Below are 85,722 nucleotides of genomic sequence, written 5' to 3'. Positions count from 1 at the left end.
GGCTGACCAACACAAGGCACCACCGCCGCCCAAGAACTACGGAGCGGACATTTCAACACTCATCCGCATGATCGAGGCAGGAGAGCTTTGATCCCGTTTCAACCCACTTTTACGAATAGCCGAAATTTCAGGCCCCGGGCCTGCCCTTGCCGGAAGCGGCGGTAGATCACCTCGGCCTCGCGGATCTCCTCCCAATCGGGCGCGGTGCGCACCGACATGTAACCCACCACGCCCCTCGCGCCGCACCGGCGTGGCGTTGGCCCGCACCCAGTAGTGGTCACCATCGGCGCGGCGGTTCTTGACCAGGGCCGACCAGGCATGGCCGGCGCGCAGCGTGTGCCACATGTCGGCAACTGCCTCGCGAGGCATGTCGGGATGGCGCACGAGGTTGTGCGGCTGCCCCAGCAATGGCGACCGCGAAAACCCGCTGGCCTCCAGGAAAGCCTCGTTGGCGTAGGTGACCCGGCTGTCCAGATCGGTGGTCGACAACAGGGTCACGCCGGGCATGAGCGGGTATTCGTGGCCGCTGACCGGCTCGTTGATGCGCATTGCGGAGTCTCCAGAACAGGACTTCCAGACACTCTCGGCCATCCGTGCCGGTCTCTGCAGGATTCCGGCCGGCTCTCGCATGAAAGACACGACCGCCAAGTGATGCACTTCGCACTTTGGAGCCCGGCAAATGCGGCAACCATGGCACCAGCCCCTGATACAGATCAAGGCAGCAACAGCCGGGAAGTAGTTGAATGGCGCCGGGTTCTGGCGGAAGCCGACTGCCTCGTGGAACCCGTAGCCACACATCCGCCATGTCCACCCGTCTGACTGTGCTCCCCTTCATGAACAGCTCGCCCCGCTGCCCGCTCTGCGCGGCCCGCAACATCTGCCTCGTCGGCCGACTTCCCGCCCCCAGCCAGGACCTGCTCACCAGCGCCGTCCGCGAAATCACTTTCGTCAAAGGCGATGTGCTGCTGCGCCAGGGCGTCGTGTCCCCATCGATCCGCACCGTCAAGCTCGGCACCCTGCTGGCGTCCCGCAACGGCCCCGACGGCGTGCAACGGCCCGTGGCGCTGCTCGGTCGTGGCCACGCCCTCGGCCAGCACGGCGTGTTTGGCCACGAAACACAGATGGACATGGTCGCGCTGACGCCGGGGCGCCTGTGCGAGCTGCGCATGGCCGATCTGCGGCGTCTGCAGGTGCTGGACATGGGCTTCCTGCAAGCCCTGCACGCGATCATGGTGCACACCTTCGGCCGCCTGGCCGACTGGGGCCAGGTGATGCGCATGCGGGGCCAGCAGCGCCAGTTGCTGGCGGCCCTGCGGCTGCTGGCCGATGAACAGGGCAACGGCATGGTGCGTCTGCCCAGCCAGCAGACGCTGGCCGAACTGCTCTCCACCTCCCGCGAGTCGGTGGCGCGCAACCTGCGCCAGCTCGAAGAAGACGGCGTGCTGCGCCGCATCGACCGCCGGCATTGCGAGCTCATCGAGCCCCAGCAGGCGGCCCGCGTCGCCTGAGACCGGGCGCCACACAGGGGCGTTGGCGCAAGCCGCAGGCTGCGCCTGATTACACTCGGGCAACCCCACCCGATCCATGACGCCGCAAGACTACGCCCAGCAGAAAGCCGCCGCCTCAGGCAGCAGCTTCTACTACGCCTTCCTGTTCCTGCCACCGCCCCGACGCGCCGCCATCACCGCGTTCTACGCCTTCTGCCGCGAAGTCGACGACGTGGTGGACGAGGTGCAGGACCTCGGCGTGGCCCAGGCCAAGCTGGCCTGGTGGCGGCAGGAAGTCGCCCAGGCGTTTGCCGGGCAGCCGAGCCATCCGGCCTTACAGGCCCTGATGCCGCACGTGCCGGCGTATGGCATCGAGGCCCGACACCTGCAGGCGGTGATCGACGGGTGCCAGATGGATCTGGACCAGAGCCGCTACCTGGACTACGCGGGCCTGCAGCGCTACTGCCATCTGGTGGCCGGCGTGGTGGGCGAGGTGGCCGCGCGCATCTTCGGTCAGACCGCCGTGGCCACCACCGAGTACGCCCACCGCCTGGGCCTGGCCTTCCAGCTCACCAACATCATCCGCGACGTGGGCGAGGACGCCACCCGCGGCCGCATCTACCTACCCGTGCAGGAGTTGCAGCGATTCGACGTGAAGGCCCACGAACTGCTCAAGCGCGGTGAGGCGCCGGGCAGTGACCGGACCGACTTCGAACGGCGTTTCCTGGCGCTGATGACCTTCCAGGTCGAACGGGCCCTTGGCCTCTACGACGAAGCCCTGGCCCTGTTGCCGGACGCCGACCGGCGCGCCCAGAAGCCCGGGCTGATGATGGCCAGCATCTACCGCACCCTGTTGCGCGAAATCGCGGCAGAACCGCTGCTGGTGCTCACCCGGCGGGTGAGCCTGACCCCGCTGCGCAAACTCTGGCTGGCCTGGAAGGTCCAGGCCCTGGGCCGGCTGTGAAAGCCGCGCCGCAGCCGGCCGTTGCCACCACGCCCCGCCCGCGCTTTCCGCGCGCTGCGCGGCCCCTGCAGGTGGCCGTGGTGGGTGCCGGCTGGGCGGGCATGGCCGCAGCGGTGTCGGCGGCCGAACGGGGCCATCACGTCACCGTCTACGAAGCCGGTCGCCTGCCTGGCGGGCGGGCCCGCAGCCTGCCGGTGAGCACGGACGAAGGCGCCGTGCTGCCGCTGGACAACGGCCAGCACATCCTGATCGGGGCCTATACCCGCACCCTGGCCCTGATGGCGCATGTGGGCGTCGCGCCCCAGGAACACCTGCTGGCCCTGCCGCTGGAGCTGCGCTTTCCCGATGGCAACGGCCTTCAAATGCCCGGCTGGGCCCGGGGCTGGCCCGCCCCGCTGGACGCGCTGGCCAGCATTGCCCATGCGCCGGGCTGGAGCGGCGGCGAGCGCCTGGCCTTGCTGGCGCGGGCGCTGCGTTGGCGCATGACCGGCTTTCAATGTGCAGACGACGACACCGTCGCCGATGTCTGCCGAGGTCTGCCTGATCGCGTGATCGACGAATTCATCCAGCCCCTGTGTGTTTCGGCGCTCAACCTGCCTGCCGCCCAAGCCAGCGGCACCGTGTTCCTGCGCGTGCTGAGCGATGCCATGACCGGGCGCGGCCATCCGCCCTGGTCGCCTTCCACGCTGCTGGTGCCGCGCACCGATCTCGGCACGCTCTTTCCGATGTCGGCCGTGCAGTGGCTGGCCCGGCACCACCGAGCCCGATTCGAACTGCACGCCGGCACGCGCGTGGTGGCCCTGCGCCCGAACGAGGGCGCCTGGGTCATCGAGACCCTGCACACCGGCCCCCTGGCCGAACGCCGTTTCGACCGCGTGATCTGGGCCACGGCCTGCGGCCCGGCCGCCCAGGCGCTGCGGGCGGTCGGCGTGGCCCTCGAAGGCCGCAGCGGTTCCCCCGCGCTGCAGGACGGCCTGCTGACCTGGGCCGAGCGGGCCAACGCGCTGGACTTCACCGCCATCACCACCGTCTACGCCCAGACCGATCCGGCATGGCGCCTGCCGCGGCCCATGCTGGCGCTGCGCAGCGAGCCCGAGTCGGCGCAAGACCCGGCCCAGTTCGTTTTCGACCGGGGCCAGTTGCAACCCGATGATCCGCGCCTGCGCGGCGTGCTCGCCTTCGTCGCCAGCGACAGCGAGGGCGACCGCGAACAGCTGGAAGCCCGCGTGCTGGACCAGGCCCGGCGCCAGCTCGGGTTGCAGGCACTGCGGCCCTTGCAGACGGTGGTGGAAAAGCGCGCCACCTTCGCCTGCACGCCGGGGCTGATCAGACCGCCAACCCAGGCCGCTCCGGGTCTGCTGATGGCGGGCGACTACATCGACGGCCCCTATCCCGCCACGCTCGAAGGGGCGGTGCGCAGCGGCCTGACCGCAGCATCGCGGCTCTGAACAGCCTCCTCTGCCGGCCAAGCCGGTCACCGAATCGGCCCCGATCCGCAGGATTCAGGAACTCCCCGGGACGAGGGCGTTCACACGGGATGTGTTCAACCGGAGCCCAGGAGATTCCAACGATGCCCGAGACCATCGCCACACCCCATCGCCACCCCCACCGGAATCCGCGCCGGCTCAGGCGTTCCCTGGCCGCACTGGCCCTGAGCCTGTGTGTGCCCGGCAGTCTGGTGCTGGCCCAGCCGCAGGCCAGCATGGTCAGCGTCAAGGTCGAGACGGCCAACATGCGGCAGGGCCCGGGCACCGGCACCGCCGTGCTCTGGCAACTGCACCACGGCTACCCGCTGCAGGTGGTCGATCGCCGCAACACCTGGATCAAGGTGCGCGACTTCGAAGGCGATGAAGGCTGGGTATCGCGGCGCCTGACCGGGCGCACCGCCCACCACGTGGTGAAGGTGCCCACCGCCAACCTGCGCGGTGGCCCTGGCACGGGCCACCGCATCGTGGGCAAGGCCGAATACGGGGAACTGCTCCGCACCCTGGAGCGCCGCGGCGACTGGGTGCACGTGCGGCGGGCCGACCAGCAAAAGGGCTGGATCGCCCGCCGTCTGCTCTGGGGCTGGTAAGCGCGCCGCCCTCAGGCGGGTGGCGCCCCACTGCCCGCCTCCGCCGGTGCCACCGGGTTGGGCGGCACGATGGCACCGATGATGTCGGACAGCGTCACCACGCCGAGATGGCGCCCCTTGCTGTTGACCACATTCGCCGCCTCGCGCCCTTCGGCGCTGAGCAGGCGCGCGGCCTCCTCGATCACCAGGCTGGCATCCACCTGCGGCCCTTCGACCGGCGCCCCCGTCTGCATCAGCGTGCGGCAACGGATGACGCGCCCGCGGTTGACGTCCTTGACGAAGTTGGCGATGTACTCGTCGGCCGGCTGCAGCACGATCTGCTGGCCCGTGCCCTGCTGCATCACCTCGCCGTCACGCAGGATGGCGATGCGGTCGCCCAGGCGCAGGGCTTCGTCCAGGTCGTGCGTGATGAACACGATGGTCTTGCCGATCTCCTGCTGGATATCCAGCAGCACGCTCTGCATGTCGGCCCGGATCAGCGGGTCGAGCGCAGAGAAGGCCTCGTCCATCAGCAGGATGGGCGCGTCGTTGGTCAGCGCCCGCGCCAGGCCCACGCGCTGCTGCATGCCGCCCGAGAGCTGGTTGGGGTAGCTGTCCTCGTAGCCCTTGAGCCCCACACGCTCGATCCAGCGCAGCGCGTGTTCGCGCCGCTTCTTGCGCGCCACGCCTTGCACCTGCAAGCCGTACTCGGTGTTTTCGAGCACGGTGCAGTGCGGGAACAGCGCGAACTTCTGGAACACCATGGCGGTCTGCTCGCGGCGGAACTGCCGCAGCGCCGACGCGCCCATCTTGGCCACGTCAACTTCGCGGCCGTCGATGTCCACCAGCACCTCGCCGGCCGTGGGGTCGATGAGGCGGTTGATGTGGCGGATCAGCGTGCTCTTGCCCGAGCCCGACAGGCCCATCACCACCTGGATGCCACCGGCGGGCATGTCGATGTTGATGTCGCGCAGGCCCAGCACGTGGCCGTGCTGGTCGCGCAGTTCCTGCTTGCTCATGCCCTGCTGCACCAGCGGCAGGAACTTCTCGGGCGTGGCACCGAAGATCTTGTAGAGGTGCCGGATGCGCACACCGGTGGCGGACGGCGCCGCGGCCGCGGCCACCGCATTCGGGGTTTCAGCCATGTTTCACCTCCAGGTGTTTCTGCAGCCGCTTGCCATAGGCCTGCGACACACGGTCGAAGATGATGGCGATACCCACGATGGCCATGCCGTTGAGGATGCCCATGGTGAAGTACTGGTTCGAGATCGCCCGCAGCACCGGCTGGCCCAGCCCCTGCACACCGATCATGGCCGCGATCACCACCATGGCCAGCGACAGCATGATGGTCTGGTTCACGCCCGCCATGATGGTCGGCAGCGCCAGCGGCAGTTGCACCTGGCGCATCTTCTGCCAGGCCGACGAACCGAACGCATCGGCCGCTTCCAGCAGATCCTTGTCGACCAGCCGGATGCCCAGATTGGTGAAGCGGATCACCGGCGGAATGGCGTAGATCACCACGGCGATCAGCCCCGGCACGCGCCCGATCCCCAGCAGCATGACCACCGGAATCAGGTACACGAAACTGGGCATGGTCTGCATCACGTCCAGCACCGGGTTGACCATGCGCTGCAGCCGGTCGGAACGGCTCATGCCGATGCCCAGCGGCAGGCCGACGGCCAGCGCGACGACGGTGCACACGAAGATCATCGAAATGGTCTTCATGGTGTCGACCCACATACCGAAGTAGCCGATCATGAGCAGCGTCGCCACCGTCCCTACGACGATCTTCACGTTGCGCGAAGCCAGCCAGACGATCAGGGCGATGACCCCGATCACCACCGGCCACGGCGACTGCGTGAGCAGCCGTTCCGAGAACAGCAGGAACTCGCGCAGCGGCAGGAACAGTTGTTCCAGGGCTTCACCGTTCTGACGCGTGAACGTGCGGAAAGCGTCGTCCACGGTGCGCCGCAAGGCACTGAGGGCATCCGCCCCCATGGCGGGAAATTCCCGCAGCCAGTTCATGGGCGCGCCTCCGCTCAAAGGGCAGCCTTGACCTTGGCCGCCACTTCAGGCGAGACCCAGGTGCTCCAGATCGCTTCGTTGTTGCGCAGGAAGTGGCGGGCACCATCGTCCCCGGCGGCCTGGTTGTCGCTCATCCAGGCCAGCAGTTGGTTCACGGTGTCGTTGCCCCAGCTGCGCTTGGCCAGGTAGTCGTAGGCCGGGCCGCCCGCGTTCTTGAAGCGGTCGGTCACCACGGTGATGACTTCGGCACGCGGCCAGTCGGTCTTGGTCGGGTTGTCGCAGGCCTTGGCGTTGCAGTTGTCGAACGCCTCGCGGTCGAGCGGCACACCCGCGTCAAGCTTGACCATCTCGTACTTGCCCAGGATGGATGTGGGCGCCCAGTAGTAGCCCAGCCAGCCTTCCTTGCGCTCGTAGGCCTTGGCGATGGAGCCGTCGAGACCGGCGGCGGAACCGGTGTCCAGCAGCACGAAGTTCTTGTCCTTGGCGCCCCAGGCCTTGAAGGCGTTGTCGGTCGTGATCTGGCAGTTCCAGCCGGACGGACAGTTGTGCACCGCGCCCTTGCCCTTGGACTCGGGGGCCGGGAACAGATCGGGGCGCTTGAGTGCGTCGTCGATGGTCTTGAGGTCGGGGTTCGCGTCGGCCACGTACTTGGGAATCCACCAGCCTTCGACGCCACCGTCGGTCAGCGAATGGGCCGCGTAGTGCAGCTTGCCTTCCTTGACGGCGGCTTCCAGCGGTTCGCGCACCGCATTGATCCAGGCTTCAGGCGCCACGTCGGGCTGGCCTTTTTCCATCATCGAGGTCAGCGTGGGCATGGTGTCGCCCGGCACGATCTCGACCTCGCAGCCGAAGCCTTGCGACAGGATGATCTTGTCGATGCTGGCCAGCACTTCGGCCGACTGCCAGTTCATGCTGGCGACGGTGACCTTGCCGCAAGCCTGGGCCGTTTCGGCCGGTGCGGTAGCGGGGGTTTCATCGGCCTTCTGGCCGCAGGCGGCCAGCACGGCGGCCGAAATCAGGGTCAGGGAAATCAGGGAAAGGGATTGCATGCGTACTCCTCCGGGGTTCGTGTGGGTGAATTCCACCGACGCACAGCGCCACTGGATACGGACAAAACCGATCCAACGACCTGAGGAATGACGAAGAACGCTGCTGCAAACCAAGTGACCAGCCGCTCAACCAACAGGGCGTTGGGTTGGGCTTAGCCTGTCAAATATAGTTTTTTATCTAAATCTCACGCAAATACTGAGACTTTTCATATAACGATATCCGAGTGCCGAACTCGACTATGCCGGCGCCCGTTCAGAGCCCCAGGAGATCGCACAGCGCGAGCAGATCGGACACCGTGGCGTGCGGCGGCACCGGGCCGTGCGACCAGGCGTGCCCGGCCCGGTTGACCCACGCCAGTTGCATGCCCGCGTTGAGGGCCCCCACCCCGTCGAGCGCGGGGTCATCGCCCACGTGCAGCACGGCCGATGCAGGCACCCCCGCCGCGTCCGCTGCGGCCTGAAAGATGCGTGGGTCCGGTTTGCCGACACCGAAGCGGCGCGCCGTGACTTCACCCCGGAAGTACCCCCCGATGCCCACCCGGTGCACGTCGGCATTGCCGTTGGTGAGCGTCACCAGCGGGTAACGGGCGCTCAGCCGTTCCAGGGCCGGCAGCGCATCGGCATACAGATCGACGCGCTGGCGCTCGGCAAAAAACACCTCGAACGCCGGCTCGGCCAGCGCCGGGTCGTCGCCGGCACGCTGCAGCAGCCCCCGGATGGCTTCGCGGCGCATCGCGCTCAGGTCGTGCGCCAGTTCCGGGCGCTGGCGTTCGAGTTCGGCCCGCGCGGCGCGCAGGGCATCGGGCTGGACGCACAGGGCCGCGGTCGCTGGCGCGCGCTCGGCGAGCCAGGCACGCAGCACCTCGTCGGCCCGGGCGATGGCGGGCCAGATCGGCCAGAGCGTGTCGTCCAGATCGAGGGTGATGGCCTGGATGCGATCGGTATCCAGGCCCGAAATGGGCCGTGGCTGGGGGCTGGGAGCGTATGGGGTCATCATGGCTGCGGGAGAATAGCGCATGGCTTTTCGCACCGAACCCGCTCTCCCTGCCGGCCGCGCCGACGGCACGGCCGTCGTGCTGTGCAACCTCGGCACCCCCGACGAACCCACCGCCCCGGCGCTGCGCCGCTATCTGGCGGAATTCCTGGGCGACCACCGGGTGGTGGAAATCCCCAAGCTGCTGTGGTGGCCCATCCTGCACGGCATCATCCTGCGCACCCGGCCGGCCAAATCGGCCGCCAAGTACGCCACCGTCTGGATGCCCGAGGGCTCGCCCCTGAAGGTCTGGACCGACCGGCAGGCCAAGCTGCTGCAGGGCTACCTGGGCGAACGGGGCCACCGGATCACCGTGCGCTACGCCATGCGCTACGGCACGCCCGGCATCGGCGCGGTGCTCGATGAACTCAAGGCCCAGGGCGTGGGCCGGGTGCTGATCCTGCCGGCCTATCCCCAGTACAGCGGCACCACCACGGCGAGCGTGTTCGACGCCGTGGCGCAATGGGGCCTGGAGGTGCGCGCGCTGCCCGAACTGCGCTTCGTCAACCGCTACCCGGACGACCGGGGCTACATCGAGGCCCTGGCGCGCAGCGTCCTGCGGCACTGGCAGCAGAACGAAGCGGCCGATCACCTGGTGATGAGCTTCCATGGCCTGCCCGAGCGCAACCGCACGCTGGGCGATCCCTATGCCGACGAATGCCAGACCACCGCGCGGATGCTGGCCGGACGCCTGGGCCTGCCGCCCGAGCGCTACACCGTGACCTTCCAGTCGCGCTTCGGCAAGGCGGCCTGGCTGCAGCCGTACACCGAGCCCACCCTGGTGGCCCTGGCGCAGAAGGGACTGCGCAGCGTCGACGTGGTGTGCCCCGGCTTCACCAGCGACTGCATCGAGACGCTGGAAGAGATCAACCAGGAAGTGCGCGAGGCCTTCGTGCACGCGGGCGGCGAACGGTTCAGCTACATCCCCTGCCTGAACGACGACACCGACTGGATCCGGGCCCTGACCGACCTGACCGAGCGCCATCTGCAGGGCTGGCCGACGAAGGCCCCGGGCGGCCAGTAAGGCCCCTGGCCGGTCCCGCCACAGGCCCGACCCCGATCAGGTTCTGGTCAGGAACCCCGCCTTAAGCTGACTTCATGCCTTCCCCGCGGCGCCGACCCTGGCGCTGCGGGGGCACGGCTTCGTGGTCGCGCCGCTGGTCGCGGCTCCCGTCAACGGCGCGCTGGCGCCCGTTCTCCGATCCGCATGAAAACGACCCGAGACATTCACGATCTTCTGGGGGGCCTGCTCATGACCGCAGCAGGCCTGTTCTTTGCCCTCCATGGCCGCGACTACGAATTTGGCACCGCCGCCCGCATGGGCCCCGGCTACTTTCCGGTGGTGCTGGGCTGGGTGCTGGCCGTGCTCGGCCTGCTGGTGGCCCTGCCCGCCCTGTGGCGGCGGGGCACCGCGGTGCAGGTGCAGTGGAACAACCTGTTCTGGTGCGTGCTCAGCCTGATCGGTTTCGCGTTCATGCTGCACCTGCTGGGCGTGTTTGTGGCGGCCTTCCTCACCGCGCTGCTGTCGCTGGTGCCCTCGGCCATGCGCCTGCGCACACGCCTGACCGTGTGCACCGTGGTGGCCGTGCTCACCACGCTGATCTTCCCCATCGGCCTGCAGATGGTGCTGCCCATCTGGCCCTGGTCGGCCTGAACCCGAAGGAGTCCCCATGGAATTGCTTGGCAACCTCTGGCTCGGCCTGCAGGTCGCGGCCGAACCGGCCAACCTGCTGTACTGCTTCTTCGGCGTCTTCCTCGGCACGGTGGTCGGTGTGCTGCCCGGCATCGGCGCGCTGGCGGCGATCTCGCTGCTGCTGCCGGTGACCTACCACATCCCCCCGACCGCGGCCATCATCATGCTGGCCGGCGTGTACTACGGCGCGCAGTACGGCGGATCGACCGCCTCCATCCTGCTGAACCTGCCCGGCACCCCCTCTTCGGCGGTGACCTGCCTCGACGGCTATCCCATGGCCAAGAAAGGCAAGGCGGGGGTGGCGCTGTTCGTCACCACGATCGCGTCCCTGGTCGGCGCCATGTCCGGCCTGATCCTGCTGACGCTGTTCTCGCCGGTCATTGCGGAGATCGGCCTCGAGTTCGGCCCGGCCGAGTTCTGCGCCATGATGGTGCTCGGGCTGGTGGCCGCCTCGTCCATGAGTTCGGGTTCCGCCGTGAAGGGCCTGGCGGTGATGGTCTTCGGGCTGCTGCTGGGCATGGTGGGCACCGACGTCAACAGCGGCATCTCGCGCTACGCCTTCGATGTGCCGGAACTGATGGATGGCATCAACCTCGTCGCGCTGGCCATGGGCCTGTTCGGCGTCGCCGAAGTGATCCGCTGCATCAATTCGGCCGATGCCAACCGCCAGCCCGAAAAGGTCTCGCTGCGGTCCATGGCGCCGGACCGGGCCGAGTTCAAGGCCACGGTGAAGCCCATGGTTCGCGGCTCCGCACTGGGCGCGGCGCTGGGTGCCCTGCCCGGCGTGGGCCCCTCCATCGCGGCCTTCATGGCCTACGCCATCGAAAAGAAGGTCGCCAAGGATCCGAGCCGCTTCGGCCAGGGCGCCATCGAAGGCATCTCGGCCCCCGAGTCGGCCAACAACGCCGCCGCGCAGACGGCCTTCGTGCCTTCGTTGTCACTGGGCATTCCGGGCGATGCGGTCATGGCCGTGATGCTGGGCGCGCTGATCATCCACGGCATCCAGCCCGGGCCGATGCTGATCACCGAACAGCCCAACCTGTTCTGGGGCCTGGTGGTGAGCTTCGCCATCGGCAACATCATGCTGGTCATCCTGAACCTGCCGACGATCGGGCTGTGGGTGGCTCTGCTGCGCATCCCGTTCTCGTGGATGTACCCGGCCATCCTGGTGTTCGTGGCGCTGGGCGTGTACAGCGTCAACAACAACACCTTCGACATCTACATGGTCGCCGCCCTGGGGATCATGGGTTACGCCCTGATGGTGCTGAAGTTCGAACCCGCGCCGCTGCTGCTGGGCTACATCCTCGGCCCCATGCTGGAGGAATACCTGCGCCGCGCCCTGCTGATTTCGCGTGGCGATCCCATGATCTTCATCGAGCGCCCGATCAGCGCCACGCTGCTGGGGCTGACCTCGGTCCTGCTGCTGTGGGCCATCTGGAGCACCCTGCGCCAAAGCCTGCGCGCGAAGGAAGCCCTCGACGACGCCCGGCTGTCCCGGTCCTGAGCCTTGCCCACCCCGCCTTCTGCTAGCCTTCCGGGCATGCGAATCCTGCTGGTCGAAGACGATGCCGTGCTGCGCGAGGTCATCGCCCGCAGCCTGACCGACGCGGGGCACCGCGTCGACCCGGTCGGCACCCTGCACGAGGCGGGCCATCTCTGGCGCGTCCAGCCTTTCGACGCGGTGCTGCTCGATCTGAACCTGCCACAGCATGCCCGCCCCGACAGCCCGCTGGGCAACGGTCTGCAGTTGCTGCGCGAGGCCCGCGCGCGCGGCGACCGCACGCCCGTGCTGGTGCTCACCGCGCGCAACCGCACGGAAGAGCGCATCACCGGGCTCGACAGCGGCGCCGACGACTACCTGGGCAAGCCCTTCGATCTGGCCGAGGTCGAAGCCCGCCTGCGCGCCCTGGTGCGCCGCGCCATCGGCAGCGACGACCTGGCGCGCCTCGGCGCGCTGCAACTGGACCGGCGGGCCCGGCGGTTTTCGGTGGCGGACGCGCCGCTCGACCTGCCCGCGCGCGAGTTCGAGGTGCTCTGGGAACTGATGAGCCCACCGGGCCATGCCGTCAGCAAACGGCAGCTCTCCGACAAGCTCTCCGGCTTCGACGAAGCCCTGGGTGACAACGCGCTGGAGGCCTTCATCTCGCGCCTGCGCAAGAAGCTGGCGGGCAGCGGTGCGTCGATCCGCACGCTGCGCGGCATCGGCTACCTGCTGGAGCCGGAAAATTGACCGCCGACCCGCGCCCCGCCCCAGCGCTGCCTCCCTCGCTGCGCGTGCGCATGCTGCGGCACGTGATGCTGCCCCTGGTGCTCACCTGGCTGGTGGGCACGGTGGCCACGCTCGGGGTCGCCAGCCATTTCACCGAGCAGGCTTTCGACCGCGCCCTGGTCGACGACGCCTACTCGATCGCCTCCTACGTCCAGGCCGGCCCCGACGGCGCCGTGGGCCTGCAACTGACCGAAAGCGAACTCCGCGCCGCGCTGTTCGACCAGGCCGAGGCCGTGCACTTCACCGTGCTGCGACCCGACGGTACCCGGCTGGCGGGCACCCCGCTGCCGCCCACCCCCTGGCCCGACAGCGATCAGCGCTTCCGCTACAGCAACATCGTCTACCACGGGCTGCCGGTGCGTGCCGTGACACTGCGCCACGAAGTGCTGGGTGACCCTTTCCATGTGGTGATGGCACACACCACCTATGTGCGCGCGGCCCTGGTCCAGCGCATGCTGCTGTTCGGCGCCCTGCCCCTGCTGCTGATGCTGAGCCTGCTGGCCTTCTGGTTGTGGCGCCGCATCGAGCGCGATCTGGCTCCGCTGGGCCGGCTGCAGGCGGCCCTGGCGGACCGGGATGCCCAAGACCTGACACCGGTGGCCATCACCCCGTCCACCCGCGAAATCGCCGCCGTGGGCCAGGCGGTCAATGCCTTGTTCGACCGGCTGGGCCGCAGCGTGCGCACGCAGCGCGAATTCATTGGCAACGTGGCCCACGAGTTGCGCACGCCGCTGGCACGCATCCGTGCGCTGGCCGACTACGGCCTGGCCCACCCCGAAGCGGCCGAGGCGCGACAGCCGTTGCAGCAGATCGCCGACAGCGCCGAGCGCACCGGGCGCCTGGTCAACCAGTTGCTCGACCTGGCCGCAGCCGACGAGGCCGAAGTCGTGCTGCAGAAAGAGCGCGTCTCGCTCACGCACTTCATCGGCCAGGCGGTGCTGCGCCACCTGGACACGGCCGATGCGCGCGGTGTCGACCTCGGCGCGCGCGGGCTGGAGGGACGCATGGACGACGTCGTGGTCTGGGCCGACCCCGCCATGATCGAAGGCATCCTCGACAACCTGATCGACAACGCCATGCGCTACGGCGGCCGCACGATCACGGTCGAACTGGCGACAGAGGACGGCGCACGCCGTTGCGTGCTGTCGGTGGTGGACGATGGCCCCGGCATCGCCGAACCCCTGCGCCGCAACCTCATGCAGCGCTGGAGCCAGGGCCGCGAGGGCGAACTGCTCGGCCAGGGCAGCGGTCTGGGTCTCTACATCGTGGCCCGCTACGCCGGCCTGCTGGGTTCGTCGCTGCAACTGGACAGCGCCGACCACGACCGGGGCCTGCGCGCCAGCGTGGCGTTGCCGCTGGCGTAAGGCCTGCCCACAGAACCGCCGCACATTTCAAAATAGGTGTGAACAGGCCCCAACCCCCGCCCGGGCGGGCGCGGCTCAGTGCCCCGAAAGGAAGCGCTGCACCAGCTCCATCTGGTCGGGCACGTTCAGCGCCGGCGCGTGGCCGCAGTCGGCGATGGTGACCACCAGCGCACGCGGTCCGCGGTCGCGCATGGCTTCGGCGGTGTCGGCCAGCAGCAGGTCCGAATCCACGCCGCGCAGGCAGAGCACTGGCACCTCGATGCGGTCGTACACCGGCCACAGGGCGTAGTCCTGCGGGTGGTGCGTGAACTGCTGGGCCATGGCCGGGTCGTAATGCGGCGTCACGCGGCCGTCGGGCAGGCGGCGGGTCGAGCTTTCGGTCAGCAGCCGCCACTGCGCGTCGGACAGGTAACCGTAGGGCTTGTAGACCGTGCGGAAGTACTGCTCCAGCTCGCTCACGGTATCGAACGCCGCCGGGCTGCCCGCGTAGGTGCGGATGCGTTCAACGGCGGGCGCAGCCAGTTCGGGGCCGATGTCGTTGAGCACCAGGCGCTGGATGCGCCCGCGCAGCGGGCCGTCGGCACAGACCATGCCGATGGCACCGCCCATCGAGGTGCCCACCCACTGGAAATCCGCCAGGCCGAGCTGGTCGACCAGCGAGCGCGCCAGCCGGGCGTAAAAAGCCAGGCAGTATTCGGCCAGCGGCTCCGGGCTCCACTGCGACAGCCCCCGGCCGATGGTGTCCGGGCAGACGACGCGCCAGCCCTGCGCCGCCAGGTGCGCGGCCAGTGGGTCCATGTCGCGCCCGGTCCGGGCCAGGCCGTGCCAGGCGACCACCGTGCCGCGATCGGGCGTGCCGGGGGCGGGTGACCAGTCCATGAAATGGATCTCGCGCCCTTCGCAGGCGAGGTAACGCGACTGGGGAATCACGGGCGAGGGGTTCATTGCAGGCCTTTCACGCGCGCCAGCACCGCGCGCTCGCGGAGCTTGCCGACGATGCCGGTGGGAAAGTAGTACACGGAGAGCACGAACAGCAGGCCGAGCCAGAGCAGCCAGCGGTCGGGTGTGAGCAACGCGGGCAGCAGCGGCACCCCGGCCACCGCGTCACCGGCCACGCGCAGCAGGTCCTGCAGATAGCTTTGCGCCAGCAGGAACAGCACGCTGCCGATGATGGCGCCGTAGAGCGTGCCCATGCCGCCGATCACGACGATGAGCAGGATGTCGAGCATGATCTCGAACGACAGCGAGGTGTCCGGCCCGTTGTAGCGCAGCCAGAGCGCCAGCAGGCAGCCAGCGAGCGTGGCGAACGCTGCCGAGATGACGTTGGACAGCGTGCGGTAGACCACCGTGCGGTAGCCCAGCGCCTCGGCCCGGAAGTCGTTTTCGCGGATCGCCTGCAAGACGCGGCCGAAGGGCGAGTTGACGATGCGCAGCATCACCAGGAACATGCCCGTGACCACCACGAACAGCAGGTAGTAGGTGATGAGCCGGCCGTTGAGCGCGACGTCACCGAACGGGCCGGCAAAGTCGTCCTCGCTGAGCGAGAAACCGGGCGTCAGCAGCTCGGGCACGCTGAAGCTCAGGCCGTCCTCGCCGCCGGTGAAGTCCGACAGCTGCGACGCCAGCGTGAGAAAGGCCGAGGCCACGGCCAGCGTGATCATGGCGAAGAAGATGGCCTTCACGCGCAGCGAGAACAGCCCGATCACCAGCGACAGCAGCAGCGACACCACCAGGGCGCACAGCACCCCCAGCAGCAGTGCCGACCACGAAGGCTCTTCCACCGCCGACAGCGCGATCGCCACGCCGTAGGCACCGATGCCGAAGAACATGGTGTGCGCGAAGCTCACGATGCCGGTGTAGCCCAGCAGCAGATCGAAGCTCACCACCAGCGCGATGAAGACCAGCACCTTGGCCGCCACGTTGAGCGCCTTGACGCCGGGGAACAGGAAAGGCGCGAAGGCCAGCCCCAGCACCAGCAGGATCAGCACCGCCGCCAGCACGCGGCTGCGCGGCAAGTCATGGGAAAGCAGTCGGGTCAGCATGAAGAAACCCCATTCAAGTTCAGTAGGCCCATCGCACACAGCGCAGGCACGCAACGTCCAGTTGCAGCCGTGGAACCGGCTCCGCCGTGCCACAGGCTGCGCCCCTGGGGGGTGACGCAGAAGGCGGCGCGGGGGGTCATCGGTTCGTCACCGGGTAGACGCCCTGCGGCCGCCACAGCAGGATCGCCACCATCAGCGCGATGTTGGAAAACAGCGCCACCTTGGGCACCAGAAAGCCGGTGTAGTTGGCCATCAGGCCCACCAGCAATGCCCCGATCAGCGCGCCCAGCGTGGAGCCCAGGCCGCCGATGATGATGACGATGAAGATCAGCACGTTGACCTGTGCGCCCATCTGCGGCACCACGTTCTGCTGGTACAGCCCCCACATCACGCCGCCCAGGCCGGCCAGCGCGCTGCCGACCACGAACACGCCCACGAACAGGCGCTGGATGCGGTAGCCCAGCGACTCCACCATTTCGCGGTCCTGCACGCCGGCGCGGATCAGCAGGCCGACCTTGGTGCGGTTGAGCACCCAGACCATGACCGCGAACACCGCCAGGCCCACCAGCACCGCCAGCACGCGGTACTTCTCGACCGCCGCGTCGCCCAGCAGGAACGAGCCGCGCAGTGCTTCGGGCAGCGGCAGCGGGCGCTGCTCGGGGCCCCAGATCACCTTGATCAGCTCCTCGCCGATGATCATGCCGCCCATGGTGATGAGGATCTGCTTCAGATGCTGGCCGTACACCGGGCGCACGATGAAGCGCTCGAACGCCAGCCCCAGCGCACCGGCCACGGCCATCGCCGCCAGCATCGCCGGCACCAGCGCGGCCAGGTTGAGCCAGAAGTTCTGCGCCGACACCCAGTCGGCCATGCCGCCCATGACGGTGACCGCCATGAAGGCGCCCAGCGCGATGAACACGCCGTGGCCGAAATTGAGCACGTCCATCAGACCGAACACCAGCGTCAGGCCCGAGGCGATGATGAAGACGATCAGCCCCATCGCCAGACCGGCGACGGTCAGTGTCAGCCAGGTCGAGGGGCTGCCCACCAAAGGCAGTGCCAGCAACGCCAGCACCGGCACCAGGGCCAGGGGTTTCCAGTCGAGATCGAGTTTGTTCATGAGGTCTCCCGCCGGGCCGCCCCAAGGGAGGCCTGCGCCCCCTCGGGGGGCAGCGAATACACACAGTGATGAGCGTGGGGGTTCATATGCGCGCCTCCCGCCGGGCCGCCCCAAGGGAGGCCTGCGCCCCCCCGGGGGGCAGCGAATACACACAGTGATGAGCGTGGGGGTTCATTGATGCGCTCCCAGTGACAGCCCCAGCAGCTTGGCCTGCAGCGCCTCGTCTTCGGCCAGCTCGGCCATGGCGCCGCTGTGCACGACCTGGCCGTCGTCCATCACGGCCACGCTGTCGCCCAGCTGGCGGGCGAAATTGAAGTTCTGCTCGACCAGCAGGATGGTGGTCTGCGCGGCCTTGAGCTCCCGGAAGGCCGCGATCATGTTCTGGATGATGGCCGGCGCCAGGCCCTTGCTGGGCTCGTCGATCAGCAGCAGTTGGCGCGGCTCCACGATGGCGCGCGAGACCGCCAGCATTTGCTTTTGCCCGCCCGAGAGCTTGCCCGCCGGGTGGTTCCAGAACTTCTTCATGGCCGGGAACAGGCCGAAGATCCATTCGAGCCGCGTGGTGTCGATGTCGTCCACGGTGCGTGCGCCGCGCGCGGCCAGCACCATGTTTTCCTTGACGCTGAGGTCGGCGAAGATGCCCATGTTCTCGGGCACGTAGGCCACGCCGGCGCGCGCGATATCGGGCGTGGGGCGCTGTGTGATGTCCTGCCCGGCCAGCGTCACCGAACCCTGGCTGGCGTGCCACAAGCCCATGATCGTGCGCAGCGTGGTGGTCTTGCCCGCGCCGTTGCGGCCCAGCAGCATGGTGAGCTGGTTGGCCGGCACCACGAGGTCCACGCCATGCAGGATGTGGTATGCGCCGATGTGGGTATGCACCCCTTCGAGTTTCAGCAATGCTTCACTCATACGGCCTCCGTTTCTTCCGGGTTCACGCCCAGGTAGGCCTGCTGCACCACGGGCGAGGCGATCACGGCCTCGGGTTCGCCGTCGGCCACCAGCTCGCCGTTGTGCAGCACGATGATGCGATCGGAGAGTTCGCGCACCACGTCCATCTTGTGCTCGACCAGCAGGATGGTCTTGCTCGGGTCCTGCTTGAGCTGGCGGATCAGGTTCAGGATCACCGGCACCTCGTCCACGCTCATGCCGGCCGTGGGCTCGTCGAACATGAACACCTGCGGCTCCAGCGCCATGAGGATGCCCACCTCCAGCTTGCGCTGGTCGCCGTGCGGTAGGCTGGCCGCGCTGGCGTCGCGCTTGTCGGCCAGCGCCACGGTTTCCAGAATGGCCTCGGCCTTTTGCAGCAGGTCGCGCCGGTCGCTCCAGATGCGGAAAAAGTCCAGCCCGGCGCCGGCCTTGGCCTGCACGGCCAGGCGCACGTTTTCCAGCACCGTGAGCTGCGGGAACAGGTTGGTGAGCTGGAAGGCCCGGCCCAGACCGGCACGCGTGCGCTGCGGCGCGCCCAGGGCCGTGAGGTCTTGCCCGTTGAGCACGACGCGACCGGCAGTGGCCTTGATCTGCCCCGAGATGAGGTTGAAGTAGGTCGTCTTGCCGGCGCCGTTGGGGCCGACGATGGCGGTCAGCGTGCCCGGCCGAAAGGCGCAGGACACAGCGTTCACCGCCACGTGGCCGCCGAAGCGGACCGTGAGACCGGAAGTTTCAAGCATGGAGTCTCCAGGCACTGCCGCCCAACGGCGCAGCGCAAGTGCGCAAGCGGTCGCCGCCAGTGGCGACCTTCCAGGAACGCCGCGGAACCGGCTGGGCCGGACCGCAGGCGTTGTTTCCCCAGCAGGGAGCTGCCGCGTCAGCGGCGCACGGGGTCGCCCCCTTACTTCTTGTTCCGGATCGGGACCTGCATTTCGTCAGGCTTGATTTCCCGCACCAGTTCCGGCACGCCCCAGGCAAAAGCCGGATCCACCTTGATCTTGAAGTGGTACATGCTCTGCATGGCCTGGTGGTCTTCCTTGCGGAAGGTCATCGTGCCCTTGGGCGTGTCGAAGCTCATGCCCTCCATCGTCTTGATGAGGGTGCTGGTCTTGGTGTCGCCACCGGTCTTCTTGAGCGCCGTCACCAGGGCCATGGCGGCGCTGAAGCCCCCGGCCGTGAAGAAGTCGGGCGGCGCCTTGAACTCGCTGTAATGGCGCGAAACCAGGGCTTCGTTGACCGGGTTCTTCGGGATGCCGAAGTAGTAGTACGTGGCACCTTCCATGCCCGGGAAGTTCTTGTAGTTCGCCATCGCCGGCAGGATGTTGCCGCCCGTGGCGATCTCGATGCCGTAGCGCTTGAGGTCCAGATCGGCGATCTTGAACGGGTTGCCCGCGCCAGCCCAGATGATGAAGATGACCTTGCGGCCCGGCTGGTCCTTGAGCTTGTCGATCAGGCGCTGCGCACCGGCGGTGAAGTCGGTGGTGTTGGCCGGCAGATATTCCTCGTGCACCAGCTTGGCGGTCTTGATCGCGTCCTTGAACGCCTTCACACCGTCGCGGCCGAAGGCGTAGTCCTGTGCCAGCGTGGCGATGGACACCCCCGGCTTGTCCAGCGCCACGGCGTTGGAGATCGCGTCCTGGCTGCTGTTGCGGCCGGTGCGGAAGATGAACTTGTTCCACTTGTCGCCAGTGATGGAGTCGGCCACGGCGGGCTCCACCAGCAGGATCTTCTGGTATTCCTGCGCCACCGGCAGCATGGCCAGCGCCACACCCGACGACGTGGGGCCGACCGCGATGTCGGCCTTGTCATCGCCGTAAGCGGTGGCCAGCAGCGACTTGCCCAGATCGGGCTTGCCCTGGTCGTCCTTCTCGATCACCACCAGCTTGCGGCCGTTGACCATCATGGTCCCGCCCGTGGCGTAGTCCAGCCCCATCAGCAGGCCGGTGTGGGTCTGCTTGCCATAGGCTTCGAGCGGACCGGTCTTGCTGTAGACGTGGGCGATGCGGATGTCTTTGGACTGGGCGTAGGCAAAAGCCGAGGCGCAGGCCAAGGCGATGACCGCCAGGCGGCGGGTGGTCTTGAACATGCTTGTCTCCTGGTGAGAGGTTTTATGGGCCGCACAGGGCTGGCACGCTCACCATTGCAGGGAACGTGCCACTTCGGCAAGTCTTTGATTTTTAATGGCCTCCGAATCCATTCACCCAGGAATGTCTGAATTTCAGACAAACCAGGTGCATCTCGATTGTCTGAAATTCAGTCAATCGTCTGAATTTCAGACAACTCCGACCACAGGGCCAGCTTGTCGTAAAAGCTGGCCCGCGACATGCCCAGCAGGCGCGCCGCGGCCGAGCGGTTGCCCCCGGTGCGGCGCAGCGCCTCGGCCATGGCCTGGCGCTCCAGCGCCGCCACCTGCTCGGCCAGGGGCCGCAACGGCGCCGCCAGGTTCTCCGGATCGCCAGGCGTGGCCGTGCCCGGCACCGCCGCCGATGCCGCCGCTGCGGTCGCCACCCCGCTCAGCGCGCGGTCTGCGGGCGGCAGCACGGTGGCCAGCACCGCAGCACCGATGCGGTGATCGTCGCTGCGCAGCGCCACCTGTTCCAGCACGTTGCGCAGTTCGCGGATGTTGCCGCGCCAGGCCTGCGACTGCAGCAGCCACAGCGCTTCGGGGTCCAGCTCCAGCTGCGAGCCGCCGCTGCGCGCGGCGATGTCTTCGCACAGGGTCTCGACCAGCAACGGCAGGTCGGCGCGGCGCTCGCGCAGCGGCGGCACGCGGATCGGCAACACGTTGAGGCGGTAGTACAGGTCTTCGCGGAAGTGCCCTTCGCGCACCAGCGCTTCGAGATCGCGCGAAGTGGCCGCGACCACCCGCACGTCGAAACGCACGAGCTGGTTCGACCCCAGCGGCTCGATCTCACCCTCCTGCAATGCCCGCAACAGCTTGGCCTGCACCGCGGCAGGCATGTCACCCACCTCGTCGAGGAACAGCGTGCCGCCGTCGGCGAGCTTGAACTTGCCGTCGCGCCCCTTGCGGTCGGCACCGGTGTAGGCGCCGGGCGCCACGCCGAAGAATTCGGCTTCGAGCAGGGTGTCCGGCACGGCCGCGATGTTCACCCCCACAAAAGGCCGCCCGGCGCGGGCCGAGGCCGCATGGATGGCGTGCGCCAGCAGCTCCTTGCCGGTGCCGGTCTCGCCCAGCAGCAGCACCGGGCTGGCCGACTGCGCCGCGCGCCGCGCCTGGCGCTTGACCTCCACCGCCGCCGGGCTGCTGCCGACGAAGCTGGCAAAGGTGTACTTGCTGCGGCGCTGGTGCGCGAGTTCGCGGCGCGCATCGTTCAGGTCCTGCTCCAGCCGCGCGAATTTGCTGATGAGGGGCTGCAGTGTGGTCTCGGGATGGTCGAACAGCACGATGCCCAGCACGCCGATCACCCCGCCCTCGCTGTCGCGCAGCGGGATGCGGCTGACCACGAACGTGCCGGCCTTGTTGGTCAGCAGGTCGATGAGGATGGGCTTGCCGGTCTCCAGCACGCGGTGCATCTGCGTGTTGTGCACCACGCGCGAGACCGGGTGGCCGACAAAGTCTTCCTCGCGCGCGTAGCCGAGCGCGGGCAGGAAACGTCGGTACTGATCGTTGATCCACACCACCCGCGCCTCGCGGTCCACCAGCAGCATGCCCTCGCTGGCGTTGGCGAACAGGTCGAACATCGACCTCGCGGCGAGTTCGAGAATGCTTTGCGCGTCGCGCGGCAGGCGGCTGTCGGCGGTCATGGCCGGATGGTACCTGCCTCCCGCGCCGGCAGCGCCTTCAGACGCATGCCCACGGCAATCAGCGAGGCGGCCGACGCCAGCGCCACCACGCCGTTCCAGCCCCAGCGCTCGAACAGCGCGCCGCCCAGCGCCGAGCCCAGTGCCATGCCGCAGAACATGGCCACGAACAGCAGCGCATTGACACGGCTGCGGGCGGCCGGATCGGCCCCGTAGACGATGGTCTGGTGCGAAATCAGCGCGGCCTGAAAGCCCAGGTCGAAGCCGATCACCGACACCACGACCAGCCCGATCTGCGCGCCGCGCGGCAGCCACGACAGGCCCCCCATGAGCGCGAAGGCGCCGAACACTAGCACCGCCCCCGCCAGCGCGACCCGGTGTGGCCCGTGCCGGTCGGCCAGCCGACCGAACACCGGCGCCCCGAGCGCCCCCGCCGCACCGGCGATGCCGAAGGCCCCCGCCGCAGCGCTGCCCAGGTGGAAAGGCGCGCCGTGCAGCCAGATGGCCAGTGTCGACCAGACCGCACTGAAGCCGATCGCCAGCATCCCCTGGGCCAGCGCCGCCTGGCGCACCGCGCGGTGGCGCCGCCAAAGCCCCACCAGCGACCCGAGCAAAGCCCCATAGCCCAGCGAGGTGGTGGGCGGGAAACGCGGCAGGCCACGCTGGAGCGCCACGCCGATCCCGGCCACCGCCAGCGCCGCCAGCACAAACATCGCACGCCAGCCCAGGTGTTCGGCGACGAAGCCGCTCACCACGCGCGACAGCAGAATGCCCAGCAGCAGTCCGGTCATGACCGAACCCACCGCCTTGCCGCGGCTGTTTTCGGGTGCCAGCACGGCCGCGGCCGGCACGATGTCCTGTGCCACCGTGGCCGCCAGGCCGGTGAGGAAGCTGGCCATCAGCAGAAAACCGATCGAAGGTGCCAGCGCATTGCCCAGCAGCGCCACCACCAGGGCGGCGCACTTGACCAGCACCAGGGTGCGGCGGTCCCAGCGGTCGCCCAGCGGTGCCATCAGCAGCAAGCCCAGCGCGTAGCCGAGCTGGGTCAGCATGGGTACCAGACCCAGGGTCTGCGCACCCACGCCCCATTCTTCGCTCAGCACGCCGAGCATGGGCTGGCTGTAGTACAGCGACGCCACGGTGAAGCCCGCGCCCGCCGCCAGCAGGCGGGTCAAAGAGAGCGAGAGGCCGGACGCACCCGGCATCGATAAATTCGCTGAGCGAATGGAAGACATCAAAAACCCCTGAATCACAACCATGCCCGGAGTCTGAGGGGCTTCAGGCCCCGGCGGTAGTGCAGGCGCGTTCACTTCAGATATACGATTAGCGCATGAATAAAAGCCCTGTCCGCCCGCAGACGCCGCCGCCCCTGGCGGGTGCCGGGGACCGGCTGGACCTCATGCAGACCTTCGTGCGCATCGTGGAGGCGGGCAGCCTGTCGCGCGCGGCGGCGCAGATGCAGACCACGCAGCCCACCATCAGCCGCCGGCTCCAGACCCTGGAACGCCTGCTCGGCCTGCGCCTGTTGCAGCGCTCGACACGCGCCATGCACCTGACCGAAGACGGCGAACGCTGCTACGAACACGCCAAGGCCCTGATCGACCAGTGGGAAGCGCTGCAAAGCGATGTGCGGGGCGACCACGACACCCCGCGCGGCCACCTGCGCGTGGCGGTGCCGCACGCGTTCGGGCAGGAGCAACTGGTGCGGCCCATGACCGAGTTCCTGCTGCGCCACCCCGACGTGCAGGTGGAATGGCTGCTGCGCGACGACGTGCGCGACTTCATCGGTGCCGGCATCGACTGCGCGATCCAGGTCGGCGAGGTGCGCGACCCGTCGGTGGTGGCGATTCGCCTCATGGACGTGCCGCGCATCGTGATCGCGTCGCCCCGGCTGTGGCCCGCCGACGCACCACCGCCACAGGTGGAGGACCTGCCTGACCTGCCCTGGCTGGCCCTGCGCACCTACTACCGCAGCGAAGTGGTGCTGGCCCATCCGCAGACGCGGCACACCCGCCGCTTCGCGATCCACCCCCGCCTGAGCACCGACAACCTCTACGTGCTGTGCAACGCCGCCATCTTCGGCCTGGGCGCGGGCATTGCCTCGGCCTGGATGGTGGCCGATGCCCTGGCCGACGGCCGGCTGGTGCACCTGGCGCCGCCATGGCAGGCTCCTTCGCTGCCGGTGTACCTGGTCTATCCGCACGCCCGCTTCTACCCACCCCGGCTGCGCCGCTTCATCGACGCCATGCGGGCCGCGATGCCGGTCGCGGGCGGGGTCACCGCCTGAGCGGTCGCCCCCGGGCCGGCTGGCACCAGCGGGACGACCCGGGGCTCATGCGCGCCGGTGCCAGGCCAGCGCCCGTGGCGTGATGAGCACCAGCGCCACCGCGGCCAGCAGGGTGGCCGACATCGGCCGCTGGAAAAACACCAGCCAACTGCCTTCGCCGATGGCGATGGCGTTGCGCAGGTGCGCCTCGGCCAGCGGCCCGAGGATCAGGCCCACGATCACCGGTGCGATCGGGAAGTCGAAGCGCCGCATGGCAATGCCCGCCAGCGACAGGCCGTACATGAGGAACAGGTCGAACGCGCTCTGGCGCATGCCGTACACGCCCACGGTCGCGAAGATGAGGATGCCGGCGTACAGCGGCGCGCGCGGAATGCGCAGCAGCTTCACCCACAGCCCCACCATCGGCAGGTTCAGCACCAGCAGCATCACGTTGCCGATGTAGAGCGAGGCGATCAGCGCCCACACCAGCGTCGACGAGGTCTGGAACAGTTGCGGCCCGGCCTGGATGCCGTAGTTCTGCAACGCCGACAGCAGGATGGCCGCGGTCACCGACGTGGGAATGCCCAGCGTCAGCAGCGGCACCAGCGTGGCGGTCACGGCCGCGTTGTTGGCCGCCTCGGGGCCGGCCACACCCTCGATGGCGCCCGCCCCGCCGAATTCGGCCTGGTGTTCGGGCGCGGCCAGCTTGCGCTCGGTGGCGTAGCTCAGGAAAGTTGGGATTTCCGACCCGCCCGCCGGGATGGTGCCGAACGGGAAACCGATGGCCGTGCCGCGCAGCCAAGCAGGCCAGGAACGGCGCCATTCGGTGCGCGTCATGTGGGCCCGGGTCATGCGGTTGAGCGTGCTCGGGTTGCGGCCCTCGTAGAGCGCGTTGTAGAGCGCTTCGGTCACAGCGAACAGGCCCACTGCCACCAGCACCACCTCGATGCCGTCCATGAACTCCAGCACGCCACCGGTGTAGCGCACCTGGCCGGTGATCTGGTCGATGCCCACCAGCCCCATGGCCAGGCCGAGGAACAGCGCCGTCAGCCCGCGCAGCGAACTCTGGCCCAGCACCGCGCTCACGGTGGTGAAGGCCAGCAGCATCAGGCAGAAGTACTCGGGCGGGCCGAGCTGGACGGCAAAGTCGGCCAGCAGCGGCGCGAACAGCGTCACCAGCACGGTGGCGATGGTGCCGGCCACGAAAGAGCCGATGGCCGAGGTGGCCAGCGCCGCGCCGGCGCGCCCGCTCTTGGCCATCTTGAAGCCTTCGAGCGCGGTGACCATGGTGCCGGTCTCGCCCGGCGTGTTGAGCAGGATGGAGGTGGTCGACCCGCCGTACATGGCGCCGTAGTAGATGCCGGCGAAAAAGATCATCGACGCGGTCGGCTCGACCTGGCCAGTGATGGGCAACAGCATCGCCACCGTGACCGCCGGGCCGAGGCCGGGCAGCACGCCGATGGCCGTGCCCAGCGCACAGCCAGCCAGCGCCCACAGCAGGTTGATGGGCGTGGCGGCGGTGGCAAAACCGCCCAAGAGTTGGTTGAAGATATCCATGGTGTTCTGGTCTAGATCCAGCCGGACGCGGTCAGGCCCGGCAGATTGACCGCCAGCACCTTGGTGAACATCCAGTACGTGGGGGCGGCGATCACGATGCCGGTCACGGCATCGCGCACCGCCTGCAGCGCGCCGCCGGCCGGTTTGCCTTCGCTCAGGCGCAGGCCCCGCACCGCCAGGGCAAAACACAGGGCGCAGCTGAGCACAAAGCCGATGGAGGTGATCAGCGCCGCGTTGCTCAGCACGCCGGCCGACACCCAGGCAAACGCCGGCCAGTCACCGCGTGCCGCGCCGGACGGGATTTCCAAGTGCCGGAAGCCCCCGGTGCGCGCCTCCCACAGCAGCAGCGCGCCACACACCGCGAGCGCCACCGTCACCACCCAGGGCAGGAAGTCGGGGCCGACACCGGCATAACCGGCATCGGAGGGCAAGCCCGCCGCGCCCCAGGCCAGCACGCCGGCCACGCCCAGTGCGGCCAGGCCCATCAGGGTCTGTCCCGTCCGGCTGCCGCCCGGCACCGCTTCGGCGGCCAGTGAAAGGTCTGCACGCATGGTTGCCTCCGCTCAGACCATGCCCGCGCGCACCATGGTCGCGCGCAGCGAAGCGAAATCGCGGTCCACGAACTCGTCGAAGGCTTTGCCGGTCAGCAGCGCCGGGGTCCAGTTGTTCTTGGCCAGCGCGTCCTGCCAGGCCTTGCTCTTGGTCGCCTTCACGATCATGTCGGTCAGCGCGTCGCGTTGCGCGGGGGTGATGCCGGCCGCGCCATACACGCCGCGCCAGTTGCCGATCTCGATGTCGATGCCCTGCTCCTTGAGCGTGGGCACGTCGATGCCGGCAATGCGCTGCGCCGAAGTGATGCCGACGGCGCGCATCTTGCCGCTTTCGATGTAGGGCTGGAACTCGCTGTAGCCGCTGCCACCGATGGTCACGTTGCCACCCAGAATGGCCGCGACCGCTTCGCCACCGCCCCGGAACGGCACGTAGTTGATCTTCGCGGCCGACACCCCCGCCAGCTGCGCAATCTGCGCGGCCGCGATGTGTTCGGTCGCACCGCGCGAGCCGCCCCCCCACTTGACGCTGCCCGGGTCCTTCTTGAGCTGCTCGACCACCTCCTTCATGCTCTTGAACGGCGAATTCGCCGGCAGCACGAACACGTTGTATTCGGTGGTGAGCCGTGCAATGGGCGTGAGCTGCGTGATCGACACCGGCGGCTTGCCGGTGATGATGCCGCCCAGCATCACCGCCCCCATCACCATCAGCGCGTTCGGGTCGCCCTTGCTGGCGTTGAAGAACTGCGCCAGCCCGATGGCGCCGGCCGCGCCACCCTTGTTCTCGAACGTGACCGACGACGCCACGCCCGCATCGCGCAGCGCGTCGCCCAGGGCCCGGCCCGTGCCGTCCCAGCCACCGCCGGGGTTGGCGGGAATCATCATCTTCAGGTTGGCACTGGCCCAGGCAGCCGGCGGCAAAGCACCAGCGGCGGCCAGAGCGGCCAGGGATTTGAGGAAAGTGTCGCGACGCATGGGGAGTCTCCTTGGTGTGGGCCGAAACGGCACGGCGAACTGACAGGCGCGATGTTCCTGTCGGCCGCTGTCAATCGGCTGTCGATCGCCCTAGGACAAACCCTGATCCCGGAAACCCCGGAAGGCGTCCCCATAATCGCCCCCGGATGAAGCTGCTCCTGATCGAAGACAACCTGGCAATGCGCACCACCCTGCAGCGCACGCTGGAGCGCCGCGGCATGCAGGTGCAAACCTGCAGCGACGGGCAGCAGGCCCTGGCCCAGTGGCAGGCCTGCCAGCCCGATGCGGTGCTGCTGGACCTGAGTCTTCCCGGCCGCGACGGCCTGCAGGTGCTCGGCGACGCGCGCGCCGCCGGCCTGCGCACGCCAGTGATCATCCTCACCGCGCGCGGCACCGTCGGCGACCGCATCATCGGCCTGAACACCGGTGCCGACGACTACCTGCCCAAGCCGTTCGACCTCGACGAACTCGAAGCCCGCGTGCGCGCCCTGGTGCGCCGTGCCACGCCCACGGCCGACGCGGCACAGGCACCGGCCCTGCCACAGGCCGCCTGGTGCGGCATGCAGATCGACCGGGACAGCGGTGCCGTCTACCACGACGGCCAGCCCATGGAACTGGCCCCGCGCGAACTGGCCCTGCTGCGCGCCGTGCTGGCACGCCCGGGTCAGGCCATCGCGAAAGAGCGCCTGTTCGAACTGGTTTTCCCCGGTGAAAGCCAGGCCCTGCCCGAAGCCATCGAGGTGGTGGCCTACCGGCTGCGCAAGAAGATCGCCCACACCGGCGCGCAACTGGTCACGCTGCGGGGCCTGGGCTACCTGCTGCGGGCGTCCCCGTGATCTCCGCCCGGCCCCGCACACCCCGGTCGCTGCGGCGCACGCTGCTGCTGGGCATCCTGCTGCCGGTGTTCGGCTTCCTGGTGCTCAACACCGTGGTGCTCTACCGCCAGGCCCAGGCTGCGGCCAACACCGCCTACGACCGCACGTTGCTGGCCACCGCCAAATCGCTTGGCGAAGACCTGGAGGTCAGCCCATCCGAGCAAGGCCCGCAGTTGCAGGCTTCGGTGGCGTATTCGGCCCTGGAAGCCTTCGAGGCCGACAACCGCAGCCGCCTGTACTACCGCGTCAACGGCTTTGCCGGCGAAATGGTTTCCGGCTTCGCCGACCTGCCACCACCCCGGGCCAACCTGCCCGACCAGAACATCTACGCGGCGCTGGTCCACTTCTACGACACGCGCTACCGCGACACCCCCGTGCGCATGGCCGTGCTGCTGCAGCCCGTGGCCGGTGCGGCGGGCCACGGCATGGCCACCATCCAGGTGGCGGAGACCCTGGAGCTGCGCGAGACACTCGCGCGCCAGATCCTGGTCGACACCCTGGGACGGCAAGCCGTGCTGGTGCTGGTGATCGCCATGGTGGTGGTCTTCGTCGTGCAGCGCGCCACCCGGCCCGTGCGGCAGCTCAGCCACGCGCTGGCCGCGCGCAGCGACAACGACCTCTCGCCCCTGCCGCTGGAAGACGCCCCGCGCGAGCTGCACCCCCTGCTGGCGGCGACCAACCAGCACATGGAGCGGCTGTCCCAGTTGCTGGACCACCAGAAGCGCTTTGTGCGCGACACCTCGCACCAGCTGCGCACGCCGCTGGCCGTGCTCAAAGCCCAGGTGCAATCGGCCCGGCGCGGCGACCTGCCCGCGCCGCAGGCCCTGGAAGAAATCGCCCACACCGTCGACCGCGCCACCGAACTGGCCAACCAGATGCTGGCCCTGGCCAAGGTGGAACAGCTGCGCCAGCAACGCGACGAGGTGCCCGACACCGACTGGGCCGAAACCGTGCGCCAGGTGGCCCTGGATCTGGCCCCGCTGGTGGCCAATCAGGGGCTGGACTTTTCGCTCACGGCGACGGCGCCCGCACCCGTGCGCTCGCACGAATGGGCGCTGCGCGAACTCACCCGCAACCTGCTGCACAACGCCATCAAGCAGTCACCGCCGGGCGCACGGCTGGGCGTGCACCTGGTGAGCGATCCGCACACCGTGGCACTGACCATCAGCGACGATGGCCCGGGCATCGCCGATGCCCAGCGCGAGCGGCTGTTCCAGCCCTTCGCCACCGGCGCCAGCCCACGCCCGGGCGAAGCGGGCTCGGGGTTGGGGCTCGCCATCTGCCAGGGCATCGTGCAGTCGCTGCACGGCAGCATCGAGCTGATCAACCGCACGCAGCGCGGCCAGGTGCAGGGCCTGGACGCCGTCGTGCGCCTGCCCCGCTCCGTGGCAATATCCGTCTGACCCCACTGCCCTTGCGCGCATGAACCCACCCACCACCGCACCCGACTCAGCCCGCCTGCGCCTGGACAAATGGCTCTGGGCCGCCCGCTTCTACAAGACCCGCAGCCTGGCCTGCGACGAAATCGACAAGGGCCGTGTGCGCGTGAACGAACAGATCGCCAAGCCTGCGCGTGAAGTGCGCGCCGGCGACACGGTGGAGGTGCGCATCGGCACCGTGGTACGCACCGTCATCGTCAGGGCGGTGAGCACCACGCGTGGGCCGGCACCGGTTGCGGCCCTGCTGTACGAAGAAACGGAAGCTTCGCGCCTGGCACGCGAAGCGGCGGCCGAACGCCGCCGGCTCGCCCCCGAACCGGCCCTGGCGCAAACGCAGGGGCGCCCCACCAAACGCGACCGGCGCGACATCGACACCCTGCGCGGCCGCACCGACTGGAACGACCGCTGGAGCGCCTCGATCGACGGCGACGCCTGAGCGCCGTTCAGGCGCGCCGCAGCCCCAGCCACATCACCGCGGCGACCACGATCAGCCCGCCAGCGACCTGCACCGCCGCGATGGTCTGCCCCAGCACGGCCCAGGCCAGCACCAGCGCAAAGATGGGCTCCACATTCATGATCGCCGAGTTGCCCACCACACCCAGCCGGGGCAACACGGTGAACATGATCGTGAAGGCCGTGCCGTAGAGCACCGTCAACCCCGCCAGTCCCCACCAGCCCACGGCCGATGCCGGCAGCGCGGGCCCGCCCTGCGCCATCACCCCGACCAGCGCCATGAGCGCCACCAGCGCCATGGTGGCTGCGGTGCGCACCCGCCCATCCACCCCGGCCGTGCCGTGCTGGATGATCACCAGCGCGAGGCCGAAGCTCGCCGCCGCGGTCAGCGCGAACGCCACACCCGCGCCGATGCGCCCCCAGTGGTCGGCAGCGCCCAGCCCAGAAGCCGCACCGGACACATCCAGCGCCAGCGCCAGACCCAGCAGCAGCACGGGCATGGCCATCAGGACGCGACGGTCCGGCCGCTCGCCGTACACCACGCGCGCCCACAAGGCGGTCCACAAGGGGTAGGAATTGAAAGCCAGCAAGGCCAGCGCCACCGGCAGGCGGGCCACGGCGGAATACAGGCAAAGGCTCTGAGCGCCGATCAGCCCGCCCACGATCAGCAGCGCACGGCGCTGCCGCGCATCGGTCCGCCACGGGAGTCGATAGCCGACCACCACGGCCAGCACCACCACGGCGGTCACCGTGCTGCGAAACAGCACCGCCGTCGCCACATTGACGCCATCGTTGAACGCCAGACGGGCCGCCACGTGGTTGGCGCCCATCATCAGGGCGATGAGCAACAAGGTGGCGAACGCGGCGGCAGAAATCGAGCGAGCAGGAGAAGCCATGGGGGGCGATTGTCACCGCGCGCTGGGTGGCCAGGCGGTCGCTCGGGCTACAGTCCGCGGTGCTGACCGGGAATCAGCCCTGCGCAGTCACTGCCCGGCTTCCTGATCCAGCTTCTGCAACCGGTCGGTGCCTTGCTGCAACGCGTCCTGCAACTGCTGCTCGACCACCTTCTGCGTGGCCTTGCCTTGCTCCAGTTCCTGCTGCTTGAGAGCGGCTGCGGTGGCCGCGCTGCCGGCGGCCTCCATGCCGCATCCGGCCAGGGCCCAGGCAGCCGCCATCGCCATGCCCCATCCCACACACCTGTTCATGCCTTGCTCCCGGTGGATATGCGCCAAGAAAAAAGCCCAAGTGGATTCACTTGGGCTTTTTGTATGGCGGAGCGAGAGGGATTCGAACCCTCGATGAGGCTCTACACCCCATACTCCCTTAGCAGGGGAGCACCTTCGGCCACTCGGTCATCGCTCCGGAGCCACATATTATGCCTCAACTGAAGGCACTTTCTGCGAAGTGCCGGCTGTCTGCGGCACGTTTCCCTTTTACTCGGCGATGGTGTCGATGGTCTTGTCCAGATCGAACTCGCGGTGCAGGGCGCGCACGGCCAGCTCCATGTACTTCTCGTCGATCACCACCGAGGTCTTGATTTCGGAGGTGGAGATCATCTGGATGTTGATGCCCTCGTCGCTCAGGCACTTGAACATGCGGCTGGCCACGCCCACATGGCTGCGCATGCCGATACCGACGATGGAGACCTTGCAGATGCGCGTGTCGCCCACCACGTCGGCGGCGCCCAGCGACGGCACCACCTGGGTCTTGAGCAGGTCCAGCGTCTTCTGGTAATCGTTGCGGTTCACCGTGAACGAGAAGTCGGTCTTGCCGTCCTTGCTCAGGTTCTGGATGATCACGTCGACCTCGATGTTGCCCCCGGCGACCGCACCCAGGATCTGGTAGGCAATGCCCGGCTTGTCGGGCACGCCCAGCACGGACACCTTGGCTTCGTCACGGTTGAAGGCAATGCCGGAAACAACGGCTCGTTCCATATCTTCGTCTTCCTCGAAAGTGATCAGGGTGCCAGAGCTGGCTTCTTCGTTCAGGTCGATGTCCCAGGGCGTGAAGCTGGACAGCACGCGCAGAGGCACCTTGTACTTGCCCGCAAACTCCACCGAGCGGATCTGCAGCACCTTGGAGCCCATGCTGGCCATCTCCAGCATTTCCTCGAAGCTGACACGCTCCAGACGACGCGCTTCCGGCACCACGCGCGGATCGGTCGTGTAGACGCCGTCCACATCGGTATAGATCAGGCATTCGGCCGCCTTCATCGCTGCGGCCACGGCCACGGCAGACGTATCGCTGCCGCCGCGGCCCAGCGTGGTGATGTTGCCGTCAGGATCCACGCCCTGGAAGCCGGTGACGATGACCACCTTGCCCGCAGCCAGGTCAGCGCGCACGCGCGCATCTTCGATCGACTCGATGCGGGCCTTGGTGTAAGCGTCGTTGGTCTTGATGGCCACCTGCCAGCCCGCGTAGCTCACCGCCTCAATGCCTTCGGCCTGCAGCGCGATCGCCAGCAGCGCCGACGATGCCTGCTCGCCCGTGGCGGCCAGCATGTCGAGTTCACGCCCATAGGCCTTGCCCGGCTTTTCCGGGGCCACTTCCTTGGCCAGGGCCAGCAGGCGGTTGGTCTCGCCGCTCATGGCGCTGGGCACCACGACCATCTGGTGACCGGCCTTGTGCCACTTGGCCACGCGCCGGGCCACATTGCGGATGCGCTCGGTCGACCCCATGGAGGTGCCGCCGTACTTGTGAACTATCAATGCCATCGGGAAGGAACAGGTTGGGAGAGGATGTCCGACACATCCCCCGAGGCCCGCGCACCGGGCCCGGTGCCGGACGCCCCGGAAATCGCCGGGAAGAACCGCAAAGCCCCGCCAAAACACCGGGCGAACTCCGGCAAACAGCGAGAGGCAAAACCTTGGGATTATACCGACCGGTCGAAACGCAGCCGATCGCCGTCGCGCTGCACCTGACCGTCGGCCACCTTGAGGTGGATGCGGTGGCCGCGCGTGCGGCAGGCATCGATCTGCAACAGCAGCGCGTCCAACTGGACCTCGCTCGGCGCCACCGCCTCGTGCCGCCGCAACCAGTGCCGCAGCAGGTTGGCCTGGCGCGGACGCGAGAGGGCTTGCAGCGCCCCGATGGCGGGCGGCACACCCGTGCCCTGCAGGTCCTCGGCAGCAAGCTCGTCCAACAGCCCCTGGGCCTGCGCGATGTGGCGCATGCTGCGCGCCAAGGTCTCGCGCCAGGCGGGAAAGTCCTGTGCCCAGGCCGGCAGCAGATGCGCCCGGATGCGGTTGCGCGTGAAGCGCGGATCGGCGTTGCTCGGATCATCGGCAAACGCCTGCCTCCGCGCCACCAGCCAAGCGCGCAAGCTGGCCGACGACACGCCCAGCCAGGGGCGGCCAAACACCACCCCATGGCGCTCGAAGCGTTCGGGCATCCCGGCCAATCCCGGCAGACCGGCTCCCCGCGCCAGCGCCAGCATCAGGGTCTCGGCCTGGTCGTCGGCATGCTGGCCCAGCAACACACAGCCGGCACCGCGCTGCCGGGCCATGTCGGCCAGCGCGCGGTAGCGGTATTGACGCGCCGCGTCCTCAGGGCTTTGGCCGGGCTGCGCGCGCGCATCCAGCCGGCAGACGTGCACCGGGATGCCCAAGGCCCGACCTGTGAGAAGGGCCATCGCTTCAAAGTCGTCGGCAGCGGCTTGCAGGCCATGGTGCACGTGCAGTGCCAAGACCTGCCCCGGCCAGAGGGTGTGCGCCGCCAGCAACAGCGCGGTGGAGTCCGCCCCGGCACTGAAAGCCACGGCCACCGGCGCAGCCAGCGGATCGGGCAACCATCGAGCGCCCCACGCTACGAGTGCCGCCGCGCCAGGAGAAGATGCGTCGCCTGGCGCGCTGTTGGCCACAGGTGCCACGGTGGCGACAGCGCCTCAGCGCTTGTCTTTGGTGTCGGCCTTGGTGTCGGTGAAGCGGCCGTAGCTGTCGATGCGCTGGTAGCGCCGATCAAGCAGCTCTTTGACCTTGAGGTCCGCCACCTGGCGCCAGGCGTCGCCCAGCGCGCGCTTGAGGAAGGCAGCCATCTGCTTGTGGTCGCGGTGCGCGCCGCCCACGGGCTCGCTCACGATCTTGTCGACCAGGCCCAGCGCCTTGAGTCGGTGCGCGGTGATGCCCAGGGCTTCGGCAGCGTCGCTGGCGCGGTCGCTGGTCTTCCAGAGAATGGAAGCACACCCTTCCGGGCTGATGACCGAATAGACGGAGTACTGCAGCATCAACACCTGATCGGCCACGGCGATGGCCAGCGCGCCGCCAGAGCCGCCTTCACCGATGATGGTGGAGATGACGGGCACTTCCAGCTGCGCCATCTCGAAGATGTTGCGGCCAATGGCTTCGGACTGGCCACGCTCCTCGGCGTCGATACCCGGGTAGGCGCCCGGCGTGTCCACGAAGGTGAACACCGGCAGCTTGAACTTTTCAGCCAGCTTCATCAGGCGCAGCGCCTTGCGGTAGCCCTCGGGCTTGGTCATGCCGAAGTTGCGCGCGGTGCGCTCCTTGGTGTCGCGCCCCTTCTGGTGGCCGATGACCATGCAGGGCTGCCCGTTGAAACGGGCCAGCCCCCCGACGATGGCGAGGTCGTCGGCGAAATGGCGATCACCGTGCAGTTCCTGGAAATGCGTGAAACAGTCGCGCACGTAGTCCAGCGTGTAGGGGCGGTCCGGGTGCCGGGCAATCTTGGTGATCTGCCAGGGCGTGAGGCTGCTGTAGATGTCCTTGGTCAGCTGCAGGCTCTTGCCCGACAGCTGTTCGATTTCGGCCGAGATGTCGACAGCCGATTCGGTCTGCACGTAGCGCAGCTCTTCGATCTTGCCCTCGAGTTCGGCAATGGGCTGCTCGAAGTCGAGAAAGGTTCTTTTGGCCAAGGTGAAACTCCTTTGGTCTTAGCTTGAACGGCGTCCGGGATGCAAAAAAGAAGCCCGATCGGGCCTCAGTAACTCACCGGCAACGGGTCCAGCGAGCGCCAAATATACCAAGTGGCGACGCTGCAGAACGGCGCCCAGGAGCCGGCGACCTCGCGAATCTCCGAGCGGCTGACCGGCTCGCCCGAAAAGTAGCACCGGCTGATGCCGTTCTGCAGACCGATGTCGTCCAGCGGCAGCACATTCGGCCGCATGAGATGGAAGATCAGGAACATTTCGGCCGTCCATCGGCCGATGCCGCGGATCGCCACCAGCTCGGCCACGATGGCCTCATCGTCCATGCTGGCCCAGTCGGCCACGTGCACCTGGTTGTTGGCAAAGTGCAGCGCCAGGTCGACCAGATACTCCACCTTGCGCGCCGAGAGGCCGGCCGCGCGCATGTCGTCGACCTTGAGCTTGAGTACGTGAGCCGGCGTCAGCTTGCGTGGCAGCTTCTCGAACCGGTCCCACACCGACTGGGCGGCCTTCACCGAAATCTGCTGGCCCACGATGCTGCGCGCCAGGGTGATGAACGCATCACCACGCGACTGGAGGCAGGCGCCCGGGTATTGGGGGATGAGTTTTTTCATCACCCGGTCGCGCTTCATCAGATGGCGGCAGGCCTCCTGCCAGTACAAGGGAGCATCGGCGCCGACCTCGGGCAGCGTGGCGGTGGCCATCAGTGGCGCTCCCAGGTGGTGCCCGCGGGGCCATCTTTGAGCACGATGCCTTGCACCAGCAGCGCCTGGCGGATGCGATCGGCTTCGGCAAAATTCTTCGCAGCCTTGGCGGCGGCGCGCTCCGCAATCTGCCCGGCAATGGCCACTTCATCCAACCCTTCGCCCGCACCGCCGGCCTGGAGGTAGGTGGCCGGGTCCTGTTGCAGCAAGCCCAGCACCCCGCCCAGCGCACGCAACAAACCGGCGAGTTCGGGCGCCTTGCTGCGATTGACTTCCGACGCCAGGTCGAAGAGCATCGCCACCGCTTCGGGCGTGCCGAAATCCTCGTCCATCGCCGCCTTGAAGCGGGCCGCCAAAGGCTGCTGCCAGTCGATGGCGGCGTCAACCGCCGGGCCTGCACCAGCCAGCGCCGTGTACAGCCGCTTGAGCGCCGCCCGGGCGTCATCGAGGTGCGCGTCGCTGTAGTTGAGCGCGCTGCGGTAATGCGCGCGCAGCACGAAGAAGCGCACGGTCTCGGCGTCGTATTTCTCCAGCACTTCGCGGATGGTGAAGAAGTTGCCCAGGCTCTTGGACATCTTCTCGTTGTCGACCCGCACGAAGCCGTTGTGCATCCAGAAACGGGCCAGTGGCTGACCCGTGGCACCTTCGCTCTGGGCAATCTCGTTCTCGTGGTGCGGAAACTGCAAATCGGCTCCACCACCGTGGATGTCGAAACTTTCGCCCAGCATCTGGCAGCTCATGGCCGAGCATTCGATGTGCCAGCCGGGTCGACCGCTGCCGTAGGGACTGTCCCACTGGGCCTCCACCGGCTCGTCGGGTTTGGCGGCCTTCCAGAGCACGAAGTCCAGCGGATCCTGCTTGCCGTCGTCCACGGCCACACGTTCCCCGGCACGCAGGTCGTCCAGCGATTTGCCCGAGAGCTTGCCATACCCCGGAAACTTGCGCACCGCGTAGTTCACGTCGCCATGGGGGCTGCGGTAGGCGAGGCCCCGGTCTTCCAGGCGGCGCACGATGTCGAGCATCTGCGGCACATACGCGGTGGCACGCGGCTCGTGGGTCGGTCGCTCGACACCCAGGGCATCGGCATCCTGGTGCAGCGCCGCGATCATGCGGTCGGTCAGGGCCGTGATCGTCTCGCCGTTCTTGAGCGCGCGCGCGATGATTTTGTCGTCGATATCCGTCACATTGCGGACATAGGTCACGCGATAGCCACTGGCCTTGAGCCAACGCTGCACCACGTCGAACGCCAGCATGGAACGGGCGTGGCCGAGGTGGCACAGGTCATAAACGGTCATGCCGCACACATACATGCGCACATGGCCGGGCTCCAAAGGCCTGAAAACCTCCATCCGGCGGGTCAACGTGTTGTAAATTTGCAGAGACATGAAAACGACCGACAAACCACCATCAGCGCAGGCGATGGCGGTGTTCTGAAACGGGAAGCGGGATGGATCAGCGGTGGTGTCATCGAAGGCAGGACCTTCGACCCGGAAAGCCGGGGAATGCGGAGCTCAGAATGCGGGAACTGCATCCATTGGCACTACACCCCTCAGATACAATGGAACAGTATATCCAGCAGGCCCCGGCGGCATCTACCGCGGCGCGCCCTCCTTCAACCCGAGATTGTCTGCGTTTGCCCACCCCAATTCGTTGACACGAGGCTCCATGACCACTCCAGCGACCCCCCTCCTTTCCGCTTCTGCCCCTCTGGCCGGCGCGGCCTGGCGCACCACCGCGCAGCGAGCAGCCATCGCCGTGGCCACGGCCTTTCTGTGCGCCACCGCCCAGGCCCAGCCGGACGACTATGCCGAGGTCAACCGACTGGTGCGGGCCGGGCAGCTCGGTGACGCCCTGACCAAGGTCGACCAATACCTGGCCGGCAAGCCCAAAGATCCCCAGATGCGCTTCCTGAAAGGCGTCATCCAGACCGAGTCCGGCAAGACGACCGACGCCGTGACCACATTCACCCAGCTGACGCAGGACTTCCCCGAACTGCCCGAGCCCTACAACAACCTCGCGGTGCTGTACGCCGGCCAGAGCCAGTTCGACAAGGCGCGTGCAGCACTGGAAATGGCCATCCGCACCAACCCGAGCTACGCCACGGCGCACGAAAACCTGGGTGATGTGTACGCCAAACTGGCCAGCCAGGCGTACAGCAAGGCGCTGCAACTCGACTCGAACAACACCGCCGTCTCGCCCAAGCTGAACCTCATTCGCACGCTGTTTGCGGCCGATGCCAAGGGCGTCAAACCGGCTGCTGCCGCACCGGCGAGCCAGCAAGCGGCGGCCAAGCCGGCCACGCCCGCAGCAGCTCCGGCGCCCGTAGCGGCCGCACCTGCCGCACCGCCCACACCAGCGCCGGTGCCCGCTGCACCCACCCCCGGCGCACAGGGCGATGTTGAAGCCGCCGTGGAAGCCTGGGCCAAGGCCTGGTCCAACAAGAACATGTCCGGTTACCTGGGCGCCTACGCTCCCAACTTCACGCCCACTGGTGGCCAGTCCCGCAAAGACTGGGAAAGTGAGCGCCGCTCGCGCATCGTTCCCCGCTCCCGCATCGAAGTGGGCATCAACGATCTGGACGTGAACGTCAACGGCGATCGCGCCACGGCACGTTTCCACCAGACCTACCGCTCCGACGCCACCAATGTGTCCAGCCGCAAGACACTGGAAATGGTCAAAAGCGGCAACCGCTGGCTGATCCTGCGCGAATCCACCGGTTCCTGATGGCCGGCCCCCGGTTCTTTCAACGCGGCCACGCCCAGATTGCCCCGGGCTTTGCTGGGCGCGAGTGGCGTCCTGGCTCTCGCCGTCGAACTTGGAACCTCCGCGCATGGGGTGCTGCATTGCTCGGCCTGCTGGCCGCGGGCGGTGTAGCTGCGTACCTCTTTCTGGCCAACCGCGCTGAAGGCGGAGCAACGGCCCCTCCCGCCACGGACACCGGTTCCCTCCTGGACAATGCCCTGGCCAAAGTCCAGGCCGCGGTGTCGGACGGCAGCGCACCCACGCCCGCCGTGCGCGGCGGTTTGCTCAGAACCCCTTTGTCGGCTCCGCTGCAGCAGCAGATCAGCACCACACTGGGTCGCGGGGAAGCCAGGCTCATTCATATCTACCAGTTGATTGGCCAGGGTGATCACCGCACCGCGCTCGCAGAGGCCGAGTCCCTGGTTCGCGACCACCCCAACTTCCAACTGGCCCAGTTGGTGCTTGGTGACCTGCTCAGCGTGCATGCGCGGCCGGTCAGGCAACTGGGCGATGTGCCCGACACCAAAGCACAACTGGCTGCGCAACAGCTCAGCATCCTGCGGGAAGAGTCGCGACGGCGCCTGCTCGCCCTCACCGAACGCCCACCGGAGGGCAGCATCCCGGCACAGTTCCTGGCCTTGTCGCCGCAAAGCCGCCATGCGATTGCGGTTGATGCTTCGCGCTCGCGCTTGTACCTGTTCGAGAACACAAGCCCGCCGGCCAGCAACGGCAAACCAGCCCAGGCCCGCCTCAAGTTGGTGGCAGACTACTACATCTCGGTCGGCACGGGGGGCGTCGAAAAGCAATTCGAAGGCGATCTGAGGACGCCTCTGGGGGTGTACTACATCACCAGCACGCTGAACCCCAAGTCGTTGCCCGATCTGTACGGCGTGGGGGCCTTGCCCCTCAACTACCCCAATGCGCTCGACCTGCAACGGGGCAAGACCGGCAGCGGCATCTGGCTGCACGGCACCCCCAGCGAACAGTACGCCCGCGCGCCGCTGGCATCCGAAGGTTGCGTGGTGGTGTCCAACGCCGATTTCACCCACATTCTGTCGACGGTGCAAATCCGAACCACGCCGGTGGTGATCGCGTCCGAACTGCAATGGGTCCGTCCCGATGCCCTCGACACCGATCGCACCCAGTTCGAATCGGCCCTGGAGGCCTGGCGCCAGACCAAGAGCCGCGGCCAGATCGAGCAACTCAAGACCTTCTATTCCGAACGCTTTCAGAGCCAGGGCCGTGATCTCGCCCAGTGGTGGCCCCGGGTGGAAAAAGAAGTCCAGGCGACAGGCTCCCGAGAGCTGTCCTTGCGCGACATTTCCCTGCTGCGCTGGCGCGACAGCGATGACACCATGGTGGTGACCTTCGGCGAAGTGCCTGCCGGCCAAGGTCGAGGGACAACGCGCCGCCAGTACTGGTCACACGAAAACGGCCAGTGGAAAATCTTCTACGAAGGAAACATCTGATGGTTTTCTCCCCCATCCGCCGGTACCTGATGGTGCTGTCGGCGGGCGTTGTGCTCTTGGCGCACAGTCTGCCGGGACTCGCGCAACCGGCCCACCCCAAAGTCCGCATCAGCACGAACCTTGGCGACATCGTCGTCGAGCTCTATCCGGACAAAGCCCCCAAGACCGTTGAGAACTTCCTGCAGTACGTGCGTGACAAGCACTATGACGGCACGATCTTCCACCGCGTCATCGGTAATTTCATGATCCAGGGCGGCGGTTTTGACGCCCAATTCCGGCAGAAACCCACGCGCGCGCCCATCACCCATGAAGGCCAGGCTGCGCTGGAAAAAGGCGGCCCCCGCAACGTGGTCGGCACCCTGGCGATGGCGCGCACCAACGACCCGCATTCCGCGTCGGCCCAGTTTTTCATCAATGTGAAGGACAATCCCTTCCTCGACCCGACACCGATCCCTCCTGGCGACCCGGTGCCGCGTTTCGAATACGGCGGGCAGGTCTACCAGAACGTGCCCCGCGCACGCCTCCTGGGTGCCGGGCAACTGTTCGGCTATACCGTGTTCGGCAAGGTCATTGCCGGCATGGATGTGGTCAACAAGATCAAGGACGTGCCCACGGGCGCGGGCGGCCCGTTCCCGACCGACGTGCCCAAGACCACCGTCACCATCCTCAAAGCCACCCTGGAGAACTGAACATGGCCAATCCGCAAGTCGAACTGCACATCGCCGGCAAAGGCGTGATCACGCTGGAACTGGACGCTGAAAAGGCGCCCCTGTCCACCGAGAACTTTCTGTCCTATGTGAACAAGGGCCACTACAACAACACGATCTTCCACCGTGTGATCCCCGGCTTCATGATCCAGGGCGGCGGCTTCGAGCCCGGCATGAACCAGAAGGGTACCGACAAGCCCATCAACAACGAAGCCAACAACGGCCTGAAGAACGACCTCTACACCATCGCCATGGCCCGCACCAGCGATCCGCACTCGGCAACGGCGCAGTTCTTCATCAACGTGGCCAACAACGGTTTCCTCAACCACACGGCGCCCAGCGCCCAGGGGTGGGGCTACGCCGTCTTCGGCAAGGTCACTGGCGGCACTGACATCGTCAAGCAAATCGAAGGCCTGAGCACGGGTCGGCGCGGTTTCCACGACGACGTGCCCAAGGAAGACGTGGTGATCGAAAAGGCTGTGGCGCTCTGATCAGCACCACGCCCCCAGCCTTTCCATGAACGACCGCCTGAACCAGTGGCGCGCCCCTGCGCACTGGCAGGCGGTCGATTTCATCGCCGACCTGCATCTGCATGCGGCCGACCCGGCCACCTTCGCCGCCTTCTGCCGCTACCTCGACACCCCCGCCGATCAGCGTGGCGACGCGCTTTTTATCCTGGGCGACCTGTTCGAGGTCTGGGTCGGTGACGATGCCTTGACGGCCCCGCCGGAAGGCGAACGGGCTTTCCTCCAGGACTGCGCCCATCGGCTCAGCGCCTTTGCGGCACACACCCCGGTCTTTTTCATGGCGGGCAACCGCGACTTCCTGCTGGGCACTGCCGGCCTGGAAGCTTGCGGCATGACCGGCCTGGCAGACCCGACCCGGCTCGAATGGGCCGGTCAGCCCTGGCTGCTGAGCCATGGTGATGCGCTGTGCATCGATGACCACGACTACCAGCGTTTCCGTGCCGAGGTGCGCAGCGCCCGCTGGCAGACAGCATTTCTGGTCCGCCCCCTGGCTGATCGCGAAGCCTTCGCGCGCGACCTGCGCGCACGCAGCGAGGCCCGCAAACGCGAACACGGGCTTGATGCCGCCCTCTGGGCCGACGTGGATAGCGCCACCGCGCGGGAATGGCTGGCCGCCGCCGGATCCCGGCACCTGATCCATGGCCACACACACCGCCCCGCTCGCCACGACCTCGGCGGCGGCTGCGAAAGATGGGTGCTCAGCGACTGGGATGCCGGCGCACACACACCCCGTGCCGAAGTGCTGCGACTGCGCGCTGACAGCGTGCAGCGCCTGCCCCTCTTTCCCGACGGCGGTTGAATCCGGCCCCTCCGCCACCATCTGCGCGCCATGCCCCCTTCCCCTCTGCAGCCCCTGTGGCGCGCCCTCCAATCCTGGTTGCCACGCCGCATCCGCCCGGCCCCGCCCATTGCCGATCGGTTCTGGCGCCACACCCTGGGCACACACCCCTTTTTGGCGGCGCTGCCGGCCGACGACCAGACCCGCCTGCGCCTGCTGAGCGGGCAATTCCTGCAAGAAAAAGAGTTCCACGGCGCCCATGGCCTGGTGGTCAATGACGCCATGGCCCTGGCCATCGCGGCCCAGGCCTGTCTGCCGCTGCTGCATGTGGTCCGCCCCGATGGCCAGCCACTGGCGCACCCTTTGCAAGCGCTTGACTGGTACGACGATTTCGTCGGCATCGTGGTCCAGCCGGGCGCAGCCCTGGCGCGCCGCGAAGTGACCGATGGGGCTGGCGTGGTGCACCGTTATCAGGAGGCCCTGGCGGGTGAAGCCATGGACCGCGGCCCGGTGATGCTGGCCTGGACGGCCGTGGCCGAAGCACCGACCGTGGCCGCCCACGGCACGAATGTGGTGATCCACGAGTTCGTGCACAAGATGGACATGCGGGCCATGCCCCGTGGACAGCACCCCGACGGGGCACCGCCACTGTTCAAGGGGTTTCTGGACAGTCCTTCCGACACCGCCGCCCGCCAGCGCTGGCGGACCACGATGCAGAAGGCCTATGCCGAATTCCGGGAGGCCGTTGCCCTGGCCGAGCGTTTCGGCGGCGAGCGCCCCTGGCTCGACGCGTACGCGGCGCAGGACCCGGCGGAGTTCTTCGCCGTGACCAGCGAAGCCTATTTCGTGAACCGTGAGCGCTTCACTGCAGAGTTTCCGCCCCTGCAGGAACTCTACGACGGTTTCTTCCGCTTCAGCGCCGCAGCAACACCTTGAGAGCGGCCTGCAGGCGCTTGGCGGCGGTACCTTCGTGCGCCGATGACAGCACACGGGCAACATCCTGCGGCCAGGTGTCAGCGGGGCCCGGCTCATTGCGCCGGGTCAGCAGTTGCAACTGCAACTGGCGACGGGCTCCGATGTGTTCGGCGGGCGTCGGCACCTCAGCGGCCATTTCCAGACGCAACAACGCTTCAGCCCCCTCACCCGAGGCGGCCGCCTTGCCGATGGCCTGCGCCCAAGCCGAGCGCGTCGACGCCTGGACCCGGGAGCCCAGGGCCTGCGCGGGAGGCAGCGCCTCGGCATCGCGGTGCTCCCAGGCGCCAAGCACCTGAGTCAGCACCTCGCCGTGCGCCTGCGCCGCCAGCTTGCGCAGCGCCAGTTCGGCCTGTTCCTGCGCCTGACGCTGGGCCCGGAAGGCCGTATCGCCCAGTCGCGGCCCCCGCGCCTCGCGAGGCGCGCGCGCCCAGCCGGCGTCGTCGCGCGGGGCCCGCCCACCATCGCGCGCGCCCCGGTGATCGCGGCCAGGCCGGCGCTCGTCGCGCGCCGCCGGTTCGGCCTTCTTCATGCCGGGACGGTCATCACCGCGCATGGCCACGAGTTTGCGGGCCGGCTGCGACGGGGCGACCGCAGCCGGCGTGTCCTCCGAAGCTTCGGACGCACCGGCAGACACGGCGGCGTCGGCACCTGCCGGGGCGGCAGCCGCCGCCTCGGCCTGGCCCTTCAAGGCCTGTTCCAGCGCCTGTTGCGCTTCCCGGATGCGCTGGGCATCACCCGCGTTTGCCGCAGCTTCCAGCGCCTTGGCCGCCTCCAGAACCCGCTGATCGTGGGCGCTGACCGCCGCCGCCACCTTCTCGCGTTCGCTGCTTTTGCGGGCAAAGGCTTCGTCGATGGGTTTGCGGAACGCGTCCCACAGCTTCTGCTCCTGCTTGCGGTCCAGTGGCACCGCCTGCGCCTCGGCCTGCCAGCGCTGTTGCAAGACCTTGACCGCATCGATGCGCAACATCGGCGCGGCACCCAGCGCAACCGCCTCGTCGATGAGGGCCCGGCGTCGCTCCAGACTCGCCGCCTGCGCCGCCTCCAGGCGCGCGTGGGCCTCGTGCATGACGGTCTTCCACTGCGGCTGGATATCGGCAAACGCCTTCTCGCTCAGATGGCCAGCTTCGCGCCAGCGCTCGGCGAAGGCATGCAACTCGCGCACCTGGCGCTTCCAGTCTTCATCCTGCGCATGGGCCTGGGTCCAGGCACGCACCTCGTCCATCAAGGCCTGCCGCTGGGCTTTGCTGGCGTCCGCCTGCTGGCGCACCTGCAACAGCCACGCCTCCACCACCTTGTGCGCCTCGGTGCAAGCGGTATCGAAACGTTTCCACAGAGCATGGTTGGCGGCCCCGCCCTGATCGGTGGTCTTCCATTGCTCCCGCAGGCCACGCAGCGTTTCCTGCATCTTGCGGCCGCCCAGACGCTGACCCTCAGGCGCCTTGAGCAGCCCCTCCGCCTTGGCCACCAGCTCTTCGCGCAACTGGTCGGCGCGCCAGCGCTGCCAGCCTTCGAGTTCGCCAGCCTGCGCCAGCAATGCCTGCGCCCGGGCCTCAAGGGCCGGGCTGATCAGGCGCCCATGGCTCTTGAGCAGGCCCCGCGCCTCGGCGGCGACTTTGGGAGTGGCCTTGCCGTGGCCTTCTGCCAGTTCGCGCTCCAACTGGGTCAGGGCCTTGGTCACCTCGGCTTCAGCCTGGGCCTGGCGCTCCGTCGCCACCTGGGCATCCTGCGCAACCCGCTCATCGGCAACGACCACGGACTCGCCGCGTGCCACACGCAGTTCATCCGCCCACACCGGCACGGCGGGCAAGGGGGCTTGCGGATCGGCGTCGGCCGCCACGGCTTGCGCCAGCGCAGCCTCGAAAGCATCCCACACCAACTGCAGCTGGCTGCGCGAGGCTTCCAGCATGGGAGGGAACTTGGTCTCGACGCTGGCCCAGTGCGCATCCGTTGGCAATGCCTGTACCTGCTGCTGCCACGCCGAGACATCGGCACGCAAAGCCTCCACCACCTGCTGCGCTTCGCGCCAAGGTTTGGTGGAGAGTACCTCGATGCGCTGGGCCAAGAGCACAGCGGCCTCGCGTTCGACCTGCACGCGGTGCTGCAAGTCTTCCACCGCCTTGATGCGCTCGGCCAAAGCCTGTTTCAGCCCCACCAACGGTTCGCGCGACAGCGGCGCCCCTGCCCGCGCAGCATCACGCTGCCAGGCCATGGCGTCGGCCAGGTTCATGCGCGGATGGTCGAGCAGCGACTGTGCTTTTTGCGCCCATTCGGCGGCGATGTGCTCCTGCGCCTTCTGCCGCTTGAGCTCGTCCAGTTTTTCCTTCAGTGGCTTGGCCGCCCCCCGGTCGCGGTGCGACATCTCTTTGAACACCTCGTTCATCACCTCCAGATCGGGGTCCGTGGCCAGCCACTCGCGCAGCCGGGCGGCACGCTCTCCCGAGGTCGGCGCAGAAAAGGCACCACCGGTGACGGCATCCAGCGGATGGGACGGAGAGGCTTTGGGGGCAGCGGGCGAGTTCACGGCAGGTAAATGATCAGAGGGTGCGCCGTTTCTGGAGCGCAAGGAAAACAGAGACATGATGGGCAGACCAACGGGCTCGATAGACGTCGAGCAAAGCAAGCAACCCGCTATTGTCGCTGCGGATTGCCTGCCTTGCTGAAACGAACGCCCGTGGAGACCCCAAAACAAGAAACCCCGGTGGGCTGAACCCACCGGGGTTGACGGCGGGCAAACTGCACTTGCCGTCGGTTTTGGCGGAGAGGGTTGGATGCCTCGCCAGCCTGGAAGCAAGAGATTGCTCCCGTGGGGTTCCGGTTTCAGACTTCGTGCCTGAGGGACCGGACAAGCCTCGCTCTTGCAAGGCGTCCTCAGATTACGCCCATTCCGCGGCGGTTTCAACCACCTCAACAACCGCCTGTCGCGTCGGACTCACGCCAGCGCATCGACCGCCTCTGGCAGATCGCCCGTACTGGGCTCACCGTCCCGCGGGCGACGCCCAGCCCTGGAATACCCGACGAAAGGTCTCCATCTATGCCCCTTCGCCCGACGCCGCATGGATGCTGGCGAGCGCGCCACAGGAATGAGATCACCCCCAAAAAAACATAACTTTCAGAAATATTAAACGATATCTAAATCATTGACTTGACATTTGAATCTCCCTATCATCCGGCCCGCTTTGACCCATCCCCGGGTTATCCCGCACCGCTGCCGAATACGGCTAAGTCGATGGACCGGCTCCATGAGGCCCGTCCAGATCGATGGCGACCCAATCAGCCCTGCCGAGCCAGACCGGCCGACAGGACCCGAAAGGAGCACGACATGACAGCGATGAGCCGGAGCCAGAGCCCGCAAGCCCCGCTTGCTTCCCTGGCCCAATCCATCCAAACCGCCGCCCAGGACGTCTGCCAAGGCTTTCTGGACGTGACCCGCAACAGCATGGCCCTGCTGGGCACTGTCCTGGCCACAGGCCTGATCCTGATGGCCGCCCATGGCGATCTGCGTGATCGCGCCGAAGACCGGCTGCTCGGCTGGCTGCTGGCTCGACAAGAGTCGGCAGCGGCCCAGGAACAGGCCCAACAGGCTTTTGTGCCGCCGGCAGAACCCGAGGCGGCCCAGCGCGTAACAGCCGCCCTGCCCCACGAGTTGCCGCAACCCCAAGCCAAGGTGGCTTACTGGCTCAGCCGCAAATACCGGGTCGCACCCGAGCCGCTGAGCGTGCTGGTGGCCGAGGCCTTTGAGATTGGCCGCAAGGCGCAGTTGGATCCGACACTGATCCTGGCCGTCATGGCCATCGAATCGCGCTTCAATCCCTTTGCCCAAAGCCCGGTGGGTGCCCAGGGCCTGATGCAGGTGCTCACACGCGTGCACACCGACAAATACGCCGGCTTCGGCGGCCAGTTGGCAGCGTTCGACCCCGTCAGCAATCTGCGCGTCGGCGTGCAGGTACTGCAAGACTGCATCCGCCGCGCGGGCTCGATCGAAGGCGGCCTCAAACTGTACGTGGGCGCGATCACGACCGACGGCAGCGACTACATCAACAAGGTAATGGCAGAGCATCTGCGCATCCAGAGCGTGGCGCTGGGCAAACCCATGCCCACCACTTTCCCGGTCTACCGGTCCCTGCCGGTTTCGGCCCCGGAAACCGCCACGCCCGCCGAACCCGTGCCGGCCGTGCCCTCGGACACCGCAGCATCGTCGCCGGCACTGCCCCCGAACGAAGCACCCGCCGTTCAATCCTGAGCTCACTCACCCGATCTCTGTGAACGGGATCGGCACGAGGTGAGCGCCTCGGCTAAACTAGCAGCGTGCGCAACTGGCGATAGGCGCCGGGTTTGTTCCGTGATTTCGGAATCCCGGTCGCTGACGTGGCCCCCCAGCTTCTGCAGCCTGGGACAACCACTGGGAAGCGCACCGCCCGTCTCGCGGGCGATCAGCCGTTCGCCTGGGCAGTCCCTGCCGCTCACCCTGAGCGCGTGGGGTCCACGTCACCCGAGACTGCCAAACCATGTACGACCGCAACATCCTCATCGAGCAAACCGATCCCGAGCTGTTCGCCGCCATCCAGGCCGAAAACGCCCGCCAGGAACACCACATCGAACTGATTGCCAGCGAAAACTACGCCTCGCCGGCCGTGATGGCCGCCCAAGGCACCCAGCTGACGAACAAATACGCCGAAGGCTATCCGGGCAAGCGCTACTACGGCGGCTGTGAATTCGTCGACATCGCCGAACAACTGGCCATCGACCGCATCAAGCAACTCTTCGGCGCCGACGCCGCCAACGTCCAGCCGCACTGCGGCGCCTCCGCCAACGAAGCCGTGTTTCTGGCCTTCCTCAAGCCCGGCGACACCATCATGGGCATGAGCCTGGCCGAAGGCGGTCACCTCACGCACGGCATGCCGCTGAACATGTCGGGCAAGTGGTTCAACGTCGTGTCCTACGGCCTGAACGACAAGGAAGAGATCGACTACGACGCCATGGAAGCCAAGGCGCGCGAGCACAAGCCCAAGCTGATCGTGGCGGGCGCCTCTGCCTACAGCCTGCGCATCGACTTCGAACGCTTTGCCAAGGTCGCCAAAGAAATTGGCGCCATCTTCATGGTCGACATGGCCCACTATGCCGGTCTGATCGCTGCCGGCGTGTACCCGAACCCGGTGCCGTTCGCCGACGTGGTGACCTCCACCACGCACAAGAGCCTGCGTGGCCCGCGCGGCGGCTTCATCCTGATGAAGGCCGAGCACGAGAAGGCCATCAACAGCGCCATCTTCCCCGGCCTGCAGGGCGGCCCGCTGATGCACGTGATCGCCGCCAAGGCCGTGGCCTTCAAGGAAGCGCTGAGCCCTAAATTCAAGGCCTATCAGCAGCAAGTCGCCAAGAACGCCCAGATCGTGGCCGAGACGCTGACCTCGCGTGGCCTGCGCATCGTCAGTGGCCGCACCGAGAGCCACGTCATGCTGGTCGACCTGCGCGCCAAGGGCATCACCGGCAAGGAAGCCGAGGCCGTGCTGGGCAGCGCCCACATGACCATCAACAAGAACGCGATCCCCAACGACCCCGAAAAGCCGTTCGTGACCAGCGGTGTGCGCATCGGCACCCCGGCCATGACCACCCGCGGCTTCAAGGACGAAGAAGCCCGCCTGACTGCCAACCTGGTGGCCGACGTGCTGGACAACCCGCGTGACCCGGCCAACATCGAAGCCGTACGCGCCAAGGTCAATGCGCTGACTGCCCGCTTCCCGGTTTACAAATGACGCCCGGCCGTCGTCTTGCCCCTGGAACGCTCGTTTCGGCGGGCGCGACGACACACCGCCACGCCCCGATCACCGGGCAAACCGCAGGCTGATCATGAAATGCCCTTTCTGTGGTCATCTGGAAACCCAGGTCGTCGAGACCCGGGTTTCCGAAGATGCGGACTTCATCCGGCGCCGCCGACAGTGCGGGCACTGCGAAAAACGGTTCACCACCTACGAGCGGCCGGAAGTGAGCTTTCCAGCCGTGGTGAAAAAGGATGGGCGGCGCGTCGACTACGTGCCCGCCAAACTCCGCGCGTCGTTCACCCTGGCGCTGCGCAAACGCCCGGTGAGCACCGAGCAGGTCGATGCAGCCATCGAACGGATCGAAGAAAAGCTACTGAACCTCGGCGCACGAGAGGTGCCCGCCACCCGGCTGGGCGAAATGGTCATGCGCGAACTCAAGAAGCTCGACAAAGTGGCCTATATCCGCTTTGCCAGCGTCTACCGCAGCTTCGAAGACATCGACGACTTCCGGGCACTGGTGGATGAAGTGCGGCGCTGACGATTCGCCACCGTCTGCGATATTCCACACAATTGACCATTGATGTGAATTTCTTGGCGCAATTGGCGCCAAGAATAGCCCGATAAATCTTGCGCTTGGCCTAAATTCAGGCTCATAAGATTTCAGGGGGAACGTCATGTCATCTCGCCAACACAGTCTGTGTTGCTGCGGGCGTGGGTTCACGCTCGTGGAAATGGCCGTCACGCTGAGCATATTGGCCATCCTGCTCGGCATCGGGATACCGGCTTTCAGCAAAAGCCTGGCCGCGTGGCAGCGAGATCGCGCCACCAAGGCGCTCATCGCGCACATGCAGCTGGCCCGCACCGAAGCCATCAAACGCTCGCGCAGAGTCGTGATCTGCAACAGCAGCGACGCGTCAACCTGCTCCGCACCAGCCAATAAGGACTGGAAAAACGGCTGGATCGTCTTTGAAGACGACAACGCCAACGGCTTGCGCGACGCCGCCGAACCCCTCATGGCCGCTTCGGGGGCGTTTCCAGGCATTCAGTCCATGCAGGCCAACAACGCCATCAAGCGACTCGTCTACCAGCCCAACGGCCTGATGACATCGGGCATGAGCACGATGTCCGTGACGCCCCGCGCGGGACCGACTCAGAAGATCGTCATCAACCGGATCGGGCGAGTGCGGCTCGATCAGTGAGAAAAAAGTCAAACATCAACCGTTCATCTCACCGGAAAGCGCCGCATGTCTGCCAGACGCAAACCTTTGACTACGGCCCACCTACATTGCAAGGTGGAGCCTACAAGTGAAATACCCTTCCTGCCCTTTCGCCCTCCGAAGCCGCCACCAACGGGGTTTTACCCTGGTGGAGCTGCTCGTGACCATCGTCATCATCGCGATCCTCGCGACGCTGGGTGTCCCCAGCTTCACGCAGTTTTTGCGCAACTGGCAGCGCGACAGCGCGACCAAGGCGTTCATGACCCATGTTCAGCTGGCGCGCACCGAAGCGATCAAGACCTCGCGCAAGGTTGTGATGTGCGTCAGCACCAATGGCACCTCCTGTGCCAACAGCACCGACTGGAAGGGGGGGTGGTTGGTCTTCGTGGACACCAACGGCGACGAAAGCCTGAGCGACGGCGAAACGCTGGTGGCCGTCCGGTCTGCATCGACCGGTGTCAGCAGCATGACCGGCACCAACAACACGAGCAAACTGGTGTTTCTGCCCAATGGATTGATGAGTTCTGGCACAACCACCGTGACCGTGACGCCAAATGGCAGCACGTCACTGACGCTCAACAAGATCGCCCTGAATACCGTGGGTCGGGCCTCGCTCTCCACCGAATCGCAGGAATAGTATGAGCGCACACACCCGTATCCGCCCGACCTGCCCGCGCAGACAACGCGGCGCCAGCATGCTGGAAATCCTCGTGGCCCTGCTGGTCATCTCCCTGGGATTGCTTGGCGTTGCCGGGTTGTCTGCAGCCACCTTCAGCTACAACAAAGCAGCGCAGATTCGCCTGACTGGGTTGGCTTTGGTCAACGACTACGCCGATCGTGCCCGCGTCAACGTTTACGGCTATGACTTGGGCAATTACAGCATCGCGCTGGCCGACACTGTTGCCACCACGGACGACCCAGATCCCAACCAGACCAATGCCCAGACGGCTGCGCAGGCGGTGGCTGCCCGCGACAAGGCCGACTTCATGACCGCTGTGGCCAGTCGCCTGCCGCAAGGCAAGGCTGTGGTGGTGAGCACTCCCAGTGCCTCCGCGCGAGACATGGACATCTGGCTGCTGTGGAAAGAGCCCCAGACCGGAGACAACGACACGCTGTTTTCGGCCAGCCAGGACAACTGCCCCAACATATCCGCTACAGACGACTACAACTGCATGTATTTCAAGGTGGGCCTGTGAACATGCTGACCGCTCAACTCCCTGACGCTCGACACCGGCACCAGACTGGCGTGACCCTGGTGGAACTGATGGTGGCCATGGTCATCGGCATCTTTCTGCTGGGTGCCGTGGCGATCATTTATGTCAGCACCTCCTCCAGCGCTCGCAGCAGCACACTGGAGTCGCAGATGAACGAAGACGCCACACTGGCGCTGGAACTCATTCGGCAACAGCTCCAGTTGGCAGGTTTTTCTGATCTGGACGACGATGGCAACCGGGTCTTTTCCGGTATTGCGGTCCGAGGTTGTGATGGCGGCTTCGACAGCAACGACAACACCAGCAATTTTTCAGCGCTGGCATGCGCGGCCAGCGATACGGGCCCTGATGCACTGGCGATTCGTTTTCAGGCGACCCCCCTGAACAGCCAAGTCACCTCCGCAGGCGCACCAAGCAATTGTTCATTCAACGCCATCAACGCCTGGACACCTGGTGCGACCGAAGGCAGCACCACGGCCATCAGACTGGCCGACAACCGCTACTACATTGCCAATGACGACAACAACGGCAACACCCCCACGCTGTACTGCAAGGGGCGGGGTGACGACGGCGGCGCGGGTACCGGCTTCAGTGCGGCAACACCACTCGTCCCCAACATCGAGGACATGCAACTGAGCTACGCCGTCACGCTCCCCCCCACCAACGACACCCCGCTTCCCCACCAGGTCACAGCCTACGTAGAAGCCGGCAGCGGCACACTGGGCAACACCCTGGCAAACTGGTCCCGTGTGGCGGCCGTGCGCGTGTGCCTGCTGGCCCGCAGCGACAAGCCCATCCCGCTCAATGGCCTCGACGCCAACACCGTGGGCACCTATGTGGACTGCGCCGGAACCACCCAGACGGCCAACGACCGCTATTTGCGACGCGCCTATATCACCACCGTGCAGTTGCGCAACATGCGACCGGCCCTGCCCGCGGCGTATGAGACGGCGGAAGGTGTGGTGACAGATCCCTGGGCCTATCTGACAGATGGAATTGGCATGATCAAGGTAGGCGGCGATTGACGAGATTGACATGACAAAAAATCCTTCCACTGCAACAGCCGGTCGTGCTCGGGGCGAAGCAGGCATCGTGCTACCAATCGCCCTGATCATGCTGGTCATCATTTCTTTTGCCGGCCTGCTCAGTGCCCGCAACTCGGCCAGCTACGAGCAGTTCTCCAACAACATGCGCACCACGCAGGTGGCCAGGCAGTCGGCAGAAGCCGCACTGCGCCACTGCGAGCGCGTGGCCATGGACCAGACGGAAAACGAAGGCGTCAATTTTGTCGCGGATGCCGCCAAGATTGTCTCGACCAAACTGACCGACCCCGAACTGGATTCGGCCGCCTGGAAAACCAAGGCCAACTGGGTGGATGGGGCAGCCAATCTGATCACCGTTTCGCTTGAACACAGCAACGACGTCAAGGACGCCGCCAAGATCAAGAACGACCCCAGTTGCATCATCCAGCCGCTGCGTGACGATCAGTACCTGATCACGGCCCGAGGTCTCTCCAACGACGCGCAACTGGACAACAACGGCCAACTGACTGCCGGCTCTGAAGTCTGGCTCCAGTCGATCCTCAAGCAAGGCGTACCTGTCAAATCATCCAGTGGGGGCAATGCATGAATGCGCAAGAACGAACCCGTGAGGCTCTCATGAAAAACCACCCCTTTCACCGCATGAAAGCTGCATCCTTTTTCCTGGCCATGGGCGCGCTGTCTGCCTCCGTATTGGCCCAAACGCTGGAGCCGGCACAAAAGCCTCTGCTGGCGGTGCAAACCGGCGCCAAACCCAATCTGATGATCAGCCTGGACAACTCCGGGTCGATGGCATTCACTTATCACGAGACCTATGGCATCTCCACGGACAGCAATAGCCAATACGAAGTGCGGCGCTGCCCCGACCAGTACTGGAGCGACCTGACGGGCGCATGGATAAAAGGCGGCATTGCCGACTTTCGCAACAGCAATCGCTGCATCTACCAATCCGGAAACAATTATTATTACAACAACAACCTTTCCGTCCAATTCAGTCCGAGAGCCTATGTCTCCAACTCTGGAGCAGCACAAAGGGCCGCCGAGGTCAACCCCATCTATTACAACCCCAGAATAACCTACAGACCACGGGTCAGTGCAAACGGCACCCCACTGGAATCCGAAGACGGCGTATATTTCATATCGAATCAGAACAGTGCAAATTTTGACTATCGAGTATATAAGAACAATTCAAACTCAAATCAGATCCGCACAACCCATTCAATGTATGCCAGCAATCCCAGCGTCTCCAGCGGCTGGACAGAGGTCTATGGTCTTTCCTACAACTTAAGAATACCTCAGCACATCACTTATCCAGAAACGGGCACCGGCCGCTACAGCAGCTCCTCCAGCCCGGCATTCACCTACAACTATTGCAGCAATGTCACCACGGTCGCAGGGCTGCAGATGGGTTGCGCCAGCTACACAACGGTCAATTTCCGCAGAGGAGGGTCGCCCTCGACCATCACCTTGCCGTCCGATCACCAGCGGACAGATTGCAATGGGTCGACCTGTACCAATGCCCAGGAAGCAACCAACATCCTGAACTGGTACCGCTACTATGCTTTCCGAGCACCTGCGGTCGCCACCGCCATCGGCCAAGCCCTGGCCAATAACGATTATTACGACCAGTTGCGCCTGGGCTACATTTCGATCAATCGCCGAAGTGACACCACCATTTCGCCGATCAATCAAACCCCCGGCATAGACAACAACCTCAATCTGTTGCGTGGCGTTCGGCTGCACACCAAAGACAGCACCAACACCCAAAGACTCTATACCTGGCTGTACGACCAGGATGGCACCCAGAACGGCAACTCGAACTCCGGCAACAGCCCCACTTTCAACAATTTCACCGCCCACCGAATGTTTGCGCCCCATGGCGGCACGCCTTTGCACAACGTTCTGGACAAGGTGGCCAACTATTACAAGGTCCAGTCCACGACTGCAGAAAATCCTTGGGCACGCAATCCGGCAGCGCCGGCGAGTTCCGGCAACGAGGAAATGAGCTGCCGCAGGTCGTTCAACCTGCTGTTTTCGGACGGTGCCTGGAACTCGGGCACCTCCACCATCTCGGGCGAGGATTTTGACAATACGCAGGGGCCGACATTTACCCGAACCCGGGCCGATGGCAGCACCGAGTCTTTCCGCTATCGCCCCACGGGTGTGAATACGGCAGCGGGCCGCAAGCAGTATGTGCCTTATCCGAGTACCGCGACGGGCGGACTGGCTGACCTGGCCGCCAAGTACTACTGGCACGAAGACTTGCGCAGTTCCCTGAACAATGAAATTCTCACGGACACCGGACAGCCCACCTTCTGGCAAAACGTTGCCACCTACACCGTCGGGTACCTGATTCGGCCCAGTGGCAATGTGCAAGGCGCCACCAGTGGCCTGACCTTCGGCCAGATCGACAACTACACCACCCAGTACGCCAGCACCGGCTACGCTGGCGCCACCAAACCCACCTGGGCGACCGGCGACGTCAATGCGAGCACCGCCGATGACCAGACGCGGGTAGATGACTTCATCCAGGCAGGGTACACCGGAGGTGGAAAGGGGTTCAGCGCCCAGACGGCAGACGACGTGCGAAACATTTTCGACACCGTGCTCGCCGACATCCTGAACTCGGCCGGGCGCGATGCCGGCGTTGCGGTCAGCACGGATGCCTCCACAGCCTCGACCATTGCCGGGCGCCTGAAGTACAGCGTGAGCTACAAGACCCAGGACAACTCGGGCGACATCTCGGCGCAGGAGCTCGATGCCAACGGCAACGTGGTGCGCGACGCCAGCGATCTCCCGGTCACCAAATGGACCGCCTCCGAGGAGCTGCCCGCCTATGGCAGCCGAAATGTCTTCACCTATTCCAGCACCAACGGTGGCGGCATCAGCTTTAGCGGCAATTTCTCCGGCCTGCCTACCGATGTCCAGGCGAGCTTGAAATACGGCAGCGACGCGGCCCGGGTTCCCAACAATGCCAACTTCGTGAACTACCTGCGTGGCGCGGACCCTGTGGCCGATGCCCAAGGCAAACTTTTCCGACAGCGCAACAGCCTCATCGGCGCCATGGTGAACCCTCCATCCATCTACATGGGCGGCTCGCGTGACTTTGAATACGACCTCTCAGGCACGGTTTCCGGCAGCGGTCAATATTTGGATTTCTTGACGCGCAAGGTGGCTTACCCGGCCTCTTTGTTCGTGGCCACCAACGCGGGCGTGGTGCACAACCTGGACGCCCAGGACGGTAACGAGCTGGCCGCCTTCATGCCGCGGCGCAGCATGAAGCGCTTGTTGAACTATGCGCGCGACGCTTACACCTTCGAATATGTCCTCGATGGGCCCTTGAGCGAACACGACATTTACGATGGGACGCGCTGGAACCACATTGCCGTGGGTTCGGGGGGTCGGGGTGAAAAGCTGATCTATGCCTTGCGTTCACCGCTCAATGGAACCGCCGATGCGGGCAACCGGATCCCGACCCGCCAAGACTATCTGTGGGAAACCGGCCCCACGTCTGGCCCGCAAACCGTGGGCAGTACCACCGAAACCAATGTGCTCAACACCACCGGATTCGCTCTGGGCCACATCACCCATCCGTCCCGCAGTGGTCAGACCGAAAACGGCACCTGGGTCGTGCTGATCAACAGCGGCCACTACAACGGTTATTCGGATGGCAGCCGACATGGTCTGGTGGCGCTCAACCCCATGACCGGTGCCGTGATTGCACGCATCCCCCTGCCTTCGGGCTATTCCGCAGGTCGCGGCTTGAGCGGCGTGACCTTGCTCCGCAATGCCGACAAGCGCATTGTGGCCGCCTATGCGGGTGACGCCAACGGCAACCTGTGGCGCTTCGATTTGCGGGGTGCACCGAGCAGTTGGCGCGTTTCCTACAACCGCCCGCTGTTCACCACCGCCAACAACCGTCCGATTTACAGTGCCCCGGCCTGGCAGGCCCACCCAGAAAAAGGCACCGTGGTGGTCGTGGCGACCGGCATTCTGCTGGAGGACTCCGACATCACCGACGCCACCGAGCCTAACAAAACAGAAGCAATCTACGGCATCTGGGACCCGACACCGATTGGTGAAGACGATGCCTCTCCTTACACGCCCCCCTCGGTCAGCGATCTGATCGTGCGCGGCATTGTCGGTGGTACCAACGTCACCAACAACGACCGCACCTACAGCCGGACCAGCAACGACAAGATCGACTGGACAGTGCACCGGGGCTGGACCTTTGCTCTGGGCCACACCTATGCCGGTGAACGCTCGCTCGACCAGATCCGCAATGTGAGCACCAGCGTGTTCATCAACACCACCGTGGTGGCCCCGCCGGAAAATGCCGAAGACGAGACTTGCTCGATTTCAGGCCTGCCCAAGAACTACATCTACGGTCTGCGTGCCATCGACGGTGCTTCGCAGTACTCGTTCGACACCAACAACGACGGCAAGCTGGACAATGTGTCCATGGTGCTGATCGATAGTGGAGGATACTCGCGTGGCGTGGCACTCCTCAGTGACACCCCTACTGGTGGCAGTACTCCCACAGGAGGTCGGGGGGACGGGGGCATGCCTGGTGGTGACGGAGAATCTCTCCCCAAGCAGCAGAACTGTGAAAACGAAACCAAATTCGCCGTAGGTACTGAAGATGGCAGTGTCGCTTTGGGTGTTTATTGCCCCGTTCCAGGCTGGAGTCGCACCCAATACCAGCTCAGCACCCCGCCTTCCAACTGAGGCCCAGTGACCATGAAGAAGCGATTGCCACTCCCGTCCGCTCCGGCGCAACCCCAGCGATACCGAGGCTTCACCCTCATCGAACTGATGATCGTGGTGGCCGTGATCGGCATCCTGGCGGCCATTGCCCTGCCGTCCTACACCGAACACGTGAAGGCGTCACGCCGGGCCGATGCGCAGCGAGCCCTGATGGAGGCCGACCAGTTCATGCGCCGCTTCTACAGCGCCAAGGACACGTTCAAAGGCGCGGAGTTGCCCGCCAGCATGGCCCAATCCCCCAAGGAAGGCGCCGCCGCCTACACCATCACGCTGATCGAGAACGGCGACGCGGTGGATGAAGCCACGGCCGAAACGACCTATACCCTGCGCGCCGTGCGTACCGGCAGCATGAGCGGCGACCGTTGCGGCGATCTGAGCATCACGCAAACGGGTGCCCGCTCGGTCAGCAACAACGCCAGCGGCAGTGAGCTGGCGGACTGTTTCAAGGGCTGATACCCTCCAGCCCCCGGGCCCGACCCGCCTCGGCAGGTCGGGCTTTTTCTTGCCCCCTCACCCCCATGCCCGCCGCTCTCTCTGCCTTGACCCTCGCCCAGCAACAGGCCACCCAGGCGCTGCATCTGTCCAACCCCAACCCGCGCGTCGGCTGCGTGCTCACCGATGCCAGCGGTCTGGTGATCGGGCAGGGGCACACCCAACGCGCAGGCGGGCCGCATGCGGAAGTGATGGCGCTGCGCGATGTGCAGGCACGCGGCCTGAGCACCCATGGCACCACGGCCTGGGTGACGCTGGAGCCCTGCTCCCACCACGGCCGCACCCCACCCTGCTGCGACGCGCTGATCGCCGCTGGCGTGGCGCGCGTGGTGGTGTCCACGGTGGACCCGAACCCCCTGGTAGCCGGCCGGGGTGTCGAGCGCCTGCGCGCTGCAGGCATCGCTGTCGAGGTGTTGCCCGCTGATAGCGACCTGGCGCGGGCGTCGCGCGAGCTGAACATCGGCTTTTTCAGCCGCATGATCCGCGGCCAGCCGTGGGTACGCATGAAGATGGCGGCTTCGCTGGACGGCATTTCGGCCCTGGACAACGGTGTCAGCCAGTGGATCACGGGCGAGCCGGCCCGCGCCGACGGGCACGCCTGGCGCGCGCGTGCATGCGCCGTGCTGACCGGCATCGGCACCGTGCGGGAGGACGACCCTGTGCTGGATGTGCGGCTGGCCCCCACCCCACGCCAGCCGCATCTGGTGGTGGTCGACAGCCGCCTGGAGCTCTCTCCCGATGCCCGGCTGTTCCAGCCGCCGGCGCACGGCCTGAGCCGGCAGATTCTGGTGGCCCATGCGCTGGACGATGCCACGGCACAGGCGCGTGGCCAGGCCTTGCTGGCGCGCGGTGCCACCCTGCTGAGCCTGCCCGGCCCTGGCGGCAAAGTGGCTTTGCCCGCGCTGCTGCGCGAGCTGGGTCGGCGTGAAGTCAACGAACTCCACCTGGAGGCTGGGCACAAGCTCAACGGCTCGTTCCTGCGCGAAGGGCTGGTGGATGAGTGCCTGGTCTATCTGGCACCGCAGTTGCTGGGCTCAGGCCGGGGCCTCGCCAGCCTGGGGCCTTTCCACCGCCTGGACGACGGCACGCCCCTGCATTTCACCGCGATGGATCGCGTCGGCAACGACCTGCGCATCCTCGCCCGCGTGGCCGGGCACGAAGGCTTTCTGCACCCCCAAACCGCCGCCTGACCGCCCGCGCCAGCCCTGGTCGGGCAAGCCGGCACAAACCCTGCGAAAATAGCCGGATGTTTACCGGCATCATCACCGCAGTGGGGCGTATCGCCGCCCTGTCCGAACTGGGCGCATCCGCCCAGCATGGCAAACGCCTCACCCTCGAAACACCGGCCGGCTTTCTGGACGATGTGGGTCTGGGGGACAGCATCGCCCTCAACGGGGCCTGCATGACGGTGACGTCGCTGGACGTGCCGGCGCACCGCTTCACCATCGACATCTCGGCCGAATCGCTGACCCGCACCACCGGCCTGGCCGAAGCCGGCCGGCGTGTGAACCTGGAAAAGGCGCTGCGTGCCAGCGACCGGCTGGGTGGCCATATCGTTTCCGGACACGTTGACGGCATCGGCCAGGTGATCGCCTTCACCGCGGTGGGCGAGAGCTGGACACTGCGCGTGCAGGCGCCGCCCGAGCTGGGCAAGTACCTGGCCTACAAAGGCTCGATCACGGTCAACGGGGTCAGCCTCACGGTCAACACCGTGGAAGACAGCCCCGCCGGCTGCGCTTTCAGCATCAACATCATTCCCCACACCGTCGAGCACACCACCCTGGGCGATCTCCAGGCGGGCAGCGGTGTGAATCTCGAAATCGACACCGTGGCCCGCTACGTCGAGCGCATGCTGACCGCTGCCGGCCCCGCCTCCCTCAAGGAAACCGCATGAACGCCCCTGAAACCCTGCGGCCTGTGGCCATCTCCCCGGTGGAAGACATCGTGGCCGACATCCGTGCCGGCCGCATGGTCATCCTCGTCGACGAGGAAGACCGCGAGAACGAAGGCGACCTGGTCCTCGCTGCCGACCATGTGACGCCCGAGGCGATCAACTTCATGGCCCGCTTCGGCCGTGGCCTGATCTGCCTGACACTGTCCAAAGAGCGCTGTGAGCGCCTGCGGCTGCCACCCATGGTGCCGCGCAACGGCACCAAGATGGGTACCGCCTTCACGGTGTCCATCGAAGCCGCCGAAGGCGTGACCACCGGCATCTCCGCCGCCGACCGCGCCCGCACCGTGCAAGCCGCCGTGGCCCCCGATGCCCGTGCCGAAGACCTGGTGCAACCCGGCCACATCTTCCCCCTGCAAGCGGTGGAAGGCGGGGTGCTCATGCGCGCCGGCCACACCGAAGCGGGTTGCGACCTGGCCGCCATGGCCGGCTGTTCGCCCGCCGCCGTGATTTGCGAGATCATGAAGGACGACGGCACCATGGCCCGCCTGCCCGATCTGCAGCTCTTTGCCGCCGAACATGGCGTGAAGATCGGCACCATCGCCGACCTCATCCAGTACCGCAGCCGCCACGAAAGCCTGGTGCAGAAAGTCGGCAGCCGGCCGCTGCACACCGCCTTCGGTGAATTCACCGCGCACGCCTTCCGCGACGAGCCCAGCGGCGCCCTGCATCTGGCCCTGGTGAACGGGCAATGGGACAGCGACGCTGTGGTGGACGTGCGGGTGCACGAGCCGCTGTCGGTGCTCGATGCGCTCGAAATCGACCGTTCCATGCACAGCTGGAGCCTGGAAGCCAGCCTGCGCCACATCGGCCAGTCGGGTGCCGGCGTGGCGGTGCTGCTCAACTGCGGCGAATCCGCCGCGCAGTTGCTGGCCCAGTTCGAAGGCACGGCCCGCTCGGCCCAGGCGCCCGAACGCGGCCGCATGGACCTGCGTACCTATGGCGTGGGCGCCCAGATCCTGCGCGAATGCGGTGTGCACCGCATGCGCCTGATGGGCCAGCCGCGCCGCATGCCCAGCATGGCCGGCTATGGCCTCGAAATCACCGGCTATCTCGGCCGAGATCAGTAACTCTCAACGGATTCCACCATGTTTGGCGCAGACAAAGGCACCTCCGGCCCGCTCGATGGCCGCAAGCTTTCCATCGGCATCGTCCAGGCCCGCTTCAACGAAGGCATCACCAACGCTCTGTACGAAGCCTGCCACGCCGAGCTGCTGGCACTGGGGGTGCAGGAAAAGAACATCAAGCGCGTGACCGTGCCCGGCGCCCTGGAAGTGCCCGTGGTGCTGCAGGCCATGGCCGAGCAGGACGAATACGACGCCCTGATCGCGCTGGGTTGCATCATCCGTGGCGAGACCTACCACTTCGAGCTGGTGTCCAACGAGTCGGGTGCCGGCGTCACGCGCGTCTCGCTCGACACCCACACCCCGATCGCCAACGCCATCCTGACCACCGAAAACGTGTCCCAAGCCGTGGCCCGCCAGGAAGAAAAAGGCCGCGACGCCGCGCGCGTGGCCATTGAAATGGCGCATCTGCTGGAGCAACTGGCCTGATGAACACCGACACCAAGCCCCGCAAGGCCTCGGACAAATCGGCACGGACGCGCGCACGCGAATTCGCGCTGCAGGCGCTGTACCAGCACATTGTCGGCCGCAACGAGGCCACCGACATCGACGTCTTCACGCGCGACCTCTCGGGCTTTCACAAGGCCGACAGCGTGCACTACGACGCGCTGCTGCACGGCTGCATTGCCGAAGCTGCAGAGGCCGACGCCCTGATCGAACCGCTGCTGGACCGCAAGCTGGCCGAAATCTCGCCCATCGAACGCGGCGTGATGTGGATCGGTGTGTACGAATTCCGCCACTGCGCCGACGTGCCCTGGCGCGTGGTGCTCAACGAATGCATCGAACTGGCCAAGAGCTTCGGTGGCACCGACGGCCACAAATACGTCAACGGCGTGCTGCACCCGCTGGCCGAAAAGCTGCGCCCGGTGGAAACGGCTGCGGCCCCCCGCCCGCGCAGTCCCCGCAAGCCGGCCGACGGCAGCCCGGAAGCGGCCTGACCGTCGGCGCACGCAGCATGCGGATCGCCCAACGCGCCCAACGGGTGGCGCCCTTTTACGTCATGGAGCTGGCCAAGACCGCCAGCGAGATGGCAGCCCGGGCCCAGGCCGGCGACCGCCCCATGATCTACCTGAACATCGGCGAGCCGGACTTCACCGCACCACCGCTGGTGCAGATCGCCGCCGAGCGCGCCATCCGCGATGGCCGCAGCCAGTACACGCCCGCCACCGGCCTGCCCGCGCTGCGCGAAGCCATCAGCGGCTGGTACGCCAGCCGCTTCGGCCTGCAGGTTGATCCGGGCCGCATCGTCGTCACGGCCGGTGCTTCGGCCGCGCTGCAACTGGCCTGCCTCGCGCTGATTGAGGCGGGTGACGACATCCTGATGCCCGACCCCTGCTACCCCTGCAACCGGCAGTTCGTGCAGGCGGCCGAAGGGCGACCTGTGCTGATTCCGACCGGGGCCGACAGCCGCTTCCAGCTCAGCGCCGCCCAGGTCGAAACCGCGTGGGGCCCATCCACGCGCGGCGTGCTGCTGGCCTCCCCCTCCAACCCCACCGGCACCAGCATCGCCCGCGACGAACTGGAGCGCACGGCCAGCTTCGTGCGCGAGCGCGGCGGGATCACCCTGGTGGACGAGATCTACCTGGGCCTGAGCTACGAGGACGCCTACGGCCACAGCGCCCTGGGCCTGCCCGACGGGTTGGGCGAACAAATCATCAGCGTCAACAGCTTCAGCAAATACTTCAACATGACGGGTTGGCGCCTGGGCTGGCTGGTGCTGCCCCCTGCGCTGGTGGCGCCGGTAGAGAGGTTGGCGCAGAACCTGTTCATCTGCGCCAGCACCATCGCCCAGCACGCGGCGCTGGCCTGCTTCGAGGCCGAGAGCCTGGCCGAATACGAGCGCCGCCGTGCCGAATTCAAGGCGCGGCGCGACTGGTTCATTCCCGAACTCAACCGCCTGGGCCTGACCGTGCCCGTCATGCCCGACGGCGCCTTCTACGCCTGGGCCGACGTCCGGAACCTGTGCCAGCGCTGGGGCATCAGCACCGACCCCACGGGCAACACGCCTGGCGGCAGTTGGCCCCTGGCCTTCGAGCTCATGAAGCGCACCCAGTTGGCCACCACACCGGGGCGCGATTTCGGCGTCGCCGACCCACAGCATTGGCTGCGCTTTTCCACCGCCAATGCCCTGCCGCAGCTGCAGGAAGCCATTGCCCGGCTGGAGGCCGCGCTGTGAGCGCGCACAGCGTGGGGGCCACCGATCCGGCGCCGGGCCGTTCCCAAGCGGGATCAGCCCCCTCGGGGAGCAGCGACCCGCGCAGCGGTGGAGCGTGGGGGTCCACCGATCCGGCGCCGGGCCGTTCCCAAGCCGGATCAGCCCCCTCGGGGGGCAGCGACCCGCGCAGCGGTGGAGCGTGGGGGTCCACTTTCTCCTGGCCCGTGCGCGTCTACTGGGAAGACACCGACGCTGGCGGCATCGTCTTCTATGCCAACTACCTCAAGTTTTTCGAACGCGCCCGCACCGAGTGGCTGCGCGAGCGTGGCGTGCACCAACGCGCACTGCGCGACGAAGCCGGTGGCATGTTCGTCGTCAGCGACTGCCGGTTGCGCTACCTGCGCAGCGCCCGCCTGGACGATTTGCTTCTGGTTACCGCGCAGGCCACTGAGGTGGGCAAAGCCTCCCTTACCATTGTGCAGAGCGCGCTCCTGAAACCGCAGCAGGAGGGCGAGCCGCCCGTTTTGCTGTGCGAAGGCGAAGTCCGCGCTGGCTGGGTCGATGCCCAGACCTTGCGGCCCGCGCGCATTCCCGCCAGCGTGCTGCAGCGCCTGCAAGCCGCGCCCGACTGACGAACTTTTTCCCGCCACCTCCGCTCTAGAAACCATGCCGCAAGATCTCTCCATCGTCCAGTTGCTGCTCCACGCCAGCTGGGTGGTCCAGGCCGTGGTCGTCCTGCTGGTGCTGATGTCCGTCATCAGCTGGGCCGCCATCTTCCGCAAGGTCTTCGCGATCAAGCGCGTCAAGGCGCACGACGACGACTTCGAGCGCGAGTTCTGGTCCGGCACCAACCTCAACGACCTGTATGTCGCCGCCGCCCAGAGCGCCCGCCACGGCGGCCCGATGGAGCGCATCTTCGCCAGCGGCATGCGCGAATTCAACAAGCTGCGAGAGCGCCGCATCAACGACAGCGGCACGCTGCTCGACGGCGCCCGCCGTGCCATGCGCGCCAGCCTGCAGCGCGAGCTGGACACGCTGGAGTCCAACCTGTCCTTCCTCGGTACCGTCGGTTCGGTCGCACCCTATGTGGGCTTGTTCGGCACGGTCTGGGGGATCATGCATGCCTTCACCGGCCTCGCGGCGCTGGCCCAGGTGACCCTGGCCACGGTGGCGCCCGGTATCGCCGAAGCCCTGGTGGCCACCGCCATCGGCCTGTTTGCCGCCATCCCGGCCGTGGTCGCCTACAACCGTTTCACGCACGACGTCGACCGCGTCGCCATCCGGCTGGAGACCTTCATGGAAGAGTTCTCCAACATCCTGCAGCGCAACCTGGGTCACCAGCCGGCCTCGGCTTCGGCTTCGGGGCACTGACGCGGAGCCGACGCCCATGCCCGCCGCCTCTTCCCGCGGACGCGCCCGCCGCACCAAGAACGAGATCAACATGGTCCCGTTCATCGACGTGATGCTCGTGCTGCTGATCATCTTCATGGTCACGGCGCCGCTGATCACGCCCAGCCAGATCGAAGTGCCCAGCGCCGGCGAGTCGGCCAGCCGGCCACCGGCCAAGTACGTCAGCGTCATCATCGAAAAAAACGAAACCATCGAGGTTCGCGAAGGCCCGTCCGGCAAGGACGGCAACACCGTCAAGCTGTCGCAACTGGCGCGCGAAGTGCAGCAGTGGCGCGCGCGCATCGACACCGCCCCCGATGCCAAGGTGGCGGTCATGATCAGCGCCGACAAGGGCGTGCAGTACGAAGCCGTGGTCAACGCCATGAGCACCCTGCGCGAAGCGGGCATCGGACCGATCGGCCTGGCGGTCAAGACCTCGCGCTGACGCCGCTGGAAGCCCTGTGATGAAGGCCACCGCCGAAAGCCTGGAATTCAAGCCCCCACAGGCCGGTCGCTGGACCGGGCCGGTCGGCCTGGCGCTGGTGGTGCACGGCCTGCTCATTGCGGCCCTGACCTGGGGCATCCAATGGCGGGACGATCCGGTCCTGGTGGCCTTCGAAACCGAGATCTGGTCCCCCACGGCGCGCCAGGCCGCCCCGGCTCCCGTGCAACCACCACCCCCGCCGGAACCCGAAACCCCGCCCGCACCGAAACCGGAACCCAAGCCGGTGCCCCAACCTGCCCCCCCGGCACCGCCGAAGGTCAAGGACGCCGAGATCGCCACCGCCCAGGCGAAAAAGAAGCAGGAAGAAGAGCGCCAGCGGCGCGAAGCCCTGGCGCAGGAAAAGCAGCGCGCCAAGGCAGAGGCCGACAAGCGCGAAAAGGCAGAAAAGGCGGCGCGCGAGAAAAAGCTGGCCGAAGACAAAAAGAAGAAAGAAGCCGAACAAAAGAAACTCGCCGAGCAAAAGCGCGAGGCCGACGAGCAGCGCCGCGCCGACAAGGCCGCCCAGGCCGCACGCGAAGAGCAGTTGCGCCGCATCATGGGTCAGGCCGGCGCCACGGGGGGCGCCACAGCCACCGGCACCGCCCAGCGCAGCAGCGGCCCCTCATCGGGTTACGCCGGGCGCGTGGTGGCCCGCATCCGGCCCAACATCATCTACCAGCAGGAATTCCCGGCCTCCTTGCGTGCCGAAGTGGAAGTGCGCGCCGCGTCCGACGGCACCATCACCGCCCGCCGCGTGGTGCGCTCCAGCGGCGATCCCGAATGGGACCAGGCCGCCCTGCGCGCCATCGACCGCACCGGCATGCTCCCGCGCGACGTCGATGGCAGCGTGCCTGCCGTCATCACCATCGTGATGCGCCCGCGGGACTGAGCGGCCCGCCCCTGCGGGCCCATCCGGCCACAATCCCCCCGATGAGCACCCCCAACCCGGATCGCGCCCGCGCGGCCAGTGCCGCACCACTGCGCGGCCTGCTGCCCTTCATCCGCCCCTACCGCTGGCAGGTGACGCTGGCGCTGCTGTTCCTGCTGATGGCCGCGGCCGCGACGCTGCTGTTTCCGCTTGCGCTGCGGCAACTGGTCGATGGCGGGCTGACGTCCGGCCAGGCGACCGACCGGGGCGCGCAGGCGCTGGCGCTGCGAGGACACTTCCTGCAGCTCTTTGGCGTGGCGGTGCTGATGGGCGTGGCGTCGGCCTCGCGCTTTTACATGGTCAGTTGGCTGGGCGAGCGCATCACGGCCGATCTGCGCAACGCGGTCTACGCCCACGTGCTCCGGCAAAGCCCGCAGTTTTTCGAAACCACGCAAACCGGCGAGGTGGTCTCGCGGCTGAGCACCGACACCACGCTGGTGCAGACCGTGGTGGGCTCCTCGCTTTCCATGGGGCTGCGCAACGCGGTCACCGGCATCGGCGCCCTGCTGATGCTGGTGATCAGCCACCCCTATGTGATGGTGCCCGTGCTGGCCGTCGTGCTGCTGGTGGTGCTGCCGGCGATTGCCATCGGGCGGCGGGTGCGCCGGCTGTCGCGCGCCAGCCAGGACCGCGTCGCCGATTCCAGCGCCATCGCAGCCGAGGTGCTGGGCGCGGTGCCCGTGGTGCAGAGCTTCACCGGCGAAGCACACGAAACCCGGCGTTTTGCCGCGTCGACGGAAAACGCCTTTGCCACCGCCGTGCGCCGCAGCCGCGCACGGGCCTTCCTGGTAGCATTCATCATCATCGCCAACGCGGCCCTCATTCTCTGGGGGCTCTACCAGGGCACGCAGGCGGTGCTGGCCGGGCAACTGAGCGCCGGCCAACTGGGACAGGCGGTGCTGTACGTGATCATCTTTGCCGGCGCCGTGGCGGTGCTGGGCGAGGTCTACGGCGACCTGCTGCGCGCGGCAGGCGCCAGCGAACGGCTGATGGAATTGCTGGCCCTGCGCTCGCCCGTGCAGTCGCCCCCCCAGCCGCGAGAGGCGCCCCTGCCCGTGGGCGGCTCACAACTGGTCTTTGACAGCGTGGATTTCCACTACCCCTCGCGCCCGGCGCAGGCGGCGCTCAGCGGGTTCTCGCTGGCCGTGACGCCGGGCAGCACGGTGGCACTCGTCGGGCCCAGCGGCGCCGGCAAGACCACGGTGCTGGGCCTGCTGCTGCGGTTCTACGATCCGCAGGCGGGCCGCATCGTGCTGGACGGCGTGCCCATCGACCAGATGGATCTGCAGGCACTGCGCGCGCGCATCGGTGTGGTGCCGCAGGATGCGGTGATCTTCTCCACCACGGCGATGGAGAACATCCGCTACGGTCGTGCCGATGCCAGCGACGACGAGGTGGTCGCCGCCGCCCGCGCCGCGCATGCCGACGCCTTCATCCGCGAATTGCCGGAAGGCTACGCCAGCTTCCTGGGCGAGCGTGGGGTGCGTCTGTCGGGTGGTCAGCGCCAGCGTATCGCCATCGCGCGCGCCATGCTCAAGAACCCGCCCCTGCTGTTGCTCGACGAGGCCACCAGCGCGCTGGACGCGCAAAGCGAGCGGGCCGTGCAGGCCGCGCTCGATTCGGCCATGCAGGACCGAACCACCCTGGTGATCGCCCACCGCCTGGCCACCGTGCAGCAGGCCGACCGCATTGTGGTGCTGGACCACGGCCGCATCGTCGAGCAAGGGACCCATGCCGAACTGGTCGCGGCTGGCGGTCTTTACGCACGGCTGGCCGCCCTGCAGTTCAGCTGACCAGACAGCCTGCGTTGGCGCCGGTCACCACGGCGAGCGCACGACTATGCGTTTGACGCATAACGTCCAGCCAAGCCGGCCTTGGACAGGCTGAAAAGGCCTGCGTAAGCTCTCGATCCGTCGGCTCCACAAGGGGCGACGAACCCCTTCGGAGCTTTTCGCCCATGTCACAAGCACCCTCTTCCACCCCGGTTGCGGCCACGAATTCGCCGGCCGCCTTCACCCACGCCCTGCCCTCCTATCTGGACCCGAACCACCTCGGGCCCTGGGGCACCTACCTGCAACAGGTCGACCGCGTGACACCCTACCTGGGCCCGCTCGCGCGCTGGGTGGAAACGCTCAAGCGCCCCAAACGCATTCTGGTCGTGGACGTGCCGATCGAGCTGGACAACGGCACCATCGCCCACTTCGAGGGCTACCGTGTGCAACACAACCTCAGCCGCGGCCCCGGCAAGGGCGGTGTGCGCTTTCACCAGGACGTGACGCTCTCGGAAGTGATGGCGCTGTCGGCGTGGATGTCGGTCAAGAACGCTGCCGTGAACGTGCCCTACGGCGGTGCCAAGGGTGGCATCCGTGTCGATCCCAAGCAGCTTTCGCGCGGCGAGCTGGAGCGCCTGACGCGCCGCTATACCAGCGAAATCGGCCTGCTGATCGGCCCCTCCAAGGACATTCCGGCGCCCGACGTGAACACCAACGGGCAGGTCATGGCCTGGATGATGGACACGTATTCCATGAACGTGGGGGCCACCGCCACCGGCGTGGTGACCGGCAAACCAGTGGACCTGGGTGGCTCGCTGGGCCGCGTCGAGGCCACCGGCCGGGGCGTGTTCACCGTCGGCATCGAGGCCGCCAAGCTCACCGGCCTGCCCGTCGAAGGTGCGCGCGTGGCGGTCCAGGGCTTCGGCAATGTGGGTGGTATCGCCGGCAAGCTGTTTGCCGAAGCCGGGGCCAAGGTCGTGGCCGTGCAGGACCACACCGGCACCATCTTCAACACGAATGGCCTCGACGTGCCGGCCCTGCTCGCCCACGTCAAGCAGACAGGCGGGGTCGGCGGCTTTGCCGGCGCCGAAACGATGGCCAACGACGACTTCTGGAGCGTGGACTGCGACATCCTCATCCCGGCAGCGCTTGAAGGCCAGATCCACAAGGGCAACGCGGGCCGCATCAAGGCCAAGATGGTGATCGAGGGCGCCAACGGCCCGACGACGCCGGAGGCCGACGACATCCTCAACGACAAGGGTGTGCTGGTGCTGCCCGACGTGATCGCCAACGCCGGCGGCGTGACGGTCAGCTATTTCGAGTGGGTGCAGGACTTCTCGAGCTTCTTCTGGACAGAGGACGAGATCAATGCCCGCCTGGTGCGCATCATGCAGGAAGCCTTTGCAGGCGTCTGGCAGGTGGCCCAGGAGAACAAGGTATCGCTGCGCACAGCGACCTTCATTGTCGCCTGCCAGCGCATCCTGCACGCGCGCGAGATGCGCGGCCTGTACCCCTGACAGGAAAGCGGTTCGCGCATGACGCTCACTGCCGGCGGGTGGTTCGGCCACCCTGCCGGGAGCCGCTCAGGCGGCTCTGGTCACTGCAAGGTTTCCTTGATGGCGGGCAGATCGGGCAGGGGCACGACGTCGATACCCTCCTCGATCAAGGCCATCGCCACTTCGGGGCTGGCGCGTCCGCGGATGTTGCGCTGGGCGATGTCGCCCTGGTGCATGGCGCGGGCCTGATCGGCGAATCGCTCACCGACATCTTCGGTCTGGGCCACGATTTCGCGCATGGCCTTCAAAAGGCGGGCTTGAAGCTCGGGCGCCGGCGCCTGTGGCGCCTTCGGCGCATCGGCGGGCAAGCGCGAACCCTCTTCCCGGGGAGTGCCCAGGTTCAAGCGGGGCGCGGAAGGCATCTTCAAGACATGGGCTGCACCGCAGACAGGACACGCAAGCAGACCCCGATCCCGTTGCTGCTGGAAGTCGTCTTCGGAAGCGAACCAGCCTTCAAAAGTGTGCTGGTGCTCGCACTGGAGGTTGAGAACCTTCATGGCGAGATTATCGGGCGACGGCCGCTGGCATTGCCCCCGACCAATCGAGTGACCACGCGCCCGAGAGCACATTCTGAAGCCACAGTGCCCCGACCAGGGTCTTGCTGTCGATCGTGGTGCCGTCGCGGCAGGCCTGAAGCAAGGCTTCCGGCGTGGCGCTGAAGACGTCCAGGAATTCACCGTCGTCGAGTTGCCGTTCACCGGGCACCAGGCCCCGCGCGAACCAGATATCGATGACCTCGTCGGAATAGGCGATGGTGGGCGCCAAGCGGCCGGCGAACGCCCATTCGGCGGCTGTATAACCCGTCTCTTCGAGCAGTTCACGGCGGGCACACGCCAGGCTGCCTTCGCCCGCGTCGAGCTTGCCGGCCGGGAATTCGATGATCGCCTGCCGCATCGGGTGGCGCCATTGGCGCTCCAGCACCACCTGACCATCGTCGAGCAGGCCGATGACCATCACCGCGCCCGGGTGCAGCACGTATTCCCGCGTCGCTTCGCGCCCCGAAGGGAGGCGGACCGTGTCGCGCACGGCGTGGAGAAAGTGGCCCCGCAACAGCTCCTGTCGGGCCACAGGTTCTTCGCGCAGGTGCGCGTCAGCCGGTGCGTCCACGGCTCAGTTCCGGCGCTTGAACAGATAGCGCCACACGAAGCCCGGAAACGCCAGGGTCAGGAACAGCGCTGCGGTGGTGGCATAGAACTCCCAGCCCTGGGGATAGATCTGGCCCGCCGACTGCTCCAGCGCCAGACCAATGCCGCCCACGACGAAATACATCACCAGCAGTTCAGCCAGACGCACCCCCAGACTCTTGGGTGCAGCGGACGCACCGCGCGGCCACAGCGCCAGCCATCGGTTGTTCACAAAAGGCAGATTGGCACCGGCCAAGGCCACGAGCAGGACAAGCCAGACGGAGAAAGAATGCGACATGCGGATGGGATCGCGATGGTGGCGACAGGTTCACACCGCCGCCACCGGCCTCAGGCAAACAGCTGAGCCACCGCCTGGGCACACAGCGCCATGAGGCCGCCAGGCAACAAACCCAGCACCAGCACGAGCGCCCCGTTGAGCGACAGGAGCGAGCGCACCTCGACAGGGGCTTCGATCGGCGCGGTCTGCACCGGTGCGTCGAAGTACATCACCTTCACCACACGCAGGTAGTAGAAGGCGCCGATCAGCGACATGATGACGGCGAACACGGCCAGACCGATATAGAACGAACCGCCATGGGCGAGCAGCGCCTGCAGCACCGACAGCTTGGCGTAGAAGCCGACCAAAGGCGGCACACCGGCGAGCGAAAACATGAAGATCGCCATGATGCCCGCGTACAGCGGGCTGCGCTGGTTCAGGCCAGCCAGGTCCTGGACCTCTTCGGACTCGAACCCCTGGCGCGAGAGCAGCAGAATGACCCCAAAGGTGCCCAGCGTGGTCAGCACATAGGACACGACGTAGAACATGGCCGAGCCATAGGCGTTGGCCAGATTGCTCTTGTCGTCGCCCACAACGCCCGCCACCAGCGCCAGCAGCAGGAAGCCCATCTGCGCGATGGTGGAAAACGCCAGCATGCGCTTGAGGTTGCTCTGTGCGATGGCGGTCAGGTTGCCCACCAACAGCGACAGCACGGCCAAGACGGCCAGCATCTGCTGCCAGTCAACCGCCAGCGGCTGCAGACCTTCGGCCAGCAGTCGCACGACGATGGCAAAGGCGGCCAGCTTGGGTGCACCACCGATGAGCAGTGTCACTGCCGTGGGGGCACCGTGGTAGACGTCAGGCACCCACATGTGGAAAGGCACGACGCCGAGCTTGAAGGCAAGACCCGCCACCACGAACACCAGCCCGAGCACCAGCACCTGGGCCGAACCCTTGAGCGAACCCTCACCGCCAGCGATGGCTTGCATGACCTCGGTCACGTTGAGCGATCCCGTGGCGCCATACACCAGAGACAGGCCATAGAGCAGGAAGCCACTGGCCAGTGCACCCAGCACAAAGTACTTCATCGCGGCCTCGGTCGCGTTGAGGTCATCACGGCGCAGGGCCACCAGCGCATAGCTGGCCAGGGTCAGCAGTTCCAAACCCAGGTAGATGATCAGGAAGTTGTGACCCGAGATCATCACGAACATGCCCAGCAAGGCCAGCAGCGACAGCGTGAACAGTTCACCGCCACGCATCATGTCGCGGGCCCCCGCATAACCGCGCCCATACACCAGGGTGACGAACACCGCGATGCTGGCAAAGCACTTGAGCCAGTTGCCCATGGGGTCGCTGACGATCATGCCGCCGAAGCCGTGGAGGGTTTGGCCGGTGGCCGCGTAGCTTCCCTGAAGGTAGGCGACCACGGCCAGGGTGGCCAGGGTCAGCACGTAGGTGGCACCGCGCAGCGGTGTCTTGACCGCCAGATCCACCAACGCAATCACGCAGGCCATCACCAGCAGGAGGATTTCAGGGTATGCCGTGACCCAGCTGAGGTTGTCAATCATGTGAACGTCTCTCGTGTTTCGCTCGGTCGTGCCTCAGGGGAGTTTGGAGATGGCCACGTGGCGCAGCAGCTCGGCCACCGAAGCGTCCATGACGTCGGTAAAGGGCTTCGGATAGACACCCATGTACAGCACCATGAAGGCCAGCAGCGCCATCACCAGGAATTCCCGCTTGTTGATATCGGTCAGCGCCTTCACATCATCATTGCCCGGTGCGCCCAGATAGACGCGCTTGAACATCCACAGCGAATAGGCGGCGCCAAAGATCAGGGCCGTGGCGGCCAGCATGCCGACCCAGAAATTGGCCTTGACCGCGGCAATGATCACCATCCACTCACCGACGAAACCCGCGGTACCCGGAAGACCGGCGTTGGCCATGGTGAACAGCAGGGCAAACGCCGCGAAACGGGGCATGGTGTTGACGACACCACCATAGGCCGCGATCTCGCGCGAATGCACCCGGTCATACAGCACACCGATGGCCAGGAACATGGCCGCCGACACGAAGCCGTGCGAGATCATCTGCACGATGGCGCCGGAAACACCCAGGTCGTTGAAGACGAAGAAGCCCAGGGTCACAAACCCCATGTGGGCGACGGACGAATACGCCACCAGTTTCTTCATGTCCTGCTGGACCATCGCCACCAGGCCAACGTAGATCACGGCGATGAGCGACAGCGCAATCATCAGCCATGCCCATTCGTGCGACGCATCGGGTGCGATGGGCAGCGAGAAACGCAGAAAACCGTAGGCACCCAGCTTCAGCATGATGGCCGCCAGCACGGCCGATCCACCGGTGGGCGCTTCGACGTGCACATCGGGCAGCCAGGTGTGGACGGGCCACATCGGCACCTTCACCGCAAACGCAGCGAAAAAGGCGAAGAACAGCAGGGTCTGGGCATGCGCACCGATCTTGAGCTGGTGCCAGGTCGCCAGGTCGAAACTGCCACCCGAGAGGTTGTACAGATAGACCAGCGCCACCAGCATGAGCAGCGAGCCCATCAGCGTGTAGAGGAAGAACTTGAACGCGGCGTAGATCTTGTTCGGACCACCCCAGATCCCGATGATGAGGTACATCGGGATCAGCGTCGCCTCGAAGAAGACGTAGAACAGCATGGCGTCCAGCGAGGTGAACACGCCGATCATCAGGCCGGAGAGGATCAGGAACGCGCCCATGTACTGGTTGACGCGCTCGGTGATCACCTCCCAGCCGGCCAGCACCACGATCACGGTGATGAAGGCGGTCAGCGGTACGAGCCACAGCGAGATGCCGTCCACACCCAGGTGGTAGTGCACATTGAAACGCTCGATCCAGAGGCTTTTCTCGACCAGTTGCATCGCGGCCGAACCGGTCTCGAAACCGGCGTACACCGGCCACGTCACCGCCAGACCGGCCAGAGCACCAATCAGCGCCATCCAGCGCACGGCGCCGGCGTGCTCGTCGCGCCCGAAGGCGAGCAGCGCGGTGCCGAAAAAGATCGGCACCCAGATCGCAAGGCTCAGCAAACCCATGTTGTTCTTCTCCTTATTTGGCGAGCCACACGAACCAGGTCATGAACAGCATGACGCCCACGATCATCAACAGCGCGTAGTGGTACAGATAGCCCGACTGCAGATGCCGCACGATGGCAGACATCGCACCCACAAGCTTCCAGCTGGCGTTGACGACGCCACCTTCGATGACGCCACGATCACCGCCCTTCCAGAGGCCCATACCGATCAGCCGTGCGCCACGGGCCAGCACGTTTTCGTTGAACCAGTCGAGGTAGTACTTGTTCTCGAGAATCGTCACCAGCGGCTTGAGCGCGCGGGCGATGGCCGCCGGAACGGCCGGGTTGACCATGTACATGTACCAGGCGGACACGGCGCCCGCGAGAGCCAAGTACAACGGGGGCGTCGACACGGCGTGCAGGGCCATCTTCAGCGGACCGTGGAAGACCGAGGCGAACTCCGCCATGGCCGGGTGGGCCGCGTTGTTGACCGTGATGGCATCGGCCAGGAAGTCACCGAACACCAGCGGCGAGATCGTCAGGTAGCCGATGACCACCGACGGAATCGCCAGCAGCAACAGCGGCACTGTCACGACCCAGGGTGATTCGTGCGGCTTGCCGTCGCCATGGTGGCCGTGGTCATCGTGATGATCGTCGTGGTGCACATCCGGGTTCTGGTCGTAGCGTTCCTTGCCGTGGAAAACCAGGAAGTACAGGCGGAACGAGTAGAACGAGGTGACGAACACACCCGCCAACACCGCGAAATGGGCGAAACCGGCGGCGGGCAGGTTGCTGAAGTGCACCGCCTCGATGATCGAGTCCTTGGAATAGAAACCCGAGAAGAAAGGCGTGCCAATGAGGGCCAGCGTACCCAGAAGAGACGTGATCCAGGTGATGGGCATGTACTTGCGCACGTTGCCCATCCAGCGGATGTCCTGGTTGTGGTGCATGCCGATGATGACCGAGCCGGCGGCCAGGAACAGCAGCGCCTTGAAGAAGGCGTGCGTCATCAGGTGGAACACGGCCACCGAATAGGCGGAAGCGCCCAGCGCGACGGTCATGTAGCCCAATTGCGACAGCGTCGAGTAGGCGACCACCCGCTTGATGTCGTTCTGGATGATGCCGAGGAAGCCCATGAACAGGGCCGTGATGGCACCGATGATCAGGATGAAGTTCAGCGCAGCGTCCGACAACTCGAACAGGGGCGACATGCGGCTGACCATGAAGATGCCGGCAGTCACCATCGTGGCGGCATGGATCAGCGCGGAAATCGGGGTGGGGCCTTCCATCGAGTCAGGCAGCCACACATGCAAGGGAAACTGGGCCGACTTGCCCATCGCCCCAATGAACAGGCAGATGCAGATGACGGTCACCAGCAGCGGCTCCTGGCCGAACACGTACCAGGGGAACTCGATGACACCCAGCTCGCCAGCCTTGGCGAAGATCTCGGTGTAGTTCATCGTGCCCGTGTAGGCCACGATCAGACCGATGCCCAGGATGAAGCCGAAGTCACCCACCCGGTTGACCAGGAAGGCCTTCATGTTGGCGAAGATGGCTGTGGGCTTGTTGAACCAGAAACCGATCAGCAGGTACGACACCAGGCCCACGGCTTCCCAGCCGAAGAACAGCTGGAGCAGGTTGTTGCTCATGACCAGCATGAGCATGGAGAAGGTGAACAGCGAGATGTAGGCGAAGAAACGGTTGTAGCCGGCATCCTCTTCCATGTAGCCGATGGTGTAGATGTGCACCATCAGCGACACGAAGGTCACCACGCACATCATCATGGCGGTCAGGCCATCGACCATGAAGCCGATTTCCATCTTCAGGCCACCGATCTGCATCCATTCGTAGATCGTGTCGTTGAAGCGGGCCCCGGCGATCACATCTTTGAGGGTGATCGCCGAGAGGATGAAGGCGATCAGCACGCCCAGGATCGTGAAAGTGTGGGAAGCGCGACGGCCCATCACGTTGCCGCCAAAAGCCGTGCCCAGAATGCCGGCCAGCGCCGAGCCCACCAGGGGCGCAAGCGGTACGGCCAGCAGCGTCGTTGCAGAAAGGGTTGTGCTCATCTGTTTGCCTGTTCTTTTGCGGGCTTAACCCTTGAGCGCGTTGAGTTCCTCGACGCTGATCGACGAGCGGTTGCGGAACAGCAGCACCAGGATGGCCAGACCGATCGCCGACTCGGCGGCCGCCACGGTCAGGATGAAGAACACGAACACCTGACCATGCATGTCGCCCAGGAAATGGGAGAACGCCACAAAGTTCATGTTCACGGCCAGCAGCATCAGCTCGATGGCCATCAGCAGCACGATGAGGTTCTTCCGGTTCAGAAAGATGCCGACAACCGACAGCGCGAAAAGGATCGCACCGACGGCAAGGAAATGTCCGAGTGTGAGACTCATGCCTTCTGGCCCTCCTCCGGGGTCGCCGCGTCTGCCGCAGGTGCGGCCTCGGCCTTGCGCGTGGTGGCCACCGGGACCACCACCAGGCGATCGGCCGCGCGCACGCGCACCTGGTTACCCGCATTGATGAATTTGCTGTCCTTGCGGTGGCGCAGCGTCAGCGCAATCGCCGCCACCATGGCCACCAGCAGGATCACGGCCGCCACCTGGATCGGATACAGGTATTCGGTGTAGAGCAGGAGGCCCAGTGCCTTGGTGTTGGAGACCTCAGCCGCCGCAACAGCCGGCGTGGCCAGTTCGGGAAACCCCACCCACTGGACAGCGATGACCTCGGCGGCCACCAGGCCACCCAATACCGCCGCCAGCGGGAAGTGCTGCCAGAAGCTCCAGCGATCCCCTTCCAGGCGGATGTCCAGCATCATTACCACGAAGAGGAACAGCACCATCACCGCCCCCAGGTACACCAGCACCAGCGTCAGGCCGAGAAATTCGGCCTTGAGCAGAAGCCACAGGCCCGAGGCCTGCGAAAACGCCAGCATCAGGTAGAGCACGGCGTGCACGGGGTTGCGCGAGGTCACGACACGGAAGGCAGCAAACAGCAGCACCGCCGTGAACAGGTAGAAAAAGCCGGTCTGGTAATCCATGTTGTCGTCTTTCGGCTCAGCGGTACTTGGCGTCCGCTGCCTTGGCCGCAGCAATCTCGGGCTCGTACCGGTCGCCCACGGCCAGCAGCATGTCCTTGGTGAAGTACAGATCGCCGCGCTTTTCACCGTGGTATTCGAAGATCTGCGTCTCCACGATGGCGTCGACCGGGCAGGCTTCTTCGCAGAAACCGCAGAAGATGCACTTGGTCAGATCGATGTCGTAGCGGGTGGTACGACGGGTGCCGTCTTCGCGCTCACCGGCCTCGATGGTGATGGCGACGGCAGGGCAGACGGCTTCGCACAGCTTGCAGGCGATGCAACGTTCCTCGCCGTTTTCATAGCGGCGCTGGGCGTGCAGGCCACGGAAACGCGGAGACAGCGGCGTTTTTTCTTCAGGGAACTGCACCGTGACTTTGCGGCGCAAGGCGTAGCGGCCCGTCAGGGCCATGCCCTTGACGAGTTCCACGAGCATGAAGCTCTTCAAAAAATCGCGCAGAGAAAAGGGAGCGACAGCGGTGGTGGACATGGTCGTTCGCCCGGCTTATTTCCAGAGGTTCCACGATGTCTGCATCAGGCCACCGACGAGCAGCAGCCAGATGAGCGTGACGGGAATGAAGATCTTCCAGCCCAGACGCATGATCTGGTCATAGCGGAAGCGCGGGAAGGTGGCGCGGATCCAGATGAAGCACGACACCACGAAGAAGGTCTTGGCAGCCAGCCAGATCCAGCCTGGGACGAAGTCCAGTGCCGCCACGGGCGAGAGCCAACCGCCCAGGAACATCAGCACGGCCAGAATGGACACCAGCCACATGCTCGCGTATTCGGCCAGGAAGAAGATGGCAAAGCCCATGCCCGAGTACTCGACCATGTGGCCGGCCACGATTTCGGCTTCGCCTTCCACCACGTCGAACGGGTGGCGGTTGGTTTCGGCCACGCCGGAGATCAGGTAGACGATGAAGATGGGCAACAGCGGCAGCCAGTTCCACGACAGGAAACCCAGCCCCATGTTGGCGCCCATACCCCGGGACTGCGACGCCACGATCTCGCCCAGTTGTAGGCTGCCAGCGGTCATCACGACGACCAGGAAGCAGAAACCGATGGCGATTTCGTAACTCACCATCTGGGCCGATGCACGCAGCGCCCCCAGAAAAGCGTACTTGGAGTTGGAGGCCCAGCCGGCGATGATCACGCCGTACACCTCGATGGAGGTGATGGCCAGGATGACCAGAATACCGGCGTTGATGTTGGCAATCACGGCCTCGGGGCCGAACGGCACAGCCACCCAGGCAGCCAGCGCCGGCATGATGGCCATGACCGGGCCGAGACGGAACAGACCATTGGCTGCTGCCGAGGGACGGATCAGCTCCTTCGTGAGCAGCTTGAGCGCATCGGCGATCGGTTGCAGCAAACCCAACGGGCCGACGCGGTTGGGACCATGGCGCACCTGCATGAAGCCCAGGAGCTTGCGCTCCCAGAGCGTGAGGTAAGCCACCGCCCCCAGCAGAGGCAGCAGCACGGCCACGATCTTGATCAGGCCCCAGATGACCGGCCAAGCGGCTGCGGTCCACCAGGAGGCGTCGATCAGGCCAAGGCCTCCGTTGTACATCGCATCGATCATGCTTGGACTCCTTGCGCGGCCGCACGGGCTGCGCGCGCATCGCTCGTGAGTTGCAGCGAGGGCGCACGGCGCACCAGCGCATCGAGCTGGTAAATCGAGGCCACACAGGGGGCGGCGCCAGCCGGGCTTTGGTCGGCTGCTGCCGGCCCCACGCCGGCATCGGCGTTGGACAGACGGGCCGCATCGACAAAGGCACCGGCGGTCACGCCAGGCAGCGCGGCAGCAAGCACCGCCTGCGAAGAGTCGGCATCAAAGCCCGCCAGGCCGAGCAGATTGCCCAGTACGCGCAAGACCTTCCAGCCGGGGCGGGTCTCGGCCAGAGGGCGAACCACCGCCTGGAAGCTCTGTAGCCGGCCTTCGGCATTGACGAAAGAGCCAGAGGTTTCGGTAAACGGAGCCATCGGCAGCAGCACGTCGCTGATGTCGAGGTTGGTCTTGAATGGGCTCAGGGTCACGACCAGATCGGCCGACTTCAGACCCACTTCACCGGCCGCGCTGTCGGCAGCGGGTTCCGTGTTCAGCAAGACGGCCGCCTTGAGCCCACCACCCAGCATCTGGCTGGCGTTCAGGCCGCCCTGCCCCGGCACGGCGCGCACCAGTTGCGCCCCCACGGTGTTGGCGGCTTCGGTGAGGTAACCCACCGTGGCACCGGTCTGCGCACCGATCCAGTTGGCCAGCGACAGCAGGCTGGAGGCTTTTTCGTGATGCGCTGCGGCATTGCCCAGAAGAATGGCTTTGTGTTCACCACTGAGCAGCGAACGGGCCACGGCGCGGGCCTCATCGGTCACCGATCCGGCCACCGGCGGTTGCACGCCCGCTTCGACCGCCACAGCCGCCGCGATCCCGGCCAGTGCCGACACCCACACACTGCTGTCGGCGAGCACGGTGTGCGCAAGCGGCAACGCCCACTCCGGCTGTGCAGCCACCAGAGCCGACACCTCGGCACCCTTGCGGGCGGCCTGCCGAATGCGCTGAGCAAACAGCGGATGGTCCTTGCGCAGGTTGGCGCCCACCACCAGGACGCGCTGCAGCGTCGACAGGCTTGCGATATCGGTGCCCAGCCAGCGGGCGGCGCCGGTGATCGCTGCATTGCCGAAATCGGCATGGCGCAGGCGGCTGTCGATGTTTTCGCTGCCCAGGCCACGCACCAATGCGCCCGCCAGGGCCAGCTCTTCCACCGTGCTGTGCGGGCTGGCCAGCACGCCAATGGCCCCGGCCCCATGTTCCGACTTGACCTGCTTGAGGCCATTGGCCACGTATTCCAGCGCGGTCTGCCAGTCAACGGACTGCCATTCGCCGCCCTGCTTGATCATGGGCTGGGTCAGACGGTCTTCCCCATTGAGCGCCTCGTACGAGAAGCGGTCGCGATCAGCAATCCAGCACTCGTTGACGGCCTCGTTCTCCAGCGGCACCACGCGCATGACCTGGTGGTTCTTCACCTGAACGATCAGGTTGGCGCCGGTCGAATCGTGCGGGCTCACACTCTTGCGGCGCGAGAGCTCCCAGGTGCGGGCGTGGTAACGGAAAGGCTTGCTGGTCAGCGCCCCGACCGGGCAGATGTCGATCATGTTGCCCGAGAGCTCGGAGTCCACCGTCTGGCCGACGAAGGTTTCGATCTCGGAATGTTCACCCCGGTGAGACATGCCCAATTCCATGGCGCCGGCAATTTCCTGACCGAAGCGCACGCAGCGGGTGCAATGGATGCAGCGGCTCATCTCCTCCATGGAGATCAGCGGGCCCACGTTCTTGTGGAACACCACGCGCTTTTCCTCGGCGTAGCGCGAAGCACCACCACCGTAGCCCACGGCCAGATCCTGCAGTTGGCACTCGCCACCCTGGTCGCAGATCGGGCAGTCCAGCGGGTGGTTGATGAGCAGGAACTCCATCACCGACTTCTGGGCCTTGATGGCCTTGTCGGACTTGGTGCGCACGATCATGCCCATCGTCACCGGCGTGGCGCAGGCGGGCATGGGCTTGGGCGCTTTCTCCACATCCACCAGGCACATGCGGCAGTTGGCGGCGATGGACAGCTTCTTGTGGTAGCAGAAATGCGGGATGTAGGTGCCGGCCTTCTCGGCGGCATGCATCACCATGCTGCCTGGCGGGACTTCGACCTTCTGGCCGTCGAGTTCGATTTCAACCATGTGTTTTACTCGTCTCGTCGTGTTCAGGCGGCCTGCGAGGCGGCTGCATCGGCCTTGATCAGGGCCGCGAACTCGGGGCGGAAATGCTTGAGCATGGCGCGCACCGGCATGGCAGCGGCGTCGCCCAGCGCGCAGATGGTGCGGCCCATGATGTTCTCGGCCACGTTGTCCAGCAAATCCATGTCGGCCGGTTTGGCTTCCCCGCGCTGGATCTTGTCGACCAGACGCCAGAGCCAACCCGTCCCCTCGCGGCAGGGGGTGCACTGGCCGCAGGATTCGTGCATGTAGAAATAGGACAGGCGCTTGAGCGACTCGACCATGCAGCGGCTGTCGTCCATCACGATCACGGCACCCGAACCGAGCATCGACCCCGCTTTGGAGATCGAGTCGTAGTCCATGGTGCACTCGTTGATGATGTGCGCAGGCAGCACCGGGGCAGAGGAGCCGCCCGGAATCACCGCCTTGAGCTGGCGGCCCGTGCGCACACCGCCGGCCAGTTCGAGCAGCTTGGTGAACGGCGTGCCCAGTGGCACCTCATAGTTGCCGGGCAGGTTCACGTCGCCCGAGACCGAGAAGATCTTGGTCCCGCCGTTGTTGGGCTTGCCGCATTCCAGATAGGCCTGACCGCCATTGCGGATGATCCAGGGGACCGCCGCAAAGGTCTCGGTGTTGTTGATGGTGGTCGGCTTCCCGTACAGGCCGAAGCTGGCCGGGAACGGCGGCTTGAAGCGGGGTTGGCCCTTCTTGCCTTCCAGCGATTCCAGCAACGCAGTTTCTTCACCACAGATGTAGGCGCCGAAGCCATGGTGCGCATGCAGCTGGAAGCTGAAGTTCGAACCCAGGATCCGGTCACCCAGGAAGCCGGCGGCACGGGCTTCTTCCAGGGCCGCCTCGAAGCGCTCGTACACCTCGAAGATCTCGCCGTGGATGTAGTTGTAGCCGATGGAGATGCCCATCGCGTACGCCGCAATCGCCATCCCTTCGATGACGATGTGCGGGTTGTACATGAGGATGTCGCGGTCTTTGCAAGTGCCGGGCTCGCCCTCGTCGGAATTGCACACCAGGTGCTTCTGGCCAGGGAACTGGCGGGGCATGAAGCTCCACTTCAGGCCGGTCGGGAAACCCGCGCCACCCCGGCCACGCAGGCCCGAGTCCTTCATCGTCGCGATCACCTGGTCCTGCGTCAGGCCTTCACCGCCGTCCTGCCCCAGGATCTTGCGCAGCGCCTGGTAGCCGCCACGGGCCTCGTAGTCCTTGATCGACCAGTTGCTGCCGTTCAAATCGGCGTAGATCTGCGGGTTGATATGCCGGCCATGAAAGCAGGTCTGCACACCGGTGGCGCTGAATTGCTGGATCACCTGCTCGGCGTTCATGCCTTGCCCTCCACCGCCTTGAGGCCGTCAACGAGTTGGTCGAGCTTGTCGTGGCTCATGAAGCTGCACATGTTGCGGTCGTTCACGAGCATCACCGGGGCGTCGGCGCAGGCCCCGAGGCATTCGCATTGCTGCAGCGTGAACAGGCCATCGGCTGTCGTGCCACCCATCTGAATGCCCAGCTTGTGCGCCAGATGCGCAAGCGCTTCGTTGCCGCCACGCAATTGGCAGGGCAGGTTGGTACAGACGTTGAGCTTGTACTTGCCCACCGGCTGCTGGTTGTACATGTTGTAGAAGGTCGTGACCTCATGCACGGCCATGACCGGAATGCCCAGGTACTCGGCAATCGCCAGCTCGGCTTCGCGGCTGACCCAGCCCTGCTCCTGCTGAACGATCGACAGGCAGGCCATCACGGCCGACTGGGCCTGGCCGGCCGGGTACTTGGCCACCTCGCGCGCGAATCGCGTGCGGGTGGATTCGGACAACTGCTGGGCCGCCACCGGGGCGGCGGAAGTCGATGGGGCGCTCATCGGTCGATCTCTCCGAAAACGATGTCCATGGTGCCGATGATGGCCACCGCATCCGCCAGCATGTGGCCGCGGGCCATTTCGTTGAGCGTCGCCAGATGGGCGAAGCCGGGAGCACGGATCTTCAGACGGTAAGGCTTGTTGGCGCCGTCGCTCACCAAATAGATGCCGAACTCCCCCTTGGGATGCTCGACGGCGGCGTAGGCTTCACCTTCGGGCACATGGAAACCTTCAGTAAAGAGCTTGAAATGGTGAATCAGCTCTTCCATGTTGGACTTCATGGATTCGCGCGAAGGCGGCGCCACCTTGTGGTTGTCGGTGATCACCGGGCCCGGGTTCACGCGCAGCCAGTCCACACATTGTTTGATGATGCGGTTGGACTGCTTCATCTCTTCCATGCGGACGAGGTAGCGGTCGTAGGTGTCGCCCGTCTTGCCGACCGGAATGTCGAATTCCATGCGGTCGTACACATCGTACGGCTGCTTCTTGCGAAGGTCCCAGGCAATGCCAGAACCGCGCAGCATGGGACCGGTCATGCCCAGGTTGAGTGCCCGTTCGGGCGGCACCACACCGATACCCACCGTACGCTGCTTCCAGATGCGGTTGTCGGTCAGCAGCGTGTGGTATTCGCCCAGGTAGGTAGGGAAACGCTGGGTGAAATCGTCGATGAAGTCCAGCAGCGAACCCTGACGATTCTGGTTGAGCGCCTCGATGCCCTTGGCATTGCGCACCTTGCTGACCTTGTACTGCGGCATGCTGTCCGGCAGATCACGGTAGACACCACCCGGGCGGAAGTAGGCCGCGTGCATGCGCGCACCCGACACCGCCTCGTACATGTCGAACAGATCTTCACGCTCGCGGAAAGCGTAGATCAGGATGGTCGAGCTGCCGCAGTCGTTGCCGTGCGAGCCCAGCCACATCAGGTGGTTGAGCAGACGGGTGATCTCGCTGAACATCACGCGGATGTATTGGGCGCGGATCGGCACCTCGATGCCCAGCAGTTTTTCGATGGCCAGGCAGTAGGCGTGCTCGTTGCACATCATGGACACGTAATCCAGCCGGTCCATGTAAGGCAGCGACTGGATGAAGGTCTTGTGTTCGGCCAGTTTTTCGGTGGCGCGGTGCAGCAGGCCGATATGGGGGTCCGCGCGCTGGACGACTTCGCCGTCCAGCTCCAGCACCAGGCGCAGCACGCCGTGTGCGGCCGGGTGCTGAGGGCCGAAGTTCAGGGTGTAGTTCTTGATCTCTGCCATGTGATTTCCGCCAGACGGGCTGCCGCCCTCAGTGCAGGCCCCCGTAGTTGTCCTCGCGGATCACGCGCGGGGTGATTTCGCGCGGCTCGATGCTCACCGGTTCGTACACCACGCGTTGACGCTCGGCGTCGTAGCGCATTTCCACATGCCCCGACAGCGGGAAATCCTTGCGGAACGGATGGCCGATGAAACCGTAGTCGGTGAGGATCCGGCGCAGATCGTCGTGCCCTTCGAACACGATGCCATACAGATCGAAGGCCTCGCGCTCGTACCAGTTGGCCGAGTTCCACAGCCCCGCCACCGAGGCCACCACGGGAAAGTCGTCGTCGGCACAGAAGACACGCACCCGCACGCGCTGATTGAGACTCACCGAAAGCAGGTGCGAAACCACGGCAAAACGGGAGCCTTCCCAGCGACCGTCGCCGTAGCTCGCGTAGTCGACACCACACAGGTCGATCAGCTGCTCGAAACTGGCCTGAGGCGCATCGCGCAAAACCTGCATGACCTCCAGGTAGTTCGCCGCCGAGACGGTGACCGTCACCTCATCGCGCACGAGATCGACAGTCAGCACACGCCCACCGAGCAAAGTCGCCAAGCTGGCGCGCAAAGCCTCGGGATGGATGGCAACGGAGGAATCTGTATCACTCATGGGAGCGTCTTTCGCAACGCCGGGTCAGGCCCGTGCAATCGTGTTGGTGCGGCGAATCTTTTGCTGCAGCTGGATGATCCCGTACAGCAGCGCCTCGGCAGTGGGCGGACAACCCGGCACATACACATCCACGGGCACGATGCGATCACACCCGCGCACCACCGAATAGCTGTAGTGGTAATAGCCCCCGCCATTGGCGCAGGAGCCCATGGATAACACCCAGCGCGGCTCGGCCATTTGGTCATACACCTTGCGCAAAGCCGGTGCCATCTTGTTGCACAGCGTCCCTGCCACGATCATCAGATCTGACTGGCGCGGACTGGCGCGAAACACCTCGGCACCGAAACGGCCGATGTCGTAACGCGCCGCGGCCGCGTGCATCATTTCGACCGCACAGCAAGCCAGACCAAAGGTCATGGGCCAGAGCGATCCGGTCTTGGCCCAGTTCACCACAGCGTCGTAGCTGGTGGTGACGAACCCTTCCTTGAACACACCTTCAATCATGCACAGCTCCATCGCACGCGAACAGCATGTCCGCACGCATTGACAGGGCCCGACAAGGGATCACTCCCAGTCGAGCGCGCCCTTTTTCCATTCGTATGCGAAGCCGACCACCAGGATCGCCAGGAACACCACACCCGCCCAGAACCCGGTGACACCGATGTCGGTGAAAGCCACGGCCCAGGGAATGAGGAAGGCGATTTCGAGGTCGAAGAGAATGAAGAGGATGGCCACGAGGTAGTAGCGGACATCAAACTTCATGCGCGCGTCTTCGAAAGCCTCGAAGCCGCATTCATACGGAGAGTTTTTGGCGGCGTCAGGCCGGTTGGGACCGAGGATGTAGCCGAGAACCTGGGGAAGAATACCGACAGCGATACCAACCAGAATGAACAAAAGCACAGGAAGGTATTGCTGGAGGCTCATCTTGGTTTTTCCGCGTGCATGGCATGGGCTGCCATGGATGCCAAAGATCTGGTGCCGACGGCGAGACTCGAACTCGCACAGCTTTCGCCACTACCCCCTCAAGATAGCGTGTCTACCAATTTCACCACGTCGGCTGGTCTGCTTGCCGGGTCCAAAAAGGTCGTGGGGTACCCGGCTGGCAATCCTTAGAGTTTACCCTGAAACACCCTCGGTTTTCGAGGCGTGCTTCTGAATTTCCGAACAAATGCGTTGGGATGGTGCGATGCAAAAAACCGCAGACAGGACATGCCCGCCCGCGGTGCATCTCGCCCTGTTATTGCCCAGGAATCTGCGCGGCACCGGCCGGCGCCGCGTCACCTGCGGGCACCTCCGTGGTTCCCGGCTGGGCCGCCGGTTGCGACGTGGCTGGCGCAGGGGCCATCACGCCTTCCAGCACGCTGCCTGACGGTGCCGCCGTCGTGCGCAAGTTGCCGAAGTAGGCCAGTGCGAGCGTACTGGCCAGAAACACCGTCGCCAGCACGGCCGTGGTACGCGAAAGGAAGTTCGCCCCGCCACTGGCGCCGAACAGGCTCGCCGAGCCCGAGCCACCACCACCAAAGGCCGCACCAGCATCGGCCCCCTTGCCGTGCTGCATCAGGATCAGGCCAATCATGCCGATGGCGGTCAGGATCTGCACCGCCTGCAGGATGGTCAACAGAATGTTCATGCTTGCTCCAGGATAGACAGGCGCAGCCGGCTCAGCCAGCCGCCGCCACAATGGTCAGAAAATCGGCAGCCTTGAGCGACGCACCGCCGATCAAGCCTCCGTCGATGTCGGGCTGAGCCAGCAGACTGGCCGCATTGGCGGCGTTCATGCTGCCCCCATAGACAATCGGCACCCGCTTCGGGTTGGTCGTCGCCGCCGCCAGTTGCGCCCGCAGCACGGCGTGCACCTGCTGTGCCTGCTCGGGCGTGGCGGTCTTGCCCGTCCCGATGGCCCAGACCGGCTCATAGGCCACCACGATTTCGGTGATGCAGTGGCCCACTGCGTGAATCACCGCCGCCAGTTGGCGCTTGACCACCAGCTCGGTCTCACCGGCTTCGCGTTGCGCCAGCGTCTCGCCGACACACACGATCGGGGTGATGCCGGCGGCCAGCGCGCGCTGCGCCTTGGTCGCCACCGTCTCATCGGTTTCACCGTGGTACTGCCGCCGCTCGGAATGACC

At 66.1% G+C, this 85,722-nt stretch carries 83 protein-coding genes, 2 tRNA genes and 1 pseudogene (1 of these 86 only partly in view); 41 read left to right on the top strand and 45 right to left on the bottom strand.

The features are described from left to right. Positions 1–101: 101 nt before the first annotated feature. Positions 102–549: pseudogene (locus L0977_RS15645) on the bottom strand (PAS domain-containing protein); the annotation flags it as partial. Between the two features lie 284 nt (positions 550–833). Between L0977_RS15645 and L0977_RS15640 the strand changes: the two are divergent. From L0977_RS15640 to L0977_RS15625, 4 genes are all read left to right on the top strand, one after another. Next, complete coding sequence (locus L0977_RS15640; RefSeq protein WP_234265780.1) at positions 834–1,508, top strand: Crp/Fnr family transcriptional regulator; 675 nt, start codon at positions 834–836, stop codon at positions 1,506–1,508. Positions 1,509–1,584: 76 nt separating this feature from the next. Beyond that, on the top strand, positions 1,585–2,451 hold the full coding sequence (gene hpnD, locus L0977_RS15635) for a presqualene diphosphate synthase HpnD (protein ID WP_234265779.1): 867 nt from the start codon (positions 1,585–1,587) through the stop codon (positions 2,449–2,451). 65 nt (positions 2,452–2,516) lie between these two features. Further along, a complete protein-coding gene (gene hpnE / locus L0977_RS15630) occupies positions 2,517–3,899 on the top strand; it encodes a hydroxysqualene dehydroxylase HpnE (RefSeq protein WP_234265788.1) in 1,383 nt (460 codons plus the stop codon). A gap of 122 nt (positions 3,900–4,021) precedes the next feature. Next, entirely contained in the window at positions 4,022–4,525 is a 504-nt protein-coding gene (locus L0977_RS15625) for an SH3 domain-containing protein (protein ID WP_234265778.1), read from the top strand. A gap of 11 nt (positions 4,526–4,536) precedes the next feature. On the opposite strand, the gene L0977_RS15620 is transcribed toward L0977_RS15625, so the two are convergent. From L0977_RS15620 to L0977_RS15605, 4 genes are all read right to left on the bottom strand, one after another. Beyond that, the gene (locus L0977_RS15620; protein WP_234265777.1) at positions 4,537–5,649 is read right to left on the bottom strand and encodes a quaternary amine ABC transporter ATP-binding protein; all 1,113 of its coding nucleotides are present in this window, start codon (positions 5,647–5,649) and stop codon (positions 4,537–4,539) included. Continuing rightward, positions 5,642–6,529, bottom strand: coding sequence for an ABC transporter permease (locus L0977_RS15615; protein ID WP_234265776.1), 888 nt, complete (start codon positions 6,527–6,529; stop codon positions 5,642–5,644). Before L0977_RS15615 ends, L0977_RS15620 begins: the two co-directional genes overlap by 8 nt. A 14-nt stretch (positions 6,530–6,543) precedes the next feature. Continuing rightward, positions 6,544–7,578 (bottom strand): ABC transporter substrate-binding protein, encoded by a 1,035-nt coding sequence (locus tag L0977_RS15610; RefSeq protein WP_234265775.1) that lies wholly within the window; start codon positions 7,576–7,578, stop codon positions 6,544–6,546. A gap of 253 nt (positions 7,579–7,831) precedes the next feature. Continuing rightward, the gene (locus L0977_RS15605; RefSeq protein ID WP_234265774.1) at positions 7,832–8,572 is read right to left on the bottom strand and encodes an HAD family hydrolase; all 741 of its coding nucleotides are present in this window, start codon (positions 8,570–8,572) and stop codon (positions 7,832–7,834) included. 22 nt (positions 8,573–8,594) lie between these two features. On the opposite strand from L0977_RS15605, the gene hemH reads away from it, so the two are divergent. From hemH to L0977_RS15580, 5 genes are all read left to right on the top strand, one after another. Further along, positions 8,595–9,635, top strand: coding sequence for a ferrochelatase (gene hemH / locus L0977_RS15600; protein WP_234265773.1), 1,041 nt, complete (start codon positions 8,595–8,597; stop codon positions 9,633–9,635). Between the two features lie 228 nt (positions 9,636–9,863). Further along, on the top strand, positions 9,864–10,265 hold the full coding sequence (locus L0977_RS15595; RefSeq protein ID WP_442786642.1) for a tripartite tricarboxylate transporter TctB family protein: 402 nt from the start codon (positions 9,864–9,866) through the stop codon (positions 10,263–10,265). A 16-nt stretch (positions 10,266–10,281) separates the two neighbouring features. Then, the gene (locus L0977_RS15590; RefSeq protein WP_234265771.1) at positions 10,282–11,808 is read left to right on the top strand and encodes a tripartite tricarboxylate transporter permease; all 1,527 of its coding nucleotides are present in this window, start codon (positions 10,282–10,284) and stop codon (positions 11,806–11,808) included. 36 nt (positions 11,809–11,844) lie between these two features. After that, positions 11,845–12,534: a response regulator transcription factor gene (locus tag L0977_RS15585; protein ID WP_234265770.1), complete on the top strand. Its 690-nt coding sequence runs from the start codon at positions 11,845–11,847 to the stop codon at positions 12,532–12,534. Beyond that, entirely contained in the window at positions 12,531–13,937 is a 1,407-nt protein-coding gene (locus L0977_RS15580; protein WP_234265769.1) for a sensor histidine kinase, read from the top strand. Before L0977_RS15585 ends, L0977_RS15580 begins: the two co-directional genes overlap by 4 nt. Before the next feature lie 75 nt (positions 13,938–14,012). Here L0977_RS15580 and L0977_RS15575 read toward each other — a convergent pair whose 3' ends face one another. The 8 genes from L0977_RS15575 to L0977_RS15540 form a co-directional block, all read right to left on the bottom strand. Then, positions 14,013–14,882 (bottom strand): alpha/beta fold hydrolase, encoded by an 870-nt coding sequence (locus L0977_RS15575; RefSeq protein WP_234265768.1) that lies wholly within the window; start codon positions 14,880–14,882, stop codon positions 14,013–14,015. After that, positions 14,879–15,979: a branched-chain amino acid ABC transporter permease gene (locus tag L0977_RS15570; RefSeq protein WP_234265767.1), complete on the bottom strand. Its 1,101-nt coding sequence runs from the start codon at positions 15,977–15,979 to the stop codon at positions 14,879–14,881. The genes L0977_RS15575 and L0977_RS15570 overlap by 4 nt, the downstream gene beginning before the upstream one ends. A gap of 136 nt (positions 15,980–16,115) precedes the next feature. Then, positions 16,116–17,099 carry a branched-chain amino acid ABC transporter permease gene (locus L0977_RS15565; RefSeq protein WP_234265766.1) on the bottom strand — a complete coding sequence of 328 codons (984 nt, stop codon included), beginning with the start codon at positions 17,097–17,099 and terminating at the stop codon, positions 16,116–16,118. A gap of 171 nt (positions 17,100–17,270) precedes the next feature. Continuing rightward, complete coding sequence (locus L0977_RS15560) at positions 17,271–18,008, bottom strand: ABC transporter ATP-binding protein (RefSeq protein WP_234265765.1); 738 nt, start codon at positions 18,006–18,008, stop codon at positions 17,271–17,273. Then, entirely contained in the window at positions 18,005–18,766 is a 762-nt protein-coding gene (locus L0977_RS15555; protein WP_234265764.1) for an ABC transporter ATP-binding protein, read from the bottom strand. The genes L0977_RS15560 and L0977_RS15555 overlap by 4 nt, the downstream gene beginning before the upstream one ends. Before the next feature lie 161 nt (positions 18,767–18,927). Next, the gene (locus L0977_RS15550; protein ID WP_234265763.1) at positions 18,928–20,112 is read right to left on the bottom strand and encodes a substrate-binding domain-containing protein; all 1,185 of its coding nucleotides are present in this window, start codon (positions 20,110–20,112) and stop codon (positions 18,928–18,930) included. A gap of 167 nt (positions 20,113–20,279) precedes the next feature. Continuing rightward, a complete protein-coding gene (locus tag L0977_RS15545; RefSeq protein WP_234265762.1) occupies positions 20,280–21,791 on the bottom strand; it encodes a sigma-54 interaction domain-containing protein in 1,512 nt (503 codons plus the stop codon). Beyond that, a complete protein-coding gene (locus L0977_RS15540; RefSeq protein WP_234265761.1) occupies positions 21,788–23,023 on the bottom strand; it encodes an MFS transporter in 1,236 nt (411 codons plus the stop codon). The genes L0977_RS15545 and L0977_RS15540 overlap by 4 nt, the downstream gene beginning before the upstream one ends. Before the next feature lie 95 nt (positions 23,024–23,118). Between L0977_RS15540 and L0977_RS15535 the strand changes: the two genes are divergently transcribed. Continuing rightward, the gene (locus L0977_RS15535) at positions 23,119–24,075 is read left to right on the top strand and encodes a LysR family transcriptional regulator (RefSeq protein ID WP_234265760.1); all 957 of its coding nucleotides are present in this window, start codon (positions 23,119–23,121) and stop codon (positions 24,073–24,075) included. Between the two features lie 45 nt (positions 24,076–24,120). Here the strand turns inward: L0977_RS15535 and L0977_RS15530 are convergent, their stop codons facing one another. Genes L0977_RS15530 through L0977_RS15520 form a run of 3 tightly spaced genes read right to left on the bottom strand, consistent with a single transcriptional unit; the run spans position 24,121 to position 27,134 of the window. Continuing rightward, positions 24,121–25,611: a tripartite tricarboxylate transporter permease gene (locus tag L0977_RS15530; RefSeq protein ID WP_234265759.1), complete on the bottom strand. Its 1,491-nt coding sequence runs from the start codon at positions 25,609–25,611 to the stop codon at positions 24,121–24,123. An 11-nt stretch (positions 25,612–25,622) separates the two neighbouring features. After that, positions 25,623–26,162 (bottom strand): tripartite tricarboxylate transporter TctB family protein, encoded by a 540-nt coding sequence (locus L0977_RS15525; RefSeq protein WP_442786641.1) that lies wholly within the window; start codon positions 26,160–26,162, stop codon positions 25,623–25,625. 12 nt (positions 26,163–26,174) lie between these two features. After that, complete coding sequence (locus L0977_RS15520; RefSeq protein WP_234265758.1) at positions 26,175–27,134, bottom strand: Bug family tripartite tricarboxylate transporter substrate binding protein; 960 nt, start codon at positions 27,132–27,134, stop codon at positions 26,175–26,177. Between the two features lie 146 nt (positions 27,135–27,280). On the opposite strand from L0977_RS15520, the gene L0977_RS15515 reads away from it, so the two are divergent. From L0977_RS15515 to L0977_RS15505, 3 genes are read left to right on the top strand one after another with little or no spacing between them, the layout of a single operon-like run. Beyond that, a complete protein-coding gene (locus tag L0977_RS15515; protein WP_234265757.1) occupies positions 27,281–27,970 on the top strand; it encodes a response regulator transcription factor in 690 nt (229 codons plus the stop codon). Then, a complete protein-coding gene (locus L0977_RS15510) occupies positions 27,967–29,412 on the top strand; it encodes a sensor histidine kinase (protein ID WP_442786640.1) in 1,446 nt (481 codons plus the stop codon). Before L0977_RS15515 ends, L0977_RS15510 begins: the two co-directional genes overlap by 4 nt. A 19-nt stretch (positions 29,413–29,431) precedes the next feature. Then, entirely contained in the window at positions 29,432–29,884 is a 453-nt protein-coding gene (locus L0977_RS15505; RefSeq protein ID WP_234265756.1) for an RNA-binding S4 domain-containing protein, read from the top strand. Between the two features lie 7 nt (positions 29,885–29,891). Here L0977_RS15505 and L0977_RS15500 read toward each other — a convergent pair whose 3' ends face one another. The 8 genes from L0977_RS15500 to cysS form a co-directional block, all read right to left on the bottom strand. Continuing rightward, positions 29,892–30,797: a DMT family transporter gene (locus L0977_RS15500; RefSeq protein ID WP_234265755.1), complete on the bottom strand. Its 906-nt coding sequence runs from the start codon at positions 30,795–30,797 to the stop codon at positions 29,892–29,894. Between the two features lie 87 nt (positions 30,798–30,884). Beyond that, positions 30,885–31,082, bottom strand: coding sequence for a hypothetical protein (locus L0977_RS15495; protein ID WP_234265754.1), 198 nt, complete (start codon positions 31,080–31,082; stop codon positions 30,885–30,887). A gap of 88 nt (positions 31,083–31,170) precedes the next feature. Further along, a tRNA-Ser gene (locus L0977_RS15490) sits at positions 31,171–31,263 on the bottom strand. A 71-nt stretch (positions 31,264–31,334) separates the two neighbouring features. Continuing rightward, a complete protein-coding gene (locus L0977_RS15485) occupies positions 31,335–32,615 on the bottom strand; it encodes an aspartate kinase (protein WP_234265753.1) in 1,281 nt (426 codons plus the stop codon). Between the two features lie 158 nt (positions 32,616–32,773). Next, on the bottom strand, positions 32,774–33,688 hold the full coding sequence (tilS, locus tag L0977_RS15480; RefSeq protein WP_234265752.1) for a tRNA lysidine(34) synthetase TilS: 915 nt from the start codon (positions 33,686–33,688) through the stop codon (positions 32,774–32,776). A 96-nt stretch (positions 33,689–33,784) separates the two neighbouring features. Continuing rightward, on the bottom strand, positions 33,785–34,771 hold the full coding sequence (locus L0977_RS15475; RefSeq protein WP_234265751.1) for an acetyl-CoA carboxylase carboxyltransferase subunit alpha: 987 nt from the start codon (positions 34,769–34,771) through the stop codon (positions 33,785–33,787). 65 nt (positions 34,772–34,836) lie between these two features. Further along, positions 34,837–35,487 carry a DNA-3-methyladenine glycosylase family protein gene (locus L0977_RS15470; RefSeq protein WP_234265750.1) on the bottom strand — a complete coding sequence of 217 codons (651 nt, stop codon included), beginning with the start codon at positions 35,485–35,487 and terminating at the stop codon, positions 34,837–34,839. Then, positions 35,487–36,872, bottom strand: coding sequence for a cysteine--tRNA ligase (gene cysS / locus L0977_RS15465; RefSeq protein ID WP_234265749.1), 1,386 nt, complete (start codon positions 36,870–36,872; stop codon positions 35,487–35,489). The genes L0977_RS15470 and cysS overlap by 1 nt, the downstream gene beginning before the upstream one ends. Positions 36,873–37,152: 280 nt before the next feature. Between cysS and L0977_RS15460 the strand changes: the two genes are divergently transcribed. The 6 genes from L0977_RS15460 to L0977_RS15435 all read left to right on the top strand — a co-directional run bounded on the left by L0977_RS15460 (position 37,153) and on the right by L0977_RS15435 (position 42,646). Further along, complete coding sequence (locus L0977_RS15460) at positions 37,153–38,211, top strand: nuclear transport factor 2 family protein (protein WP_234265748.1); 1,059 nt, start codon at positions 37,153–37,155, stop codon at positions 38,209–38,211. 119 nt (positions 38,212–38,330) lie between these two features. Continuing rightward, positions 38,331–39,698, top strand: coding sequence for a L,D-transpeptidase family protein (locus L0977_RS15455; RefSeq protein WP_234265747.1), 1,368 nt, complete (start codon positions 38,331–38,333; stop codon positions 39,696–39,698). Beyond that, positions 39,698–40,387 carry a peptidylprolyl isomerase gene (locus L0977_RS15450; protein WP_442786639.1) on the top strand — a complete coding sequence of 230 codons (690 nt, stop codon included), beginning with the start codon at positions 39,698–39,700 and terminating at the stop codon, positions 40,385–40,387. The genes L0977_RS15455 and L0977_RS15450 overlap by 1 nt, the downstream gene beginning before the upstream one ends. Positions 40,388–40,389: 2 nt before the next feature. Next, positions 40,390–40,896 (top strand): peptidylprolyl isomerase, encoded by a 507-nt coding sequence (locus L0977_RS15445; RefSeq protein WP_234265746.1) that lies wholly within the window; start codon positions 40,390–40,392, stop codon positions 40,894–40,896. Positions 40,897–40,921: 25 nt separating this feature from the next. After that, complete coding sequence (locus L0977_RS15440) at positions 40,922–41,731, top strand: UDP-2,3-diacylglucosamine diphosphatase (RefSeq protein WP_234265745.1); 810 nt, start codon at positions 40,922–40,924, stop codon at positions 41,729–41,731. A gap of 30 nt (positions 41,732–41,761) precedes the next feature. Next, the gene (locus L0977_RS15435; RefSeq protein WP_234265744.1) at positions 41,762–42,646 is read left to right on the top strand and encodes a zinc-dependent peptidase; all 885 of its coding nucleotides are present in this window, start codon (positions 41,762–41,764) and stop codon (positions 42,644–42,646) included. On the opposite strand, the gene L0977_RS15430 is transcribed toward L0977_RS15435, so the two are convergent. Then, a complete protein-coding gene (locus L0977_RS15430; protein ID WP_234265743.1) occupies positions 42,624–45,263 on the bottom strand; it encodes a DUF349 domain-containing protein in 2,640 nt (879 codons plus the stop codon). The genes L0977_RS15435 and L0977_RS15430 overlap by 23 nt on opposite strands. Positions 45,264–46,004: 741 nt before the next feature. On the opposite strand from L0977_RS15430, the gene L0977_RS15425 reads away from it, so the two are divergent. The 22 genes from L0977_RS15425 to L0977_RS15315 all read left to right on the top strand — a co-directional run bounded on the left by L0977_RS15425 (position 46,005) and on the right by L0977_RS15315 (position 68,488). Beyond that, positions 46,005–46,925 (top strand): lytic transglycosylase domain-containing protein, encoded by a 921-nt coding sequence (locus L0977_RS15425; protein WP_234265742.1) that lies wholly within the window; start codon positions 46,005–46,007, stop codon positions 46,923–46,925. Positions 46,926–47,190: 265 nt separating this feature from the next. Further along, positions 47,191–48,435, top strand: a complete 1,245-nt coding sequence (gene glyA / locus L0977_RS15420) for a serine hydroxymethyltransferase (RefSeq protein ID WP_234265741.1) — start codon at positions 47,191–47,193, stop codon at positions 48,433–48,435. Positions 48,436–48,529: 94 nt separating this feature from the next. After that, positions 48,530–48,979 carry a transcriptional regulator NrdR gene (nrdR, locus tag L0977_RS15415; RefSeq protein WP_234265740.1) on the top strand — a complete coding sequence of 150 codons (450 nt, stop codon included), beginning with the start codon at positions 48,530–48,532 and terminating at the stop codon, positions 48,977–48,979. Between the two features lie 136 nt (positions 48,980–49,115). Further along, complete coding sequence (locus L0977_RS15410) at positions 49,116–49,640, top strand: GspH/FimT family pseudopilin (RefSeq protein WP_267966464.1); 525 nt, start codon at positions 49,116–49,118, stop codon at positions 49,638–49,640. A gap of 106 nt (positions 49,641–49,746) precedes the next feature. Then, positions 49,747–50,295: a GspH/FimT family pseudopilin gene (locus tag L0977_RS15405; protein WP_326491077.1), complete on the top strand. Its 549-nt coding sequence runs from the start codon at positions 49,747–49,749 to the stop codon at positions 50,293–50,295. A gap of 1 nt (position 50,296) precedes the next feature. Continuing rightward, the gene (gene pilV / locus L0977_RS15400; RefSeq protein ID WP_234265737.1) at positions 50,297–50,854 is read left to right on the top strand and encodes a type IV pilus modification protein PilV; all 558 of its coding nucleotides are present in this window, start codon (positions 50,297–50,299) and stop codon (positions 50,852–50,854) included. 2 nt (positions 50,855–50,856) lie between these two features. Further along, a complete protein-coding gene (locus L0977_RS15395; RefSeq protein WP_234265784.1) occupies positions 50,857–51,894 on the top strand; it encodes a PilW family protein in 1,038 nt (345 codons plus the stop codon). Positions 51,895–51,904: 10 nt separating this feature from the next. Beyond that, the gene (locus L0977_RS15390; RefSeq protein ID WP_234265736.1) at positions 51,905–52,498 is read left to right on the top strand and encodes a pilus assembly PilX family protein; all 594 of its coding nucleotides are present in this window, start codon (positions 51,905–51,907) and stop codon (positions 52,496–52,498) included. A 29-nt stretch (positions 52,499–52,527) separates the two neighbouring features. Continuing rightward, the gene (locus tag L0977_RS15385; RefSeq protein WP_234265735.1) at positions 52,528–56,637 is read left to right on the top strand and encodes a pilus assembly protein; all 4,110 of its coding nucleotides are present in this window, start codon (positions 52,528–52,530) and stop codon (positions 56,635–56,637) included. Between the two features lie 24 nt (positions 56,638–56,661). Further along, positions 56,662–57,129 carry a type IV pilin protein gene (locus L0977_RS15375; protein WP_326491076.1) on the top strand — a complete coding sequence of 156 codons (468 nt, stop codon included), beginning with the start codon at positions 56,662–56,664 and terminating at the stop codon, positions 57,127–57,129. 65 nt (positions 57,130–57,194) lie between these two features. Next, positions 57,195–58,358, top strand: coding sequence for a bifunctional diaminohydroxyphosphoribosylaminopyrimidine deaminase/5-amino-6-(5-phosphoribosylamino)uracil reductase RibD (gene ribD, locus L0977_RS15370; protein ID WP_234265734.1), 1,164 nt, complete (start codon positions 57,195–57,197; stop codon positions 58,356–58,358). A 56-nt stretch (positions 58,359–58,414) separates the two neighbouring features. Then, complete coding sequence (locus L0977_RS15365; protein ID WP_234265733.1) at positions 58,415–59,062, top strand: riboflavin synthase; 648 nt, start codon at positions 58,415–58,417, stop codon at positions 59,060–59,062. Further along, on the top strand, positions 59,059–60,189 hold the full coding sequence (ribBA, locus tag L0977_RS15360) for a bifunctional 3,4-dihydroxy-2-butanone-4-phosphate synthase/GTP cyclohydrolase II (protein WP_234265732.1): 1,131 nt from the start codon (positions 59,059–59,061) through the stop codon (positions 60,187–60,189). The genes L0977_RS15365 and ribBA overlap by 4 nt, the downstream gene beginning before the upstream one ends. Positions 60,190–60,207: 18 nt before the next feature. Continuing rightward, positions 60,208–60,672, top strand: coding sequence for a 6,7-dimethyl-8-ribityllumazine synthase (gene ribH, locus L0977_RS15355; protein WP_234265731.1), 465 nt, complete (start codon positions 60,208–60,210; stop codon positions 60,670–60,672). Further along, complete coding sequence (nusB, locus tag L0977_RS15350) at positions 60,672–61,181, top strand: transcription antitermination factor NusB (protein ID WP_234265730.1); 510 nt, start codon at positions 60,672–60,674, stop codon at positions 61,179–61,181. The genes ribH and nusB overlap by 1 nt, the downstream gene beginning before the upstream one ends. 17 nt (positions 61,182–61,198) lie before the next feature. Continuing rightward, positions 61,199–62,419, top strand: coding sequence for a pyridoxal phosphate-dependent aminotransferase (locus tag L0977_RS15345; protein WP_234265729.1), 1,221 nt, complete (start codon positions 61,199–61,201; stop codon positions 62,417–62,419). A 203-nt stretch (positions 62,420–62,622) separates the two neighbouring features. Next, on the top strand, positions 62,623–63,030 hold the full coding sequence (locus tag L0977_RS15340; protein WP_234265728.1) for a YbgC/FadM family acyl-CoA thioesterase: 408 nt from the start codon (positions 62,623–62,625) through the stop codon (positions 63,028–63,030). Positions 63,031–63,064: 34 nt separating this feature from the next. Further along, complete coding sequence (gene tolQ / locus L0977_RS15335) at positions 63,065–63,769, top strand: protein TolQ (protein WP_234265727.1); 705 nt, start codon at positions 63,065–63,067, stop codon at positions 63,767–63,769. 16 nt (positions 63,770–63,785) lie between these two features. Next, the gene (locus L0977_RS15330) at positions 63,786–64,232 is read left to right on the top strand and encodes an ExbD/TolR family protein (protein WP_234265726.1); all 447 of its coding nucleotides are present in this window, start codon (positions 63,786–63,788) and stop codon (positions 64,230–64,232) included. Between the two features lie 19 nt (positions 64,233–64,251). Then, positions 64,252–65,160 (top strand): cell envelope integrity protein TolA, encoded by a 909-nt coding sequence (gene tolA, locus L0977_RS15325; RefSeq protein ID WP_234265725.1) that lies wholly within the window; start codon positions 64,252–64,254, stop codon positions 65,158–65,160. Between the two features lie 41 nt (positions 65,161–65,201). Then, on the top strand, positions 65,202–66,992 hold the full coding sequence (locus L0977_RS15320) for an ABC transporter transmembrane domain-containing protein (protein WP_234265724.1): 1,791 nt from the start codon (positions 65,202–65,204) through the stop codon (positions 66,990–66,992). A gap of 164 nt (positions 66,993–67,156) precedes the next feature. Continuing rightward, positions 67,157–68,488 carry a Glu/Leu/Phe/Val family dehydrogenase gene (locus tag L0977_RS15315; protein ID WP_234265723.1) on the top strand — a complete coding sequence of 444 codons (1,332 nt, stop codon included), beginning with the start codon at positions 67,157–67,159 and terminating at the stop codon, positions 68,486–68,488. 80 nt (positions 68,489–68,568) lie between these two features. Here L0977_RS15315 and L0977_RS15310 read toward each other — a convergent pair whose 3' ends face one another. The 20 genes from L0977_RS15310 to tpiA all read right to left on the bottom strand — a co-directional run. After that, the gene (locus L0977_RS15310; RefSeq protein ID WP_234265722.1) at positions 68,569–69,024 is read right to left on the bottom strand and encodes a DUF1178 family protein; all 456 of its coding nucleotides are present in this window, start codon (positions 69,022–69,024) and stop codon (positions 68,569–68,571) included. Between the two features lie 7 nt (positions 69,025–69,031). Then, complete coding sequence (locus L0977_RS15305; protein WP_234265721.1) at positions 69,032–69,634, bottom strand: NUDIX domain-containing protein; 603 nt, start codon at positions 69,632–69,634, stop codon at positions 69,032–69,034. A gap of 3 nt (positions 69,635–69,637) precedes the next feature. After that, the gene (locus tag L0977_RS15300; RefSeq protein WP_234265720.1) at positions 69,638–69,949 is read right to left on the bottom strand and encodes a DUF2818 family protein; all 312 of its coding nucleotides are present in this window, start codon (positions 69,947–69,949) and stop codon (positions 69,638–69,640) included. A 50-nt stretch (positions 69,950–69,999) separates the two neighbouring features. Next, complete coding sequence (nuoN, locus tag L0977_RS15295; protein WP_234265719.1) at positions 70,000–71,496, bottom strand: NADH-quinone oxidoreductase subunit NuoN; 1,497 nt, start codon at positions 71,494–71,496, stop codon at positions 70,000–70,002. Between the two features lie 33 nt (positions 71,497–71,529). Next, positions 71,530–73,005 carry an NADH-quinone oxidoreductase subunit M gene (locus L0977_RS15290; protein WP_234265718.1) on the bottom strand — a complete coding sequence of 492 codons (1,476 nt, stop codon included), beginning with the start codon at positions 73,003–73,005 and terminating at the stop codon, positions 71,530–71,532. A gap of 13 nt (positions 73,006–73,018) precedes the next feature. Then, complete coding sequence (nuoL, locus tag L0977_RS15285; protein WP_234265717.1) at positions 73,019–75,052, bottom strand: NADH-quinone oxidoreductase subunit L; 2,034 nt, start codon at positions 75,050–75,052, stop codon at positions 73,019–73,021. A 24-nt stretch (positions 75,053–75,076) separates the two neighbouring features. After that, complete coding sequence (nuoK, locus tag L0977_RS15280; RefSeq protein ID WP_234265716.1) at positions 75,077–75,385, bottom strand: NADH-quinone oxidoreductase subunit NuoK; 309 nt, start codon at positions 75,383–75,385, stop codon at positions 75,077–75,079. After that, the gene (locus L0977_RS15275) at positions 75,382–76,029 is read right to left on the bottom strand and encodes an NADH-quinone oxidoreductase subunit J (RefSeq protein ID WP_234265715.1); all 648 of its coding nucleotides are present in this window, start codon (positions 76,027–76,029) and stop codon (positions 75,382–75,384) included. Before L0977_RS15275 ends, nuoK begins: the two co-directional genes overlap by 4 nt. A gap of 16 nt (positions 76,030–76,045) precedes the next feature. Further along, on the bottom strand, positions 76,046–76,555 hold the full coding sequence (gene nuoI / locus L0977_RS15270; RefSeq protein WP_234265714.1) for an NADH-quinone oxidoreductase subunit NuoI: 510 nt from the start codon (positions 76,553–76,555) through the stop codon (positions 76,046–76,048). 15 nt (positions 76,556–76,570) lie between these two features. Next, complete coding sequence (gene nuoH / locus L0977_RS15265; protein WP_234265713.1) at positions 76,571–77,647, bottom strand: NADH-quinone oxidoreductase subunit NuoH; 1,077 nt, start codon at positions 77,645–77,647, stop codon at positions 76,571–76,573. Next, positions 77,644–79,791 carry an NADH-quinone oxidoreductase subunit NuoG gene (gene nuoG / locus L0977_RS15260; RefSeq protein ID WP_234265712.1) on the bottom strand — a complete coding sequence of 716 codons (2,148 nt, stop codon included), beginning with the start codon at positions 79,789–79,791 and terminating at the stop codon, positions 77,644–77,646. The genes nuoH and nuoG overlap by 4 nt, the downstream gene beginning before the upstream one ends. A 23-nt stretch (positions 79,792–79,814) precedes the next feature. After that, entirely contained in the window at positions 79,815–81,164 is a 1,350-nt protein-coding gene (nuoF, locus tag L0977_RS15255) for an NADH-quinone oxidoreductase subunit NuoF (RefSeq protein ID WP_234265711.1), read from the bottom strand. Continuing rightward, on the bottom strand, positions 81,161–81,694 hold the full coding sequence (nuoE, locus tag L0977_RS15250; protein WP_234265710.1) for an NADH-quinone oxidoreductase subunit NuoE: 534 nt from the start codon (positions 81,692–81,694) through the stop codon (positions 81,161–81,163). Before nuoE ends, nuoF begins: the two co-directional genes overlap by 4 nt. Beyond that, entirely contained in the window at positions 81,691–82,944 is a 1,254-nt protein-coding gene (locus tag L0977_RS15245; RefSeq protein ID WP_234265709.1) for an NADH-quinone oxidoreductase subunit D, read from the bottom strand. Before L0977_RS15245 ends, nuoE begins: the two co-directional genes overlap by 4 nt. 28 nt (positions 82,945–82,972) lie before the next feature. Then, positions 82,973–83,593 carry an NADH-quinone oxidoreductase subunit C gene (locus L0977_RS15240; RefSeq protein ID WP_234265708.1) on the bottom strand — a complete coding sequence of 207 codons (621 nt, stop codon included), beginning with the start codon at positions 83,591–83,593 and terminating at the stop codon, positions 82,973–82,975. A 24-nt stretch (positions 83,594–83,617) separates the two neighbouring features. Continuing rightward, a complete protein-coding gene (locus tag L0977_RS15235; RefSeq protein WP_234265707.1) occupies positions 83,618–84,097 on the bottom strand; it encodes a NuoB/complex I 20 kDa subunit family protein in 480 nt (159 codons plus the stop codon). A 60-nt stretch (positions 84,098–84,157) separates the two neighbouring features. Continuing rightward, positions 84,158–84,517: an NADH-quinone oxidoreductase subunit A gene (locus tag L0977_RS15230; protein WP_234265706.1), complete on the bottom strand. Its 360-nt coding sequence runs from the start codon at positions 84,515–84,517 to the stop codon at positions 84,158–84,160. A gap of 49 nt (positions 84,518–84,566) precedes the next feature. Next, positions 84,567–84,651, bottom strand: a tRNA-Leu gene (locus tag L0977_RS15225). A gap of 179 nt (positions 84,652–84,830) precedes the next feature. Next, complete coding sequence (secG, locus tag L0977_RS15220) at positions 84,831–85,223, bottom strand: preprotein translocase subunit SecG (RefSeq protein ID WP_234265705.1); 393 nt, start codon at positions 85,221–85,223, stop codon at positions 84,831–84,833. A 31-nt stretch (positions 85,224–85,254) separates the two neighbouring features. Continuing rightward, positions 85,255–85,722, bottom strand: partial view of a triose-phosphate isomerase gene (gene tpiA / locus L0977_RS15215; protein ID WP_234265704.1) — the 3' portion only. Its footprint extends 276 nt past the window's final position; only the last 468 of its 744 coding nucleotides appear in the window; the start codon falls outside the window, past its right edge — the gene reads right to left on this strand; it ends in the stop codon at positions 85,255–85,257.

Origin of the sequence: Hydrogenophaga sp. NFH-34, from assembly GCF_021401345.1 — a bacterium.
GTDB classification, from domain to species: domain Bacteria; phylum Pseudomonadota; class Gammaproteobacteria; order Burkholderiales; family Burkholderiaceae_C; genus Hydrogenophaga; species Hydrogenophaga electricum.
This window is presented reverse-complemented; position numbering and strand designations above follow the sequence as displayed.

Bases quoted from the DNA above. Each gene is read 5' to 3' on its own strand.
- L0977_RS15640 (WP_234265780.1), top strand. From the start codon at position 834: ATGAACAGCTCGCCCCGCTGCCCGCTCTGCGCGGCCCGCAACATCTGC.
- hpnD (WP_234265779.1), top strand. From the start codon at position 1,585: ATGACGCCGCAAGACTACGCCCAGCAGAAAGCCGCCGCCTCAGGCAGC.
- L0977_RS15625 (WP_234265778.1), top strand. From the start codon at position 4,022: ATGCCCGAGACCATCGCCACACCCCATCGCCACCCCCACCGGAATCCG.
- L0977_RS15620 (WP_234265777.1), bottom strand. From the start codon at position 5,649: ATGGCTGAAACCCCGAATGCGGTGGCCGCGGCCGCGGCGCCGTCCGCC.
- L0977_RS15615 (WP_234265776.1), bottom strand. From the start codon at position 6,529: ATGAACTGGCTGCGGGAATTTCCCGCCATGGGGGCGGATGCCCTCAGT.
- L0977_RS15610 (WP_234265775.1), bottom strand. From the start codon at position 7,578: ATGCAATCCCTTTCCCTGATTTCCCTGACCCTGATTTCGGCCGCCGTG.
- L0977_RS15605 (WP_234265774.1), bottom strand. From the start codon at position 8,572: ATGACCCCATACGCTCCCAGCCCCCAGCCACGGCCCATTTCGGGCCTG.
- hemH (WP_234265773.1), top strand. From the start codon at position 8,595: ATGGCTTTTCGCACCGAACCCGCTCTCCCTGCCGGCCGCGCCGACGGC.
- L0977_RS15595 (WP_442786642.1), top strand. From the start codon at position 9,864: ATGACCGCAGCAGGCCTGTTCTTTGCCCTCCATGGCCGCGACTACGAA.
- L0977_RS15590 (WP_234265771.1), top strand. From the start codon at position 10,282: ATGGAATTGCTTGGCAACCTCTGGCTCGGCCTGCAGGTCGCGGCCGAA.
- L0977_RS15585 (WP_234265770.1), top strand. From the start codon at position 11,845: ATGCGAATCCTGCTGGTCGAAGACGATGCCGTGCTGCGCGAGGTCATC.
- L0977_RS15575 (WP_234265768.1), bottom strand. From the start codon at position 14,882: ATGAACCCCTCGCCCGTGATTCCCCAGTCGCGTTACCTCGCCTGCGAA.
- L0977_RS15570 (WP_234265767.1), bottom strand. From the start codon at position 15,979: ATGCTGACCCGACTGCTTTCCCATGACTTGCCGCGCAGCCGCGTGCTG.
- L0977_RS15565 (WP_234265766.1), bottom strand. From the start codon at position 17,099: ATGAACAAACTCGATCTCGACTGGAAACCCCTGGCCCTGGTGCCGGTG.
- L0977_RS15560 (WP_234265765.1), bottom strand. From the start codon at position 18,008: ATGAGTGAAGCATTGCTGAAACTCGAAGGGGTGCATACCCACATCGGC.
- L0977_RS15555 (WP_234265764.1), bottom strand. From the start codon at position 18,766: ATGCTTGAAACTTCCGGTCTCACGGTCCGCTTCGGCGGCCACGTGGCG.
- L0977_RS15550 (WP_234265763.1), bottom strand. From the start codon at position 20,112: ATGTTCAAGACCACCCGCCGCCTGGCGGTCATCGCCTTGGCCTGCGCC.
- L0977_RS15545 (WP_234265762.1), bottom strand. From the start codon at position 21,791: ATGACCGCCGACAGCCGCCTGCCGCGCGACGCGCAAAGCATTCTCGAA.
- L0977_RS15540 (WP_234265761.1), bottom strand. From the start codon at position 23,023: ATGTCTTCCATTCGCTCAGCGAATTTATCGATGCCGGGTGCGTCCGGC.
- L0977_RS15535 (WP_234265760.1), top strand. From the start codon at position 23,119: ATGAATAAAAGCCCTGTCCGCCCGCAGACGCCGCCGCCCCTGGCGGGT.
- L0977_RS15530 (WP_234265759.1), bottom strand. From the start codon at position 25,611: ATGGATATCTTCAACCAACTCTTGGGCGGTTTTGCCACCGCCGCCACG.
- L0977_RS15525 (WP_442786641.1), bottom strand. From the start codon at position 26,162: ATGCGTGCAGACCTTTCACTGGCCGCCGAAGCGGTGCCGGGCGGCAGC.
- L0977_RS15520 (WP_234265758.1), bottom strand. From the start codon at position 27,134: ATGCGTCGCGACACTTTCCTCAAATCCCTGGCCGCTCTGGCCGCCGCT.
- L0977_RS15515 (WP_234265757.1), top strand. From the start codon at position 27,281: ATGAAGCTGCTCCTGATCGAAGACAACCTGGCAATGCGCACCACCCTG.
- L0977_RS15505 (WP_234265756.1), top strand. From the start codon at position 29,432: ATGAACCCACCCACCACCGCACCCGACTCAGCCCGCCTGCGCCTGGAC.
- L0977_RS15500 (WP_234265755.1), bottom strand. From the start codon at position 30,797: ATGGCTTCTCCTGCTCGCTCGATTTCTGCCGCCGCGTTCGCCACCTTG.
- L0977_RS15495 (WP_234265754.1), bottom strand. From the start codon at position 31,082: ATGGCGATGGCGGCTGCCTGGGCCCTGGCCGGATGCGGCATGGAGGCC.
- L0977_RS15485 (WP_234265753.1), bottom strand. From the start codon at position 32,615: ATGGCATTGATAGTTCACAAGTACGGCGGCACCTCCATGGGGTCGACC.
- L0977_RS15470 (WP_234265750.1), bottom strand. From the start codon at position 35,487: ATGGCCACCGCCACGCTGCCCGAGGTCGGCGCCGATGCTCCCTTGTAC.
- cysS (WP_234265749.1), bottom strand. From the start codon at position 36,872: ATGTCTCTGCAAATTTACAACACGTTGACCCGCCGGATGGAGGTTTTC.
- L0977_RS15460 (WP_234265748.1), top strand. From the start codon at position 37,153: ATGACCACTCCAGCGACCCCCCTCCTTTCCGCTTCTGCCCCTCTGGCC.
- L0977_RS15450 (WP_442786639.1), top strand. From the start codon at position 39,698: ATGGTTTTCTCCCCCATCCGCCGGTACCTGATGGTGCTGTCGGCGGGC.
- L0977_RS15445 (WP_234265746.1), top strand. From the start codon at position 40,390: ATGGCCAATCCGCAAGTCGAACTGCACATCGCCGGCAAAGGCGTGATC.
- L0977_RS15440 (WP_234265745.1), top strand. From the start codon at position 40,922: ATGAACGACCGCCTGAACCAGTGGCGCGCCCCTGCGCACTGGCAGGCG.
- L0977_RS15435 (WP_234265744.1), top strand. From the start codon at position 41,762: ATGCCCCCTTCCCCTCTGCAGCCCCTGTGGCGCGCCCTCCAATCCTGG.
- L0977_RS15430 (WP_234265743.1), bottom strand. From the start codon at position 45,263: ATGTCTCTGTTTTCCTTGCGCTCCAGAAACGGCGCACCCTCTGATCAT.
- L0977_RS15425 (WP_234265742.1), top strand. From the start codon at position 46,005: ATGACAGCGATGAGCCGGAGCCAGAGCCCGCAAGCCCCGCTTGCTTCC.
- glyA (WP_234265741.1), top strand. From the start codon at position 47,191: ATGTACGACCGCAACATCCTCATCGAGCAAACCGATCCCGAGCTGTTC.
- nrdR (WP_234265740.1), top strand. From the start codon at position 48,530: ATGAAATGCCCTTTCTGTGGTCATCTGGAAACCCAGGTCGTCGAGACC.
- L0977_RS15410 (WP_267966464.1), top strand. From the start codon at position 49,116: ATGTCATCTCGCCAACACAGTCTGTGTTGCTGCGGGCGTGGGTTCACG.
- pilV (WP_234265737.1), top strand. From the start codon at position 50,297: ATGAGCGCACACACCCGTATCCGCCCGACCTGCCCGCGCAGACAACGC.
- L0977_RS15395 (WP_234265784.1), top strand. From the start codon at position 50,857: ATGCTGACCGCTCAACTCCCTGACGCTCGACACCGGCACCAGACTGGC.
- L0977_RS15390 (WP_234265736.1), top strand. From the start codon at position 51,905: ATGACAAAAAATCCTTCCACTGCAACAGCCGGTCGTGCTCGGGGCGAA.
- L0977_RS15385 (WP_234265735.1), top strand. From the start codon at position 52,528: ATGAAAAACCACCCCTTTCACCGCATGAAAGCTGCATCCTTTTTCCTG.
- ribD (WP_234265734.1), top strand. From the start codon at position 57,195: ATGCCCGCCGCTCTCTCTGCCTTGACCCTCGCCCAGCAACAGGCCACC.
- L0977_RS15365 (WP_234265733.1), top strand. From the start codon at position 58,415: ATGTTTACCGGCATCATCACCGCAGTGGGGCGTATCGCCGCCCTGTCC.
- ribBA (WP_234265732.1), top strand. From the start codon at position 59,059: ATGAACGCCCCTGAAACCCTGCGGCCTGTGGCCATCTCCCCGGTGGAA.
- ribH (WP_234265731.1), top strand. From the start codon at position 60,208: ATGTTTGGCGCAGACAAAGGCACCTCCGGCCCGCTCGATGGCCGCAAG.
- nusB (WP_234265730.1), top strand. From the start codon at position 60,672: ATGAACACCGACACCAAGCCCCGCAAGGCCTCGGACAAATCGGCACGG.
- L0977_RS15345 (WP_234265729.1), top strand. From the start codon at position 61,199: ATGCGGATCGCCCAACGCGCCCAACGGGTGGCGCCCTTTTACGTCATG.
- tolQ (WP_234265727.1), top strand. From the start codon at position 63,065: ATGCCGCAAGATCTCTCCATCGTCCAGTTGCTGCTCCACGCCAGCTGG.
- L0977_RS15330 (WP_234265726.1), top strand. From the start codon at position 63,786: ATGCCCGCCGCCTCTTCCCGCGGACGCGCCCGCCGCACCAAGAACGAG.
- tolA (WP_234265725.1), top strand. From the start codon at position 64,252: ATGAAGGCCACCGCCGAAAGCCTGGAATTCAAGCCCCCACAGGCCGGT.
- L0977_RS15320 (WP_234265724.1), top strand. From the start codon at position 65,202: ATGAGCACCCCCAACCCGGATCGCGCCCGCGCGGCCAGTGCCGCACCA.
- L0977_RS15315 (WP_234265723.1), top strand. From the start codon at position 67,157: ATGTCACAAGCACCCTCTTCCACCCCGGTTGCGGCCACGAATTCGCCG.
- L0977_RS15310 (WP_234265722.1), bottom strand. From the start codon at position 69,024: ATGAAGGTTCTCAACCTCCAGTGCGAGCACCAGCACACTTTTGAAGGC.
- L0977_RS15300 (WP_234265720.1), bottom strand. From the start codon at position 69,949: ATGTCGCATTCTTTCTCCGTCTGGCTTGTCCTGCTCGTGGCCTTGGCC.
- nuoN (WP_234265719.1), bottom strand. From the start codon at position 71,496: ATGATTGACAACCTCAGCTGGGTCACGGCATACCCTGAAATCCTCCTG.
- L0977_RS15290 (WP_234265718.1), bottom strand. From the start codon at position 73,005: ATGGGTTTGCTGAGCCTTGCGATCTGGGTGCCGATCTTTTTCGGCACC.
- nuoL (WP_234265717.1), bottom strand. From the start codon at position 75,052: ATGAGCACAACCCTTTCTGCAACGACGCTGCTGGCCGTACCGCTTGCG.
- nuoK (WP_234265716.1), bottom strand. From the start codon at position 75,385: ATGAGTCTCACACTCGGACATTTCCTTGCCGTCGGTGCGATCCTTTTC.
- L0977_RS15275 (WP_234265715.1), bottom strand. From the start codon at position 76,029: ATGGATTACCAGACCGGCTTTTTCTACCTGTTCACGGCGGTGCTGCTG.
- nuoI (WP_234265714.1), bottom strand. From the start codon at position 76,555: ATGTCCACCACCGCTGTCGCTCCCTTTTCTCTGCGCGATTTTTTGAAG.
- nuoH (WP_234265713.1), bottom strand. From the start codon at position 77,647: ATGATCGATGCGATGTACAACGGAGGCCTTGGCCTGATCGACGCCTCC.
- nuoG (WP_234265712.1), bottom strand. From the start codon at position 79,791: ATGGTTGAAATCGAACTCGACGGCCAGAAGGTCGAAGTCCCGCCAGGC.
- nuoF (WP_234265711.1), bottom strand. From the start codon at position 81,164: ATGAACGCCGAGCAGGTGATCCAGCAATTCAGCGCCACCGGTGTGCAG.
- nuoE (WP_234265710.1), bottom strand. From the start codon at position 81,694: ATGAGCGCCCCATCGACTTCCGCCGCCCCGGTGGCGGCCCAGCAGTTG.
- L0977_RS15245 (WP_234265709.1), bottom strand. From the start codon at position 82,944: ATGGCAGAGATCAAGAACTACACCCTGAACTTCGGCCCTCAGCACCCG.
- L0977_RS15240 (WP_234265708.1), bottom strand. From the start codon at position 83,593: ATGAGTGATACAGATTCCTCCGTTGCCATCCATCCCGAGGCTTTGCGC.
- L0977_RS15235 (WP_234265707.1), bottom strand. From the start codon at position 84,097: ATGATTGAAGGTGTGTTCAAGGAAGGGTTCGTCACCACCAGCTACGAC.
- L0977_RS15230 (WP_234265706.1), bottom strand. From the start codon at position 84,517: ATGAGCCTCCAGCAATACCTTCCTGTGCTTTTGTTCATTCTGGTTGGT.
- secG (WP_234265705.1), bottom strand. From the start codon at position 85,223: ATGAACATTCTGTTGACCATCCTGCAGGCGGTGCAGATCCTGACCGCC.